Origin of the sequence: Hydrogenophaga sp. Root209 (assembly GCF_001428625.1) — a bacterium.
GTDB lineage: Bacteria > Pseudomonadota > Gammaproteobacteria > Burkholderiales > Burkholderiaceae_C > Hydrogenophaga.
Map to the genome: position 1 here is coordinate 166793 of NZ_LMIE01000005.1, position 113132 is coordinate 279924.

The 113132-nt window shown below is 66.0% G+C and carries 107 protein-coding genes, 1 tRNA gene and 1 pseudogene (1 of these 109 cut by a window edge); 51 read left to right on the top strand and 58 right to left on the bottom strand.

Annotated elements, in window-relative coordinates:
• Positions 1-157: 157 nt before the first annotated feature.
• The 5 genes from accB to ASE11_RS06020 are packed head-to-tail and all read left to right on the top strand — an operon-like array spanning position 158 to position 4825.
• Positions 158-613, top strand: a complete 456-nt coding sequence (accB, locus tag ASE11_RS06000) for an acetyl-CoA carboxylase biotin carboxyl carrier protein (protein WP_056267882.1) — start codon at positions 158-160, stop codon at positions 611-613.
• Positions 614-630: 17 nt separating this feature from the next.
• Complete coding sequence (accC, locus tag ASE11_RS06005; protein WP_056267886.1) at positions 631-1980, top strand: acetyl-CoA carboxylase biotin carboxylase subunit; 1350 nt, start codon at positions 631-633, stop codon at positions 1978-1980.
• Positions 1970-2899, top strand: coding sequence for a 50S ribosomal protein L11 methyltransferase (prmA, locus tag ASE11_RS06010; protein ID WP_268766272.1), 930 nt, complete (start codon positions 1970-1972; stop codon positions 2897-2899). Before accC ends, prmA begins: the two co-directional genes overlap by 11 nt.
• Before the next feature lie 31 nt (positions 2900-2930).
• Positions 2931-3905 carry a DUF3426 domain-containing protein gene (locus ASE11_RS06015; RefSeq protein ID WP_056267893.1) on the top strand — a complete coding sequence of 325 codons (975 nt, stop codon included), beginning with the start codon at positions 2931-2933 and terminating at the stop codon, positions 3903-3905.
• A 29-nt stretch (positions 3906-3934) separates the two neighbouring features.
• Entirely contained in the window at positions 3935-4825 is an 891-nt protein-coding gene (locus ASE11_RS06020; RefSeq protein ID WP_056267896.1) for a carbohydrate kinase family protein, read from the top strand.
• Positions 4826-4887: 62 nt separating this feature from the next.
• On the opposite strand, the gene ASE11_RS25225 is transcribed toward ASE11_RS06020, so the two are convergent.
• The 3 genes from ASE11_RS25225 to ASE11_RS06035 all read right to left on the bottom strand — a co-directional run bounded on the left by ASE11_RS25225 (position 4888) and on the right by ASE11_RS06035 (position 9871).
• Positions 4888-5436 (bottom strand): histone H1-like DNA-binding protein, encoded by a 549-nt coding sequence (locus tag ASE11_RS25225; RefSeq protein ID WP_082585556.1) that lies wholly within the window; start codon positions 5434-5436, stop codon positions 4888-4890.
• Between the two features lie 226 nt (positions 5437-5662).
• A complete protein-coding gene (locus ASE11_RS06030) occupies positions 5663-6865 on the bottom strand; it encodes a ribonucleotide-diphosphate reductase subunit beta (RefSeq protein WP_056267900.1) in 1203 nt (400 codons plus the stop codon).
• A 141-nt stretch (positions 6866-7006) separates the two neighbouring features.
• Entirely contained in the window at positions 7007-9871 is a 2865-nt protein-coding gene (locus ASE11_RS06035; RefSeq protein ID WP_235501209.1) for a ribonucleoside-diphosphate reductase subunit alpha, read from the bottom strand.
• Between ASE11_RS06035 and ASE11_RS26460 the strand changes: the two genes are divergently transcribed.
• Positions 9753-10196: a hypothetical protein gene (locus tag ASE11_RS26460; RefSeq protein ID WP_235501212.1), complete on the top strand. Its 444-nt coding sequence runs from the start codon at positions 9753-9755 to the stop codon at positions 10194-10196. The two genes, ASE11_RS06035 and ASE11_RS26460, sit on opposite strands and share 119 nt — an antisense overlap.
• 174 nt (positions 10197-10370) lie before the next feature.
• Here the strand turns inward: ASE11_RS26460 and ampD are convergent, their stop codons facing one another.
• The 5 genes from ampD to ASE11_RS06060 all read right to left on the bottom strand — a co-directional run bounded on the left by ampD (position 10371) and on the right by ASE11_RS06060 (position 15540).
• Positions 10371-11021 (bottom strand): 1,6-anhydro-N-acetylmuramyl-L-alanine amidase AmpD, encoded by a 651-nt coding sequence (ampD, locus tag ASE11_RS06040; RefSeq protein WP_056267908.1) that lies wholly within the window; start codon positions 11019-11021, stop codon positions 10371-10373.
• Between the two features lie 86 nt (positions 11022-11107).
• On the bottom strand, positions 11108-12616 hold the full coding sequence (locus tag ASE11_RS06045) for a sigma-54-dependent transcriptional regulator (protein ID WP_056267911.1): 1509 nt from the start codon (positions 12614-12616) through the stop codon (positions 11108-11110).
• A 23-nt stretch (positions 12617-12639) separates the two neighbouring features.
• Complete coding sequence (locus ASE11_RS06050; protein WP_082585557.1) at positions 12640-14430, bottom strand: sensor histidine kinase; 1791 nt, start codon at positions 14428-14430, stop codon at positions 12640-12642.
• A gap of 48 nt (positions 14431-14478) precedes the next feature.
• Positions 14479-14727, bottom strand: coding sequence for a PP0621 family protein (locus ASE11_RS06055; protein ID WP_056267916.1), 249 nt, complete (start codon positions 14725-14727; stop codon positions 14479-14481).
• Between the two features lie 12 nt (positions 14728-14739).
• Positions 14740-15540: an inner membrane protein YpjD gene (locus tag ASE11_RS06060; RefSeq protein ID WP_056267921.1), complete on the bottom strand. Its 801-nt coding sequence runs from the start codon at positions 15538-15540 to the stop codon at positions 14740-14742.
• 173 nt (positions 15541-15713) lie between these two features.
• On the opposite strand from ASE11_RS06060, the gene ffh reads away from it, so the two are divergent.
• Positions 15714-17084 (top strand): signal recognition particle protein, encoded by a 1371-nt coding sequence (gene ffh, locus ASE11_RS06065; RefSeq protein WP_056267925.1) that lies wholly within the window; start codon positions 15714-15716, stop codon positions 17082-17084.
• Positions 17085-17112: 28 nt separating this feature from the next.
• Here the strand turns inward: ffh and ASE11_RS06070 are convergent, their stop codons facing one another.
• Positions 17113-18006, bottom strand: a complete 894-nt coding sequence (locus ASE11_RS06070; protein WP_056267928.1) for an amidohydrolase family protein — start codon at positions 18004-18006, stop codon at positions 17113-17115.
• Positions 18006-18992 carry a tripartite tricarboxylate transporter substrate binding protein gene (locus ASE11_RS06075; RefSeq protein WP_056267932.1) on the bottom strand — a complete coding sequence of 329 codons (987 nt, stop codon included), beginning with the start codon at positions 18990-18992 and terminating at the stop codon, positions 18006-18008. The genes ASE11_RS06070 and ASE11_RS06075 overlap by 1 nt, the downstream gene beginning before the upstream one ends.
• Positions 18993-19117: 125 nt before the next feature.
• On the opposite strand from ASE11_RS06075, the gene ASE11_RS06080 reads away from it, so the two are divergent.
• The 8 genes from ASE11_RS06080 (at position 19118) to ASE11_RS06115 (ending at position 27520) form a co-directional block, all read left to right on the top strand.
• On the top strand, positions 19118-20023 hold the full coding sequence (locus ASE11_RS06080; RefSeq protein WP_056267937.1) for a LysR family transcriptional regulator: 906 nt from the start codon (positions 19118-19120) through the stop codon (positions 20021-20023).
• A gap of 115 nt (positions 20024-20138) precedes the next feature.
• A complete protein-coding gene (locus tag ASE11_RS06085) occupies positions 20139-21146 on the top strand; it encodes a Bug family tripartite tricarboxylate transporter substrate binding protein (protein ID WP_056267941.1) in 1008 nt (335 codons plus the stop codon).
• A 40-nt stretch (positions 21147-21186) separates the two neighbouring features.
• Positions 21187-21999: an amidohydrolase family protein gene (locus ASE11_RS06090; RefSeq protein WP_056267945.1), complete on the top strand. Its 813-nt coding sequence runs from the start codon at positions 21187-21189 to the stop codon at positions 21997-21999.
• A gap of 389 nt (positions 22000-22388) precedes the next feature.
• On the top strand, positions 22389-23198 hold the full coding sequence (locus ASE11_RS06095; RefSeq protein WP_414842428.1) for an SDR family oxidoreductase: 810 nt from the start codon (positions 22389-22391) through the stop codon (positions 23196-23198).
• A 114-nt stretch (positions 23199-23312) separates the two neighbouring features.
• Positions 23313-24635: a flavin-containing monooxygenase gene (locus tag ASE11_RS06100; protein WP_056267950.1), complete on the top strand. Its 1323-nt coding sequence runs from the start codon at positions 23313-23315 to the stop codon at positions 24633-24635.
• A gap of 34 nt (positions 24636-24669) precedes the next feature.
• Positions 24670-25596: a bile acid:sodium symporter family protein gene (locus ASE11_RS06105; protein WP_082585559.1), complete on the top strand. Its 927-nt coding sequence runs from the start codon at positions 24670-24672 to the stop codon at positions 25594-25596.
• A complete protein-coding gene (locus ASE11_RS06110) occupies positions 25593-26603 on the top strand; it encodes an SDR family oxidoreductase (RefSeq protein ID WP_056267953.1) in 1011 nt (336 codons plus the stop codon). The genes ASE11_RS06105 and ASE11_RS06110 overlap by 4 nt, the downstream gene beginning before the upstream one ends.
• Positions 26600-27520: an EamA family transporter gene (locus tag ASE11_RS06115; RefSeq protein ID WP_056267956.1), complete on the top strand. Its 921-nt coding sequence runs from the start codon at positions 26600-26602 to the stop codon at positions 27518-27520. Before ASE11_RS06110 ends, ASE11_RS06115 begins: the two co-directional genes overlap by 4 nt.
• Before the next feature lie 54 nt (positions 27521-27574).
• Here the strand turns inward: ASE11_RS06115 and mdoH are convergent, their stop codons facing one another.
• The 12 genes from mdoH to ASE11_RS06175 form a co-directional block, all read right to left on the bottom strand.
• Positions 27575-29563, bottom strand: coding sequence for a glucans biosynthesis glucosyltransferase MdoH (gene mdoH, locus ASE11_RS06120; protein ID WP_235501203.1), 1989 nt, complete (start codon positions 29561-29563; stop codon positions 27575-27577).
• Complete coding sequence (locus tag ASE11_RS06125; protein ID WP_082585560.1) at positions 29560-31131, bottom strand: glucan biosynthesis protein G; 1572 nt, start codon at positions 31129-31131, stop codon at positions 29560-29562. The genes mdoH and ASE11_RS06125 overlap by 4 nt, the downstream gene beginning before the upstream one ends.
• A 190-nt stretch (positions 31132-31321) precedes the next feature.
• On the bottom strand, positions 31322-32728 hold the full coding sequence (locus ASE11_RS06130) for a sigma 54-interacting transcriptional regulator (RefSeq protein ID WP_056267962.1): 1407 nt from the start codon (positions 32726-32728) through the stop codon (positions 31322-31324).
• A complete protein-coding gene (locus ASE11_RS06135; RefSeq protein WP_235501204.1) occupies positions 32725-33267 on the bottom strand; it encodes a hypothetical protein in 543 nt (180 codons plus the stop codon). The genes ASE11_RS06130 and ASE11_RS06135 overlap by 4 nt, the downstream gene beginning before the upstream one ends.
• A gap of 73 nt (positions 33268-33340) precedes the next feature.
• The gene (locus ASE11_RS06140) at positions 33341-34759 is read right to left on the bottom strand and encodes a sensor histidine kinase (RefSeq protein ID WP_056267969.1); all 1419 of its coding nucleotides are present in this window, start codon (positions 34757-34759) and stop codon (positions 33341-33343) included.
• A gap of 15 nt (positions 34760-34774) precedes the next feature.
• Positions 34775-36136, bottom strand: a complete 1362-nt coding sequence (gene miaB, locus ASE11_RS06145) for a tRNA (N6-isopentenyl adenosine(37)-C2)-methylthiotransferase MiaB (protein ID WP_056267972.1) — start codon at positions 36134-36136, stop codon at positions 34775-34777.
• A gap of 110 nt (positions 36137-36246) precedes the next feature.
• Complete coding sequence (locus ASE11_RS06150) at positions 36247-36648, bottom strand: hypothetical protein (protein ID WP_056267977.1); 402 nt, start codon at positions 36646-36648, stop codon at positions 36247-36249.
• A 99-nt stretch (positions 36649-36747) separates the two neighbouring features.
• Positions 36748-37095, bottom strand: a complete 348-nt coding sequence (locus ASE11_RS06155; protein ID WP_056267981.1) for a hypothetical protein — start codon at positions 37093-37095, stop codon at positions 36748-36750.
• 148 nt (positions 37096-37243) lie between these two features.
• Entirely contained in the window at positions 37244-37804 is a 561-nt protein-coding gene (locus ASE11_RS06160; protein ID WP_056267985.1) for a YaeQ family protein, read from the bottom strand.
• A 167-nt stretch (positions 37805-37971) separates the two neighbouring features.
• Positions 37972-38048 (bottom strand) — tRNA-Met (locus ASE11_RS06165).
• Between the two features lie 66 nt (positions 38049-38114).
• Positions 38115-38531, bottom strand: a complete 417-nt coding sequence (locus ASE11_RS26465) for a high-potential iron-sulfur protein (RefSeq protein ID WP_082585562.1) — start codon at positions 38529-38531, stop codon at positions 38115-38117.
• A gap of 75 nt (positions 38532-38606) precedes the next feature.
• Entirely contained in the window at positions 38607-39383 is a 777-nt protein-coding gene (locus tag ASE11_RS06175) for an enoyl-CoA hydratase (RefSeq protein WP_056268247.1), read from the bottom strand.
• A 154-nt stretch (positions 39384-39537) separates the two neighbouring features.
• Between ASE11_RS06175 and ASE11_RS06180 the strand changes: the two genes are divergently transcribed.
• The 4 genes from ASE11_RS06180 (at position 39538) to ASE11_RS06195 (ending at position 42743) form a co-directional block, all read left to right on the top strand.
• On the top strand, positions 39538-40332 hold the full coding sequence (locus tag ASE11_RS06180) for an enoyl-CoA hydratase-related protein (RefSeq protein ID WP_056267989.1): 795 nt from the start codon (positions 39538-39540) through the stop codon (positions 40330-40332).
• Between the two features lie 71 nt (positions 40333-40403).
• Positions 40404-40772, top strand: coding sequence for a hydroxyphenylacetyl-CoA thioesterase PaaI (gene paaI, locus ASE11_RS06185; RefSeq protein ID WP_414842431.1), 369 nt, complete (start codon positions 40404-40406; stop codon positions 40770-40772).
• Positions 40769-42070: a phenylacetate--CoA ligase PaaK gene (gene paaK / locus ASE11_RS06190; protein ID WP_056267993.1), complete on the top strand. Its 1302-nt coding sequence runs from the start codon at positions 40769-40771 to the stop codon at positions 42068-42070. Before paaI ends, paaK begins: the two co-directional genes overlap by 4 nt.
• 118 nt (positions 42071-42188) lie before the next feature.
• On the top strand, positions 42189-42743 hold the full coding sequence (locus ASE11_RS06195; RefSeq protein WP_056267997.1) for a hypothetical protein: 555 nt from the start codon (positions 42189-42191) through the stop codon (positions 42741-42743).
• A 12-nt stretch (positions 42744-42755) separates the two neighbouring features.
• Here ASE11_RS06195 and ASE11_RS06200 read toward each other — a convergent pair whose 3' ends face one another.
• Genes ASE11_RS06200 through ASE11_RS06210 form a run of 3 tightly spaced genes read right to left on the bottom strand, consistent with a single transcriptional unit; the run spans position 42756 to position 46454 of the window.
• Positions 42756-44552, bottom strand: coding sequence for a M61 family metallopeptidase (locus tag ASE11_RS06200; RefSeq protein WP_056268001.1), 1797 nt, complete (start codon positions 44550-44552; stop codon positions 42756-42758).
• Positions 44552-45253, bottom strand: a complete 702-nt coding sequence (locus tag ASE11_RS06205; protein WP_056268004.1) for a DsbC family protein — start codon at positions 45251-45253, stop codon at positions 44552-44554. The genes ASE11_RS06200 and ASE11_RS06205 overlap by 1 nt, the downstream gene beginning before the upstream one ends.
• A gap of 37 nt (positions 45254-45290) precedes the next feature.
• Positions 45291-46454, bottom strand: coding sequence for an FAD-dependent monooxygenase (locus ASE11_RS06210; RefSeq protein WP_056268007.1), 1164 nt, complete (start codon positions 46452-46454; stop codon positions 45291-45293).
• Between the two features lie 100 nt (positions 46455-46554).
• Here ASE11_RS06210 and ASE11_RS06215 point away from each other — a divergent pair, with 100 nt between their 5' ends.
• Genes ASE11_RS06215 through ASE11_RS06225 form a run of 3 tightly spaced genes read left to right on the top strand, consistent with a single transcriptional unit; the run spans position 46555 to position 49379 of the window.
• On the top strand, positions 46555-47448 hold the full coding sequence (locus tag ASE11_RS06215; protein WP_056268010.1) for an MOSC domain-containing protein: 894 nt from the start codon (positions 46555-46557) through the stop codon (positions 47446-47448).
• A 55-nt stretch (positions 47449-47503) separates the two neighbouring features.
• Positions 47504-48595 carry a redox-regulated ATPase YchF gene (ychF, locus tag ASE11_RS06220; protein WP_056268013.1) on the top strand — a complete coding sequence of 364 codons (1092 nt, stop codon included), beginning with the start codon at positions 47504-47506 and terminating at the stop codon, positions 48593-48595.
• A gap of 10 nt (positions 48596-48605) precedes the next feature.
• Positions 48606-49379, top strand: a complete 774-nt coding sequence (locus tag ASE11_RS06225; RefSeq protein ID WP_056268016.1) for an RNA pseudouridine synthase — start codon at positions 48606-48608, stop codon at positions 49377-49379.
• 81 nt (positions 49380-49460) lie between these two features.
• Here the strand turns inward: ASE11_RS06225 and ASE11_RS06230 are convergent, their stop codons facing one another.
• Positions 49461-50636, bottom strand: a complete 1176-nt coding sequence (locus tag ASE11_RS06230) for an MFS transporter (RefSeq protein WP_056268019.1) — start codon at positions 50634-50636, stop codon at positions 49461-49463.
• Complete coding sequence (locus ASE11_RS06235) at positions 50633-51115, bottom strand: YqaA family protein (protein WP_056268022.1); 483 nt, start codon at positions 51113-51115, stop codon at positions 50633-50635. Before ASE11_RS06235 ends, ASE11_RS06230 begins: the two co-directional genes overlap by 4 nt.
• 190 nt (positions 51116-51305) lie before the next feature.
• Here ASE11_RS06235 and dusB point away from each other — a divergent pair, with 190 nt between their 5' ends.
• Genes dusB through purH form a run of 3 tightly spaced genes read left to right on the top strand, consistent with a single transcriptional unit; the run spans position 51306 to position 54192 of the window.
• A complete protein-coding gene (gene dusB / locus ASE11_RS06240) occupies positions 51306-52337 on the top strand; it encodes a tRNA dihydrouridine synthase DusB (RefSeq protein ID WP_056268025.1) in 1032 nt (343 codons plus the stop codon).
• Complete coding sequence (locus ASE11_RS06245) at positions 52334-52570, top strand: helix-turn-helix domain-containing protein (protein WP_056268030.1); 237 nt, start codon at positions 52334-52336, stop codon at positions 52568-52570. Before dusB ends, ASE11_RS06245 begins: the two co-directional genes overlap by 4 nt.
• A 29-nt stretch (positions 52571-52599) precedes the next feature.
• Positions 52600-54192 carry a bifunctional phosphoribosylaminoimidazolecarboxamide formyltransferase/IMP cyclohydrolase gene (purH, locus tag ASE11_RS06250; RefSeq protein ID WP_200959316.1) on the top strand — a complete coding sequence of 531 codons (1593 nt, stop codon included), beginning with the start codon at positions 52600-52602 and terminating at the stop codon, positions 54190-54192.
• A 66-nt stretch (positions 54193-54258) separates the two neighbouring features.
• Here the strand turns inward: purH and hemL are convergent, their stop codons facing one another.
• The gene (gene hemL / locus ASE11_RS06255; RefSeq protein ID WP_056268038.1) at positions 54259-55566 is read right to left on the bottom strand and encodes a glutamate-1-semialdehyde 2,1-aminomutase; all 1308 of its coding nucleotides are present in this window, start codon (positions 55564-55566) and stop codon (positions 54259-54261) included.
• A 56-nt stretch (positions 55567-55622) separates the two neighbouring features.
• Positions 55623-56564, bottom strand: a complete 942-nt coding sequence (gene thiD, locus ASE11_RS06260) for a bifunctional hydroxymethylpyrimidine kinase/phosphomethylpyrimidine kinase (protein WP_056268042.1) — start codon at positions 56562-56564, stop codon at positions 55623-55625.
• Positions 56565-56718: 154 nt separating this feature from the next.
• Here thiD and ASE11_RS06265 point away from each other — a divergent pair, with 154 nt between their 5' ends.
• From ASE11_RS06265 to ASE11_RS06290, 6 genes are all read left to right on the top strand, one after another.
• Positions 56719-56892, top strand: coding sequence for a rubredoxin (locus tag ASE11_RS06265; protein ID WP_056268254.1), 174 nt, complete (start codon positions 56719-56721; stop codon positions 56890-56892).
• A 94-nt stretch (positions 56893-56986) separates the two neighbouring features.
• The gene (locus ASE11_RS06270) at positions 56987-57385 is read left to right on the top strand and encodes a response regulator (RefSeq protein ID WP_056268045.1); all 399 of its coding nucleotides are present in this window, start codon (positions 56987-56989) and stop codon (positions 57383-57385) included.
• Complete coding sequence (locus ASE11_RS06275) at positions 57385-57750, top strand: response regulator (protein WP_056268050.1); 366 nt, start codon at positions 57385-57387, stop codon at positions 57748-57750. Before ASE11_RS06270 ends, ASE11_RS06275 begins: the two co-directional genes overlap by 1 nt.
• Positions 57751-57777: 27 nt before the next feature.
• Entirely contained in the window at positions 57778-58329 is a 552-nt protein-coding gene (locus tag ASE11_RS06280; protein ID WP_056268054.1) for a chemotaxis protein CheW, read from the top strand.
• A 61-nt stretch (positions 58330-58390) separates the two neighbouring features.
• Positions 58391-60643, top strand: coding sequence for a methyl-accepting chemotaxis protein (locus ASE11_RS06285; RefSeq protein ID WP_056268058.1), 2253 nt, complete (start codon positions 58391-58393; stop codon positions 60641-60643).
• Between the two features lie 33 nt (positions 60644-60676).
• Positions 60677-66664: an Hpt domain-containing protein gene (locus ASE11_RS06290; RefSeq protein ID WP_056268259.1), complete on the top strand. Its 5988-nt coding sequence runs from the start codon at positions 60677-60679 to the stop codon at positions 66662-66664.
• Positions 66665-66667: 3 nt separating this feature from the next.
• Here ASE11_RS06290 and ASE11_RS06295 read toward each other — a convergent pair whose 3' ends face one another.
• Both ASE11_RS06295 and ASE11_RS06300 read right to left on the bottom strand, forming a co-directional pair.
• Positions 66668-67846, bottom strand: coding sequence for a DSD1 family PLP-dependent enzyme (locus tag ASE11_RS06295; protein WP_082585563.1), 1179 nt, complete (start codon positions 67844-67846; stop codon positions 66668-66670).
• Positions 67830-68477, bottom strand: coding sequence for a histidine phosphatase family protein (locus ASE11_RS06300; protein WP_056268066.1), 648 nt, complete (start codon positions 68475-68477; stop codon positions 67830-67832). Before ASE11_RS06300 ends, ASE11_RS06295 begins: the two co-directional genes overlap by 17 nt.
• Positions 68478-68581: 104 nt before the next feature.
• On the opposite strand from ASE11_RS06300, the gene ASE11_RS06305 reads away from it, so the two are divergent.
• The gene (locus tag ASE11_RS06305) at positions 68582-70951 is read left to right on the top strand and encodes a PAS domain-containing protein (RefSeq protein WP_056268070.1); all 2370 of its coding nucleotides are present in this window, start codon (positions 68582-68584) and stop codon (positions 70949-70951) included.
• Between the two features lie 27 nt (positions 70952-70978).
• Here the strand turns inward: ASE11_RS06305 and ASE11_RS06310 are convergent, their stop codons facing one another.
• Genes ASE11_RS06310 through ASE11_RS06325 form a run of 4 tightly spaced genes read right to left on the bottom strand, consistent with a single transcriptional unit; the run spans position 70979 to position 73834 of the window.
• Complete coding sequence (locus ASE11_RS06310; RefSeq protein WP_056268073.1) at positions 70979-71680, bottom strand: hypothetical protein; 702 nt, start codon at positions 71678-71680, stop codon at positions 70979-70981.
• 44 nt (positions 71681-71724) lie between these two features.
• Positions 71725-72645 carry a tRNA 2-thiocytidine(32) synthetase TtcA gene (gene ttcA, locus ASE11_RS06315; RefSeq protein ID WP_056268077.1) on the bottom strand — a complete coding sequence of 307 codons (921 nt, stop codon included), beginning with the start codon at positions 72643-72645 and terminating at the stop codon, positions 71725-71727.
• A gap of 8 nt (positions 72646-72653) precedes the next feature.
• On the bottom strand, positions 72654-73028 hold the full coding sequence (locus tag ASE11_RS06320) for a dihydroneopterin aldolase (protein WP_056268080.1): 375 nt from the start codon (positions 73026-73028) through the stop codon (positions 72654-72656).
• Entirely contained in the window at positions 73025-73834 is an 810-nt protein-coding gene (locus ASE11_RS06325) for an SDR family oxidoreductase (protein WP_056268084.1), read from the bottom strand. The genes ASE11_RS06320 and ASE11_RS06325 overlap by 4 nt, the downstream gene beginning before the upstream one ends.
• Positions 73835-73863: 29 nt before the next feature.
• Here ASE11_RS06325 and ASE11_RS06330 point away from each other — a divergent pair, with 29 nt between their 5' ends.
• From ASE11_RS06330 to ASE11_RS06370, 9 genes are all read left to right on the top strand, one after another.
• On the top strand, positions 73864-74976 hold the full coding sequence (locus ASE11_RS06330; protein ID WP_056268086.1) for a class I SAM-dependent methyltransferase: 1113 nt from the start codon (positions 73864-73866) through the stop codon (positions 74974-74976).
• Positions 74977-74978: 2 nt separating this feature from the next.
• Entirely contained in the window at positions 74979-75173 is a 195-nt protein-coding gene (locus ASE11_RS06335; RefSeq protein ID WP_056268090.1) for a DUF2905 domain-containing protein, read from the top strand.
• A 54-nt stretch (positions 75174-75227) separates the two neighbouring features.
• Positions 75228-75671 carry a thioredoxin TrxC gene (trxC, locus tag ASE11_RS06340; RefSeq protein ID WP_056268093.1) on the top strand — a complete coding sequence of 148 codons (444 nt, stop codon included), beginning with the start codon at positions 75228-75230 and terminating at the stop codon, positions 75669-75671.
• A gap of 90 nt (positions 75672-75761) precedes the next feature.
• The gene (gene glk / locus ASE11_RS06345; RefSeq protein WP_056268095.1) at positions 75762-76742 is read left to right on the top strand and encodes a glucokinase; all 981 of its coding nucleotides are present in this window, start codon (positions 75762-75764) and stop codon (positions 76740-76742) included.
• Positions 76743-76892: 150 nt separating this feature from the next.
• On the top strand, positions 76893-78209 hold the full coding sequence (locus ASE11_RS06350) for an ABC transporter substrate-binding protein (protein ID WP_235501206.1): 1317 nt from the start codon (positions 76893-76895) through the stop codon (positions 78207-78209).
• 51 nt (positions 78210-78260) lie between these two features.
• Positions 78261-79130, top strand: coding sequence for a carbohydrate ABC transporter permease (locus tag ASE11_RS06355; RefSeq protein WP_056268098.1), 870 nt, complete (start codon positions 78261-78263; stop codon positions 79128-79130).
• Positions 79131-79326: 196 nt separating this feature from the next.
• Positions 79327-80148 carry a carbohydrate ABC transporter permease gene (locus tag ASE11_RS06360; protein ID WP_056268265.1) on the top strand — a complete coding sequence of 274 codons (822 nt, stop codon included), beginning with the start codon at positions 79327-79329 and terminating at the stop codon, positions 80146-80148.
• Positions 80149-80153: 5 nt separating this feature from the next.
• Positions 80154-81239: an ABC transporter ATP-binding protein gene (locus ASE11_RS06365; RefSeq protein ID WP_056268101.1), complete on the top strand. Its 1086-nt coding sequence runs from the start codon at positions 80154-80156 to the stop codon at positions 81237-81239.
• 57 nt (positions 81240-81296) lie between these two features.
• Positions 81297-81548 carry a hypothetical protein gene (locus ASE11_RS06370; RefSeq protein WP_056268105.1) on the top strand — a complete coding sequence of 84 codons (252 nt, stop codon included), beginning with the start codon at positions 81297-81299 and terminating at the stop codon, positions 81546-81548.
• A 9-nt stretch (positions 81549-81557) separates the two neighbouring features.
• Here ASE11_RS06370 and ASE11_RS06375 read toward each other — a convergent pair whose 3' ends face one another.
• The 12 genes from ASE11_RS06375 to ASE11_RS06430 form a co-directional block, all read right to left on the bottom strand.
• Entirely contained in the window at positions 81558-82922 is a 1365-nt protein-coding gene (locus tag ASE11_RS06375) for a sensor histidine kinase (protein WP_056268109.1), read from the bottom strand.
• A 9-nt stretch (positions 82923-82931) separates the two neighbouring features.
• Positions 82932-83627 carry a response regulator transcription factor gene (locus ASE11_RS06380; protein WP_056268112.1) on the bottom strand — a complete coding sequence of 232 codons (696 nt, stop codon included), beginning with the start codon at positions 83625-83627 and terminating at the stop codon, positions 82932-82934.
• 142 nt (positions 83628-83769) lie between these two features.
• Positions 83770-84186, bottom strand: coding sequence for a hypothetical protein (locus tag ASE11_RS06385; RefSeq protein WP_056268118.1), 417 nt, complete (start codon positions 84184-84186; stop codon positions 83770-83772).
• Between the two features lie 83 nt (positions 84187-84269).
• Complete coding sequence (locus tag ASE11_RS06390; protein WP_056268121.1) at positions 84270-85175, bottom strand: mechanosensitive ion channel family protein; 906 nt, start codon at positions 85173-85175, stop codon at positions 84270-84272.
• Positions 85176-85250: 75 nt separating this feature from the next.
• Positions 85251-86633 (bottom strand): alpha,alpha-trehalose-phosphate synthase (UDP-forming), encoded by a 1383-nt coding sequence (gene otsA, locus ASE11_RS06395; RefSeq protein WP_056268270.1) that lies wholly within the window; start codon positions 86631-86633, stop codon positions 85251-85253.
• Between the two features lie 11 nt (positions 86634-86644).
• Positions 86645-88543, bottom strand: a complete 1899-nt coding sequence (locus tag ASE11_RS06400) for a glycoside hydrolase family 15 protein (RefSeq protein WP_056268124.1) — start codon at positions 88541-88543, stop codon at positions 86645-86647.
• On the bottom strand, positions 88474-89214 hold the full coding sequence (gene otsB, locus ASE11_RS06405) for a trehalose-phosphatase (protein ID WP_056268127.1): 741 nt from the start codon (positions 89212-89214) through the stop codon (positions 88474-88476). The genes ASE11_RS06400 and otsB overlap by 70 nt, the downstream gene beginning before the upstream one ends.
• 106 nt (positions 89215-89320) lie before the next feature.
• The gene (locus ASE11_RS06410) at positions 89321-90613 is read right to left on the bottom strand and encodes a multifunctional CCA addition/repair protein (protein WP_056268130.1); all 1293 of its coding nucleotides are present in this window, start codon (positions 90611-90613) and stop codon (positions 89321-89323) included.
• A gap of 43 nt (positions 90614-90656) precedes the next feature.
• A complete protein-coding gene (locus tag ASE11_RS06415) occupies positions 90657-91346 on the bottom strand; it encodes a glutathione S-transferase family protein (protein ID WP_056268133.1) in 690 nt (229 codons plus the stop codon).
• A 107-nt stretch (positions 91347-91453) separates the two neighbouring features.
• Positions 91454-91780, bottom strand: a complete 327-nt coding sequence (locus ASE11_RS06420; protein ID WP_082585565.1) for a metal-sensitive transcriptional regulator — start codon at positions 91778-91780, stop codon at positions 91454-91456.
• A 142-nt stretch (positions 91781-91922) separates the two neighbouring features.
• On the bottom strand, positions 91923-92876 hold the full coding sequence (locus tag ASE11_RS06425; RefSeq protein WP_056268137.1) for a complex I NDUFA9 subunit family protein: 954 nt from the start codon (positions 92874-92876) through the stop codon (positions 91923-91925).
• Positions 92877-92899: 23 nt separating this feature from the next.
• Positions 92900-94858, bottom strand: a complete 1959-nt coding sequence (locus tag ASE11_RS06430; RefSeq protein WP_235501210.1) for a lytic transglycosylase domain-containing protein — start codon at positions 94856-94858, stop codon at positions 92900-92902.
• A 96-nt stretch (positions 94859-94954) separates the two neighbouring features.
• Between ASE11_RS06430 and ASE11_RS06435 the strand changes: the two genes are divergently transcribed.
• Positions 94955-95608: a 5-formyltetrahydrofolate cyclo-ligase gene (locus tag ASE11_RS06435; protein WP_082585566.1), complete on the top strand. Its 654-nt coding sequence runs from the start codon at positions 94955-94957 to the stop codon at positions 95606-95608.
• An 84-nt stretch (positions 95609-95692) separates the two neighbouring features.
• Here the strand turns inward: ASE11_RS06435 and ASE11_RS06440 are convergent, their stop codons facing one another.
• The gene (locus tag ASE11_RS06440) at positions 95693-96559 is read right to left on the bottom strand and encodes a DMT family transporter (protein ID WP_056268284.1); all 867 of its coding nucleotides are present in this window, start codon (positions 96557-96559) and stop codon (positions 95693-95695) included.
• A 54-nt stretch (positions 96560-96613) separates the two neighbouring features.
• The gene (locus tag ASE11_RS06445; RefSeq protein WP_056268287.1) at positions 96614-97642 is read right to left on the bottom strand and encodes a LysR substrate-binding domain-containing protein; all 1029 of its coding nucleotides are present in this window, start codon (positions 97640-97642) and stop codon (positions 96614-96616) included.
• 126 nt (positions 97643-97768) lie between these two features.
• On the opposite strand from ASE11_RS06445, the gene ASE11_RS06450 reads away from it, so the two are divergent.
• Complete coding sequence (locus ASE11_RS06450) at positions 97769-98272, top strand: DUF2917 domain-containing protein (protein ID WP_056268140.1); 504 nt, start codon at positions 97769-97771, stop codon at positions 98270-98272.
• Positions 98273-98356: 84 nt separating this feature from the next.
• Here the strand turns inward: ASE11_RS06450 and ASE11_RS06455 are convergent, their stop codons facing one another.
• Complete coding sequence (locus tag ASE11_RS06455) at positions 98357-98722, bottom strand: TfoX/Sxy family protein (protein ID WP_056268144.1); 366 nt, start codon at positions 98720-98722, stop codon at positions 98357-98359.
• Positions 98723-98760: 38 nt separating this feature from the next.
• On the opposite strand from ASE11_RS06455, the gene ASE11_RS06460 reads away from it, so the two are divergent.
• From ASE11_RS06460 to ASE11_RS06485, 6 genes and pseudogenes are all read left to right on the top strand, one after another.
• Positions 98761-99372 carry a TetR/AcrR family transcriptional regulator gene (locus ASE11_RS06460; protein ID WP_056268147.1) on the top strand — a complete coding sequence of 204 codons (612 nt, stop codon included), beginning with the start codon at positions 98761-98763 and terminating at the stop codon, positions 99370-99372.
• Between the two features lie 69 nt (positions 99373-99441).
• Positions 99442-100422 (top strand): MBL fold metallo-hydrolase, encoded by a 981-nt coding sequence (locus tag ASE11_RS06465; protein WP_056268149.1) that lies wholly within the window; start codon positions 99442-99444, stop codon positions 100420-100422.
• 88 nt (positions 100423-100510) lie between these two features.
• Complete coding sequence (locus tag ASE11_RS06470) at positions 100511-101791, top strand: anion transporter (RefSeq protein WP_056268152.1); 1281 nt, start codon at positions 100511-100513, stop codon at positions 101789-101791.
• 81 nt (positions 101792-101872) lie between these two features.
• Positions 101873-102767 (top strand): annotated as a pseudogene (locus ASE11_RS06475) (LysR family transcriptional regulator).
• 97 nt (positions 102768-102864) lie between these two features.
• Positions 102865-103845: a Bug family tripartite tricarboxylate transporter substrate binding protein gene (locus ASE11_RS06480; protein WP_056268155.1), complete on the top strand. Its 981-nt coding sequence runs from the start codon at positions 102865-102867 to the stop codon at positions 103843-103845.
• Positions 103842-104813, top strand: coding sequence for a succinylglutamate desuccinylase/aspartoacylase domain-containing protein (locus tag ASE11_RS06485; RefSeq protein WP_056268158.1), 972 nt, complete (start codon positions 103842-103844; stop codon positions 104811-104813). The genes ASE11_RS06480 and ASE11_RS06485 overlap by 4 nt, the downstream gene beginning before the upstream one ends.
• A 53-nt stretch (positions 104814-104866) precedes the next feature.
• Here ASE11_RS06485 and ASE11_RS06490 read toward each other — a convergent pair whose 3' ends face one another.
• From ASE11_RS06490 to ASE11_RS06515, 6 genes are all read right to left on the bottom strand, one after another.
• Entirely contained in the window at positions 104867-105622 is a 756-nt protein-coding gene (locus ASE11_RS06490) for an amino acid ABC transporter ATP-binding protein (RefSeq protein WP_056268161.1), read from the bottom strand.
• A gap of 123 nt (positions 105623-105745) precedes the next feature.
• Positions 105746-106396, bottom strand: coding sequence for an amino acid ABC transporter permease (locus ASE11_RS06495; RefSeq protein ID WP_056268164.1), 651 nt, complete (start codon positions 106394-106396; stop codon positions 105746-105748).
• Between the two features lie 75 nt (positions 106397-106471).
• A complete protein-coding gene (locus ASE11_RS06500) occupies positions 106472-107140 on the bottom strand; it encodes an amino acid ABC transporter permease (RefSeq protein WP_056268167.1) in 669 nt (222 codons plus the stop codon).
• A gap of 122 nt (positions 107141-107262) precedes the next feature.
• The gene (locus ASE11_RS06505; protein WP_056268170.1) at positions 107263-108057 is read right to left on the bottom strand and encodes a transporter substrate-binding domain-containing protein; all 795 of its coding nucleotides are present in this window, start codon (positions 108055-108057) and stop codon (positions 107263-107265) included.
• Positions 108054-108815 (bottom strand): GntR family transcriptional regulator, encoded by a 762-nt coding sequence (locus tag ASE11_RS06510; RefSeq protein WP_056268173.1) that lies wholly within the window; start codon positions 108813-108815, stop codon positions 108054-108056. Before ASE11_RS06510 ends, ASE11_RS06505 begins: the two co-directional genes overlap by 4 nt.
• Before the next feature lie 176 nt (positions 108816-108991).
• Positions 108992-109912, bottom strand: coding sequence for a DUF6279 family lipoprotein (locus ASE11_RS06515; protein WP_056268175.1), 921 nt, complete (start codon positions 109910-109912; stop codon positions 108992-108994).
• On the opposite strand from ASE11_RS06515, the gene glmU reads away from it, so the two are divergent.
• A complete protein-coding gene (glmU, locus tag ASE11_RS06520) occupies positions 109911-111311 on the top strand; it encodes a bifunctional UDP-N-acetylglucosamine diphosphorylase/glucosamine-1-phosphate N-acetyltransferase GlmU (RefSeq protein ID WP_056268178.1) in 1401 nt (466 codons plus the stop codon). The two genes, ASE11_RS06515 and glmU, sit on opposite strands and share 2 nt — an antisense overlap.
• A 27-nt stretch (positions 111312-111338) precedes the next feature.
• Here the strand turns inward: glmU and ASE11_RS06525 are convergent, their stop codons facing one another.
• Both ASE11_RS06525 and ASE11_RS06530 read right to left on the bottom strand, forming a co-directional pair.
• The gene (locus tag ASE11_RS06525; RefSeq protein WP_056268181.1) at positions 111339-112127 is read right to left on the bottom strand and encodes a DUF2726 domain-containing protein; all 789 of its coding nucleotides are present in this window, start codon (positions 112125-112127) and stop codon (positions 111339-111341) included.
• 164 nt (positions 112128-112291) lie between these two features.
• Complete coding sequence (locus ASE11_RS06530) at positions 112292-112789, bottom strand: Lrp/AsnC family transcriptional regulator (protein ID WP_056268184.1); 498 nt, start codon at positions 112787-112789, stop codon at positions 112292-112294.
• A gap of 136 nt (positions 112790-112925) precedes the next feature.
• On the opposite strand from ASE11_RS06530, the gene glmS reads away from it, so the two are divergent.
• Positions 112926-113132 carry the beginning of a glutamine--fructose-6-phosphate transaminase (isomerizing) gene (glmS, locus tag ASE11_RS06535; RefSeq protein ID WP_056268186.1) on the top strand. It continues 1662 nt past the right edge of the window, so the window shows 207 of its 1869 coding nt (coding positions 1-207); it begins with the start codon at positions 112926-112928; the stop codon falls past the right edge of the window.

Genomic DNA, 113132 nt, shown 5'->3' on the forward strand with positions numbered 1-113132 from the left:
CGTGCGAGCTGGCGTGCGCTCCCAACCGTGCGGGCGTTCCTCGATCGGGCGGCGCCCCCTTCGTGTACACTGCGGCACCCCAGCCGATCGGGGCGATCCGACAAGTCAGACGTTGATCGAATTTAGAACAAATTAGCCGCTTTTCGTTGGAGAAATCATGGATTTAAGAAAATTGAAGACGCTGATCGATCTGGTGTCCGAGTCAAACGTGTCGGAACTGGAGATCACCGAAGCGGAGGGCAAGGTCCGCATCGTCAAGAGCACGCCGGTGTCCGCCGCAGCGCCCGTGACCTACAGCATGGCGCCCGCACCCGTGGCGCCCTCCGTGCCGGCTGTTGAAGTGGCGCCCGCAGCGGCGGCAGCGCCCGCCGAGCCGGTGGGTCACACGGTCAAGTCACCCATGGTCGGCACGTTCTACCGAGCGTCCAGCCCCGGTGCCAAGCCCTTCGTCGAGATTGGCGACACCATCAAGGAAGGCGAGACGATCTGCATCGTCGAGGCCATGAAGATCCTCAATGAAATCGAAGCCGACAAATCCGGCACCGTGACCAAGATCCTGGTGGACAACGGCCAGGCTGTGGAATACGGCCAGCCCTTGTACGTGATCGAATAAAAAAAGGCCCCGAGCCCATGTTCAAGAAAATCCTGATCGCCAACCGCGGGGAAATCGCACTGCGCGTGCAGCGCGCCTGCCGCGAAATGGGCATCAAGGCGGTGATGGTGTACTCCGAGGCCGACCGCGACGCCAAGTACGTGCGTCTGGCCGACGAAGCCGTCTGTATCGGCCCGGCTTCCAGCACCCACAGCTACCTCAACATGCCGGCCATCATCTCGGCCGCCGAGGTGACCGACGCCGAAGCCATCCACCCCGGCTATGGCTTCCTGTCGGAGAACGCCGACTTCGCCGAGCGTGTGGAGAAGAGCGGCTTCACCTTCATCGGCCCGTCGCCCGACTCCATCCGCCTCATGGGCGACAAGGTGTCGGCCAAGCAGGCCATGATCCGCGCCGGCGTGCCCTGTGTGCCGGGTTCCGAGGGCGCGCTGCCCGACGATCCGGTGGTGATCAAGCGCACGGCCAAGGCCGTGGGCTACCCGGTGATCATCAAGGCCGCGGGGGGTGGCGGCGGACGCGGCATGCGCGTGGTGCACACCGAGGCCGCGCTGCTGCACGCCGTGCAGACCACCAAGGCCGAAGCCGGTGCCGCGTTCGGCAACGCCGAGGTCTACATGGAGAAGTTTCTCCAGAACCCGCGCCACATCGAGATCCAGATTCTGGCCGACACGCACCGCAATGCGGTGTATCTGGGCGAGCGCGACTGCTCCATGCAGCGTCGCCACCAGAAGGTGATCGAAGAAGCGCCGGCGCCCGGCATCCCGCGCCGGCTGATCGAGAAGATCGGCGAGCGTTGTGCCGCCGCCTGCAAGAAGATCGGCTACCGCGGCGCCGGCACGTTTGAATTCCTGTTCGAGAACGGTGAGTTCTATTTCATCGAAATGAACACCCGGGTTCAGGTGGAGCACCCGGTGACCGAATGGATCTCGGGTGTGGACATCGTGCGCACGCAGATTGCGGTGGCGGCGGGTGAAAAACTGCCGTTCACGCAGCGCCAGGTCCAGCTGCGCGGGCACGCCATCGAATGCCGCATCAACGCCGAAGACGCCTACAAGTTCACGCCCTCGCCTGGTCGCATCACGACCTGGCACGCGCCGGGCGGCCCGGGTGTGCGCGTGGACTCACACGCCTACACCAACTACTTCGTGCCGCCGAACTACGACTCCATGATCGGCAAGATCATCGTGCATGGTGACACGCGCGAGCAGGCGCTGGCCCGCATGCGCACGGCGTTGGCAGAGACGGTGATCGAAGGCATCAAGACCAACATCCCGCTGCATCGTGAGCTGATGGTGGATGCCAGCTTTGTGGCTGGCGGCACCAACATCCACTACCTTGAAGAGTGGCTCTCCCAACGTGAACGCTGATTGCGCTTCCCAGGCCCAGCCATCGGCTGGGTCTCTTTTTGAGCTGGTGCTCATGGTGCCCGAAGCATCGGTCGAGGCTGTGAGCGATGCGCTGGATGCGCTGGACGCCTTGAGCACCTCGGTGGAAGACGCCGACGCCATGACCGATGCCGAACAGGCGCTGTTTGGCGAACCCGGCATGCCGCCACCCAAGGAGGGCTGGCAGCGTTCGCGTGTGGTGGCCCTGTTCGCCTCCGATACCGCAGCGCGCGAAGCGGCCGAGTTGCTCAAGCTGCAGGATTTTTTTGAGGGCTGCGCGGTGCTGGGCGTGCAGTCCGTGCCTGAGCAGGATTGGGTGCGCCTCACGCAGTCTCAGTTTGCACCGGTGGAGATCACGCCTACCTTCTGGATCGTGCCGAGCTGGCACGAACCGCCCGCCGCGGCCGAGCAGATCATCCGGCTCGACCCGGGCTTGGCATTTGGCACGGGGACACACCCCACCACCCGCATGTGTTTGCGCTGGACGGCTCAGCACCCGCCGGTGGGTGAGCGTGTGCTCGACTACGGCTGCGGTTCCGGCATTCTGGCCATCGGCGCGGCCAAGTTCGGTGCGCGCGAGATTGTGGCGGTGGACATCGACCCGGCCGCGGTGGAGTCGACCCGGCTCAACGCATCTGCCAACCACGTCAGGTTGAGCGAAGGCTTGCCCGACATCGCGCAGGGTGAGCATGACCTCGTGCTGGCCAACATCCTGGCCACACCGCTCAAGGTGCTGGCCCCGCTGCTGTGCTCGCATGTGCGCTCGGGCGGCAAGCTCGTGCTCGCGGGCATCCTGGCGCGCCAGGCCGACGAGTTGATTGAAGCCTATGCGCCCTGGGTGGCGTTGCAGGTCAGCGACGAAGAGGATGGCTGGATCCTCATGACCGCGGTCAAGGCCTGAGCCGCCGCGCAGCGCCCGCGATAATCGGCGCATGAGTTTCACCACCCGTTGCCCGGCTTGCGGAACGACCTTCCGGATCGTCGCCGATCAGCTGAAGATCTCCGAAGGCTGGGTGCGTTGTGGGCATTGCGCCGATGTGTTCGACGCCACGCTCTACTTGGAGCCTTGGGTGCCGGGCGCACCAGCACCCGCGGGGTCACTTCCAGAACCCCAGGCGCCGCAGGCCGAGCTCACCACCGCCAACGATTCCCACGGGGACGAGCTCATCACCAGGCCACCCGCATCACTGCCGCACGATCCCCTCGAAGGCGCGCCAGCCGATGCCGATTTCAGCACCGAACTTCAGCGGTTCGCGGCCGCCAAGGCGGCTGCGGACGCAGAGGCCGCTGCTGTCCCGGTGACGGCTTCGACCACCAGCGACAAGCCAGTTGTCGCACCCTCGGAGAGTCCTGACAACGAAGCCGTTGACAGCGTGGATCCCGAGGCGGTTCCCGGATTTGTGCGTCAAGCGCAGCAGCGTGCCTTCTGGCAATCACGCAGCGTGCGCGTCGGACTGTCTTTCCTGGCCTTGCTGCTGGCGGCATTGCTGGTGGCCCAGTGGGCATTGCACGAGCGCGATCGGATCGCCGCATGGCGGCCCGATCTGTTGCCGTTGTTGCAGCAGGTCTGCGCGCCGATCGGGTGCGCCGTGGGACCGGTGCGCAACATCGATGCCATCGTGATCGACAGTTCTGCGCTGGTGCGCCGCCTGGGCAACTTCCATTCGTTCGACCTCGTGCTCAAGAACACAGCCGACATGGCGCTGGCCCTGCCCGCACTCGAATTGAGCCTGACCGACACACGCGATGCGGTCATTTCGCGGCGCGTGTTCTTGCCCGAAGAGTGGCCGGATGCGCCCACCGTGATTCCGGCGCAAAGCTCGCTGAACGTGAGTTTCCGCCTCTCACTCTCGGTGGGCGAAGCCACGCCCATGGCCGGCTACCGCGCCCTGGTTTTCTATCCCTGACCCTTTCAACTCTCCTGATCGACTTCACCATGCCCATTCTTGTTTGCGGATCGCTTGCTTTCGACACCATCATGACGTTCGAGGGTCGCTTTGCCGAGCAGATCCTGCCCAGCCAGCTGCACATCCTCAACGTGTCGTTTCTGGTTCCCGCCCTGCGCCGCGAGTACGGTGGTTGCGCCGGCAACATCGCGTATGGCCTGAGGCAATTGGGCGCACACGCCGTGCCGTTGGCCACGCTGGGCAACGACGGCCAGGAATACCTGGCGCGCATGCAGGCGTTGGGCGTGGACACCGCGCATGTGAACAGTGCGGCCGAGAGCTACACCGCGCAGGCCATGATCATGACGGACCGCGACAACAACCAGATCACCGCGTTCCACCCAGGCGCCATGTCGATGGCCCACGAGAACCCGGTGCCCACGCGCAAGGACCTCACCGTGGCCATCATTTCGCCCGATGGTCGCGACGCGATGCTCACCCACGCGAAACAGTTGCACGCAGCGGGCGTGCCCTTCGTGTTCGATCCAGGCCAGGGCTTGCCGATGTTCAACGGCGAGGAGCTCAAGCAGTTCATCGAGCTGGCCACCTGGATCACGGTGAATGATTACGAAGGCAAGATGCTGTCCGATCGCACCGGACTCTCGTTTCAAGACATCGCGGCTCGCGTGCGCGGACTCATCGTCACGCTGGCGGAGCATGGGTGCGAGGTGTGGGAAGGTGGTCAGAAGACCGTGGTGCCCGGCGTGAAGGCAACAGAGGTGGTCGATCCCACGGGTTGCGGCGACGCGTTCCGCGCGGCGCTGTTGCACGGGCTGGAGCAAGGCTGGTCGCTGGCGCGTTGCGCTGATCTGGGCAATCGCATGGGGGCGGCCAAAATATCGACCCGCGGTGGCCAGAACTACACGGCCCCATCGCTCTGAAACAGACGTGAAAAAGCCCGGCGCTTTCGCGCCGGGCTTGCCAAGTCATCTCAAGGACGACTTCAGGGCTTGCTGGACGTGGGGAACGGCCAGGCAGCCTGCGGGTTGAGCTTCGTTTGAGCCGCAGGAGCAGCAGGGGCCGCCGGCTTCTTGGCCGGCTCAGCTTTTTTTGCTGGGGCTGCCTTCGCGACGGCGGCCTTCTTGGCCGGAGCTGCCTTCTTTGCAGGCGCTGCTTTTTTAGCAGCAGGCTTCTTCGCAGCGGCTTTCTTCGCCGGTGCGGCCTTCTTCGCAGGAGCCGCTTTCTTCGCAGCAGGCTTCTTCGCAGCGGCTTTCTTCGCCGGTGCAGCCTTCTTCACCGCAGGCTTTTTGGCTGCCGGCTTCTTGGCCGGTGCAGCTTTCTTCGCAGCGGCTTTCTTCGCCGGTGCAGCCTTCTTCGCAGGAGCCGCTTTCTTCGCTGCTGGCTTTTTGGCCGGTGCAGCTTTCTTCGCGACAACCTTCTTGGCCGGGGCGGCCTTCTTCGCTGGAGCTGCTTTCTTCGCAGCGACTTTCTTGGCCGGGGCGGCCTTTTTTACCGCAGCTTTTTTAGCCGGGGCTTTTTTCGCAGTTGCCATTGTTTTCTCCTTGATCAAGTTGCAAAGAGCACTTCATCCGGTCACTGTGCCGGTGAAGTGATTCAACGCGCTGGAGCCGTGTGGATGCATCCACGGCTGGCCCCAAGGTGTTGAATCCTGTGACAGAGCCCTGCCCACGGCACCAAGGTGCCGGTGGCAAGGTTCTGAAATGTTGAAACGCATGTGAGGGTAAATCCAAATAGGCAGTGCGACCCCGGCGGTGGCATCAGTCCCAGGACAGGGCGCCGCCCGTCTGGTATTCGATCACGCGGGTTTCGAAGAAATTGCGTTCCTTCTTGAGGTCGATCATCTCGCTCATCCAGGGGAACGGGTTCTCTTCGTTCGGAAACATGGGCTCAAGACCGATCTGCGTGGCGCGCCGGTTGGCGATGTAACGCAGGTAGCCCTTGAACATGGAAGCGTTCATGCCGAGCACGCCGCGCGGCATGGTGTCTTCGGCGTAGCGGTACTCGAGCTCGACGGCTTTGAGGAACAGCTGCTTGATCTCTTCCTTGAATTCAGGCGTCCACAGCATCGGGTTCTCCATCTTGATCGCGTTGATCAGATCGATACCGAAGTTGCAGTGCATGGACTCGTCGCGCAGGATGTACTGGTACTGCTCGGCGGCACCGGTCATCTTGTTCTGGCGACCCAGCGCCAGGATCTGCGTGAAGCCGACGTAGAAGAACAGTCCTTCCATCAGGCACGCGAAGACGATCAGGCTCTTCAAGAGGCGCTGGTCGGTCTCGGGGGTCCCGGTGTGGAAGTTCGGGTCCATGATCGCTTCGATGAAGGGGATCAGGAACTCGTCCTTGTCGCGGATCGACTGGACTTCGTTGTAGGCGTTGAAGATCTCGGACTCGTCCAGGCCGAGTGACTCCACGATGTACTGGTAGGCGTGCGTGTGGATCGCTTCTTCAAAGGCCTGGCGCAGCAGGAACTGGCGGCACTCGGGCGCGGTGATGTGGCGGTAGGTGCCCAGCACGATGTTGTTGGCGGCGAGCGAATCGGCGGTCACGAAGAAGCCGAGGTTGCGCTTGACGATGCGGCGCTCGTCTTCGGTCAGGCCGTTGGGATCTTTCCAGAGCGCGATGTCGCGGCTCATGTTCACTTCCTGCGGCATCCAGTGGTTGGCGCAGGTGGCGAGGTATTTTTCCCAGGCCCACTTGTATTTGAACGGCACCAGCTGGTTGACGTCGGTCTGGCCGTTGATGATGCGTTTGTCGGCAGCGTTGACGCGACGACCTGCGGCGGCAACAGGCGCCTTCGCTGGCGCGGCGTTCGAGACGAAAGAAGGGGCGGAGGATGCGACTGCAGAGGAGGCGGTGCGCTCACTCGACAGTGAGGCTTGCAGACCCTGCATGCCGGAGGGCATGGGGTTGTTCGCTGGCTTCGTGGAGGGCGTGGTGTGATCGTCCCAGGTCAACATAGGTGTTTCCAATTCCTCGGATTATCAAAGTGTCTGCATGAATTGCAAAGTGCTCGTGCGCGATGCGCTGTGTTTGTGTTGCTGTGTCGCATCGATTGCGTCTCGTTGAACACAGCACACATCACACAAGAGCTCGCTGATTTACTGACACGCTTCGCAACCGGGGTCGTCGATCGCGCAGAACTTGATGTCGGTGGCGGGTGCTTCGGACAACGCAGCGCTCGATGCCGCGGCTGCATTGGCAGCGGTGGTGGCGGCCATGCCTGCGGTGGTTGCGTCCAGCGACACGGCGTTGAGTTGTCCGGTGCGGCCGGTGGATTTTTCGGCTTGCGTGGCCGACGTGGTGCGCAGGTAGTAAGTGGTCTTGAGACCACGCAACCAAGCGAGCTTGTAGGTGTCGTCGAGCTTCTTGCCCGATGCGCCGGCCATGTAGATGTTCAGGCTTTGCGCCTGGTCGATCCACTTCTGGCGACGCGCAGCGGCTTCCACCAGCCACAGCGGTTCAACTTCAAACGCGGTGGCGTAGAGCGCCTTCACTTCTTGCGGCACGCGGTCGATCGGGCGCAGCGAACCGTCGAAGTGTTTGAGGTCCATGACCATCACGTCGTCCCACAGGCCCAGCCGCTTCAGGTCTTTCACCAGGTAGCCGTTGATGACGGTGAATTCACCCGAGAGGTTGGACTTCACCGAGAGGTTGCCGAAGCAGGGCTCGATGGAGGCGTCCACGCCGATGATGTTGGAGATGGTCGCGGTCGGTGCGATGGCCACGCAGTTGGAGTTGCGCATGCCGTCGGTGGCGATCTTCTGGCGCAGCGCGTCCCAGTCGAGACTGACCGAGCGGTCCACGTCCACATAACCGCCGCGTTCGCGCGACAACAGATCGAGCGTGTCGAGTGGCAGGACGCCCTTGTCCCACAGCGAGCCCTTGTAGCTGGCGTAGCGGCCGCGCTCGCGAGCGAGTTCGGTGGAGGCCCAGTAGGCGTAGTAGCAGACGGCTTCCATCGAACGGTCGGCGAACTCCACCGCTTCGTTGGAGGCGTAAGGGATGCGCAGTTCGTACAGCGCGTCCTGGAAGCCCATCACGCCCAGACCCACCGGGCGGTGGCGCATGTTGGAGTCGCGCGCCTTCTTGACGGCGTAGTAGTTGATGTCGATCACGTTGTCGAGCATGCGCATCGCGGTCTTGATCGTCTTCTGCAGCTTGTCGTGGTCCATCTGACCATCTTTCAAGTGTTGCAGCAGGTTGATCGAGCCCAGGTTGCACACGGCGGTTTCGGTGTCGCTGGTGTTGAGCGTGATCTCGGTGCAGAGGTTGGAGCTGTGCACCACGCCAGCGTGTTGCTGTGGCGAGCGCACGTTGCAGGCGTCCTTGAACGTGATCCAAGGGTGGCCGGTCTCGAACAGCATCGAGAGCATCTTGCGCCACATGTCGCTGGCAGGCACCTTGCGGTAGGGCTTGATTTCGCCGCGCGCGGCCTTTTCTTCGTAGGCCACGTAGGCCTTCTCGAAGTCGGCGCCGAACAGGTCGTGCAGGTCGGGCACGCTGTTGGGCGAGAACAGGCTCCATTCGCCTTTTTCCATCACGCGTTTCATGAACAGGTCGGGAATCCAGTTCGCCGTGTTCATGTCGTGGGTGCGGCGGCGGTCATCGCCGGTGTTCTTGCGCAGCTCCAGGAATTCTTCGATGTCCAGGTGCCAGGTTTCCAGGTAGGTGCAAACGGCGCCCTTGCGCTTGCCGCCCTGGTTCACTGCCACGGCGGTGTCGTTGACGACCTTGAGGAACGGCACGACACCTTGCGACTCGCCGTTGGTGCCTTTGATGTGCGAGCCCAGGGCACGCACACGGGTCCAGTCGTTGCCCAGGCCGCCGGCGAACTTGGAGAGCAGCGCGTTTTCCTTGATCGACTCGTAGATGCCGTCGAGGTCGTCGGGCACGGTGGTCAGGTAGCAGCTGGAGAGCTGCGAGCGCAGGGTGCCGCTGTTGAACAGGGTGGGGGTGGACGACATGAAGTCGAACGAGGAGAGCACTTCGTAGAACTCGATGGCGCGCGCTTCGCGGTCGATCTCGTTGAGCGACAGGCCCATGGCCACGCGCATGAAGAACGACTGGGGCAGCTCGATGCGGGTCTTGCGCACGTGCAGGAAGTAGCGGTCATACAGCGTCTGCAGGCCGAGGTAGTCGAACTGCAGGTCGCGCTCGGGCTTGAGCGCGGCACCCAGGCGGGCCAGGTCGAACTGCAGCAGGCGTTCGTCGAGCAGGTCGTTGTCCACGCCCTTCTTGATGAACTGCGGGAAGTAGTCGGCGTAGCGCGCGCCCATCTCGGAGGAGGGCACTTCTTCGCCCATGACTTCTTTGACGATGGTGTGCAGCAGCAGGCGCGCGGTCGCGTAGGTGTAGTCGGGGTCTTTTTCGATCAGCGTGCGCGCGGCCAGGATGGAGGCCTTGTAGACCTCTTCGATCGGCACGCCGTCGTACAGGTTGCGTTTGGTCTCGGCCACGATCGGGTCGGCGTGGATGTCCTTGCCCAGGCCGCTGCAGGCATCGGCGATCAGCGCTTGCAGGCGCAGCAGGTCGAGCGGCACGCGCTGGCCGCCGTCAATCACGTGCAGCGTGGCTTCTGTCGGTTTGGCCACTTCGGCCTGGTGGGCGCGCTCTTGCGTGCGGCGCTCGCGGTAGAGCACATAGGCGCGGGCGACTTCGTGGTGGCCGCTGCGCATCAGGCCGAGTTCGGCCTGATCCTGCACGTCTTCAATGTGGAAGGTGCCGCCACCGGGGCGCGAACGCATCAGGGCACGCACCACGTTCTGCGTGAGCTCATCCACCGTCTCGCGCACGCTGGCCGATGCCGCGCCCTGGGTGCCGTGCACGGCCAGGAAAGCTTTCATCATGGCCACGGCGATCTTGCTGGGTTCGAACGAGACCACCGCGCCGTTGCGGCGGATGATCTGGTACTGGGCGAACACCGAGCTGCTCGTGGTCGCTGGAGCGGACGTGGATGAACCGATGGGCTGCTTCTGGGAGGCGGTCGGAGCGGATGTGTTGGGGGAAGCGGTCAGCATGGTTCCTCTTTCATTTGTTGTGATGGGCCTGCTCGCAGGGCGCGGGGTCGGGGAGCAGGACATTCGGTTTCAGTTCGGGCTCGCGGCGTTGTTCGGGGTGCCAAAAAGTTCTCAGCGGGGTGAAAACGGGCCGGAACAACGTGGACTTTGTCGAATCTGGAAACGCGGAACACACACTATATCTGGTGTGTGGGTGCTCTTCAAGGCACTACAGGTAGTGTTTGGAGAAAAAACCACCTCGGTAACTGGAGTGGGGTTCGGGCTGTTTTGAAGTGAGCCCGATTGCACCAAACAGGCTCACCGGGACAAGGCAGCCTGGAGCACCCGAAAAATCTGGGTGCTGCCGTTTGGGGGCAGCAACGGCGGGCGTTGCAGCGCGATTTGCCCCGGTGTGCCGCGAAAGGCGTAAGACCCCGTGTTGGTGGAACGCGTCCGACGTTGCGTTTCAGGCGATGGGTGGATCCGTGCCGGTCACCGCATCGGGAAAGTACGCACTTGACCAGGCTAGGTCGTGTTGCAGACGCGCCCAGTCGAATCCGGGGCCCGGGTCCTGTTTGCGGCCAGGCGCGATGTGTTCGTGGCCCGCAATGTGTGTCACCGGATAGCGCTCCTGCAAGCGGTGGCACAGCTGGCTGAGGGTGGCGTATTGCGCAGCTTCGAACGGCTCGCCCTCCAGCCCCTCCAGCTCGATGCCGATCGAGTCGTCGTTGCAGTTCTCGCGGCCCCGCCAGCTCGAGGCACCCGCATGCCAGGCGCGCGCATCGGCGTCGACGAACTGCACCAGTTCGCCATCACGGCGGATGAAGAAATGCGCCGAGACCTCCATGTCCCGGATCTGCCCGAAGTAGGGATGAGCGTCCCAGTCGAGCGCGTTGGTGAAGAGCTGCTCCACCTCGGGGCCGCCATACACCCCAGGGGGCAGGCTGATGGAGTGCAGCACGATCAGGTCGATCACCGAGCCTGGCGGCCTGGGCCCGTGATTGGGCGACGGGCAGTGACGTGCGGTCGTCAGCCAGCCATCGCACCAAGCCGAATCGGCCACGTCAGAACCCCCGCTCGCGTTTGAGCGAGCTGCAACGAAAGAAACAACGCCCATCCAGAAACACCGCGGAACCGGCTTTGCCGGGCCGCAGGTGTTGCCCCCTTGAGGGGGTGGCACGCAGTGCCGCGGGGGTGTTCAATTCAAACTGCATCGTCGTCGCTGGACGGCATGGCGATACCCAGGCGCTGGATGCGGTAGCGCATCTGCCGCAGGTTCAGGCCCAGCCGGGCCGCGGCCGCGGTGCGGTTGAAGTCGCATTCGCGCAGGGCCTTGAGCAGCACTTGTTTCTCTTGTTCGTCGAGGTAGGACTGCAGATCGGCCGGGATTTCTTCGGGCACCGTGGCCGCCGCTGCCGCGGCGAGCACCGAGTCGGGCAACTGGTCGGGCTGTGTGGGGACCTCGTCCGAATCGTCGGTGTCACCGAAGTCCTCGGGCTCCAGCTGGCTGCCGCTGCTCAAGGCCAAGGCGCGCTGCAGCAGGTTCTCGAGTTCGCGCACGTTGCCGGGCAGCTCGCGCGCCTTCAGCCAGTCGAGCGCCTGGTTGGAGAGCTCGGGTGCGGGCTGGCCCGTCTCGTTGCAGATGCGTTGCAGCAGCGCGTGGGCCAGCTCGGGCAGGTCGTCGCGCCGCTCGCGCAGCGAGGGTGTGCGCAGCTCGATCACATTGAGCCGGTAAAACAGGTCCTGGCGGAACTGTCCCCCCTGCACCAGGGCGGTGAGGTCCCGGTGCGTGGCGCTCACCAGGCGCACGTCCACGGCTTCCTCCTGCACGCCACCGAGTGCGCGCACGCGCCGCTCCTGGATCACGCGCAGCAGCTTGGCCTGCATGGCCAGCGGCAGGTCGCCGATTTCGTCGAGGAAGAGCGTGCCACCCTTGGCCGCCTGGAAGTAGCCTTCGCGATCATGTGTGGCTCCGGTGTAGGCGCCCTTGCGCGCGCCAAAGAATTCGGCCTCGATGAGATTCTCTGGAATGGCGCCGCAGTTCACCGCCACGAACGGACCGCCGCTGCGGTGGCTGCAGTCGTGCACGGCACGTGCCACCAGCTCCTTGCCGGTGCCCGACTCGCCCAGGATCAGCACCGGCGCCATGCTGGTGGCCACCTTTTCAATGCGGCCCTTGATCTGCACGATGCTGGCGGCACGGCCGACGATGCGCGAGAGCGACTTCAGGCCCGAGGGCGGCGGTGGGGCGCTGCGCATGGGTTCTGCACCGCCGGCCGGGCTGTTGCCCGCGCGCATCTGGTTGCCCATCAGCGGATGGCGCTGGCTCTGCACCGCCTGCGTCACCGCGTTGCGCAGTTGTTTCAGATCCACCGGTTTGGTGAGGTAGTCGAACGCGCCCGCCTTGAGCGACTCCACCGCGTTGTCGGCCGAACCAAAGGCGGTGATGACGATGCACTTCTCGGTGCGCTGGGCGTCGGTGAGCTCGCGCAGCAACTCCAGTCCCAGGCCATCGGGCAGGCGCATGTCGGAGATCAGCACGTCAAAGCGCTGCTGGGCCAGCCACTCGCGTGCCTGGGCGAGGTCGGCGGCGGCCACCACCGCATGGCCCTCGCGCAGCAGGGTGAGCTCGTACAGCGTGCGCAGGTCGGGCTCGTCGTCGACGACGAGCACGGAGGCCGGGATGGACGCGGCGTTGGGGTTGGTGGCCATGGGGTGGCGTGCGTGCTGAATGCTCAGCCCGGGGCCAGTGGGGGGTCGCCCAGGGTCGGGCTGAAGCGGGTGCTGTAGGGCCGCGAATCGTTGGCCGGGTAGGCCAGGCTTTGCTGCACGGGTTGCGGACCGGCGTGGCCGTTGGGCATGGTCACGAAGAACTCGTTGCCTTCCAGTTGGTCCAGCCGCACGCGCTGGTAGGCGATCTGGGCGCCGTAGCGCTCGCAGAGCTCGCGGCAGATGTACAGGCCCAGGCCGCTGGAGCGGCTCTCGGATGAGAAGAAGGGTTCGAACAAATGGCGCATCACGCTGGCTTCCAGTGGCTGGCCGTCGCTCCAGACCGAAAGCCGGCTGTGCTCGCTGCCATTGGGTTGGGTGACGACACGGATGGACGAGGGATTGCCCGACGCGTGGCGCAAGGCGTTGTCCAGCAGGTTGACCAGCAGGCGCCGCAGGTGCTCGGGATCGAACTCCACATGGGCCTGGGGCGCATGCAGGTGCACACCGAGCACCCCCTTGGCCGGATTCTGGCGCAACCAGTCCATCGTGATCTGGCGCACCAGCGGGTCCAACGCCATGCTGGGGGTCGAGCCGTCGCCGCGCACGGGCTGTGCCCGGGCAACGTTGAGGATGTCGTCCACGATGCGCGAGAGCCGCTGGGCGTTCTGCTCGATCATGTGAATCAACCGCTTTTGCGAAGCGTCTTTCACCTCTTCATCCAGCAGCGCATTGGCCTGGGTGATGGCCGAGAGCGGGTTGCGGATTTCGTGGGCCACCGCAGCCGACATGCGACCCATGGACGCGAGCTTCTCGGTGCGCACACGGGCTTCCACCTCGCGCAGGTCTTCCAGGAACAGCACGCACAGACCGGTGCTGCGTCCGCCGCGCGAGGTGAGCCGCGTGCGGGCGTGCAGCCGCTGGCTGGGGCGGTCCTCGTTGTCGATGGTGGTCTCCGTTTCGAGTGCCTGTCCCAGCACGAAGGTCTCGCTCACCAGGTCGGACAGGTGGCTCCAGCTGGGGCGCGCCGAAAGCAGCAGCTTGGCGGCCTGGGGATAGGCCTCGCCCATCAGCATGATCTGCGCGGCGGGGTTGGCGTTGCGCACCACACCATGCGGGTCGACCACCAGCACGCCCACGCTCAGGCTCTCGATCACCAGTTCGTTGACCTGCGCCTGCGTGCGCGCGGCGGCCTGGCTGCTGGAGGCCAGTGCCTCTTCCCGCGCCAGGCGGATGGCCAGCTGGTTGGCCAGCACCGCCACCAGAAAGAATCCGGTGCTGGCCAGGCCGGCTTGCAGCAAGCGCGCCGTGGCGATGTCGCTGAACAGCGGCGCGCTCAGGATGGCTTCGGTCAGCAGGTACAGCGTGACGCAGGCGGCGGTGGCCATGGCCAGCAGCAGCGGACCGAGGATGGAGGCCAGCAAGACCGGCAGGGCAAACAGCGGTGTGTAGTTGATGGAGCCGGTCTGGAAGAACTGCAGCAGCGCGAACACCACCACATCGACCCCGATGGTCAGCACCCACTGGAGCTGGATCGGCTTGCCTTGCTCCACCGGCCGCCATGCATAGAGCACCACCAGGGTGGCGGTGAGGTGCACAGCCGCCAGCAGCAGCAGCCAGTCGGGGCCGCCTGTGCCGGTGACCACCATGAAGATCTGCAAGGCCAGCAGCACGATCGCGATGAACACCCGCGCCCGCATGAAGGCCACCCACAGGCGAACGAAAGCGCGCAGGCGTTGCTCACGCCCCTGGTGGTTGCCGGACTCGAAGGCAACAAACCACGAAGGGGCGAACTGCGAGCTTTCCTCTCGGGCCATCTCAGCTCCGTTGATCAGGCCTGTCGGCCGGGGTCAAGCACGGCGTGCTCATGCCGAACCGCCTTCCTTCAGCCGGCGGTGTTCGGCACTGCAATAGGGGCCCAGGGTTCCCTGCACCGTGTCGCCCTGGGGCAGGTGGGTGCCGCAGTGCTTGCAAGCCACCATCACGACCGGCAGGCGCGGTCCACCTGGGCGCGCGGGTGGGGGGCGCGAGGCGTCCGAGCGGTCGGTGATGCGGTTGTTGCGCCACACATAGAAGGCCACCATCACCACGACGAGGACGAGCAGGTATTTCATGTGGACAGTGGTTCAGCTGCGCTGCAGCAGGACTTCGAGCACGAAACGAGAGCCGGCATAACCCAGCAGCAGCAGCCCGGCGCCCAGGTAGAGCATGCGTGCGGCAAAGCGGCCGCGCCAGCCCAGACGCCACCGTCCCCAGAGCAGCACGGCCATGGTGATCCAGGACAAGACCGAAAAGACGGTCTTGTGGTCCCACACCCAGCGGTGGTTGAGCAGCTCGGAGAAATACCAGCCCGCCAGCAGTGTGGCCGTGAGCAGCACGAACCCGGCCGCCACGAAGCGGAAGGTCAAGCGCTCCAGTGTGAGCAGCGGCATGGCAGTTTCGGCAGAGGCGCCCAGGCGCATGGCCTTCTCGGCGCGCTGCATCAACCAGGCGTGAGCCACCGCCACAGCGATGAGTCCGTAAGACGCAATGCCCAGCGCCCAGTGCAGAGGCATCCAGTTCGAGCGCAATGCGGGGTAGGGCGTGCCCGGGAACACCAGGGCCAGCAGCACCACAGCGGTGCCCAGGAGGGCGAAGGTCCAGCGCTCGCGCAATTGGGGATACAGACGGCTTTCAATCATGTAGACGGTGAGCACCAGCCAGGCGGTGACCGACAACGAGGGGGCGAAGCCGAAACGCGCGGGGTGCTCGAACAGGCCGAGCACCAGCACGCCCAGGTGCAGCAGCCAGGCCACGGTGAGCAGCGCGCGACTCTGCATCGCCGACGCATGGGGATGGACCCAGGCCACGACGGCATAGGCCAATGCCGCAAGGCCTGAGAGCACCACCGCGGGCAGGCTGGTGGCGAGCGATGGCAGCAGGTTCATGTGGGCTGGGGCGCGCGCAGCGGGCTGGGGGTGGGCGCGGCTAAAATCATTGGCGGAGTTTAACGGCCTTGACCGTTGCCAACCGCCGGTGCCCCGGCCAATGGCCCGACACCCCTCCCAGCCGGCGCGGACCCCGCGGCCGGCGGGTTCTTCTCCCTCCACCCGAGCGCAGCATGGCATCAGCCCTTTCCGACCGACTCTCACGCATCGTCAAGGAAATGCGCGGCCAGGCCCGCATCACCGAGACCAACGTCACCGACATGCTGCGCGAGGTGCGCATGGCCCTGCTGGAGGCCGACGTGGCCCTGCCCGTGGTGCGCGACTTCATCGCCCGGGTGAAAGAGAAGGCGCTGGGTCAGGAGGTGGTGGGTTCGCTCACGCCCGGGCAGGCCCTGGTGGGCATCGTCAACCGCGAGCTCGCGCTCACCATGGGCGATGGCGTGGCCGACATCAACCTCGCGGCGCAACCGCCCGCCGTCATTCTCATGGCCGGCCTGCAGGGCGCCGGCAAGACCACCACCACCGCCAAGCTAGCCAAGCACCTGATCGAGAAGCGCAAGAAGAAGGTGCTCACTGTTTCGGGCGACGTGTACCGCCCTGCTGCCATCGAACAGCTCAAGACCGTGACGGCGCAGGCCGGCGCCGAGTGGTTCCCCAGCACACCCGACCAGAAGCCGGTGGACATTGCGCGTGCCGCCATCGACTACGCGCGCAAACACTACTTTGATGTGCTGCTGGTCGACACCGCCGGCCGGCTCGCGATCGACGAAGCGCTGATGCGCGAGATCCAGGAACTGCACGCCGTGCTCAAGCCGGTGGAAACACTGTTCGTGGTCGATGCCATGCAGGGCCAGGACGCGATCAACACCGCCAAGGCCTTCAAGGACGCGCTGCCGCTCACCGGCATCATCCTCACCAAGCTCGACGGCGACTCACGCGGTGGCGCGGCGCTGTCGGTGCGCGCGATCACGGGCGCGCCCATCAAGTTCGCTGGCGTGTCGGAAAAGATCGACGGCCTGGAGGTGTTCGACGCCGAGCGCCATGCCGGGCGCATCCTGGGCATGGGCGACATCCTTGCGCTGGTCGAGCAGGTCACGGCCGGGGTCGACATGGCGGCGGCGCAAAAGCTCGCGGCCAAGGTCAAGAGCGGCGAGGGTTTCGACCTCAATGATTTTCTGGACCAGATCCGTCAGATGAAACAGATGGGCGGCCTCTCCAGCCTGATGGACAAGCTGCCCAGCGGCATGGCGGCCAAGGCCAGCGAAGCCGACCTGGGCCGCGCCGAAAAAGACATCAAGCGCAAGGAAGGCATCATCTGCAGCATGACGCTCAAGGAGCGCCGCAAGCCCGAGATCATCAAGGCCACGCGCAAGCGCCGCATCGCTGCAGGGGCCGGCGTGCAGGTGCAGGAAGTCAACCGCCTGCTCAAGGAGTTCGAGCAGATGCAGGGCATGATGAAAAAAATGAAGGGCGGCGGGATGATGAAGATGATGAAGCGCATGGGGGGCATGAAGGGCATGCCCAAGCTGCCCGGCATGGGCTGAAGGCGCGCGCTCGCGCCGCGGTCCCGACTCAGGGACCAAACGGCCCGTACAGCGCGCGCGGGTTGTCGACCAGGATGCGCTGCCGCACGGCGGCATCGGGCACCCATCGCGCCAGCAGGTCGAACAGGTCGCCGTCGTTGGGCATGCCACGACCGTTCATGTTCACATGCGGCCAGTCGGTGCCCCAGACCAATCGGTGTGGCGCCGCCCTGACCAGTGCCTGCGCCAACGGAGTGACCTCCTCGTATGGAAATTCACCTGTGGTGCAGCGCATCGGCCCCGAGAGCTTGGCCCAGAAGCGCCCGGTGTCCAGCAACTCCAGCAGGCGCAGGAAGGCCGGTTGCGTCTCCCCGCCCGACGCAGGCAACGCGGCGAAGTGGTCCAGCACGATGGCGCTGTTGGGCAAGGCCAGCAGCGCGTCCGCAAACGTCAGCAGGTCATCGCCGAATGGGTAGAACTGCACGTGCCAGCCCAGGTCGGCCACCAGGGACGCCATGCGTGGGTCCAGCCGGGGCAGCGCCCCCCGGTGGCCCGGGCTCACGAAGCGCGCGCCCCGCACACCCAGTGCGTCCAGCCGTCGCAGTTCGGCGCGCGTCACATCGGCAGGCAACAGGGCCACTCCCTTGAAGCGACCCGGATGCCGTTCGAGCACGTGGCTCAGATGAGTGGTGTTCGTGCCATAGCCACCACCGCTCACCACCACCGCACCGGCCAGACCCAGGGTGTCCTGCAGATGCATGTGCATCTCCGGCAGAGCGTCCTCGGACACGTACCTGCTGTCGGGGTGGAACGGGTACTGAGCGGCAGGACCGAAGAGGTGGATGTGGCAGTCGATGGCCCCTGGCGGGCAGGCCGTGTCCGGCTTGCGTGGGTGGTGGTCCGGGGGCTGCGTCAGCGGCGGTGAAGATGGGGACAACGACATCAATCCGCCTTGATGTTCGACTTGCGCACGACATCCGCCCATTGGCCAATTTCGGTGTGGATCAGCTTTGCGAAGGACGCCGGATCGCTGGCCACCGTGTTCACCCCATCTGTCTTGAGTTTGCCCTGGAAAGCCGCCGTGCGCGCGAACGCGGTGATGGCTTTGTGCAGACTGGCGATGCGCGCTGCGTCCGTGCCGGCGGGAGCGAGGATGCCCATCCACAGGATGCCCTGGTAGCCCGGAATGCCCGATTCCGCCACTGTCGGTACATCGGGCATCAGCGCAGAGCGCTGCAGGCTGGCAATGGCGAGTGGCTTGAGCCGGCCGGACTTGATGTGCTGGGTGGCGGTGGCGATGGTGTCCATCTTCACCGCCACCACGCCGCCCAGCAGGTCGTTCATGGCCGGCGCAGCACCGCGGTACGGCACGTGTGTGACGCGCGTGCCCAGGCGCTGCAGCAGCAACTCCATGGTGATGTGCGGCAGGGTGCCATTGCCGGCCGAGGCGTAGTTCAGCTTGTCCGGGTTGACCTTGGCGTAGGCCACGAACTCGGCGAAGTTGTTGAACGGCTGCGAGCTGTTGGCCACCAGCAGTTCAGGAATCTCCGCCACCAGCGACACCGGTGCCAGGTCCTTCTCGGTGTCGAACGGCAGGTTGGGTACCAACGAAGGGTTGATGGTGTGGTTGGGTGTCGCAAACAGCAGCGTGTAGCCATCGGCCGGGGCCTTGGCGACGCGCGCCGTGGCGATGGTGCCGCCAGCGCCCGGCAGGTTCTCCACCACCACCGGTGTTGCGAGCTGCTGGCCGAGTTGCGTGGCGACCAGACGGGCCACGAAGTCGACGGTCCCGCCGGCGGGGAACGGCACGACCAGCCGGATCGGTTGATCGGGGTAGGCGGCGCGTGCGGGCGATGACATGCTCAATGCCATGGTGCCGATCACGACCATAATCGTGATCCAGCGTGAGCGCGATGAAGAGAAGGACATGTGTGGGTCTCCGGCATGGGTTGGGGGGCGGCGCAAGGCGCGCAGTACACCACCGGCCTCCTTCACAAACAAATGATTTGTTTGCATCCGCCGATGAACCCGTTTCATGAGGGCCTGTTCTTCCCATGCCGATTGATTTCCTGGGCATCCAGGCCTTCCTCGCCATCGTCGAGTGCGGCAGCTTCCAGCTCGCGGCGGCCCAGCTCAACCTGTCGCAAACCGCCGTCAGCCACCGCATGCGCAAGCTGGAGGAGACCCTCGGGGTGCGCCTGATCGCACGCACCACACGGGAGGTTTCGCTCACCGATGCGGGTCGCGCCTTGCTGCCGCGCGCGCGCAACGCGGTGCAGGAGCTCGGTGCCTCCTGCGAAACCGTTCGCAAGCATGGCCAGAACGCCAACAACTGGCTGGTGCTGGCCTGCCTGCCCACCCTGGCATCGGGCGTGTTCATCGATGTGCTGCGCGAGTGCCGCGAGCGCTGGCCCGACACGCCGGTGCGGGTGTTCGACAGCAGCATCCACGAGATCCTCGAGCTGGTGGACTCGCGCACCGCCGCTTTCGGCATCAGCGTGATGCGACCCCAGGCCACGCACGCCGAGCTCGACGTGCGGCGCATCGGCGATGAGCCTTTCGTGTTGCTGTGCCCCGAGGGGCACGCGCTGGCCGGGCGCGCGAAAGTCCCGTGGGAAGACCTGCGCGGCGAAGCGCTGATCCGCATCAGCATGACATCGGGCAACAGCATCACGATCGACGAGTCGCTGGGCGTGCTGCGCGAGCAACTGCGCTGGCGCCTGGAAGCGCAGCACACCGCGATGGCGGTCGAGATGGTGCGCGGCGGGTTGGGCCTGACCGTCGTTCCCTTGCTGGTGGCTGCGCCGGGGCCAGGTGTGGTCGTGGTGCCGCTGGAGGCACCGGTGATCGCGCGCACGCTGGCCGTGCTCACACGGCGCGATGCGGTGCCGAGCGAGCAGGAGGTGTTCGTCAGGGAGCGGGCCGTGGCCCTGATTCAGAGCCGCATCGCCGCTGTCTGATCCGCCGGCGGGGGGCACGGCGCCAGATGAATCTGGCGCATGGATCGGCAAGAACAATTCATTTGTTTCGGCCACCGGTGCCACCTAGACTTTCTCCGACACAAGGAGACAAGCCATGACAGCACCGCATCGCCGCACGCCCACCTTTTCATTCTCCGATCACCGCCGCGACTTCCTCAAGGGTTGTGCCGCGACGGCGCTGGCCGTTGGCACGGGTGGCGCGCTCGCGCAGGCCGCCTATCCGTCCCGGCCGATCCAGGTGATTGTTCCGTTCGGGCCCGGCGGTCTGGCCGACATTTCCATGCGCCTGGTGGCGCAGAAGATGAGCGAGCGCATGGGCCAACCTTGGGTGGTCGAGAACCGTCCGGGTGCCGGTGGCGTGGTGGCCGCGAATTCGGCCCTCAACGCGCCGCGCGACGGCCACACGCTCATTCTGTTCTCCAACGGAACGACCATTGCCAAGACCTTGTTCAAGCTCGACCACGACCCCGAAGCCGACTTCACGCCGATCTCCAGCATGGCGTTGTTCGACCTCATTCTCATCACACGCAAGGACGGGCCTTTGAGCGATCTGTCCAAGCTGCTCGCCGCAGGTCGCGAGCGGGCGTTGATGCTGGGCAGCATCAACCCGGGCAGCACGCAGAACCTGTCGGCCGAGTTGTTCAAGTCGGTCGCCGGGCTCAACGCCAGCGTGGTGCCGCACAAGAGCACGCCGCAGGTGCTCACCAGCGTGCTGCGCGGCGACGTGGACGTGGCCTTCGAGTCTTATGCCGCGCTCAAGGGCGCAGTCGACAGCGGGCAGGTGCGTGTGGTGGCCACGACCGGCCCGGCGCGCACGGCCTGGCTGCCCAACGTGCCCACGGTTGTGGAGGCCGGCCTGGCCAACTACGTCGTCACCGGTTGGAACGCGCTGTATGCGCCCGCCGGCATTCCCGCGAGCGTGGTGCAACTGCTCAACGGCCACATGCAGGCTGTCATGCAGTTGCCCGAGGTGCGGCAGCGCCTGATTGAACTGGGCACCGAAGCAAGGGCCAATGCACCGGCCGAACAGGCCGAGGTGTTCCGGCGCGACACCGCGAAGTGGGCGCAGGTCATCGCCCGGGCCAACATCAAGTTGTCCTGAACAGCCGTTACCGATCCCCCGATTTCCCAAGGAATCCCGCTTGACTTCCGAAGCCCTGACCGATGCGCCGCTGGTCGACGCCCACGTGCATGTGTTCCATCGCGACATGCCCCTGGTGCCGGACCCGCGCCACAGCCCCGATTACGCGTTCAGCGCCGAGCAACTGCAATCCACCCTGGATGCGCACGGCGTGCAGTTCTGCGTGATCGCCGCCGCCAGCCCTTGGGGAGACTGCAACGACTACATCATCGACTCGGTGCGCCGGCGCCCGCGTTGGCGCGGCACCGTGATCCTCGACCCCGAGCGCACCGATCGCTACCTGCTGGAGCAGATGGCGCGCGACGGCATCGTGGGCGTGCGCCTGCCCTTCATCAGCATGAAGGAACTGCCGGACCTCGACAGCTGGGCCTGGCGCAAGTTCCTCTACCGCCTCAACGAGTTGAACTGGCACGTGCACCTGCACCTCGACGGCCCGCGCATTCCGCAGGTGCTGCCCCTGCTCGAGCGCTCGGGCGTGAAGATCGTCATCGACCACATCGGCCGACCGGATCCCGTTCAAGGCATCCACAGCGAGGGCTTCAAGGCCATGGTCCGCTCCATCGAAAAAGGCCGGACCTGGGTGAAGCTCTCGGGTGCCTACCGCCTCGGGCCGCAGGCCACCGAGCAGGCGCGTGAACTCTGTCGCCAGGCCGGCCTGGAGCGCCTGGTGTGGGCCAGCGATTGCCCCTTCGTGGGCGCCGAGTCCACCACCTACCAGAGCACCATCGACTGGCTGACAGAGGTCGTACCAAACGCCGGCGAGCGCGCACGAATCACCGGTGCAAACGCACTCGCGCTGTACTTCGATCGTTGATCCCGCCGGCGCCAGCGCTCAGCCCAGCGTGCGCTGCCCCGGCGCGAACACCGGCACGGCCACACACACCCGCCCTTCAACGAACGCGTGCCTGGGCGCAGTTCCAGCCGCAAGGGGAAGGCGGACTCCACGGGGTCCAGGTAGACCACGTCGGGCAGTGCCTGCGGTGTGTCCTGGCGGGCCAGAATGTCCAGCAACTCCATGAGCCGCAGACCGGAGCTGCTCTCGGTGTCTGTGTTCACATCTCGAGAAATGAGACGATTCACGAAAATATTTCGAGATTCGTTTTAGGGCCTGCTCACACTATTTTCCATCTTGGAAAATAGTGTGAACAGGCCCTTGTGCCGCCTACATTGCCGGCACAAGACCAGTTTGAGGAGATGGTGGGTTTGACACGTTCGAGTTTTCACAACGCCGTGGTCACGGGCGCCTGCGGCGGCCTGGGCCAGGCGCTGGCGCGCGAGCTCATCGCCGGTGGCGCGCGCGTGGCGCTGGTCGGGCTGCAGCGGCCCGCGCTCGATGCGCTGGCGGCGCTGGCGCCAGACCGTTGTGCGGTCTACCAGCCCGACGTGTCGGACGCCACCGCCATGCAGGCCATGGCCGCCGACTGGATGGGCCGCTTCGGCACGCCCGACCTCGTGATCGCGAACGCAGGCGTGGCCGGCGGCTTCGACACCGCGCAGGCGAGCGACCTCGCCGTGATGCGCCGCATGCTGGAGATCAACCTGCTCGGCGTGGCCACCACGTTCCAGCCCTTTCTGGTGCCGATGCGCGCCCGCGGCCAACGCGGCGCGCTCGTGGGTGTGGCCAGCCTGGCAGGCTGGCGCGGCATGCCGGGCAACGGCGCGTACTGCGCGAGCAAGGCCGGCCTGATCGCCTACCTGCAGAGCTTGCGCGCCGAACTGCGCCCGACGGTGCTGTCCGTGCACACCATCAGCCCGGGTTATCTGCGCACTGCGCTCACCGCCGGCAACCGCTTCGCCATGCCCGGCCTGCTCGAGCCCGACGAGGCCGCGCGCCGCCTGCTCGCGGGCGTGGCCGCCGGCACCGAACACATCGTGCTGCCGCGGCGCATCGGCTGGCTCTCGCGCGCACTCGTCATGCTGCCCGCGCGGCTGCACGACCGCATCCTGCTTGGCCAGCCGCGCAAACCCCGCGTCGGCGAGCCTGGCGCGACCGAGATTCCCGGCATGAAATGAAACACCCCCGCCGCGCTCCGCGCGACCCCCTCAAGGGGGCGACATCTGCGACCCGTCCAGAGCTTGTCGAAGGGCGGTTCCGCGATGTCTCTTGAAGATGCACCTCTGTCCACCATGACCACTTCGACACAACAACAAATCGCCCTCATCGGCGCCGGCCCCTCGGGCCTGGCCGGCGCACGCTGTCTGCAGAAGCACGGCATTCCCTTCCAGGGCTTCGAGGCTCACACCGATGTCGGTGGTTTGTGGAACATCCACAACCCGCGCTCCACGGTCTACGCCTCGGCGCACCTGATCTCCAGCAAACGCATGACGGAGTTCAGCGAATTTCCCATGGGCGAGCAGGTGGCCGACTACCCGAGCCACCGTGAGCTGCTCGACTACTTCAGCGCGTTCGCCGAACATTTCAAGCTGCGCGAGCACTACCGCTTCGGCACGCGCGTGCTGAAGGTCGAGCCCGTGAGCGAGAAGCCCGACACGCTCTGGCGCGTGACCACCGACGATGCGAACGGCCAGCAGACCACCGCCGACTACAAGGGCGTGGTGGTGGCCAACGGCACGCTGGCCGAGCCCAACATGCCCAGCTTCGAAGGCCACTTCGCCGGCGAGCTGCTGCACACCTCGGGGTACAAGCAGGCTGACCAGTTCAAGTACAAGCGCGTGCTCATCGTCGGCGCGGGCAATTCGGGCTGCGACATCGCCGTGGACGCCGTGCACCAGGCGCGCAGCGTGGACATCTCGGTGCGGCGTGGTTATTACTTCGTGCCCAAGTACGTGTTCGGCAAGCCGGCCGATTCCGTGGGCGGCAAGATCACGCTGCCGCCCTGGCTCAAGCAGAAGATCGACAGCACCATATTGAAGTGGTTCACCGGCGACCCGGTGCGCTTCGGCTTTCCCAAACCGGCCTACAGGATGTACGAGTCGCACCCGGTGGTGAACTCGCTCATCCTGTACCACATCGGCCATGGCGACGTGGGTGTGCGCGCCGACATCGCGCGCTTCGATGGCCATACCGTGCACTTCAAGGACGGCAGCCAGCGCGACTACGACCTGGTGCTCGCCGCCACCGGCTACAAGCTGCACTACCCCTTCCTCGACCACGCGCTGCTCAGCTGGCAGGGCATGGCGCCCCGGCTCTACCTCAACATCTTCGCGCCGCGCTTCGACCGCCTGGCCGTGCTCGGCATGGTCGAGGCCAGCGGCCTGGGCTGGCAGGGCCGCTACGAGCAGGCCGAGCTGGTGGCGCGTTACTTCAAGGGCCTGGACGCGGGCAAGGCCAGTGCTGTCGCGCTCAAGGCGGTCAAGTCCGGCCAGGCAGGAAGCTGGCCGGACCTCTCGGGTGGCTACAAATACCTGCAGCTCGAACGCATGGCCTACTACGTGAACAAGGACGCCTACCGCAACGCGGTGCGCCAGGCGTCTGCCGCGCAGGGCTGAGCGCCACGACCCGACAACAACAGGAGACACCCGCATGCTGCCCGTGGACGAGATCCGCCTCAACTTCAACCCGGCCTCGCTGGCCGTGCTCAACGGCGTGCTCGCCTTCCTCATGTTCGGCATCGCGCTGGACACCCGCATCGAGGACTTCCGCCGCATCTCGCGCATGCCGCTGGCCTTCGCGGTGGGCATCGCCGCGCAGTTCATCGCGCTGCCGGCCATCACCTTCGTGCTCACGCTGTTGCTGCAGCCCGGCCCGAGCATCGCGCTGGGCATGATCCTGGTGGCCTGCTGCCCGCCCGGCAACGTGAGCAACATCCTCACCCACCGCGCCAACGGCAATGTGGCGCTCAGCGTCTCGATGACGGCGGTGTCCAACGCCATCGCCATCGTCGCGATGCCGCTGAATTTCGCCTTCTGGGGCGGCATCCACCCCACGGCCGCGCCGCTGCTCAAGACGATCGCGCTGGACCCGCTGGAGATGGTGGGCCACATCCTGCTCATCATCGGCGTGCCTTTCGTGCTGGGCATCTGGTGTGCGCACCGCTTTCCGAACTGGACCACACGCTTCAAGAAACCGGTGCGCGTCCTGAGCTTCGTGGCGCTCATCGCCTTCATCGTCGGCGCGATCACCGGCAACTGGCGCCACTTCCTCGATTACGTGGGTCTGGTGCTGCTGGCGGTGGTGATCCACGACGCGCTGGCCTTCGGCACCGGCTACGTCATCGCACGCATGGCCGGCCTGCCCGACTACGACCGGCGCGCGCTCTCCATCGAGGTCGGCATCCGCAACGCCGGCCTGGGCCTGGTCATCATCTTCAGCTTCTTCGGCGGCCTGGGTGGCATGGCCGTGGTGGCCGGTGTGTGGGGCTTCTGGGACATCATCGCCGGCCTGATCCTGGCGGGCTGGTGGTCGAAACGGCCGTTGCAGGGCGGCGTGCCGAGCGCCGAGCGCGCATGAGCGCCGTGGCAGAAAAAGCGCCGGCCGCCCGGCGCGTGCTGGTCACGGGCGCCGACGGCTTCCTCGGGCGCGGTCTGATCGAGCTGCTGGCCCAGGACACCTATCTCCACCATCTGGTGGCGGTGGACGTGCGCGAGGTGCCGGCCGATCGGCGTCTGGCGCGCGTGGTCTACGTGCAGCAGGATGTGCGCTCGGCCTCGCTGGCCAACACCGTGGCCCTGCACGGCATCGACACCGTGGTGCACCTGGCCTCCATCGTCACGCCGGGCAAGGGTTCGAACCGCGCCTTCGAATACGCGGTGGACGTGGGTGGCACGCGCAACGTGATCCGCGCCTGCCTCGCGCACCGGGTGGACCACCTCGTGGTTTCCAGCAGCGGCGCGGCTTACGGCTACCACGCCGACAACCCGGCCTGGTTGACCGAAGAGCACCCACTGCGCGGCAACGAGGTGTTTGCCTATGCGCACCACAAGCGCCTGGTCGAGGAGATGTTGGCCAAGGCGCGCGCCGCCCACCCCGAGTTGCACCAGACCGTGCTGCGCATCGGCACCATCCTGGGCGAGCGGGTGAACAACCAGATCACCGCGTTGTTCGAGAAACGACGCATCCTCGCCATCCAGGGCAGCGACAGCCCCTTCGTGTTCGTGTGGGACGAGGACGTGACCGGCGCCATCCTGCACGCCATCAGCGGCCGCGGCCTGCCCGGTTGCTACAACCTCGCGGGTGACGGCGCGCTCACGCTGTTCGAGATCGCAGAGCGCCTGAACAAGAAGCCGCGCGTGCTGCCCGCCGGCCTGCTGCGCACCGCGTTGCGTGTGGGTTCGGCGCTGGGCCTCAGCCGTTACGGGCCCGAGCAGCTCGACTTCCTGCGTTACCGCCCGGTGCTGCTGAACACCGCGCTGAAGGAGCGCTTCGGCTACACGCCGCGCAAGACCAGTGCCGAAGCCTTCGAGGCGTTTGTGGCAGCGCGCACCGCGCAGGGGCGCAGTGTGAGGGTTGCGCCGTGAAAGTGATACCTCTCTCGCGCGGCGACCTGCTGCGCGCGCTCGCGGTGGTCGTGATCTGGGGTCTGAACTTCGTGGTGATGAAGGTCGGCCTGCAAGGCATCGGCCCCATGTTGCTGGGCGCGCTGCGCTTTGCCGCCGCGGCCTTGCCCCTCGTGCTGTTCGTGAGGTTTCCCCAACTGCCCTGGCGCTATGTGATGGCCTACGGCCTGGCGCAAGGGCTGGGGCAGTTCGGCTTTCTGTTCCTTGGCCTGCAGATGGGCATGACGGTCGGCATGGCGTCGGTGGTCATGCAGACGCAGGCCTTCTTCACCTTGTTGCTCGCGGTCCCGGTGCTGGGAGAGCGCGCGCGGTTCTCGCAGGGACTGGGGCTCGTGGTCGCACTGGCCGGGTTGGTGCTGATCGCCACCGCGCACGGCGCTGGCCCGGGGCAGATGACGCTGGCCGGTTTCGTGCTCACGCTCTCCGCCGCCTTCATGTGGGCGGTGTCCAACCTGGTGGCCCGCCTGGCCAGCCGCGTGGCCGACTACGACCCGTTTCCCTTCATCGTCTGGAGCAGCGTGTTTCCCATCCTGCCGTTCGTGGCGCTGGCGCTGTGGATGGACGGCCCGCAGACCGTGGTGCACCAGCTCAGGGGCATCGGCTGGCCGGCGGTCTTGTCGGTGCTGTTCCTGGCCTGGTTCGCCACGCTGCTGGCCTACAGCCTGTGGACGCGCCTGCTCAAGCGCCACCCGGCCGGGCGCGTCACGCCGTTTTCATTGCTGGTGCCGGTGGTGGGGCTGTGGTCGGCGTGGATGTTCTTCGACGAACTGCCGCTGCTCCAGCAGTGGCTGGGCACGGGGCTGGTGCTCATGGGGCTGGTGGTGAACCAGATGGGTGGCTGGTGGCAGGCCATGCGCGCGCGACGCAACGGGCCCTGAAACGACAACGCGCCGCAGAAGCGGCGCGTTGGCAGAGAACGTGCGGAGCAATCCTCAGATGGCCTGTGCCAGCGTGAAGCGGCTGGCGTGGCGCCAGGCGCGGCGCAGCACGGCGGGCGACCACGATTCTTCGGGAATCAGCAGCACGCCGCGCGAGCGCATCCAGGCGCCCAGGTCCACGTGGCTGGTGGCCACGGTCAGCGGCACCGCCAGCAACAGAGGCAGGGCGACCGGGGCGAGCCAGATCAGCGCGTTCGCGTTGATCGCTGCCACACCCAGACCCAGCAGGCCGATCACCACCGTCATGGGGGCCAGTCGCGCCAGGGCATCGCGCCAGGTCACGCCATTGGCTTCCCGTGGGGGCGACTTCCATTCCAGCTTCAGGCCGGTGATGGCCACCAGCACGAACAGCGAGTGCGCCAGCATGCGGATGGGTGCCTGCATCAAGGCCAGCACGGTTTCCACCACGGAGCTTCCCAGCAGGCCGGCGGTGCCGCCGAACGATTTCTGCTCGCCCTTCATGAACACGGCCAGCAGGCCCAGCACGCGCGGCATGAACAGCATGGTCAGTGTCCACATCCACAGGGCGCGCAGCTCTTCGGGCACGGCCTGCCAGCTGGGGATGGCGCTGGTGTCGGCCGCCCACAGCGCTGTGCCGATGGACAGGAAGGCCAGCCACAGCGGGGCCGACAGATAGGACATGGCGCCGATGGCGAACATGGTGCGATGCACGCGGTGGATGCCGGGCTCGGCCATCAGGCGCGAGTTCTGCAGGTTGCCCTGGCACCAGCGGCGGTCGCGTTGCAGCTCGCTCAGCAGGTCGGGCGGTTGCTGCTCGTAGCTGCCGGTGAGGTCGGAGACCAGCCACACGTGGTAGCCGGCGCGGCGCATCAGCGCGGCTTCGACGAAGTCGTGCGACATGATGCCGCCGGACATGCCGCCCGTGCCCTTGATGGGCGCCAGCGCGCAATGCTGCATGAAGGGCTCGACGCGGATGATCGCGTTGTGGCCCCAGTAGTGCGACTCGCCGAGCTGCCAGAACTGCATGCCCAGCGTGAACAGGCGGCCCGTCACGCGCGAGCCGAACTGCTGCGCGCGCGCATGCAGCGTGGCGTGGCCGATGGCCTGGGTGGCGGTCTGCACGATGCCGGCCTTGGGGTTGGCTTCCATCAGCTTGACCATGGAGACCAGGCAGTTGCCGCTCATGACGCTGTCGGCGTCGAGCACGACCATGTAGCGGTAGTCCTTGCCCCAGCGGCGGCAGAAGTCGGCCACGTTGCCGGCCTTGCGGTGCGTGCGGCGGGTGCGCAGGCGGTAGTACACCTCGATCGGCGGCAGCTCGGGCTGGGCGGCGAGTGCGGCGCGCAGGTCTTCCCAGGCGGATTTTTCGGCCGCGGCGATGGCCGGGTCGTAGCTGTCGGACAGCACGAAGACGTCGAACTGGCCTGCATGGCCGGTGGCGGCGAGCGACTCGCAGGTTGCGCGCAGGCCGGCGAACACGGTGGCCACGTCCTCGTTGCAGATCGGCATGATGATGGCTGTGCGCGCATCCGGGTTCATGGCGTGGTCGCGCACGTCGGCGGCGCGCAGCGTGTGGCCGTCACCGAACAGCGAGACCCAGAAGCCCATGAGCGCGGTCACGAAGCCGGTGACCACCCAGGCCGAGAGCAGGCCGAACAGTGCGAGCTGGCCGACCTGCAGCCACACGTTGTCGTGCGCGGGCTGCGCATCGGCGAACAGGCTGGTGGCAAAGGCGGTGCTCAACACGGTGAGCAACATGAACACTCCACGGCGGCGGTTGGCCGCGCTTTGCCAGGCGTGCGGCGCTTCGGTGGCCTCGCTGGACACCACGCGCGGCGTGCGCGGGGGCAGCACGCGGCTGGCCGTGCTCAGCAGCGCGGTGCCGATGCTGTTCCAGAAACCACGCCAGGGGCGGGGCACCATGGAGCCGCGGTTGAGCGGCGGAGCTGTCACCGCGTTGGGGTGGCGCTCCTCGCGCAGCACGCTGCGGTGGGACTGAATGGGGTTCGTGGAAGTGCTCATTCGGGTAACAGCAGATGTGTCCATGTTTCACTCACGGTGTCGTTGTTGTGTTGGAGGAACGCGCGCAGCTCCACGGGCTGCGTCGCATCGATGCGCTCGACGCGCACGGCCACGCGCCAGGTGCGCGTGGCGGGGTTGGGGTAGGCCACGGTCTGGAGCACGCGGCCGTTGGTGTTGGCGGTGACGACGGCTTTCACCGTGGCGTCGGCCGGCAGCGCGTCCAGCGCGGGGCCGCTGAAATCGATGACGTACTGAGGCTGGCGGCCCTGCTCTTCGGCGCTGAGCTTGGTGTAGCCATAGCCTCGGCGGCTCTGTGTCACCCAGCTCGACGGTGGGCGCTGTTGCGCATCGCCTTGCCAGGCCAGTTCGTAAGCCACTTCCAGCGGCTGGCCTGGTGCGGGCAGGGCGGCCGGCACCCAGTACGCCACGATGTTGTCGTGTGTCTCGTCGGGCGCGGGCAACTGCACCAGCTCCACGCGGCCCTGGCCCCAGTCGCCCAGCGGCTTGATCCAGGCGCTCGGGCGGCGTTCGTAGCGCGCTTCAACGTCTTCATAGCTGGCGAAGCTGCGGTCGCGCTGCATGAGGCCGAAGCCGCGTGGGTTCTGCATGGTGAACGAGCTGACCGTGACGGCCTTCGGCCGTTGCAGCGGGCGCCACAGCCATTCGCCTTCGCCGGTGAGCATCATCAGACCGTCGGAGTCGTGCACCTCGGGGCGGAAGTCGCCAGCCATGGGCTGGTTCTCGCCGGAGAGGAACATGCTGGTGAGCGGCGCGATGCCCAGGGTGTTCACCGGGCCGGCGCCGGAGCGCAGGAACACGCGGGCGTTGACCGTGGTGGTGGTCTGCTGGCCGGGGCGGATCACGAAGCGGTAGGCACCCGTGGCGCGTGGCGATTCGAGCAGGGCCAGCACGGTGACCTCGGTCGCGCCCGCGGCCGGGCGCTGCAGCCAGAACTCGGAGAAGCGGGGGAACTCCTCGCCAGTGCCGCCCACGGTGTCGATGGCCAGGCCGCGCGCCGACAGGCCGTAACCCTGACCCGCGCCCAGCGCGCGGAAGTAGCTCGCGCCCTGGAACACGACCAGCTCGTCCTTGTAGGCCTGGCCGTTGAGTGAGTGGTGCAGGCGAAAGCCCGCGTGGCCCAGGTCACCCCAGGGTGCGGGATCAAAGGTGTTCTTGCCGTAGTCGAAGTCGGCACCGCGGTAGGGCAGGTGGCTCACCGAGCCATCGGGCTTGATTTCGTGGATGCGCACCGGCTCGGTCTGGTACAGGCCGAGGTGGAAGAACTGGGCCTCGAAAGGCAGGGCCTCTGCGCGCCAGAGGGACTGGGCGGGCTTGAAGCGGATGTCGCGCAGCTGGTCGTAAGTGATGCTGGCCAGATCGGCGGGCAGCTTGTCGCTGTTTGCGCGCACCGGCTCGGCTGCGCGCGTTTTGGCCAGTTGGGTCAGGCTGTCCCAGTCGAAGCGCTGGGCATGGGCTGACGCCCCGCACAGCAGGGCCATCAGGGCGCCCAGCACCACCGTGGCGCGGGTGCGTCGGAGGGCTTGGGCAAGACGAATCGGGTGGGGCATACCCGGATAAGGGCAAACCCTGTGCCAGGTTGGAAAAACCCAGCCAAATCAAACACTTGAAGAGACAGTCTCTTTTTTCAGGTCACCAAGTGGTCCCAAGGGCATCTCAGACCCACATTTTTGTCGTCAAACAGCGACAACACGGGAGGTGCTTTTCAAAAAAGCCTTTGAAAACAAGGGATCGAGGTTGTCACTCATCGGCGACAGGGTCTCCAGGAACGCCTGACGACCCCGAGGTGGCGTCGCTTTTGAAGAGGCCCGGCGTCAGGGCGTGTTTTTGCAGCAATCGGTAGAACTCGGTGCGGTTGCGCTGCGCCAGTCGGGCGGCGTCGGCCACGTTGCCGTCGGTCAATTTGAGCAGACCCACCAAGTACTCGCGCTCGAAACGCTGCTTGGCGTCGGCAAAGCTCAGCACCTCCACCGAGGGGGTGCGCAACGCGCGCTGCACCAGTGCCAGCGACACCAGCGGCGTGGTGGACAGCGCGCAGACCTGTTCGACCACGTTGTAGAGCTGGCGCACGTTGCCCGGCCAGGCGGACATGGTCAGGGCCTTGAGCGCCTCGGGGGCAAACCCCGAGCTGCGCTTGCCGTATTTGGCGGCCAGCTTGGCCAGGAAATGGTTGGCCAGCAGGGGGATGTCTTCGCGCCGCTCGGCCAGCGTGGGCAGGGTGAGGGTGACCACGTTGAGCCGGTAGTAAAGGTCCTCGCGGAACTGGGCCGTGGCCATCGCGTCTTCCAGGTCGCGGTGGGTGGCCGAGATGATGCGCACGTCCACCGGCAGCGACTGGCTCGAACCCAGTGGGCGCACCGCGCGCTCCTGCAGCACGCGCAGCAGCTTGACCTGCAGCGCGGGTGGCATGTCACCGATCTCGTCGAGCAGCAGCGTGCCGCCGTCGGCTGCCTGGAACAGGCCCTTGTGGTTGGCGACCGCGTCGGTGAAGGCGCCCTTCATGTGGCCGAACAGCTCGGATTCGAGCAGGGCTTCGGGAATGGCGCCGCAGTTGACCGCGATGAAGGGCCGGTTGGCGCGCGCGCTGGCCTTGTGGATGGCGCGCGCCAGCATTTCCTTGCCGGTGCCGGAGTCGCCGCGCAGCAGCACGCTGGCATCGGACTGGGCCACCATGCGCGCTTCGGCCAGCAGGTCGGCCATGCGGTTGGAGCGGCTCACGATCTCGCTGCGCCAGGCTTCGTCGACCCGGGTTTTGTCGCTGGCGGGCGCGCCCAGCGCCAGGGCCTGCGCGATCTTCTCCAGCAACTCCTTGGCGTCGTAGGGCTTGGTGAGGTAGGTGAAGACGCCTCGCGCCGTGGCCTCCACCGCGTCGGGAATGGTGCCGTGCGCGGTCAGCAGGATCACCGGCAGCGAGGGATGGCGCTTGCGGATCTCGTCGAACAGGGCCAGGCCGTCTTTGCCGGGCAGGCGAACGTCGGAGAGCACGAGTTGCGGGCGCTCGATGTCGAGCTGGCTGAGGGCGGCTTCGGCCGAGCCGACCGAGGTGACGTGGTAACCCGCCGAGCCCAGGCGCATCGCCAGCAGGCGCAGCATGTCGGCGTCGTCGTCGACGACCAGCAGGCGCGCGCGGGGCGAGTTGGACGTCATGGAGCAGCGGGGGGGCGAGCGGGTGCAGGCGGGCGGGTGGTCAGGCTGCGTTCGATCGCGCGCATGGCTTCCAGGCGCTCGTTGAGCTGGTCGATGCGGCGCTGGTTTTCGCGCAGTTGCTGACCCTGTCGTTCCAGGCTGTCTTCCAGCCGGCGTTGCTCCATCAGCTGGTGGGCCAGCAACCGCGCCAGTGGCTTGAGCGCTGTGGCCTCGGGCGCCGCGCTGCCCACCACCCGCTGCACCAGGCCCAGCGCGCGCGCCGTGTCCGCAGCCAGGGGCATGTGCATCAGGGCCAGAGCCAGCTGCAACTGCCGCAGCGGCGCATTGCCGGGGTCGCCCTGCACCGCGATCTCGGCGGCGAGGTCGCTCGTGTTGAGCTGGCGCAGCCGCTCCGAGTAGGTGAGCAGCGCCGTGACCACATCGGGCAGGGGTGGCGCCTGGGTGTTGAGGGCCTCGGGCGAGGTGACCGGGGGCGCCTGCACCGGTGTGACCACCAGAACCTGTGGCGCTGGCGCTGGCGTGGTGATCGTGGTGGTCACGGCCCCCTGTGCCGGTGGCGGTGGCGTGGTTCCGCAAGCGCTGACCAGGAGCGCCATCGAAACAGCGGAGAGACTAATTCGCATGGGGAAGTTCGATACGGAAATGGGCGCCTTGGCGCTGGGGCAGCAGATGGATGCGGCCACCGTGGGCAACAATGTACTCGTGCACGATGGACAAGCCGATGCCGGTGCCGCGCACGGCGCCCTGGGGCTGGCGTTCGCCCCGGTAGAACGGCTCGAAGATGCGGTCGCGGTCGGCCTCGGCCACACCGGGGCCCTGGTCGATGATGTCCAGGCTGGCGCGTCCGGGCAGGTCCAGCAACACGAGGCGGATCACGCCGCCATGGGGCGAGAAGCGGATGGCGTTGGACAGCAGGTTGCCCACGGCCGAGGCGATCTTCTCGCGGTCGACCGGCAGAGACACCGACACGCCCTCGGCGCGCACGGTCAGCCCCAATGCCTGCCAGTGCAGGCGCTGGGCGTCGATCTGGTCTTCCAGCAAGACCATCAGGTCGGTCTGCTCGCGCTTGAGCTGTCGCGCCTCGAACGCCGCCGCGTTGAAGCGCAGCAGCGCTTCGATCTGGTGCTGCAGCATCAGGGTGTTGTGCTGCAGGATGTTGACCACCTCGGCCTGGTTGGGGTTGAGCGCGCCGGCCACGCCGTCGCCCAGCACCGCCACACCTTCGTGCAGCGAGGCCAGCGGTGTCTTGAGTTCGTGCGAGATGTGACGCAGGAAACGCGCCTTGTCGGCATCGAGCTCGGTCAGGCGCAGCCGCAACCAGTCCAGTTGCTGGCTCACGCGGCGCACGTCGGACGGCCCGGCAATGTCGATCGGCACATCGAGCCGGTTTTCGCCCAGGCCCTGGATCGCCCTTTCGATGCGCTTGAACGGGCGGGCCAACCACACGCCAAAGCCCAGTGCCATCACCGCAGCCACGGCAATGGAGCCCAGCACCTGCTGGGTGAGTTCCTGGCGGCTGGTCTCGAACCGTGCTTGCAGCGTCTCGTTGCGCGTGCCGATGATGGACTGCACCTTCTGCGCGATCGAGGCGCTGTGTCCGTCGATCTCGCGAAAGACCCGCGCCACTTCGCGCTCCCGGTCCAGTGCGGTTTCCGGTGGACCGTCGAGCAGCCCGGTGACGACGCTGAGTTGCTGCAGCCAGTTGGTCGAGAACTCGGGCGGCAGCTCGTTGTCTTCCAGGCGCTTGAGGATGTCGCGCGCGTTGCCAGCCGCTTCGGTGAAGCGCTGGCGCAGCTGGTTGTCACGCAGCACCAGCGACTGGCGCGCGGCGCGCTCCATGGTCAGGCTGCGTTCGGACAAGGACTGGGCCGCGGTGGACAGCGCAATGGCCTGGGCCGCACTCTCGCGGCTCTGAGCCATCAAGGCCTCCAGCGAAAACAGCGCACGCAGGGCGGCCGCGCCCAGCAGCAAGCCGATCAGCAGGAACGCGACCAGCAGCAGTTGCGGGAACGAGAGGCGGGGTGACTTCACAGGCGTTGGTGGCCTTCAGGCATCCAGGTCGGATTCGTGCGTCAACACCTCACCGCGCAAGGAATGCGGCCGTGCCTCGGTGATGCGCACGTCGATCATCTGACCGACCAGGCGATCGGCCAGCGGGCCGCCGGGGAAATTGACGATGCGGTTGCACTCGGTGCGGCCCATGAGTTCGGGCGCGTCGGTGCTGGAGCGGCGTGACGCGCCCTCGACCAGGATGCGCTGCACCGTGCCCTCGCGGCTGGCGCTGATGCGGCGCACGTTCTCCTCGATCGTGGCCTGCAGGTGCTGCAGGCGCTTGAGCTTCACGGCGTAGGGCGTGTCGTCCACCAGGTTGGCCGCGGGGGTGCCCGGGCGTGGGCTGAAGATGAAGCTGAAGCTGGTGTCGAAGCCCACATCGGTGATGAGCTTCATCATCTTGTCGAAGTCATCGTCGGTCTCGCCGGGGAAGCCGACGATGAAGTCGCTGCTCATCACCAGCTCGGGGCGGATCGCGCGCAGCTTGCGCACCGTGCTCTTGAATTCCATGGCGGTGTAACCGCGTTTCATGGCCATGAGGATGCGGTCGCTGCCGTGCTGCACCGGCAGGTGCAGGTGGTTCACGAGCTGGGGGATCTTGCCGTAGGCCTCGATCAGGCGCGGCGTGAACTCGTTGGGGTGGCTGGTGGTGAAGCGCAGGCGTTCGATGCCCGGTATCTCGGCCACGTATTCGAGCAGCAGCGCGAAGTCGGCGATGTCCCCGGTGTCGCCCATGGTGCCGCGGTAGGCGTTGACGTTCTGGCCCAGCAGCGTCACTTCTTTCACGCCCTGGTCGGCCAGGCCCGCCACCTCCACCAGCACGTCGTCGAACGGACGGCTCACCTCTTCGCCGCGCGTGTACGGCACCACGCAGTAGCTGCAGTACTTGGAGCAGCCTTCCATGATGGAGACATAGGCCGAGCCACCGTCGACCTTGGCCGGCGGCAGGTGGTCGAACTTCTCGATTTCGGGAAAGCTGATGTCCACCTGCGGCACCGCCAGGCGCGCGCGCTGGTTCAGCAGTTCGGGCAAGCGGTGCAGCGTCTGCGGGCCGAACACCACGTCCACGTAGGGCGCGCGCTTGATGATTTCGGCGCCTTCCTGGCTCGCCACGCAGCCGCCCACCCCGATCAGCACGCCCTTGTCCTTGAGGTGCTTCACGCGCCCCAGGTCGCTGAACACCTTCTCCTGCGCCTTCTCGCGCACCGAACAGGTGTTGAACAGGATCAGGTCGGCTTCCTCCACGTCCTGCGTCGGCTCGTAGCCTTGCGCGGCGTGCATCACGTCGGCCATCTTGTCCGAGTCGTACTCGTTCATCTGGCAGCCGAAGGTCTTGATGAAAACTTTTTTGCTCATGGAAAGCTCCTGTGGCACCGGCGCCAAAAAGCCGATGCCTGCGCTGGGCGCAAATGGGGGAGGGAATCGGGTGACCACCGCCGGCCGCACGGGCCCGCGGCGGCGGTGTGTCAGTTGGAGGCGGCGGCCGGCTTGGGCAGCAGCGACTCGAACACGAAGTTGCGTTGCACGCCGAAGCCGGCGCGCTTTTCCTGGGCCTCGGCCTCGGTGAGGATCCACACGTTCTGGATCTGGTCGCGCAGGTCCACGGTGTAGTTCACCACCAGTTTCTGGTTCAGCAGCGACGAGGACAGCACCAGCGTGTTGTTGGTGTTGTGGATGCGCGCGCCAGGCGACAGCCGTGTCGCGCGGTCGTCCATGATGACGTTGGGCGGTTGCACCACCACCAAGGTGCCGCGCAGGGCTTTGGCGGGGAAGTCGCGCGTGCCTGACTGGGCCTGGGCCGACAGGGGCAGTGCAATCAGGAGCGCAGCCAAGGTGCTGGCGCTGAAGGCGAGTGGGCAGCGGTTCATGGTGTGTGTCCAGAGGCTGTGGGGAGGGCCATCGACCTGTTCACAAGGCCCATGGCAGGGAGGCCGCGATTGTCTCACGCGCCTGCTGCGACATGGCCGTCAAGGGCGGCGCGGGCCGTCCAGCGGCCGGTCCGACTCCACCAGTGGATACGCATCGGCGACGTAGGCCGGGCCTTTCATCACCATGACGATGAAGGCGCCGATGGCCACGGTGAGCAGCAGGGTCCAGAGCAGCAGCAGCACCCCGAAGGCCAGGAAGTCCACCATCTGGATGCGCGAGGCGACCCAGGCATCGGAGCCGTTCCAGGGGAACCAGCGGGCCGCCAAGGCCACCAGCGTCGGCAACGCGGCGCTCAGAAAAAAGGCCTTGGGCAGGCGTCGCAGGATCACGCGTTCCAGCCCTGCGGGCGAACGCGCGAAGCCTGGCAACTGGTTGAACATCGACATGGGTTTTTCGGTCGGATGTGGCGATGGCGTGGCCCTGCAGACACGGCCACTTCAATGTACGGCGCACAGCGAACGTTGTCCACGGCATCCGGAAAGTCCTCTTTGTCCTGTGTGCCTTCTCGCTTCGTGCCCCGCGCACGGCCTGCGCTCACTTCCAGCGGATCGGCTCGATGGCCACGCTGCCGCGTTCGCTGGAGAGCGTGAGCACACCCTCTTGCAAGGTGGCCTGCAGCTGCATGCTGCGCTCGGCCATCTGGGCCAGGGCGGGCGCCACCTCGGTGGGCAGGCGCCAGACCTGCAGCCGCTCAAGGCGGGTGAGTTTGGTCGCGATGCCGCGCCACCACACGTCGGCCGCGCTGCCAAACGCGTAGAGCACCACCGCGTCGGCCTTGCTGCAGGCCTTGGACAGGGGTTTGTCCTCGGGCTGGCCGACCTCGATCCACAGGCGCTTGCGGCCAGTGAAGTCGGTCAGCGAGACGTCCGGATCGTCCGGGTCGGACAGGCCGGTGCCGAAGGCCAGCGTGCCGTCGCCGCGGCAGGTGTCCTGCAGCTCGTGTGCGTGGATGGCCAAGGCCACCAGGCGCACCATCATGCGTTCGTCGGTCTCGCTGGGGTGGCGGGCCAAGGTGAGTGCGTGGTCGGCGTAGTAGCTGTGATCGATGTCGGCGATCTGCAGGTGTGCCTTGAAGATGGTGGACTTGATGGCCATATTCGGAGTACTCCCCCGCGTCGCCTTCGGCGCCACCCCCCCAAGGGGGCGACACCTTGGGCCGGCGTAGCCGGACCCTTGGTGTCTCTGGTGGGCACGGGCTCACGCTTCAGAAAATTGGAATGAAAAAAGCGGGCCCTGTTGCCAGAGCCCGCTTCTTGAATTGTTGGTGGTGATAGGTGGACTTGAACCACCGACATCAGCATTATGAATGCTGCGCTCTAACCAACTGAGCTATATCACCAACGAGGCGGGATTGTAGCTCAAATCATGACCCTGACCGGGCGCTGCGTGGCCCGAATCCTGTCACTCAAGTCGTCTTCTTGACGTATGAGGCGCACCAGCCGGCGGCGGCCACCTGCTTGCCTGCAAACAGTGGGCAAGGACCGGCTTCGGAGCCGACGGCGCCTTGGTACAGCGTGCAATTGGAACAGGCGCTGCCTTCCACGAAGTTGGGGAAGCGGGATTTGTCGGCCTGGGCGGCCAGCGCCACATAGCCCAGCGCCGCCGCGGTGGGGTCGGAGGCTTCAAGCATCGGCCCGGTGGTTGCAGGGGTCTGTGCCACTTCCGGCGCTGGCGCTGGAGCCGGCACCGGGTACTCGGCCGACGAAGCGGGGGCGGCTGGCGGCGCCTCGGCGCCAGGGGGTGGTGCCGATTCGGAGCAGGCCGACAGCAGGGCTGCGCCCGACGCGGGCAGGATCCAGATGAAATGGCGGCGGGTTGTCATGGGGTCTCCTTGTGTGTCGTGGGAGTCCCCTTATAGGCCCGCCTTCCCGGGGCGGGTGTTACAGCGTGTTGCCGCTCACTCGTGCTTGAACTCGGCCTTGCGCTTGTTCACGAAGGCATCCATGCCTTCCTTCTGGTCGGCGGTGGAAAACAGCGCGTGGAAGACGCGGCGCTCGAACATCACGCCGTCGGACAGGGAGCCCTCGAACGAGCGGTTCACCGACTCCTTGGCCGCCATCACGCTGGGCAGCGAGAAGCCGCAGATGGTGAGCGCGGCGCCCAGGGCTTCGTCCATCAGCTTGTCCAGCGGCACCACGCGGCTCACCAGGCCCGCGCGCTCGGCTTCGGTGGCGTCCATCATGCGGGCGGTGAGCACCATGTCCATGGCCTTGGACTTGCCCACCGCGCGCGGCAGGCGCTGCGTGCCGCCTGCGCCGGGAATGATGCCCAGCTTGATCTCGGGCTGGCCGAACTTGGCGTTGTCGGCCGCGATGATGAAGTCGCACATCATGGCCAGTTCGCAGCCACCGCCCAGTGCGAAGCCGCTCACGGCGCCGATCACGGGCTTGCGGATGCTGCGGATGGTCTCCCAGTTGCGCGTGATGTAGTCGCCTTTGTAGACATCGGCAAAGGTGTAGCTGGCCATGGCGCCGATGTCGGCTCCGGCGGCGAAGGCCTTCTCGCTGCCGGTCAGGATCACGCAGCCGATGTCTTCATCGGCATCGAGCGTCTTCAGCGCGGCGCCGAGCTCGTCCATCAACTGCTCGTTGAGCGCGTTGAGTTGCTTGGGGCGGTTGAGCGTGATGATGCCCACCCGACCTTCGGTGCGGACGGTGATGCATTCGGGTGCGATGGTGGGGGTCATGGGGTCTCCTCGGGTCGGCGTTGGTGGGAAAGCTGTCCACTATAGCGGCCGGTACCGAGGGAAAACATTAGCCGACCGATTGGTTGGCTAATGGTAAATTGCACCGCCGAACAACCACAGCCAGCCGAGGAGACCCACCGCCATGCCTGAAGCCACCGTCTTGTATGAAGAGCGTGGGGCCGTGGCCCTGGTCACGCTCAACCGGCCCGATGCGCTCAACAGTTTCACCCGCCAGATGCATCGCGACCTGTGGACGGCGCTGGACCGTGCCGAGGCCAACCCGGTGGTGCGTGCGCTGGTCATCACCGGCGCGGGGCGCGGTTTCTGCGCCGGGGCCGACCTCGCCGAGTTCGACTTCGAGCCCGGCCCGGACCTGGTGCAGCGTGCCGACCCCGGCCCCGTGATCGAGCAGGCCTTCAACCCCACCGCACGGCGCCTGCAGGGCCTGCGCATGCCCACCATTGCGGCGGTCAACGGTGTGGCGGCGGGCGCGGGCGCATCGCTGGCCATGTGCTGCGACATTGCGATCGCCGCCACCGGCGCGAGCTTCATCCAGGCCTTCAGCAAGATTGGCCTGGTGCCCGATGCCGGCGGCAGCTGGCTGCTGGTGGAGCGTCTGGGCCTGGCGCGCGCCATGGCGTTGGCCATGACGGGCGACAAGCTGCCCGCCACGCAGGCCAGGGAGTGGGGAATGATCTGGGACGTGAGCGATGACTGCGTGGCTGCTTCGCTGGCCATGGCCACCAAGCTTGCCGTCATGCCGACACGGGCCCTGGTGGCCACGCGCGCACTGCTGCGCGATGCCGGCACGCGCACCCTGAGCCAGCAGCTCGATGTGGAGCGCGACACCCAATCGGCGCTGGGAAAGACGCACGACTACATCGAAGGCGTGATGGCGTTCCGCGAGAAGCGCCCGGCGCAGTTCAAGGGCGAATGATGTCTCCTCACGAAAGAGCGAACAAGGTCGGCGAAACCATGTTCGCGGTCGATACCGCCAGCAAGGACACCATGGGCATGGAACTGCTCAGCTGCGAGCCGGGCCGCGCTGTCATCCGCATGGCCGTGCAGCCCTTGCACCTCAACGGCCACCAGATCTGCCACGGCGGCTTCATCTTCACCCTGGCCGACTCCACCTTTGCGTTTGCCTGCAACAGCCACAACAGGAACGCCGTGGCCGCGGGCTGCAGCATCGAGTTCCTGCGCCCGGCGCACGTGGGTGATGTGCTCACCTGCGAGGGTGTGGAGCAAACGCTCTCGGGCCGCCACGGCATCTACGACATGCGGGTGGTCAACCAGCGCGGCGAGGTGGTGGCCATGTTCCGCGGCAAGAGCGCGCAGATTCCCGGGACCGTGTTTTCCGAAGAAGGACAGTCATGAAAGCCTTTCCCCTGGAGCCGATCGAAAAGGCCAGCGTCGACGAGTTGCGCGCCTTGCAGCTCAAGCGCCTGCAGGCCACGCTGCGCCACGCCTACGCGAACTCGCCCGTCTACCGCGCCAAGTTCGACGCGGCGGGTGTGCACCCCGATGACTGTCGCAGCCTCGCGGACCTGGCGAAGTTTCCCTTCACCACCAAGAAGGACTTGCGCGACAGTTACCCGTTCGGCATGTTCGCGGTGCCGCGCGAACAATGCGCGCGCATCCACGCCAGCAGCGGCACCACCGGCAAGCCCACGGTGGTGGGCTACACGCTCAAGGACATCGACACCTGGGCCACGGTGGTGGCGCGCAGCATCCGCGCCAGCGGCGCAAGGCCTGGTGATCTGGTGCACGTGAGCTACGGCTATGGTCTGTTCACCGGTGGCCTGGGCGCGCACTACGGCGCCGAGAAGCTGGGTCTCACCGTGGTGCCCTTTGGCGGCGGCCAGACCGAGCGCCAGGTGCAGTTGATCCAGGACTTCCGGCCCGACATCATCATGGTCACGCCGAGCTACATGCTGGCGATCGCCGACGAGTTCGAGCGGCAGGGCATTGATCCGCGCCAGAGCAGCATGCGCATCGGCATCTTCGGCGCCGAGCCCTGGACCAACGACATGCGTGTGGCGATCGAGGCGCGCATGAACATCGACGCGGTCGACATCTACGGGCTGTCGGAAGTGATGGGCCCTGGCGTGGCCAACGAGTGTGTGGAAACGAAAGACGGCCCGACCATCTGGGAAGACCACTTCTACCCCGAGATCATCGACCCCGAGACCGGCGAGCCGGTGGCCGATGGCGAGATGGGTGAACTGGTGTTCACCAGCTTGACCAAGGAGGCGTTGCCGATCATCCGCTACCGCACGCGCGACCTCACGCGCTTGCTGCCGGGCACCGCGCGCACGATGCGTCGCATGGAAAAGATCACCGGGCGCAGCGACGACATGATGATCGTGCGCGGCGTCAACGTGTTCCCCACGCAGATCGAGGAGTTGATCCTGAAGCGCCCGGAACTCAGCGCGCACTACCAGTGCGTGCTGACTCGCGAAGGCCCCATGGACAACCTGAGCGTGGTGGTCGAGACGCGTTCCGGTCTGTCGCCCGAGAGCATCGAGGCGCGTGCCGCGGCCAAGCAGTTGCAGCACGAGGTCAAGGTCTATGTGGGCAGCAGCGTGACCGTGGAACTCAAGCCCGAAGGCGGTGTGGAACGCAGCCAGGGCAAGGCCAGGCGCGTGGTGGATCTGCGCCAGCGCTCGGGCTGAGCTTCTTCACTGTTGCTCTTCAACGCCGTCTGTGTGGGAAATCGCACCCGCCGGGATGAAAACCCCTAGCCGCGTCGGGGCGTGGTGTCCTACATTACCCCCCACAGTTGGGGAAGACATGGACAAAAACACATTGTTTGGCAAGACCGTGGCAGGACGCGAAGCGCTCACCACCCGGCCCGCCGGGCTCGGGCCGCGCCTGCGTTCGCTGCTGATCATGGTGGATGGCAAACGCAACCTGGCCGAATTTGAAAAGCTCACGGGTGGGGAGGGCACCGCCACCCATTCGCTTGAGGAATTGCTGGCCGCCGGGTGGATCGAGATGGTCGGTGCCGACGGCTTGCCCAAGCTGGTGGCTGCACCCCCGGCAACGGCACCCCAAGCGCCTGCATTCCAGCCCGAGGTGTCACAGCCCGTGCCGGTGGAGGTCGCGGTTCCGGTTGCGGTCCCCACGCTGCCCTTCAGCGAAGCCCGCCGCCAGCTGGTGCGTTTCATCAATGACCAGCTCGGCCCCATGGGCGAGACGCTGGCCATCCGCGCTGAAGGCTGCAAGACGCCCGCCGATCTTCAGGCGGCGCTGCCCCGTATCCGGGACGGTTTGAAGAGCTTCAAGGGTGCGGGGGTGATGCAACAGTTCGACGAGGAGCTGGCGAATCGCCTGCCCAAGGTCTGACGCCGAGCGCGTTCAGTCGGACAACCATTTGCCCAGATGGGCCGCATCGGCAACACCCAGTTTCACGGCCTGGCTCTCGGTCGGCCAGTCCAGCGGGCATTTGAGCAGGCGGTTGTCGCGTGAGACCAGTGCGGTGACTCGCGTGCGCTGACCTCGCAGCATCTGCACATCGTCGAGCTTGTGGATGCGCCACGCCTCGGCGGCGCCGCCCCGGCGCACCGCCGCCAGTTCCAGACCCAGCCACTCGTCTCCTGCGGCCATGCCGGCGGCCTCGCTCGCGCCGCCGCGCAGCACGGTCTTGACCTGCACGCTCCCGCCGGTCTCACTCACGCGCAAGCCCAGTTGCTGGGCCAGTGGCGCCTTGTCGTGCGTGAACTTCGCGCCCTGGCCTTGCAACAGGTCGATCAGCGGCAGGTCGGCCGTGCTGTGCACCCATGCGGCGATTTCGCCGTCGAAGCTGCGCTTGCCCAGGCGCTTGAGCGCGCGCATGAGATCGGCTTCGCGCATGAGTGCTCCCTTGCAGCGCTGCCAGAGTTCGCGCATCACCGCGTCCAGCGTGGTGTGGCCCTCGCGGCGCAGGGTGAGGTCCAGGCACAGGGCCACGAGTGAGCCCTTGGTGTAGTAACTCACCGTCGCGTTGGGCGTGTTCTCGTTCATGCGGTAGTACTTCACCCACGCATCGAAGCTGGCCTGCGCCACGGTTTGCAGGTGTCGTCCCGGGGTCTGCTGCACCTGGTTGATGGTCTTGGCGACCAGTTGCAGGTAGGCGGTGTCGTCGATGAGGCCGGCGCGGCGCAGGATCAGGTCGTCGTAATAGCTGGTGAAGCCCTCGAAGAACCAGAGCAGTTCGGTGAAGTTCTCGGCGTCGTAGTCGTAGCGCTTGAACTCGGCCGGGCGCAGTCGCTTGACGTTCCAGGTGTGGAAGTACTCGTGGCTGATCAGGCCCAGCAGCGTGGTGTAGCCGTCCGTGGCTTTGAGTGCGGCAGGCTTGTCGCTGGTGGACGGGCGCAGCCGCGGCAGGTCGGCCCGCTGGCAGATGAGCGCGGTGGAATTGCGGTGCTCCAGCCCGCCGTAGCCGTCGGCGCTGGCGTGCAGCATGAACACGTAGCTGGAGAACGGCGGCGCTCCGTCCCCATGCCAGAACGCGATCTGCGTTTCGCAGATGCGCCGTGTGTCTTCGATCAGGCGTTCGCCATCGAGCCAGGCGCCAGCGCCACTGATGACGAAACGGTGTTCCACGCCACCGGCGGTGAACTGGCCGCTCCAGAACCGGCCCATCTCCACCGGGCAGTCGGCCAGTTCGTCGTAGTCGGCGGCGCGGTAGTGGCCGAAGCCCGCAGCGTCCACGCTGTGGGCGGGCAATCCGGTGACGACGTTCCAGCCTTGTGTGTGGCCGCTGGCGGCGATCTCCAGCGCATGGGGTCGGGTTTCCTGGCCGGCCACGCGCAGGCACAGGCTGGTGGCGTTGAAGAAGCCGCGCGTGCTGTCCAGGAAAGCGGTGCGCACAGAGGCGTCAAACGCGTACACCTCGTACCGCAGTTCCAGCGGCTTGCCAGCCGCCGAGTCGGCCTGCCAGTGGTTCTTGTCGAGTTGCCTGATGGCCACGGGATGCCCGTCTTGCCGGGCTTGCAGATTCTGCAGGTGCTGCGAAAACTCGCGCACGAGGTAGCTGCCCGGAATCCACACGGGCAGGCTGACGCGCTGGTCTTTGGCGGGTTGTTCAATCAGCAGCGTGACGGCAAAGAGGTGCGCGTTGGCGTCCTGGACCGAGACGGTGAAGCGCACGCCGGTGGTGGTGGCGCGCGGCATCAGTTGAGCATGGCTTCGATGCGGTCGGCCGTGATGAAGCCTGGCACCCGGGTGTCGTTGACGAAGATCATGGTGGGCGTGCCCTTGATGCCGTGCTTGCTGGCCAGGCGGCTGTTGCGTTCGATGGCCGTGGTATCGCAGGTGGCGGCGGTGGGCGGCTGGTTGTTCGTCATCCAGTCGCTGTAGGTTTTGGCCTTGTCCTTGGCGCACCAGATGCGGCGCGCTTTCTCGGCCGAGTCCGGGCCGAGCACGGGGATGAGGAAAACATGCACCGTCACGTTGTCGAGATCGGCGAACTCCTGGTGCAGCTTTTTGCAGTAGCCGCAGTTCGGGTCTTCAAACACGGCCATCTTGCGTTTGCCGTTGCCACGCACCAGGGTGAAGGAATCCTTCATGGGCAGGTCCTTGAAGGCGAGCGCGGTGAGTTTGTCCAGGCGTTGTTCGGTCAGGTTGACACGTGCCCGGGTGTCGATCAGCGTGCCCTGGATCAGGTAGTTGCCCTCGGCGTCGGTGTAGAAGATGTCGCTCTGGTTGATGCGCACCTCGAAGATGCCCGGCATCGGCGTCTTGCTGATCTCGTCGATCGACGGCAGTTTGGGCAGGCGCTCGGCGAGGTTCTTGCGAATGGTGGCTTCCTGCGCCAGCGCGCCCAGGGACAAGATGGTCAGCGCGAGCAGCAACAGGGACTTGAGGGATTTCATCGTGGGGGCGCTCTGAGGCGATCGGGAAAAAAAAGATTCAGGCCGTCTGGCCCATGGCTTGCCGCGCCAGCCAGCGCTTGAGCGGGCCGCTGCGGTTGAAGCGGGTCAGGCCCCAGTTGCGCAGCGCCTGCACGCGGCTGTCTTCGTGGGAAAACAGGCCAAACAGACCGTCGGTGACCCAGCCCATGGCACTCACCTCGGCGGCGCGCGCGCGCTCGTAGCGGCGCAGCAGCTTCTGGTCACCGAGCTCGCGCCAGTACTCGCGGGCGTGCAGCACGCGGGCGAGTTCGGCCGCATCGGCCAGCCCCACATTGAGGCCCTGGCCCGCCAGCGGGTGCATGGCGTGCGCCGCATCGCCGGCCAGAGCCACACCGCCGGTGGCGTTGCGGGTGATCCAGCGTTGTGCGCGCGAGAGTTCGAGAGGCCAGGCTTGGGCGGGACTTTCCATGTGCAGGGTGCCCAGGGCGTTGGCGCTGCGCGCCTGCACCGCCTGGGCCAGGACGGAGGGATCGGATTGCAGCCACGCGTCGGCTTGCTCTGCAGGTACTGACCACACCAGCGCCACCGAGTTCCCTTGTGCACCGCCCAGGGGCAGCAAGGCCATGACCTCGCCTTGGGCGAACCACTGGCGTGCCACGCCACCGTGCGGCAACTCGCAGCGCAACCGGGCCGCCACCGCCTTGTGGGGGTAGGGGCGCACGTCAAAGGCCAGGCCCAGTTGCTCGCGTGTCTGGCTGCGCTTTCCCTCGCACACCACGGTGAGTGCGGCGGCCGGGGTCTCGGTCATCCGCTCGATGCTGCCTTGAAACCCCACGGCATCGCCCAGACGCTGCTCCAGCGCGGGCACGTCCACGATCCAGGTGAGGGCGTCGCTGCCCTGGTCGCTGGCGGAGAACTTCAACTCACCGCCATCGTCACCCCAGACCTGCATGTCGCTCACCGGGGTGATGGGGGTGGGGCGCGGGTCGCTGGCGTCGGCCTCGGGCCAGGCACGCACCGAGCGCAGCAACTCGCGTGAAGCGTTGTTCAGGGCGTAGGCGCGCACGTCGGGGAGGTCTGCGCTGCGCGGGTGGCCGACCAGCGCCACGCGCAGCCGATCGCGGGCCAGCAGCAGGGCCAATGTCTGGCCCACCACACCCGCTCCCTGCACGGCGACATCAAAACGCCGGGCCGAACCGGTTCGCGGGGGTGTTGCATTCATGTGGGGATTTTAGGAGCAGGGCACAATCCGGGCCTCTCACGGGCCAAACCCCTGCGGGCCGCCCCGGCTTTCCCCCCCCCGACCTGCTGCACACAACGCCATGAACACAGCCCCCCCCGCCGCCGACGTGCAGGCCACCATCGAGCAACTCTGGGTCTACCCGGTCAAGTCTTGCGCAGGCATTCAGCTGCCCGAGGCCGAGTTGACCGACACCGGCCTGCTCTACGACCGCGCCTGGATGGTGGTCGACAGCGAGGGCGGATTCGTCAGCCAGCGCGAGTTGCCGCGCATGGCGCTGATCCAGCCGTCGTTCAAGATGGGCCAGCTGATGCTGCGCGCGCCCGGCATGCTGTCCCTGCATCTGGCACTGGATGCTGCCGAAGGCCCGCTCCAGGTGCGGGTGTGGGATGACGCCGTCGACGCGTATGACATGGGCGATGTGGCGGCCCAGTGGTTCAGCGATTTCCTGGGGCCGGACGCACCGGCGAACCTGAAGCGCCTGCGCCTGGCGCGCTTCGACCCCGACATCAAGCGCCCCTGCGACCCGGCCTGGACCGGTGGACGCGATGCCACCACCCAGTTCGCCGACGGCTTTGGCCTGCTGGTGACCAGCAGCGCTTCGCTGGCCGATCTCAACGCGCGCCTGGTGGCTGCGGGTCACGAGCCGGTGGACATGCGCCGCTTCCGGCCCAACATCGTGCTGAGTGGTATCGAGGCGCACGACGAGGACCGCGTGGGCGCCATGCGCGTCGCCACCGACGATAGCGCCGCAGTGATCGAGCCGGTCAAGCCCTGCGGCCGCTGCCCCATCCCCAACATCGACCCCACCACGGCCCTCTCCAGCCCGGCAGTGAGCGACACACTGCAGACCTACCGGCAGGACCCGCGTCTGAAGGGCGCCATCACCTTCGGCATGAACGCCATCGTGATCGAAGGCGACGGACAAGTGCTCCGCGTGGGGCAGACGGTCACTGCAGACTGGAAGTTCGACTGATCCCGACCCCCACCCGTAAAATCGCGGGTTCCCCGACCGATCCGAAAGTTTTTCCATGAGCCTCCAATGCGGCATCGTGGGCCTGCCCAACGTGGGCAAGTCCACCCTTTTCAACGCGCTGACCAAAGCCGGCATCGCGGCCGAGAACTACCCCTTCTGCACCATCGAGCCCAACACCGGCGTGGTGGAGGTGCCCGATCCGCGGCTGGTGCAGCTGGCGGCCATCGTCGAGCCCGAGCGCGTTGTGCCGGCCATCGTGGAGTTCGTGGACATCGCCGGTCTGGTGGCCGGTGCGAGCACCGGTGAAGGCCTGGGCAACAAGTTCCTCGCGCACATCCGCGAGACCGACGCCATCGTCAACGTGGTGCGCTGCTTCGAAGACGACAACGTGATCCACGTGGCCAACAAGGTCGACCCGATCGCCGACATCGAGGTCATCCTCACCGAACTCTGCCTGGCCGACCTCGCCGCTGTGGAAAAGGCGCTGCACCGCGTGAACAAGACCGCGCGTTCGGGCGACAAGGAGTCCATCAAGCAGGTGGCCATTCTGGAAAAGTGCCAGGCCGCGCTCAACAACACGCAGCCGGTGCGCACCATCGACTTCAGCAAGGAAGAGCAGGCGCAGCTCAAGCAGTTCTTCCTGATCACCGCCAAGCCCGCGATGTTCGTGGCCAACGTGGCTGAAGACGGCTTCGAGAACAACCCTTTCCTTGACCGGCTGCGCGACTTTGCCGCCAAGCAGAACGCGCCCGTGGTCGCCATCTGCGCCAAGATCGAAGCCGAGCTGTCCGAGATGGACGACGCCGACCGACTCGAATTTCTCAAGGAACTCGGGCAGGACGAGCCGGGCCTGAACCGCCTGATCCGTGCGGCCTACCAGTTGCTCGGCCTGCAGACCTACTTCACCGCCGGCGTGAAAGAGGTGCGCGCCTGGACCATCCACGTGGGCGACACCGGCCCGCAGGCGGCCGGTGTGATCCACACCGACTTCGAGAAGGGCTACATCCGCGCCCAGACCATCGCTTTCGACGACTTCATCGCCTTCAAGGGCGAGCAGGGCGCGAAAGACGCGGGCAAGATGCGCGCCGAAGGCAAGGACTACGTTGTCAAGGACGGCGACGTGATGAACTTCCTGTTCAGCAGTTGAGCCCCACCCCATGAACGAACCCGGCCGGCCCGAACCGCAGCGTCTGGCCAAACGCCTGGCCGCGCAACTGCCGTGCTCGCGCAGCGACGCCGAAAACTACATCGCCGGAGGCTGGGTGCGGGTGGACGGTGTGGTGGTGGAAGAGCCCATGGAGCGGGTGCGCGATGACCAGACCGTGCTGCTGGACCCCAAGGCCAAGCTGGAGCCGCTGGAGTCGATGACGCTGATCTGGCACAAGCCGGCCACCCGGGTGCTGCCCGACGAGCCGCTGCTGCCCGACGCGTTGGCCGCCAAATGGTTCACCAACACCAACCGTTTCAAGGGCGACCGCTCGGGCGTGCGCCCGCTCAAGGCGCACCTGCACAAGCTGCTGCCGGTGTCGCCGCTGGGCACCAAGGCCAGCGGTCTGATGGTGTTCACGCAAAACCCCGGCGTGGCCCGCAAGATGACCGACGACGCCGGGCAGCTCGAACACGAGTGGCTGGCTGAAGTGGCGGCCGATCCTGAACTGGAAGACGATGCCCGGCGCGATGCGGTGCTCAAGTCCTTGAGCAAGGCGCTGTTCTTTGACGGCTGGGCCGTGCCCTCGGCGCGCGCCAGCTGGCAGAGCGAACTGCGTCTGCGCCTGGCCATCAAAGGCAACCGACCAGGCCAGGTGGCACACCTGTGTGAGCGCGCCGGCCTGCAGCTCACCGCCTTGCGTCGTTTGCGGCTGGGCCGTATTTCGCTGGCCGGGTTGCCGGTGGGCGAGTGGCGCTACCTGCTGCCCTACGAACGCTTCTGATACGGGTTCGCCATCAAAGCGATAACGGCGTTGCTTCGCCTTGCCGTGCTACAGCACTGTCTGCGGCTTCGCGCCTTGTTCTCACTTCGAAGGCGAACCCGTATGCAGCCGCGCGGCCCACACGCTCACGGCCATCGCGGCCAGGAGCACCACCAGGCCCACCTGGTGCAGATCCAGCATGCGGCCCTGCGCGATCATCACGCCACCCAATGCGGCACCCAGCGCCTGCCCGCCGTACATCGCCGAGGTGTTGAGCGCGACCGTGGCCGAGGCCAACTCGGGCGAGATGTGCACCAGCCGCGCCTGCTGTGCGGAATTGCATGAGAAGCAGCCCAGCGCCCAGGGGATGAGCACGAAGGCCTGGGCCCAGAAGCCGTGGCGTCCCAGTGGCCACAGCAGCAGGCTCAGCACCATGGTGCCCAAGGTGATCAGCACCGCGTTGGGCGCGCCGATGCGGTCGATGAAGCGCGTGACCGCCACGTTGCCCGCCAGGCCGAAGACGCCGAACCACAGGAACATCAGCGACAGCATCGCGCCGCCGGCGCCCAGCGTCTGGGCGAAATAGGGCGCAAAGTAAGAGAACAGCGTGAACTGTCCGAAGGCCGAGAGCAGCGTCACGCCCACGGCGGTCATCAAAGGCGCCGAGCCCACGGTGCGGCCCCAGGCCTCGCGCGAGAGCGCCGCCGGCTTGATGCCGTCGGGCACCTCGCGCCACACCCAGGCGCCACTGGCAAATGCCATCAGCGCCACCAGACCGAAAGCCCAGCGCCAGCCGAGCTCGCCACTGATCCAGGCCGACAGCGGCATGCCCATCACCGACGCAACCGACCAGCCCAGGAACACGAAGGTGATCGCGCGCCCGCGCTGCGCGGGGCCGACCAGCAGGCCCACGCTGGCCGCCGCTTGCGGGGTGAAGACCGCCGGCGCGATCACGGCCAGCACACGCAGCGGCAACAGCGCCGCGTAGTTCGGTGCCAGTGCGCAGGCAGCGGTGAGCACGCCGTACCAGACCAGCGAGGCCGCGAGCAAGCGGCGCCGGTCCCAGCCAGCGACCAGGCTGGCGAACAGCGGCGCGCCCAGACCCATGAGGATGGCCGCGGCGGTGATGAGCTGGCCCGCCTGCGGGATGGACACGCCCAGCGAGTGGCTGATGTCGTTGAGCGTGCCGGGCACCACCATCACGCCGGTACCGATCACGAAGTTGCCGACCATCAGGGTCCAGAGGGCGCGTGGCAGACCCGTTTGGCTGGTGCTCATCCTTTGTAGACGCCGGGGAAGAACCACAACAGCGCTGCCGTCATGGTGAGATACCGGGCGAACTTGCCGATGGCCATGTACGCCAGGCAGGGCCAGAAGGGAAACTTCATCCAGCCGGCCACGGCGCACAGCGGGTCGCCCACCACCGGCAGCCAGGACATCAGGCAGGCCTTGGGGCCGAAGCGCTCCAGCCACTTCAATGCGCGCACGTCGACGTGGGCGCCGCGCGCGCGGTCCACCGCCTTGTGCGTGCCCAGGCCCATCAGCCAGCTCACGGCGCCGCCCAGCGTGTTGCCGGCGGTGGCCACCAGGATGGCGGGCCAGAACAGCTCGGGGTTCAGTTTGATGAGGCCGAACACCGCGGGCTCGGAACCCATGGGCAACAGGGTGGCCGAGACAAAGGCCACAACGAAGACGGTGCTCAGTCCGAATTCTGGCAAGGCCAGCAGTTGCATCAGGTGGGTGAACCAGTCGGGCATGGGCTGCAGAAAAAAAACGCCGTCAGTCGGCGTTGTGGGTGGCGTTGCGCGTGGTGGTGTGTGAAATGCGAAAGCAAGGGTTCGGATATCGCCTGCTGAAAAAACAGGCAGGTAGAATCTCGGTCCTTCGCATCCCGCATTGGCTGGGTCGGCGAAGGCCACTTCCATCCATCCGCATTCTCCCACCGCCATGCACATCGGGGCCTTCACCCTGCCCAATGCCCTGTTCGTCGCGCCCATGGCTGGTGTGACGGACCGGCCGTTCCGCAAGCTGTGCAAGCGACTGGGTGCTGGCTATGCCGTGAGCGAGATGGTGACCTCGCGCCCCGACCTGCAGGACAGTCTGAAGACATCGCGTCGCGCCAACCACGAGGGCGAAGCCGCGCCGATTGCGGTGCAGATCGCCGGCACCGACGCGCAGATGATGGCCGACGCCGCGCGCTACAACATCGACCGGGGCGCGCAGATCATCGACATCAACATGGGTTGCCCGGCCAAGAAGGTCTGCAACAAATGGGCCGGCTCCGCGCTCATGCAGGACGAGGCATTGGCCATCGAGATCGTGCAGGCCGTGGTGGCCGCGTGCGAACCGCATGGCGTGCCGGTCACTCTCAAGATGCGCACCGGCTGGTGCGCGAGCGTGCGCAACGCACCCACGCTGGCACTGGCTGCCGAAGCCGCAGGCGTGCAGATGCTCACCGTGCACGGCCGCACGCGCGAGCAGGGCTACAAAGGGGAGGCCGAGCACGATACCGTGGCCCACATCAAAAGCCGGGTGCGCATTCCTGTGGTGGCCAATGGCGACATCAACAGCCCCGAGCAGGCGCGCGAGGTGCTGCGCCGCACCGGTGCCGACGCCATCATGATCGGCCGCGCTGCGCAAGGACGACCCTGGATCTTTCGCGAGATTTCGCACTTCCTGGCCACGGGTGAACACCTGCCACCACCCGATCTGGCCGACGTCCGTGGCTGGTTGCTGGACCACCTGCACGACCACTACGACCTGTATGGCGAATTCACCGGCGTGCGCAGCGCGCGCAAGCACCTGGGCTGGTACGCGCAGTCGCTGCCGTTGCCCCCGGGTGCCGCCGCCGTGTTTCGCGCGCGTGTCAACACCACCACCACGGTGGACGAGCAGCTGCGCTGCGTGAGCGAGAGCCTGGACGCCTGGTCCTGCGAAACAACAACAACCCCGAGAGACGACTGGAAACTGGCCGCATGAACAAGAACAACCTGCACGACTGTGTGCGTGCCAGCATGGAAGACTTCTTCCACGACCTCAACGGCACAGACCCGGCCAACCTGCACGACATGCTGGTCAAGGCGGTGGAGAAACCACTGCTCGAAGTGGTGATGGAGCAGGCGCAGCACAACCAGTCGCGCGCCGCGCAATGGTTGGGCCTGAACCGCAACACCCTGCGCAAAAAATTGCTGGAACACAAACTCATCGACTGAGTCCGCCCTTTTCAAAAACCACCAAGAACCTGTTCATGCGCGCACTCATTTCCGTTTCCGACAAGACTGGCATCGTCGAACTCGCCCAAGCCCTGCACAGCCTCGGCGTGTCCCTCATCTCCACCGGCGGCACCGCCAAGCTGCTGGCCGACAAGGGCCTGCCTGTGACCGAGGTGGCCGAGGTCACTGCGTTTCCCGAGATGCTCGATGGACGCGTGAAGACCTTGCACCCCAAGGTGCACGGCGGTTTGCTGGCGCGGCGCGACCTGCCCGAGCACATGGCGGCACTCAAGACGCACGGCATCGACACCATTGACCTGCTGGTCGTCAACCTCTACCCGTTTGAAGCCACTGTCGCCAAGCCCGGCTGCACCCTGGACGACGCGATCGAGAACATCGACATCGGCGGCCCGGCCATGGTGCGCAGCGCGGCCAAGAACTGGAAAGACGTGGCGGTGCTGACCGACGCGGCGCAATACGCCGGCGTGATCGACGAACTCAAGGCCAGTGGCAAGGTCAGCGACGCGACGCGCTTCGCCCTGTCGGTCGCCGCGTTCAACCGCATCAGCAACTACGACGGCGCCATCAGCGACTACCTCTCCAGCATCACGTTCGACGCCGGTGCTGCCGTGCCCGCGCGCAGCGAGTACCCCGCGCAGGCCAACGGCCGCTTCGTGAAACTGCAGGACCTGCGTTACGGCGAGAACCCGCACCAGACCGCCGCCTTCTACCGCGACCTGTACCCCGCACCCGGCTCGCTGGTGACGGCGAAGCAGCTGCAGGGCAAGGAGCTCAGCTACAACAACATCGCCGATGCCGACGCGGCTTGGGAATGCGTGAAGAGTTTCGACGTGCCCGCGTGCGTGATCGTCAAACACGCCAACCCTTGTGGGGTGGCCGTGGGCAAGGACGCGCTCGAGGCCTACAGCAAAGCCTTCCAGACCGACCCGACCAGCGCCTTCGGCGGCATCATCGCGCTCAACCGTGTGCTCGACGGCGCGGGCGCGCAGGCGATCAGCAAACAGTTCGTCGAAGTGCTGATGGCGCCGGGCTACACGCCCGAGGCACTGGAGGTGTTCAAGGCCAAGGCCAATGTGCGCGTGCTCGAGATCGCGCTGCCGCCGGGCGGACCCACCGCCTGGGACAAAGGGCAGAACCTCACCGACATCAAGCGCGTTGGTTCAGGCCTGCTGATGCAGTCGGCCGACAACCATGTGCTCACCCGAGCCGACCTCAAGGTGGTGACCAGGTTGCAACCCACCGAACAGCAACTCGACGACCTCATGTTTGCCTGGACGGTCGCCAAGTTCGTCAAGTCCAACGCCATCGTGTTCTGCAAGGACGGCATGACCATGGGCGTGGGCGCGGGCCAGATGAGTCGGCTCGATTCGGCGCGCATTGCCAGCATCAAGGCGGGCCACGCCAAGCTGTCGCTGCAAGGCACGGCCGTGGCCAGCGATGCCTTCTTCCCGTTCCGCGACGGGCTCGATGTGGTGGTGGACGCGGGCGCGAGCTGCGTGATCCAGCCCGGTGGTTCGATGCGCGATCAGGAGGTGATCGACGCGGCGGACGAGCGCGGTGTGGTGATGGTTTACAGCGGCGTGCGCCATTTCCGGCATTGAACGTGCCCGCCCAATGAAGAAGGCCGCTGGTTCACAGCGGCCTTTTTCGTTGGACTTCTCGATGCTTCAGCGCGGCAGCCCTTTGAAGACCTCGCGCGCAGCCGCTACCGTGTCCGCGATGTCCTGCGCGGTGTGCGCCGCACTCACGAAGCCGGCCTCGTACAAGGCCGGCGCGATGTACACGCCCCGGTCCAGCAGCCCATGGAAGAGTTGGTTGAAGGTGGGGCCGTCGGTGGTCATCACCTTGGCGTAGTTCTGCGGCAGTTGGTCGAAGAGGAAGAAACCGAACATGCCGCCCTGGCTGTCGCCGCACATCGTCACGCCTTCGGCGTGGGCGGCGCTGGTCAGGCCGTCCACCAGCGAGCGTGTGGTGGCCGACAGCGCTTCGAAGAAACCCGGCTTCTGAATTTCGCGCAGCGTGGCCAGTCCACAGGCCGTGGCCACGGGGTTGCCCGAGAGCGTGCCCGCCTGGTACACGCCGCCCAAGGGAGCGAGTTGTTCCATCACCGCGCGCTTGGCGCCAAAGGCGGCCAGCGGCATGCCCCCGCCGATCACCTTGCCCATCACCGTCATGTCGGGCTCGAAGCCGGGAATGAGCTGGGCGTACACGCTCTGCGCGCCGCCGAGCGCGACACGGAAACCGGTCATCACCTCGTCGAAGGCGAGCAGTGCGCCGTGTTGCGTGCACAACTCGCGGCAGCGCTTCATGAAAGGCACGCTGGCGCGCACGAAGTTCATGTTGCCCGCGATGGGCTCGATGATCAGGCAGGCCACTTCGGGGCCGTGCTCGACGAAAGCCGCTTCAAGTTGCTCGATGTTGTTGTACTCCAGCACGATGGTGTGCTGCACCACCTCGGGCGGCACGCCGGCGCTGGTGGGGTTGCCGAAGGTGGCCAGTCCGGAGCCCGCTTTCACCAGCAGCGCGTCGGCGTGGCCGTGGTAACAGCCCTCGAACTTGATGATCTTCTTGCGTCCGGTCGCGCCGCGCGCCAGGCGGATCGTGCTCATGCCGGCTTCGGTGCCGGAGCTCACCAGCCGCACCATCTCGATGCTGGGCACGAGCTTGATGATCTCTTCGGCGAGCTCCACCTCGCGCTCGGTCGGTGCACCGTAGGAAAAACCTTCGAGCACCGCCTTCTGCACCGCTTCCACCACGGCCGGGTGACCATGGCCCAGGATCATCGGACCCCACGAGCCGATGTAGTCGATGTAGCGCTGACCGTTGGCGTCCCAGAAATAGGCGCCCTGGGCTCTTTGCACAAAGCGGGGCGTGCCACCCACCGCTCGGAAAGCGCGCACCGGCGAATTCACGCCGCCCGGGATCAGGGCCTTGGCGCGGTCAAACAGTTGCTGGTTGCGATCGACAGTGGTCATGGAGCGAAGCTGCGTTGGTGGGTAGCACGCGCAAGCTTGCACTGCGCGCGGGAGGGTCAATGCCTGGTCGTGTCCAGGGGGAAGTCGTCTGCGTCGAGCGTGCTGTCCGAGGCAGGTTCCGCCGAGGCGTCTTCGTCTTCTTCATCTTCTTCGTGCGCCCAGAACAGCCGGTCGGGCACGGCATGCCCCATGCCGGGTTGAAAGCCGGCGTCCAGACATTGGTCCAGGTAGGTCAGGGCCTCCGCGCAGGCCGATTGAAGATCGGAGCCACCCGCAATCAGCGCACACAGAGCTGCCGACAAGGTATCACCCGCGCCGCTGAAGGTGGCCTCAAACCGCTCGTAGCGCGCCGTGGCCAGCACCGCCTCGGGCGAAGCGAGGTGGCTCTCCAGGTACTGATCGGCGGCGTTGAAGCCCGTCACCAGCGTGTAGGGCACGCCGTGCACGGCGGCTGCCCGGGCCACATCGCGCGGGCTCGGCGGTCGGTCGCCTTCCCATTCGGGCAACAGCCAGCGGCACAGCGTGCTGTGGTTGCCCACCAGCACGGTGGTTTGCGGCAGCAAGAGTTCGGCACTCGCGTCGAGGTAGGTCTCGATGGCGAGTTCGTCCCACCAGGACAGGTCGGGCATGTAGGCGATGACCGGCACGTCGGCATAGTCGGCGGTGATCTCGGCCACCACGCTGAGGTTTTCGGGGTTGCCCACGAAGCCGACCTTGAAGGCCTGCACCGGCATGTCTTCCAGAGCGCAGCGCGCCTGGTCGGCCACGGCCTCCTCGTCGAAGGCAAAGTGATCGTGGATGTCGGACGTGTCGCGCACATAGGCGCCGGTGACGACCGACAGCACATGCACCGATGCGCTGGACATGGCGGTGATGTCGGCGCTCAGGCCGCCCGCGCCACTGGGGTCGTTGGCGTTGAACACCATCACGCACGGCAGGGTGGCCTCCCCTGGCGGGGGAAGGGCGGCAGGTGTTGTTTTTTCGGGCGTATCGGGCATGGGTTGAGAGAGGGATCGATTTCGTGTGGAAGATGCCCGCAGAATGATCCTGGCGCTCCAAACAAGGCATTGGACAGGGGCCAGAATCCACTTCCAGCAGGCTGTACCTCGCTCGATACAATGCTTGCATTCTATGACAAGGCCCCCTATAACCATGACCGAAACGAAGACTTGGATGTGCCTGATTTGTGGCTGGATTTACGACGAAGCGCAAGGTGCGCCGGAGCACGGCGTACCGGCTGGAACCCCGTGGTCTCAGGTGCCGATGAACTGGACTTGCCCCGAATGCGGCGCTCGCAAAGAGGACTTCGAGATGGTCCAAATCTGATCAATAAATTCCCGTCGCACTGGCATACACAGACCGAGGCACGGGCTCCCTGGCCCGAGTGCCGCACTTCCTGACCCATTCCTGGAGCCTGTGAATCGTGAGCCCAACACCCGCCCTGAAAGTTCTGGTTGTCGACGACAGCAACACCATTCGGCGAAGCGCCGAAATCTTCCTCAAGCAGGGTGGGCACGAAGTCCTGCTGGCTGACGATGGCTTCGATGCCCTCGCCAAGATCAACGACTACCAACCCGATCTGGTTTTCTGCGACATCCTGATGCCCCGCCTCGACGGCTATCAGACCTGCGCCATCATCAAGCGCAACGCCAAGTTCGCCAACATTCCTGTTGTCATGCTGTCCTCCAAGGATGGCGTCTTTGACAAAGCCCGCGGACGCATGGTGGGCTCGCAGGACTACCTCACCAAACCTTTCACCAAAGACCAACTGCTGCATGCCGTGCAGCAGTTCGGCGCCAACCTAGCCGGAGCTGCATGATGGCCATCCACAAAATCCTCGTTGTTGACGATTCAAAAACCGAACTCATGGTGCTGTCCGATCTGCTGAGTAAAAACGGCTACAGCGTGAGGACCGCTGAGAATGCGGACGAGGCCTTCCGTCGCTTGGGAGAGGAAAAGCCTGACCTGATCCTGATGGACGTTGTGATGCCCGGTCAAAATGGATTTCAGTTGACGCGTGCCATCACCCGCGATCCTCAGTATTCGAACATTCCGATCGTGATGTGCACCAGCAAAAGCCTGGAGACGGATCGGGTTTGGGGCATGCGACAGGGGGCACGCGACTACGTGACCAAACCTGTCAACGGTGAAGAGTTGCTGTCGAAGATCCGGGCGTTGGCCTGAACCACCTTGAATTGAACCCTACCGAGCATGGCCAAACGACAATCACTGAAGGAGCTGCAGGAACGTTTGGCTCAGCGATTGAGCGTTGCCAAAACAGAGGCCGTAACAGCGGCCTGGCTGGCGGTGGAGTCCAACGGAAGCCGCTATCTCCTTCCGCTGGTTCAGTCCGGTGAAATCTTCCCCTGGTCTGCGGTGCAGCGAGTCCCGTACACCAAGCCTTGGTACTTGGGTGTGGCCAGCTTGCGGGGTGGCCTGCACGGTGTCATCGATCTTGCTGCGCTGGTGGAGTCTGCGAGCCCTGTTGCTGGCTCGGCTGCGCTGGCGAGTCAGGGCGAGCGCATCACCTCGGAGTCGCGTTTGGTCAGTCTGCACACCGCATTGGGGGTGAACGCAGTGATCTGGATTGATCGTCTCCTGGGGCTGCGAAGTGCTGCCATGTTCAGCGGCTTCGGGTCCAAGCCGGATGGCGCACCATCCTATTTCAATCGATCGTTGATGGATGCCCAGGGCTTGCATTGGCAGGAGCTGGATCTGCAGGTGTTGGTGGGCGAGCCCGAATTCCTCGCAATTGCGGCCTGACAACCACGCAGGTTGATCAGACCGATCTTTTCTCATTTGTTTTCTGTTGGAAGGTGTTTACATGGCCACGCTTGATCGATTCCAGGGACTGTTCAAGAAAAAAGCCGATGATGAACGCGACCTGTCCACCGTGACCGACCAGGAAGCCGCCGAACTGGCAGCTGCCCGCTTGGCTCCCGATCCTCAGGCGGATGACTATTCCGGCAATCTGCTCATGGCCGACGACGATGAAGGTTCCGAGCAGTCCGGGTTGATCTCGGTGCCCTTGCTGGGGCGCCGGCCTGCAGAGCAACACCAACGCACGCTCGCCGTGTTGCTGGCTTTTGGTCTGATCGTGCTCGGTGCGGTCACCTTCTTCGTTTTGAGCCAGACCGAGAAAGTCAGTCAGCAGTTGGCCGCCAGCGGTCAGGCGCTGATGCAGTCGCAGCGTCTGGCGAAGAGCGTTTCCCAGGCCTTGATCGGCAGCCCTGCTGCCTTCCCCGAGGTGCGTGACAGCTCTGACGTGTTGTCGCGCAGCTTGCGAGGTCTCAAGCAAGGCGACACCGACATGTCTATCGACGCCTTGGGCCCTGACTACACCGCCCGCCTCGACGAACTGCTGCCGAGGATAGACGCAGCTGAAAAGAATGCGTCAGCGGTTCTGGCGCAGGAAAGCATCCTGACCCAGGTGGGCAACGCTTTGCGCACCATCAACCGCCAGTCGTCGGACCTGCTGGAAATTGCCGAGACCATCTCTTCGCTCAAGCTGCAGCAAAACGCGCCGGCTGCGGAAATCTCCGCGTCCGGCCAACTCGTGATGTTGACCCAGCGCATCGGCAAGTCGGCCAACGAGTTTCTGACGCTTGAAGGCGTGAGCCCCGAGGCGGTGTTCTTGCTGGGCAAGGACTTGAACACGTTCAAGGAAATCTCGGAAGGTTTGCTCAACGGCAGCGAAGAACTTCGCCTGGCTGCTGCCAGAGACGAACAAGTGCGCGAGCGTCTCGGTGCGCTGCTGAAACTGTACGAACAGACGCGGGTGGAAGCGGGCGCCATTCTGGGCAACCTGCAAGGTCTGGTGTCAGCCCGCGAGGCACAGGCCAGCATCATTGCCGACAGTGAGCCGCTGCGTCTGGGTCTGCAGAACCTGCAGTCGGAACTCACCTCGCGTTCCGGGCTGAGCGGCGGCGAATTCGGCGCCTTGCTCTTTTCGGCGCTGTTTGCCCTGTTGTGCGCCGGTGGTCTGGCTTATGTGCAGCTGCAGGAAAGCCGGCAACGTCAACTGACGGCGGAATCGCAGCGTCTGGCGGCTGAGTCGCTGGAGCAAGATGCCAAACGCGTCAACGACGCCAACCAGGCCGCCATTTTGCGTTTGATGAACGAACTGCAAACGGTGGCTGAAGGTGATTTGACCCAGGAAGCCACGGTGACCGAAGACATCACCGGTGCCATTGCCGACTCGGTGAACTACACGGTGGAGGAGCTGCGCTCGCTGGTGGGCAACGTGCAAGCCACGGCCACGCGCGTGGCGCAAACGACGTCAGCGGTGGAGAGCACGTCCACCGAACTGCTGGCAGCGTCCACCGAACAGCTTCGGGAAATTCGCGAAACGGGCCAGTCGGTGCTCGACATGGCTCAGCGAATCAACCAGGTGTCCGGTCAGGCGCAGGAGTCGGCCACGGTGGCCCGTGCTTCGCTGCAAGCGGCCGAGTCGGGTCTGCAGGCGGTGCAGGACGCCATCGGCGGCATGAACTCGATTCGCGATCAGATTCAGGAAACTTCCAAGCGCATCAAACGGCTGGGTGAGTCGTCGCAGGAGATTGGCGAGATCACCGAACTGATCTCCGACATTACCGAACAGACCAACGTGCTCGCATTGAACGCCGCCATCCAGGCCGCGTCGGCCGGTGAAGCTGGCCGAGGCTTCTCGGTGGTGGCGGAAGAGGTGCAGCGACTGGCCGAACGTTCTGCCGATGCGACGCGACAGATTTCGGCGCTGGTGAAGGCGATTCAGACCGACACGCAGGACGCGGTAGCCGCCATGGAACGCTCCACGCAGGGTGTGGTCGAGGGTGCGAAGCTCTCCGACAACGCCGGTACCGCTCTGTCCGAGATCGATCGCGTTTCGCGCCGGCTGGCCGAGCTGATCGAGCAGATTTCCAACGCGGCGTCGCGAGAAGCCGATTCCGCGAACGAGGTGGCGGGGAACATCCAGCACATTTTTGCCGTGACGGAGCAGACCGGGGAAGGTACCCGCTCCACGGCGCAGCAGGTGCGTGAACTCTCGGTGATGGCAGAAGAACTTCGCCAGTCGGTATCGCGATTCAAGATCGCCTGATTGCCCCAGTCGGACCCTTACTCCAAGATCAACATGCTCGACACCGCTACCGACAGTCCGCAGATGGATCCACCTGTCGCCGACCTCGGTCCGTTGGCATGGGTATTCGACGAGCTGCGCAAATCGCTGGATGGCGCCAACAAGGCGATCAAGCGGTTTGTGCGTGAGACGGAACAATCGCGCATGGACGACCTGCAGGCGGTTGATCCGGCCTCGCTGCGTCAGGCGCGTCAGCAACTGCATCAGGCGGTTGGCGCCTTGGAAATGGTGGGTCTGGGCGCACCAGCCCATGTGCTTCGAGCCATGGAGGCGGCGGTTCAGCGGTTTGTCCAGCGACCTCAGAGCTGCAATGAAGAGGCGGCGGCAAAGGTCGAGCGCGCCAGCTTCGCCCTGGTGGAATACCTGGAAGCGGTTCTGAACAACAAACCGGTGCAACCCGTCGCCTTGTTCTCCCAATACAGGGAAGTGCAGGAACTGGCTGCGGCCGAGCGCGTGCACCCTGCCGATCTGTGGCCGTTCGATCACCACGGCGTGAACGTGGTGGCCCCAGCCGACCGGACGCCGCTCGAATGCAACGCGGCCATCCGTTCCTTGTTTGACCGCCTGGTGTTGCTGGCCGTCAAGACGGAAAGCCAGGCGGCGGTACAGCAGTTGGTGAAGATCAGCGCTGGACTGTCTGCGGGAGCTGTGGATACCCGAGCCCGAACCTTCTGGCGTGTGGCAGCCGGCTTCTTTGAAGCGGTTGCGCACCGTCTGTTGCCCACCGACGTCTATGTCAAACGGGCTTTTTCGCGGATCCTGATGCAGTTCGTGACCTTGTCGCAAGGCAAGTCGCAGGTATCAGAAACACTGCTGCACGATCTTTTGTTTTTCTGCGCCCAACCGCATGAGGTGTCCAGTCAACTGGCGCCGCAGCTGGCAGCCGTCAGACAGGCATTTGGTCTGGGCGCCGTTGAGGCGGTCGACTACCACGTGGCCACACTCGGCCGCTATGACCCGGCAGTCCTCGCCCAGGCGCGCAAGCGCATCAATGCGGCCAAGGAGGCTTGGTCGCTGTATTCCGGCGGTGACGCCAGTCGGGCCCGTCAGGTGGCCGATCAGTTCGGCTTGATTGGCGACTCGCTGCTCAAGTTGCATCCAGCCAGCAAGGTGCTGGCCCAGGCCTTGGTGAAGGCGGCAGACCATGCGGTGCGCGAGCCCGGTGGCGTGAGTCCTGAACTGGCGATGGAAGTGGCCACCACCACGCTGTACCTCGAAGCGGCCTTTGAAGATTTCGATCCCCGCGCGCCCGAGCTCACCGAGCGCACGCAGGCGCTCGCCGATCGCCTTGAAGCCGTGATGGCCGGTCAGCCCGCACAACCGCTGGACACCTGGATGGAGCAGCTGTACCGCCGGGTGAGCGATCGCCAGACCATGGGCAGTGTGGTGGGTGAACTCAAGGTGTCCCTGGGGGAGGTCGAGAAGTCGCTCGACCAGTTCTTCCGCACACCGCAGGAAAAAGCAGGCTTGCACGTCGCCGTCTCGCAGATGGCTCAGATGCGTGGCGTGCTGTCGGTGCTGGGGCTGGAGCAAGCGGTTCATGCCGTCACCCGCATGCGCACCATGGTCGAGCAGATCCTCGACACGGAAGTGGACGAGGCGTTGGCGCGCGAAGCGGGTACGTTCCAGCAGTTGGGCAACAACCTGAGTGCCATGAGCCTGCTGGTGGACATGCTCAACTACCAGCCGAATCTGGCCAAGAAGTTGTTTGTCTTTGACGAAGACAAGGGTGAGTTGCTCCCGCTCATGGGCCGCACGATCAATACGGAACTGCACCACCCGCCAGTGCACGACGAGGCCCGCGCCATCAGCGATGGCGTGCAGCAGGTCGTCAACGAAGTCCAGGGCGGCATGAACCTGGTCGATCTGAGCCAGCAACTCGATTCATTGGCCGAGCAGGCCACGCTCGCCGAGCAGTCGGGTGTGGCGCGCGCCGCGCGTGAGGCGGCCGGCGCGGTGGTCGGGAACGATGCAGCGGCGGGTGCACAGGCTTTGGTGGGGCTTTCCGAAGCCTCTCTCGCGGCCCATGAGCGCGAGCCGGTCGACGCTACCGGTGAAGACAATGATGAAGACGATCTGCTCGACATCTTCCTGGAAGAAGCCCGGGAAGTGGTGGGCAATGGCCTGGATGCGATTGCGCAGTTGCGCGTGCAACCGGGTGATCTGGAGCACCTCACCACCCTGCGCCGCGCGTTTCACACCCTCAAGGGCAGTTCGCGCATGGTCGGACTGGAGGAATTTGGCCAGGCGGCATGGTCCATGGAGCAATTGGTCAACACCGTGTTGGCTGAGCAGCGACCTGCAGGCCAGCCATTGCTGATGCTGACGGAACAAGCCATGACCGACTTTGGTCGGTGGGTGGATGACATCTCGGCGCGGCGCGAAGAGCACTGGAAGGCGCAGCCCTTCAAGGCCAGCGCCGAAGCCCTGCGCGACCAGGGCCTTTTCCTGCCATTGGCGCACGCGGCCGCGTCCGAAGGCGCGTCTTCGCCAATCAAAGAAGAACCCCTGTTCGACATGGCGGCGCCGGAAGAATCCGTCGCCACTGCCGCTGCCTCTGAGCCTGCTGTCCTGGAGGCCGCTGAAATGGCGTCTTCTCATGTCGAGGCCATCGACGCTGCGCAGTCGGACGTGGACTTCGATCTTGGCGAGTTGGCGGAAGTCGATGATCTGCCTTCACAGGAGGCGCCTGAAGAAGCCATTCAGATCGACACCGCGTTCCTCGACTTTGAACCGCCATCGCCTCCAAGTGAATTGCCTGCTCCAGAGCAGATGCTCGCGGACATCGACTTCGGCAGCCTGGCGGCTTTCTCGTCGAGCGAAGCCGCCAAGGCTGAAGAAGCCGATCCCTTGCCAGTGGCCGAAACCGTACTGTTGCTCGAAGAGCCCATGGCGTTGGAGCAAGATGCCGCTGCGCAAGAGGCCGATCCGGTGGAGAGTCCCGAACAAGTTGGTGAAACGGACATGCCCGATGAGCAGACGCGGGTGATTGGCTCGCTGCGCATCGGCCTCAAGCTCTACAACGTGTACCTCAACGAGGCGGACGAGTGGTCGCGCCGCTTGTGCACGGGTCTGGCCGAATGGGCGCTTGAGCGTCACGAGCCCGTGCCGGAGCAATCCGAAGCACTTGCACACTCGTTGGCCGGCAGCTCTGCCACGGTTGGATTCCAGTCGCTGTCGGACATCGCCCGAGCCCTTGAGCATGCGATCGGGTCGGTCGGTCTTCATCAGCGGGCCGGCGCCCCGGCCACAGCCGAGCAAGCCAAGTTGTTCGTTGATGCATCCGAAGACATTCGCCGGCTTCTGCATCAGTTTGCTGCCGGCTTTCTCAAGGAGCCCGATCCACAGCTGATGGACGCGCTGTACCGGGTGGTCCACGATCCGGTGCCTGACGAATCCCTGCTGCACACCGATGACGTGTCGGTCATGGATGAACCGGTCATCGAGACGCCGGTGCCCGAAGAGCCGGTGCTTGCCCAGCCGGACGTCGCTGCGTCGACCTTGGCGCCTTTGACGACCTTCGACCTGCCTGCGATGGTCGAAACCACGATCGATTTTGTTCCTCCGCACGCAGACACCCACCGCATCGAACATGCCGCGGTGCAGGACATCGACGACGACATCGATGTGCTGGACACGATCGACATCGATCTGTTCCCGATCTTTGCGGAAGAAGCCCAGGAACTGCTGCCCCAGCTCGAAGGCGCGTTGCGCCAATGGGTGGCGCGACCGGACAACGGCAGTGCCCGATCGGAAGTGCTGCGCAATCTGCACACGCTCAAGGGCAGTGCGCGTCTGGCAGGCGCGTTGCGCCTGGGCGAGATGGTTCACCGAATGGAAACCACGGCCGAGCGACTGGGCTCCGACGTGCAACGCAGCGCCGATCTGGAGCCTTTGCAGTCTGCGTTTGATGCCATCAGCGCCCGTTTTGAAGTGCTGCGTCGCCAGGATCCCGAGTCCGTCGATGTGGTGCAGACCGCTCCCGAGCACATCGTTTCCGAGCCGGCCGCAGCCCTGGCGCCAACAGCCACCGACGGGACACCGGATCTGTCCACCGACGTCGTGGCGGTGCGGGGCATGGAAGGGCTCACCATGCCGGTGGCGCCCACGGTGTCGCAGGCTCGTGCGGGTGCTGCTGTGCGCGTGCGTCCCGAGTTGCTCGACCGCCTGGTCAACCAGGCTGGCGAGGTGATGATCACCCGCTCGCGCATGGAGTCCGAACTGGTGACGCTGCGGGGTTCGCTGAAAGATCTCACGGGCAACCTGGACCGCCTGCGTGGCCAGTTGCGCGACATCGAGCTGCAGGCCGAGACACAGATGCAGTCCCGCCTGGCCCAGGCACGCGACGCGGATCAGTCGTTCGATCCGCTCGAATTCGACCGGTTCACCCGCGTGCAGGAGCTCACCCGCATGATGGCGGAGTCGGTGAACGACGTGGCCACCGTGCAGCGCAATCTGCAGCGCGCGGTGGAATCGACCGAAGACAGTCTGGTGGCCCAAGGCCGGCAGACCCGCGAGTTGCAGCGCGATCTCTTGCGCACGCGCATGGTGGAATTCGAGGGCATTTCCGAGCGGCTGTACCGTGTGGTCCGGCAAGCGTCCAAGGAAACCGGCAAACAGGTTCGCCTGGACATCACCGGCGGCAACATCGAAATGGACCGTGGCGTGCTCGACCGCATGACCGCTGCGTTCGAACACCTGCTGCGCAACAGCGTGGTGCATGGCATCGAGACGCCCGAAGCCCGTGTGGCCGCCGGCAAGTCGGCCGAAGGTCAGATCGAAATCACGCTGGCGCAGGAACTCAACGACGTGTCGGTGGTGTTCGCCGATGACGGCGCAGGGCTGGATCTGGTGCGCTTGCGCGAGAAGGCGGCCGCGCTGGGTCTGGTCACGTCCGACGCAGACATCAGCGATGCGCACGCCGCTCAACTCGTTTTCGAGCCGGGCATCAGCACCGCGCGTGAAATATCCGAGCTGGCCGGTCGGGGCATCGGCATGGATGTGGTGCGCAACGACGTCGTCGCATTGGGTGGCCGCATCGAGACCGCCACCCAGGCCGGGCAAGGCACCAACTTCAAGCTGGTGCTGCCGCTGACCACGGCGGTGACGCAGGTGGTGATGCTGCGCGCTGGCGCGCTCACCCTGGGCGTGCCGTCCAACCTGGTGGAGCTGGTGCGTCGCGTGAGCAGCGACGAACTGAGCAAGGCCTACGCGAGCGGTTCGCTGATCGTGGCGGGCGAGGAAGTCCCGTTTTTCTGGGCTGGGGCTTTGCTGCAGTCGTCGGTGCAATCGCTGGAGAACAAGGGCCGCACGCTGCCCGTCATGATTTTCCGAAGTGCTGCACAACGGATGGCCATGCACGTGGACGAGGTCCTGGGCAACCAGGAAGTCGTGGTGAAGAACCTGGGCTCACAGCTCTCGCGTTTGCCCGGTCTGGCCGGCATGTCGGTGCTGGCGTCGGGTGCCGTGGCCCTGATCTACAACCCGGTGGCCCTGGCCACGGTGTATGGCGAACAGGTTCGCAGTTGGGTGGCCAGTCGGCAGAAGGCAGCGCTGTCCATGCCCGAGGACGCACCAGCACCCCTGGACATGGCGGTCAATGCCGTGCCTTTGATCCTTGTGGTCGATGACTCCATCACCGTGCGCCGTGTGACGCAACGGCTGCTGCAGCGCGAAGGCTACAGGGTGACGCTGGCGGCCGATGGGCTGCAGGCGCTGGAGAAGCTCCAGGCCGAGCGGCCCACGGTTGTTCTGTCCGACATCGAGATGCCGCGCATGGACGGCTTCGACCTCGTGCGCAACATCCGCAGCGATGCGCGACTGTCCGACCTGCCAGTGATCATGATCACCTCCCGCATCGCGGAGAAACACCGCGAACATGCGCGTGAACTGGGTGTGGATCACTACCTGGGCAAGCCGTACTCCGAAGACGAACTGCTGGCCCTGATCGGCCACTACGCCAAAGCCACCGTCGAGGTTTGAGCTTCAGCCCAGGCAGCCGCGCGCGTCCACCCGCACGATGCGCTCCACCTGGCCTACTGCGAGCCCACCGCGCACCCCGACCATGAAGTCGTGCAGGTTGACCGTGGGGTCGCAATGGCCCGGCACCAGCCAGACGACTTCGCCCAGCGCGGGCAGTGGGTGGCTGCCGTCGGTGTGCAGCACGCCATGTTCATCACCACCGCTGGTGTAGCTCAACCCTTGAGGAAACCACACGCTGGGCATGCCGCTGTCGATAGCGTGGCTTTTGTGGCCGGCGTCGCACACCGCGTGGTCGGCGCTGCGGCTCATCACCTGGCTCTTCACGAACAAGGCGTGTTCAAACACCGGCGCCAGCGGCGTGGCCTCGTTGCCGGCGTAGTCGGCGTCCATGAACAGGTACGAGCCCACCTGCAGCTCGCCCCAGACGCCGCTGGTGGCCTCCAGCAAAAAGGTGCCGGTGCCTGCGCCCGTGACCAGGGGCACCTCGATGCCGGCGGCCCGAAGTGCCTCGCAGGTGGCCCGCACGGCGCGGGTGGATGCGGCCATGGCCTCGGCGCGCTCGGTGGCTGTGCGGCGGTGCTGGGCGCCGCCGTGGTAAGCCTGCAGCCCGGCAAAGCGCAGCATCGGGTGAGCCTTGATCGCCTGTGCCAGCGCCACGGCGGGTGCGCCGGGCGCGGCGCCGCAGCGGCCTTGTCCCACATCGATCTCCACCAGCACGTCCAGGCAGGCGGGCGCGCTCACGCCTGCAGCGTGCAAGGCATGCGCCAGACGCTCCACTCCCTGTGCGCTGTCGACCGCGATGGAAAATCTTGTCGGGAGATCGCGCACCGCATGCGCCAGGCGCAGCAGTTTTGACGGCGCAATCACCTCGTTGCTGATGTAGACGTTGCGCACGCCCGCCCCGGCAAGCGCGAGCGCTTCGTCGGTCTTCTGCACGCACACGCCCACCGCGCCGTGGGCCATCTGCAGCTGGGCCAGCTCGGTGCTTTTGTGCATCTTGGCGTGCGGGCGCAGCCGCACGCCGTGCTCGTTGGCAAATGCCGCCATGCGCGCCAGGTTGCGGTCCATGGCGTCGAGGTCGATCACCAGCGTGGGTGTGTCGACGGCCTCCACACCATGGCCGATCCAGGCCTGCGCCCGGTGCCAGCGCGTCAATGATGCGGATTCATGCATTGCGTTCATCCAGGGTTTTCCGGCGATCGGATTGCAGGTGGCCGGTGTCGGCCCAACCCACCAGGCTGAGGCCTTCGGGCGACCACAGCAGCCGGTTGATGGCGGTGTTGGTCAGCTCCCAGCTGCGCGGCGCTTGCAAGCTCAGGCGCGTGGCGGCGCGGTACAGGATGTCCAGCACGCCGCCGTGCGCCACCATGAGAATCTGCTCGCCCGGATGGCGGGCGGCGAGTTCTTCCACGGTGGACACGACGCGCGCCTCGAGCTGCAACAGCGATTCACCGCCCGCGGGCGCGAAGTCGGGCACCCGCTTGCGCCAGGCCAGAGACTCCTCGGGAAAGCGTTGCTCCAGCTCGCTCCAGGTGTGGCCTTCGAAACGACCAAAGCACCGTTCGCGCAGGCCCACGTGCGTCGTCACGGTCTGGTCGCGCGTGCGGGCGACCGCCTGCGCGGTCTCCAGGGCGCGCAGCAGGTCGCTGGCGTAGCAGGCGGCGATCGGTTCGTCGCGCAGGGCGTGGGCCAGTTGGGCCGCTTGCTGGCGACCGTGATCGTTGAGTTCGATGTCGGTGTGGCCCTGGATGCGCGTGTCGCGGTTCCAGGCGGTCTCACCGTGGCGCACGGCCAGGATGCGGGTGACTTGCAAAGGGTGTCCTTGAAGGCGGGCGGAAGGCTGCAACTGTACCGGTGACGCCACTTGCGCGGGCGTTGAACACCTTGAAAACTCGGGGTTGCGACACAATCCGTTGCATGACACTGGCGCCATCTCCGCCCGACGGGGATTTTTCGACCCTCTTCAATTTCCTGCCCATCGGGGCCTACCGCAGCTCGCCCGAGGGGCAGATGCTGCGCGCCAACCAGGCGCTGGTGCGGCTCAATGGTTATGCATCCGAGGCGGAACTGAGGGATGCGGTGAACGACATCGCCAACGAGTGGTACGTTGACCCGGTGCGACGCCGGGAGTTCCAGGCACAGTTGGAGCGCGACGGCTACGTGCGCGGCTTCGTCTCGGAGATCCACCGCCACAAGACACGCGAACGTGTGTGGATCAGCGAGAACGCGCACGGCGTGCGCGATGCGTCGGGCGTGCTGCTGTATTACGAGGGCACGGTGGAGGACATCACCGATCGCATGCGCGACCAGAAGGCACTGCGCGACAGCGAGGAGCAGTTGAGGCTGATCACTGCCCAGATGCCGGGTGCTGTGTTCTCGGTGTTTGTGCGGCACGACGGCGAGCGCGAGTACCGCTTTCTCAGTGCCGGCGTCCGTGAGCTCTACGGCTTCGAGGCCGAAGACCTGATGCGCGATCCCGCGCTGCTCTCGCGGTACTTTCATCCCGAAGACCGGGTCATGCTGGAGCGGGACCGCCAGGCGATCATGTCTGGCGTGGTCAGTCTGGATACGGAGTTCCGTGTCGTGCTGCCGGACGGGCGCATCAAGTGGATCTGCAACCGGTCCAGCGCGGTGTCGGCCGACGAGCATGGTTTCCTGCGCGTGGGCGTGCTGTTCGACATCACCGACCGCAAGGAAGCCGAAGCCGCCCTGCATGCGAGCGAAACGCTCTGGAAGCTGGCCCTGGAGAGCGCGGGCGATGGTGTGTGGGACTGGAACATCCGCACGGGTGAGGAGTTCTTCTCCACCAGCATCAAGGCCATGTTTGGCTATGCCGACGACGACATCGCCAACCTTTCCGCCGAGCTCGACGCGCGCACCCATCCCGATGACCGGGCGCAGATGGAGCTGGACCGCGCGACCCACTTCGAGGGGCGCTCACCGATGTACCGCAACGAGCACCGCATCCGTTGCAAGGACGGCCGCTGGAAGTGGGTGCTGTCGCGCGGGGTCGTGATTGCGCGCGACGGCAACGGGTTGCCGCTGCGCATGGTCGGTACCCACACCGACATCACCGAGCTCAAGGAGGCCGAATCCCAGCAGCGCGCGCTCGAAGCGCAGCTGCGCGAGTCGCAAAAGATGGAGGCCATCGGTACCCTGGCCGGGGGCGTGGCGCACGATTTCAACAACCTGCTCGCGGCCATCCTGGGCAACCTCGTGCTGGCGCGCGAGGATGTGGGTGAAGACCACCCGGCGCAGGAAAGTCTGGCAGAGATCAGCCGTGCCGCGATCCGCGCACGCCAGCTGGTGCAGCAGATCCTGACCTTCAGCCGCCGTCAGACCCAGGAGATGCAGCGCCAACCGCTCAAGCCACTGGTGGAAGAAGCCCTGGGCCTGATGCGCTCGTTGCTGCCCGCCGGCCTCAAGCTGGTCACGCGACTGCCGGCGTCGGGTCTGCAGGTGCTGGCCGACGCCACCCAGATGCAACAGGTGCTGATGAACCTGTGCACCAACGCCTGGCAGTCCATGGAAGGCGGCTCGGGTGACATCACCGTGGCGCTGCGCGAGGTGCGGCTGGATGCCGCGCAAGTCTTGCAGCTCGGGGGTCTGAACCCCGGCGCGTACGCCTGCCTGAGCGTGGCCGACAATGGCCCCGGCATGGACATCGAGACGCAGCGCCGCATCTTCGAGCCGTTCTTCACCACCAAGGCACCCGGCGCCGGCACCGGTCTGGGTCTGGCGGTGGTGCATGGCATCGTCAAGGCACACCGGGGGGCGATCAGCGTGCACTCTCAGCCCGGCGAAGGCACGCGCTTCGACGTGTACCTGCCCCTGGCCGCTGCCGCCGATGCTGGCGAAAGCTCATCAATGGCGGTGAGCGCGGCGCCCGTGCCGATGTCCAGCGCCGTCGCGGGCAAGCACGTGGTCTACATCGACGACTACGAGGCGCTGGTGTTTCTGGTCGGGCGCTTGCTGCGCAAGCACGGACACCAGGCGACCACGTTCGAATCGGGGGAAGCGGCACTGGCCTGGATGCAGGCTAATCCCGGTGTGCACGTCGACCTGGTGGTCAGCGACCAGAACATGCCGGGCCTGTCGGGTGTGGAGACGGCCACCGAGATCCGGCGCCTGCGCCCCGGGCTCAAGATAGCCATCATTTCCGGGCATGTGAACGACCGGTTGCTGGCCGAGGCGAATGAGGCCGGTGTGAGCGACGTGATGGGCAAGCAGGACAGCATGGACGCACTGGGCGAGGCCATTCGCGACCTGCTGGATCGCAATGCTTGAAACCTTGCCCGGGGGATCAACCGCTCCTCAGCGCGGCACTTCGATGTTGACCTGACGCAGTCCTTCGGGCGGCGTGGGAAAGCCGCGCAGGGCTGCATCCAGCATGGCCAGCCACAAGGCGTTGGAGCTGTTCCAGCGGCCATCGTGTGCGGCGCGGGTCTCGTACACCACCCGTCCGCTGGCCGCATGGCGAATCACCAGCGACACCTCTCGCTGGTAGTAGGGCGTGTCCATGCGCATGAAAAGCGGTGCGTAGATGATCTGGCCCGTGCCGGTCACCACGTAGTCGCGTCCCGGAAAGCCGAACCCCGGCCCGAAGCCACCACCCCAAAAGCCGTCATAGGGGCTCTCCCAAGGCGCATGGGGCAGGCGCAGCGTGGCCGCGCTGACTTCCACCGTCCAGGGCGGCGTCACGCCGGCGGCGGCTGGCGTCCAGCCCACTTTGGCGAGCGACAGGGTGGCGAGCCTTTCCAGTTCGTTTTGCCCGGCACCGCGGTTGTCTTGCTGCGACGGCAACCGCTCGAACCGGAACACCTGAGGTGCCTGGGGAATGACCACCGGCGTGGAGGCACCCGACGGCGTGGGGCGGTCGGCCCAGCGTGCGTAGCTCCGCACCTGGTTGTCCACCAGGAACACGCTGGCGCAACCGCTGAGCGCGAACAGGGCAAGCGCTGCAGCGCAGATCTTGAACAGGCTGGCCCAGGGGCGGGCGCAAGATGGGGTTGTCATGAAGCCTCCTTTTTCTGGGTGGCGATTGCCGGCCCGGGGGGGTCTCAGTGCGCCGCAGAAATCGATATGACTGCGCGCGCAGGGCTTGCGTTCCCTTCGACGCCGCTTTCTTCAGGCCCTGCCGGCGCCACCATGGGCAGCGGCTCGTCGTCAAACGCCTTGTCCCCGTCCTCGAAAGCCTCACCCGTGGCGCGAATGGTTTCAAACGGAAACAGCGAGCGATCCATCAGGTGGCTGGGTACGATGTTCTGCAGGGCCGAGAACATGTTCTCCACGCGGCCCGGGAAACGCTTTTCCCAGTCCTTCAGCATCAACCCCACCTGTTTGCGTTGCAGGTTTTCCTGGCTGCCGCACAAGGTGCACGGAATGATGGGGAACTGCCGCACCTCGGCCCAGCGGGTGAGGTCCTTCTCGGCCACGTAGGCCATGGGTCTGATCACCACGTGCTGCCCGTCGTCGCTCACCAGCTTGGGTGGCATGCCCTTGAGCTTGGCGCCAAAGAACATGTTGAGCAGCAACGTCTGCAGGATGTCGTCGCGGTGGTGGCCGAGCGCGATCTTGGTCGCGCCCAGCTCGCTGGCCACGCGGTACAGGATGCCGCGGCGCAGGCGCGAGCACAGGCTGCACATGGTCTTGCCCTCGGGGATCACGCGCTTGACGATGGAGTAGGTGTCCTGGTTCTCGATGTGGAACTTCACGCCCAGCTTCGTGAGGTAGGCGGGCAGGATGTCGGCCGGAAAGCCGGGCTGCTTCTGGTCGAGGTTGACCACGATCATCTCGAAACTGATGGGTGCGCGCGCCTGCAGCTTCTGAAGGATGTCGAGCATGGCGTAGCTGTCCTTGCCACCCGAGAGGCAGACCATCACGCGGTCGCCTTCCTCGATCATGTTGAAGTCGACGATTGCGCGGCCGACCTCGCGGCACAGGCGCTTTTCGAGTTTGTGGTTTTCGTGTTCGGTGTTCATGGGTGTCCTCACCACTGCCCGCTTTCCATGCGGATCGCCACTTCGCAGTCTTCAAAAATCTCGAGCTTGGCGATTTTCACGCGCACGCCGATCACGCCGGGCATCTGCATCAGCCGGCGCGTGAGCTTGCCGATCAGGCTCTCCAGCAGGTTCACGTGTTCGGCGGTGCACTCGTCGATGATGATCTGGCGCACCTTGCGGTAGTCGAGCACGTGGCCGATGTCGTCGTCGTGCGGCAGCAGGGGCTGCGTGCCCTGGTTGAGTTCTGCGTCCACCTGGATCGGCTGCGGTGCCGATTTTTCGATGTCGAGGATGCCCAGGCTGGCGTCGAAGCGCAAACCGCTGAGCGTGAGGATCTGGGTGCCGGCGTAGGTGGCGTTCATGGGGTGGGTCCGGGTAACATGAGCGAAAAATCGCGCTCGAAGCGCATGAGGTGCTGGCCGCCGTCCACCAGCAGCGTGGTGCCGGTGATGGACGAATTGCTCAGCGCAAAGGCCACGGTGGCGGCCACGTCTTCGGGCGTTGAGGAGCGGCCCAGCGGTGACTGCTGGTGCAGGGCAGCGAATTGCTCGTCGCTCAGCAGGTGGCTGGTGAGCGTGAGGCCCGGGGCAACGCCCACCACCCGCACGCACGGCGCCAACGCCAGCGCCAGCATGGTGTTGGCGGCTTCCAGCGCGGCCTTGGAGAGCGTGTAGCTGAAGAAGTCCGGGTTCATGTTCCAGAGCTTCTGGTCGAGCAGGTTGACCACGGCGCCTCGCGCATCGCGCGTGCTCAGGTGCGCGTGCAGGGCTTGGGCCAGGAGCACGGCCGCACCGGTGTTGGCTCGCAAGTGGGTTTCCATAGCGGCAAAACCGAAGCTTGCGGCGTTGTCGTTCTCGAAGGTGGAGGCGCTGTTGACCACCGCGTCGATCTGCCCGAAGCGCGCCACCACGGCCGGCAGCAGGGCGCGCACGCTGGCCTCATCGGCCAGATCGGCGAAGAAGGTGGCGGCGCTGCCGGGGCGGCCGGTGAGGGCGTCGCAGTCGGTGGCGGTGTGCTGCGCATGGGTGGCCGAGTGGCGGTGGTGCACGGCCACGTTCCAGCCGGCACGCGCCAGGGTGAGCGCGATGTCGCGGCCCAGGCGCTTGCCCGCGCCGGTGACGAGCACGGTGCGCGCTTCCGGCGCGGCAGGGGCGGACGAGGAGGGCATTGGGCGACAATCCGGGGGTGCAGACCCCCATGGCAACAGAACCGACGAGTTTAACGAGCGACCTCCTGCAGCGGGTGGTCGGGGCCATCGCACAAGCCGGGGGCTGGCTGCCGTTTGATCGGTTCATGGCGATGGCCTTGTACGAGCCCGGCCTGGGTTATTACGCCAACACCGCGCCCAAGTTCGGTCACACACCGCACGGCGGCAGCGACTTCGTGACCGCGCCCGAACTCACCCCGCTCTTTGGCCACACCCTGGCCCGCCAGGTGGCCCAAGCCCTGGACGCCACCGGCGCCGACGAGGTGTGGGAGTTCGGTGCCGGCACCGGCGCCCTCGCCTTGCAGGTCATCGAAGCCCTGGCCGACCAGGGCCGGCCGCTGCGCTGCTACACCATCGTCGATCTCTCCGGCAGCCTGCGCGAGCGCCAGCGCACCACCCTGGTGGCGTACGCGGACGTGGTGCGCTGGGTGGACGCGTTGCCCGAGCGCATGGAGGGCGTGGTGCTGGGCAACGAAGTGCTCGACGCCATGCCGGTGCAGTTGCTGGCGCGCGTGGGCGGCGTGTGGTTCGAGCGCGGCGTGGCGTGGAACGAAGGCCGGCTGGTCTGGGCCGACCGACCCACCGAGCTGCGCCCACCCGTGGACGTGCCCGGCGAGCACGACTACCTCACCGAGATCCATCCACAGGCCGAGGCTTTCGTGCGCACCCTGGCCGACCGGCTGCAGCGTGGCGCGGCGTTTTTCCTTGATTACGGCTTTCCCGAAGCCGAGTACTTTCATGCGCAGCGCCACATGGGCACGCTGATCTGCCACCGCGCGCACCGCAGCGACAGCGATCCGCTGGCCGATGTGGGCCAGAAGGACATCACCGCGCACGTGAATTTCACCGGCATCGCCCTGGCCGCGCAGGACGCCGGCATGGCGGTGATCGGCTACACGAGCCAGGGGCGCTTTTTGTTGAACGCTGGTTTGCTGACGCTGGCCCAGTCTGCCGACGCGCGCCAGAACGCGATGATGCAGAAGCTGCTCAACGAACACGAGATGGGCGAGCTGTTCAAGGTGCTGGCGCTGGCCCCCGCCGCCAGCGCGCAAGGCTGGGTACCGCTGGGTTTTGCCGTGGGCGACCGCACTCACAGGCTCTGACCATGATCCGCTGGATGATCGTGATCTTCCTGGCGTTGCTGCTCATCAGCTGGTTCACGCCGATGCTGCGGCGCCTGGGCTTCGGCCGGTTGCCGGGCGATGTGCGGTTCAAGGCCTTCGGGCGCGACTGGAACCTGCCGTTCGCCACCACCATCGTGCTGAGCATGCTGGCCAGCCTCATCAGCTACCTGGTCTGAGCGTTTGAAATCGAGGCGCTTGCATTTCGCCCGCCGGCCACCAACTGCTTGACCATGAGCACCGACCTCCTGCACATCGTCTGCCCCCATTGCCACACCACCAACCGCGTGGCGAACGCGAGCCTTTCGCAGGCGCCCGACTGCGGCAAGTGCCACAAACCGCTGTTCACCGGCCACCCCGTGGCGCTGGACGAAGCGGCATTCGACAAACACATTGCCCGCTCCCAGGTGCCGGTGTTGGTGGACTTCTGGGCACCGTGGTGCGGCCCGTGCCGCGCGATGGCGCCGCAGTTCGAAGCCGCCGCGCGCGAGCTTGAACCCCACATGCGCCTGGCCAAGGTGAACACCGAAGAAGCGCAACAGCTCGGCGCACGGCTGCAGATCCGCAGCATTCCCACCCTCGCGCTGTTTGTGGGTGGGCGCGAGGTGGCGCGCCAGCCAGGCGCCATGGGTGCGGCGGACATCGTGCGCTGGGCGCGCTCACAGCGCGCGGGTTGACCCCGGTGGCCGCGCCGCAGCGGCCGGGCTATCATCCGCCGCTTTGCGCAGCCCGCCCCTGGCGCCGCGCAATCACGGAGGCACACCGCCATGTCCCCTGAAGTTTCCGAGACCGGCCGTCTGCTCGCCGATGTGGGTGGCACCAACGCCCGTTTTGCCTGGCAAAGCGGTGCCGGCGCGCCGATGACCGATGTGCGTGTGTTGGCCTGCGCCGATTTCCCCACGCTGCAGGCGGCCATGCACGCCTACCTCGAAGGCCTGGGCCGTGGTCGGCCTGCCCTGGCGGCCATCGCCATCGCCAACCCCATCACCGGGGACCAGGTCCGCATGACGAACCACCACTGGGCTTTCTCGCAGGCCGCGGTGAAGGCCGAGTTCAACCTGGCACACCTGCGCCTGCTCAACGATTTCACCGCGCTCGCCCTGGCCCTGCCCGACCTGCCCACCAGCGAACTGCGCCAGATCGGCGGCGGGGTGGGCGAACCCGGCAAGGCCCGCGCATTGCTGGGCGCGGGCACCGGTCTGGGGGTGTCGGGGCTGCTGCCCGACGGCGCGGGCGGCTGGGTGCCCGTGGAGGGCGAGGGTGGCCACGTGACGCTGCCCGCGGTGAGCGCCCGTGAACGGCTGGTGATGGACGGTCTCATGCGGATGTATGGCCGCGCCTCGGCGGAGCGGCTGTGCAGCGGCCAGGGCCTGGTCGACACCTTCACGCTGCTGTGCGATGCCGACGGCGTGGCCTTGAGCGGCATGAGCACGGCCGCCTCCGTGGCCGACTCCGCCTTGCACGCACGCCAGCCACAGGCGCTGGAGGCGCTGAACATGCTGTGCGCCATGCTGGGCTCGGTGGCCGGCAATCTGGCGCTCACACTGGGCGCGCGCGGCGGGGTCTATGTGGGTGGCGGCATCGTGCCGCGCCTGGGCAGCTGGTTCGACACCTCGCCGTTTCGTGACCGCTTCGAGTCCAAAGGTCGCTTCCAGACCTACCTCAAGGACGTGCCCGTGTGGGTGATCACGTCGGCGCAATCCCCGGCCCTGCTGGGCGCTGCGCGGGCGCTCTCCGGCTTGCGCTGATCCCCATCGCGCCCGCGGTTTGCGGGTTTCTCCGGATGTGATCATTAATTAATTAATGAAAAATGAACGACCCCGGCGCAACCGACGTCTGTTCGGTGGACGCCCGCCGGGTCCATTCACCAGGCCGCAGGCCCACCTTCGGAGACAGCCATGAAATTCCCAGTCACGCTCGGTGCGGCCCTTGTGGCCGCCATGCTTGCCACCGCTTGCGGCAAAAAAGAGGAGGCCGCGCCCGTGGCCGCCACCCCGGCGCCGGCCGCCGCTCCCGCCGCTGCGCCCCAGCAGACGGTGGAGGTGCTGCACTACTGGACCTCGGGCGGCGAAGCCAAGTCGGCCGCCGAGCTCAAGGCCATGCTGGAAGCCAAGGGACACCTGTGGAAAGACTTCGCCGTGGCCGGCGGCGGCGGTGAAAACGCCATGACCGTGCTCAAGAGCCGCGCCGTTTCGGGCAACCCGCCCACCGCCGCCCAGGTCAAGGGCCCGGCCATTCAGGAATGGGCCAACGAAGGCATGCTGACCAGCATCGACAGCGTGGCCCAGGCAGAGAAGTGGGACGAGCTGCTGCCCAAAGTGGTGGCCGACGTGATGAAGGCCAAGGGCAGCTACGTGGCCGCGCCGGTCAACGTGCACCGCGTCAACTGGATGTGGGCCAACCCCGAGGTGCTGAAGAAGGCGGGTGTGGAAGGCATGCCCAAGACCTGGGATGAGTTCTTCGTCGCGGCCGACAAGATCAAGAAATCGGGCAACGTGGCGCTGGCCCACGGTGGCCAGAACTGGCAGGACTTCACGGTGTTCGAGTCGGTCGTGCTCGGCGTTGGTGGCCCGCAGTTCTACACCGACGCTTTCGTGAAGCTCGACCCCGCGGCGCTGACCAGCCCCACCATGACGAAGGCGCTCACCACCTTCCGCAAACTCAAGGGCTACACCGACGCCGCCTCCACCGGGCGCGACTGGAACATGACCACCGCCACTGTGATTCAAGGCAAGGCCGGCTTCCAGTTCATGGGCGACTGGGCCAAGGGCGAGTTCACCGCCGCTGGCCAGAAACCCGGTGAAGGTTTCCTCTGCGCCGCCGCGCCCGGCACGGCCAACGCCTACACCTTCAACGTCGACTCCTTCATCATGTTCAAGCTCAAGGACGAGGCCGCGCAGAAGGCCCAGGCCGATCTGGCCTCGGCGATCCTGAGCCCCGCGTTCCAGGAAGTGTTCAACCAGAACAAGGGTTCGATCCCGGTGCGCCTGGGCCACGACATGAGCAAGTTCGACGACTGCGCCCAGCTCTCGGCGAAGGACTTCGTGGCCACCGCCCAATCGGGCGGCCTGGTGCCGTCGATTGCCCACGGCATGGCGGTGGAGCCGGCCAAACAGGGCGCGATCCAGGACGTGGTGACCCAGTTCTGGAACGACGACAAGCTCAGCGTGGCCGACGCGCAGAAGCGCATCGCCCAGGCCGCGGCCGCCAAGTAAGCCTGGCCAGTGAAATCGGTGCAGGCCCGCCGGGCTTGCACCGGTCGCGCCATGAAGAACAACCTCGACCACATCCTGCCGCGGCTGGTGCTCGCACCGGCCTTCGTGCTGGGGCTGGCCTTTATCTACGGCTTCATGGCCTGGAACGGCCTGCTCTCGGTGACGGCCTCGCGCATGCTGCCCAACTACGAGCTCGTGGGGCTGGCGCAATACGGCCGGCTGTGGGAGATGGACCGCTGGTGGGTGGCGCTGAAGAACCTCGCCATCTTCGGTGTGCTCTACGTCGGCCTCTCCATGGCGTTGGGCATTTTTCTGGCGATCCTGCTCGACCAGAAGGTGCGCGGTGAAGGCTTTATCCGCACGGTTTACCTGTACCCGATGGCGCTGTCCTTCGTGGTGACCGGCACGGCCTGGAAATGGATCCTCAACCCCAGCGAGGGCCTGCAGAAGATGGTGCAGGACATGGGCTGGACCAGCTTCACCTTCGACTGGCTGGTGCAGTCCGATATGGCCATTTATTGCGTGGTGATCGCCGGCGTGTGGCAGTCGGCCGGCTTTGCCATGGCGCTGTTTCTGGCCGGCCTGCGCGGCATCGACGACAGCATCATCAAGGCCGCGCAGATCGACGGCGCCTCGTTGCCACGCATCTACCTGCGCATCGTGCTGCCCGCGCTCAGCCCGGTATTCTTCTCCACGCTCATGGTGCTGGCCCACCTGGCCATCAAGAGCTTCGACCTGGTGATGGCGCTCACTTCGGGTGGCCCGGGCTATGCCACCGACGTGCCGGCCACCTTCATGTTTGCCATGAGCTTCAGCCGCGGCCAGATCGGCCTGGGCGCGGCCAGCGCCACCATCATGCTGGCCACCGTGGCCGCCATCGTCGTGCCTTACCTCTACAGCGAACTGCGGAGCAGGAGATGAACTCCCCCCTGCGCCGCTTCGCGGCTTCCCCCCGGAGGGGGGACCACGCTGGTGGCCCGGCAAAGCCGGTTCCACGGCGTGCGCTGGATCGGACACGCGCTCCGACTCCGTGTCTGCGTGTCGCCATCGAAGGTCCGGAAGATTCAGGTGAAAAACCGTGAACCAGAAACGTTTCACCCTCAGCCGCTTCGTCTTGATGAGCACGCTGCTCATTGGTGCGGCCTTCTTCCTCGCACCGCTCTACGTGATGCTCGCCACCTCGTTCAAGGACGCCGACGAGATCCGCAACGGCAACCTGCTCAGCCTGCCGGGCAGCCTCAACTTTTCGGCCTGGGGCCAGGCGTGGTCCAGTGCCTGCACGGGGGTGGACTGCAACGGCCTGCAGCCGTTCTTCTGGAACTCGGTGTTCATGGCGATCCCCGCGGTGCTGATCTCCACCACCTGGGGCGCGCTCAACGGCTATGTGCTGAGTCTGTGGAAATTTCGCGGCAGCGAGACCTTCTTCGGTTTGCTGCTGTTCGGTGTGTTCATGCCGTTTCAGGTGGTGTTGCTGCCCATGAGCCAGGTGCTGGGTTGGATGGGTCTTTCCAGCTCCATTGGTGGGTTGATCCTGGTGCACTGCCTCGCCGGCCTGCCCAGCACCACGCTCTTTTTTCGCAACTACTACGCGGCCGTGCCGGGCGAGCTGCTGCAGGCCGCCAAGCTCGATGGCGCGGGTTTCTGGCAGATCTTCCTGCGCATCATCGTGCCCATGTCCACGCCCATCGTCATGGTCACCCTCATCTGGCAGTTCACCCAGATCTGGAACGACTTCCTCTTCGGCGTGGCCTTCAGCGGCGCCGATTCCAAACCCGTCACGGTGGGCCTGAACAACCTGGCCAACACCACCAGCAGCGTGAAGGCCTACAACGTGGACATGGCCGGCGCCCTGATTGCCGCCTTGCCCACGGTGGCGGTGTACGTGCTCGCGGGCCGTTATTTTGTGCGCGGCCTGACGGCTGGCGCGGTGAAAGGTTGAACTCCATGGCTGCATCCGCCGCATCCGCGCTCGACATCCGGGGCGTGCGCAAATGTTTCGGCAAGGGCGAGCGGCAGGTCGAGGTCTTGAAGAAGATCGACATCGCCGTGGCCCCGGGCGAATTCCTCATCCTGGTCGGGCCCTCGGGCTGCGGCAAGTCCACCTTGCTGAGCATCATTGCCGGGCTGGAAGAGCCCACCGAAGGCGCGATCCGCATCGCAGGCCGTGACGTGGTGGGCGTGGCGCCCGCGCAGCGCGACATCGCCATGGTGTTCCAGAGCTACGCGCTCTACCCCACCATGAGCGTGGCCGACAACATCGGCTTCGCGCTGGAGATGCGCAAGGTGCCCAAGCCCGAGCGCCAGAGGCGCATCGCCGAGGTGGCCGCCATGCTGCAGATCGAGCACCTGCTGGACCGCCGGCCGAGCCAGCTCTCGGGCGGCCAGCGCCAGCGCGTGGCCATGGGCCGGGCCCTGGCGCGCCAGCCGCAGCTGTTCCTGTTCGACGAGCCTCTGTCCAACCTGGACGCCAAGCTGCGCGTGGAAATGCGCGCCGAGATCAAACGCCTGCACCAGGCCAGCGGCATCACCAGCGTGTACGTCACGCACGACCAGATCGAGGCCATGACGCTGGGCAGCCGCATCGCGGTGATGAAGGACGGCATCCTGCAGCAGCTCGGCACGCCCGACGAGATCTACAACCGCCCGGCCAACACCTACGTGGCCACCTTCATCGGCTCGCCCACCATGAACCTGGTGCCGGGGCGCAGCGTGGCCGAAGCCGGCCGGGGCTTCAGCATCGCGGGTGCCGACCTGCCGCTGGCCTGCCCGGGCGCGGGCCACAGCGCGGCGCTGATGGGCCTGCGGCCCGAGCACATCTCCCTGACCGACAGCGCGCCCTGGCGCGGCGAGGTGAGCGTGGTCGAACCCACCGGTGCCGACACCTTCGTGGTGATCAAGACCGAGGCCGGCGACGTGACGGTGCGCACCTCGCCGCAGGTGCGCGTGGCGCCCGGGGACCGCGTGGGGCTGGACGTGCAGGCGTTGCACGTGAACTGGTTCGATCCAGGCTCCGGGCAACGGATGCCCTGAGCGCAGTGCCGGCGCTAAGCTTGGTGTCTGCACCCTTCCCACACCTCAGGAGCCTTCATGAGCCAGTCCACCCTGCGCATTGCCCTTGTGTTCAACCCCGAAGACCAGACCTGGATGCGCCGCGCCTCACTCGCCGTGCCCGATTTCTGGCGCGGTCACGGCGTGGCGCCGGCCGCCGGCGACGTGTTCCGGCTGGGTGGGCGGCAGTTCACCGTGCAGGGCCGGCTGTGGGAGCAGGATGGTGAAGGCACGGTGCTGCGCGTCTATGTCGGCAGCGCACACGCCGAGAGCGATTCGGTGTTCGGCTGACCGCCGCGATCAACCGAGGTGAAGCACCACGCGCAGTCCGTGCGGTGTCGCTCGCTCCACCACCGCGTCACCGCCATGGCGCCGCGCGATCTCGCGCACGATGGCCAGGCCCAGGCCGCAGCCGCCGGGCATTTCGCTGGCGCGCCAGAAGCGCTGGAACACATGGGCCATCTCCTCGTCGGTGAGCCCGGGGCCGTTGTCTTCGACCGCGAGTTCGGCACCTGAGCCGCGCGCAGTGACGCGCAGGGTGACGCTGCTGCCGCGCGGTGTGTAACGCAGCGCGTTGTCGATGAGGTTGGCCAGGGCCTCGCGCAGTTGCAGGGCGTCACCTTCCAGCGGCAGGTGCTCGACACCTTCATAGCCCAGGTCGACGCCGGCGGCCATGGCGCGCGGGGTCCATTCGCGGGCCACATCCCGTGCCAGTTCGGCCAGATCCAGCGGCTCGCGCCGGGCCTGGGTTTCGTTTCGGGCCAGTGTGAGCAACTGGTGCACCAGGTGGGCGCTGCGTTCGGCGCCGGTGAGCACTTTGGCCAGGCGCGCGCCCAACACCGGGTCGTGTGTTTCCCGCTGCGCCAGCTCCACCTGGCTGATGAGCCCCGCCAGTGGCGTGCGCAACTGGTGGGCCGCGTCGTTGATGAAGCGCTTCTCCTGCGCCACGCTGCGCTCCACTTCGCCCAGCAAGCCGTTGACGGCCTGGACCAGGGCGTGCACTTCGCTGGGTGCCTGTGTCATGCCGATGGGTGACAGCGCGTTGACCGAGCGGTTCTCCAACTGGCCGGTGAGGCGTTTGAGCGGCGCGAGACCACGGCGGATGCCGCCGTACACCAGCAGGCTCAGCAGAACGCCGATGGCCAGCAGCGGCACCAGCAGGTCGGCCACCAGTTCGCGCGCGATCTGCTGCTGCGCGGCCGTGCCCTTGCCCACCTGCACGCGCAGGGTCTGGGGCGCGCTGTCTTCGCCGTAGCTCACGTCCATGGCCACGATGCGCAGTGGCTGTCTGTCGAGCGTGGCGCGGTAGAGCATGGGTTCGCCGAAGCGCGTGGGCGCATGGGCTGGGGCGGGCAGGCGCGGATTGCCCAGCAGGAACTGGCCGGGGGGTGACGTCACCAGGTAACTCAGCGGGTCGCCGGGGTCCTGCGCCAGCACGTCTTGCGCAGCACGCGGGAAGTCGATCAAGAGGCCCGAGCCGATCGGTTTGACCTGCCGCGCCAGGGCGCGCACCGACTGCATGAGCGATTGGTCGATCGCCTTTTCGGCGTAGCTCAGCGCAATGCGGTACGTGAGCAAGCCGCCACCGGCCCACAGCACCAGCTGCGGCAGCAGCAACCACAGCAGCAGCTGACGGCGCAGCGACAGGAGCGAGGGTTTGCTCAAGGGGCCCTTTTATTCGGGGCTCATTTCGAGCAGGTAGCCCAGGCCGCGGATGTTGCGGATGTTCAGCGGTGAGCCGGTGAGCTTGCGGCGCAGTCGGTGCACATACACCTCCAGCGCGTTGGAGGCCAGCGCGCCCGTCTCGCCGGGCACGGCCTGCCAGGCACTCAGCACTTCGTCTCGGCTGACCACACGACCGGTGTGGCGCACCAGCAGGTCCAGCAGGGTCCATTCGCGAGGGGTGAGGTCGATGGCTTCCTGGCCGAGCCAGGCGCGTTGCAGGTGAGCGTCCAGGCGCAGCGGGTGGTTGCCGTCGCCGGGATCGCTGGCGCTCGCCGAGGGCAGATTGGCGCGGCGCAGCAAGGCCTGCAGTCGGGCCTGCAACTCGTCGAGGCTGAAGGGTTTGGTGAGGTAGTCGTCGGCGCCGGCGTTGAGGCCAGCCACGCGGTCTTCAACACCGTCGCGCGCGGTGAGCACCAGCACGGGCAGGGCCGGCAGGCGCTGGCGCAGCGTGCGCAGCACGGTGAGACCGTCCACCCGGGGCAGGCCCAGGTCGAGCACCACACCGTCGAACGGTTCTGCCTGCAGCAGGTCAAGCGCGACCTGACCGTCCTCGGCGGTGCTGATGCGGTGGCCAGCCTGCATGAGCTGGGCACTGAGCCCGTCGCGCAGGAGTTCGTCGTCTTCCACGATCAGGAGATGTGCCATGGCTCGATTATCCGGCCCCGGCTCTGAGCGACCCGCGTAGCGGCGGTGCGTGGGGTTCAGCGGACCGCCGCCGGGCCGCCCCAAGGCGGGGCCAGCCCCCTCGGGGGGCAGCGGACCACGCGAAGCGGGAGAGCGTGGGGGCTCAATCGTCTTCAAGGTTCCAGCGGAAGCCGCAGCGCTTGCAGCAGACTGGCACCAGCCGCTGGGCCGTGAGGCGCCGGTCTTCCACCTCCTGCAGCTTGAGCAAGCCATAGGCCTGGCACTGGGCGCAGTTGGCCTGGTTGGCCATCTCTTCGGCGTGCATGAGCAGGTACAGGTAACGGCGCATGGACCACAGCGCGATGGCCGCAGTCACCACCACGAAGGCGGTGTTCAAGAGTTTCTCGCTGGTGCTGGCGCCGCGGAACGCTTCAAAGCTGGCCATCATGGCCACCGCAGAAATCAGGGCCAGCGCCATGTGCGCGTGGCTGGACAGCAGTTCGCGCTCGTACCACTTGCGAAAACCCAACTGCTGGATGCCATCGGCCAAGGGGCGGTTGAGGGGGTTGCGAGCGGTCATGGTGGGCTCCTGATCGCCGCATCGTGTCACAGCCCACCCGGCCCTGCCAGCAGGCGGGGCAATCGCCACCCGGTGCCCCGCCGTCAGGCCTCGGCCAGCTGCTGCAGGGGAAAGGCTGGCGCCTTGCCCTGGCGGTCCTGACCGGCGTACACCGTCACGTGGGGATACGGGATCTCGATGCCCTGCGCGTCGAACGCGGCCTTGAGCCGGCGCAGGTATTCGCGCTTGACGCTCCATTGCTCCAGCGGCAAGGTGCGGAAGCGGCAGCGGATGATCACGGCCGAGTCGGCCCAGCTCTCCACGCCGGCCACCTCAAGGTCGGCGATGATCTTCGGCAGGAAGTCGGGGTCCTCACGCAACTCGGCGGCCACGCCGCGCATCACCGCCATCACCTCGTCCACGTTCTCGCGGTAGGCCACGCCGATGTCCATCACCGCGTTGCTGAAGCCGCGCGTCATGTTGATCACGGTGCTGATGTGGCCGTTGGGTATGTAGTGCACGTTGCCGTCGTAATCGCGCAGCTGCACGTAGCGCAGCGTCACCACCTCGACCGAACCCGCGTGATCGCCAATCTTCACCACGTCGCCCTGGCGGATCTGGTTTTCCAGCAGGATGAAGAAGCCGGTGAAGAAGTCCTTGACCAGGCTTTGCGCGCCAAAGCCGACCGCCAGACCCACCACGCCGGCCGCGCCCAGGATGGGCGCTACCGATACCCCCAGCTCGGCCAGCACCAGCATGCCCGCGATGAGGCTCACCACCACCGTGGCGAGGTAGCGGAACACGCGCCCCAGGGTATCCGCACGCTTGGTCGACTCGCGGTCGTCCATGCGGCTCGCGATGCGTTCGCGCAGGGTGCGGATGGTGCGTTGCAGGACTGCGATCAGCAGCCATGCCGCCACGATGATGATGGTCACGCGCAGCAAGGTGGTGGCCGCGCCGCCCAGACTGACCCACCACCGGGCCGCGGTTTCAAGCAGGTTGTCGTTCATGAGGGTCCTCCGGTTCGTGACAAGGCAAAGCTCGCGCCTGCCTGCCTGATGGCGGGCAGCTGCGAAAGGGGTGGCTTACGGAGCGGGAATGGCGGCCAGCGCGTCGAGGAAGCGCTTGCGCCACCAGTGCACGTCTTGCTCGCGGATGCCCGCCAGCAGTGCCTGATGGCGGCGCTGGCGTTCATCCAGCGGCATCTGCAAGGCGCGCTGGATCGTCTCGGCGGTGCGCGTGGTGTCGTACGGATTCACCAGCAGGGCCTCACGCATCTGCTCGGCGGCGCCGGCAAAGCGCGAGAGCACCAGCACACCCGGATCGTCCGGGTCCTGGGCGGCGATGAACTCCTTGGCCACCAGGTTCATGCCGTCGCGCAGCGGCGTGACCAGCGCCACGCTGGCCGCGCGGTAGAGGCCCGGCAAGCGCTTGCGCGCCACGTTGCGATGGATGTAGCGCACCGGCATCCAGTCGAGTTCGCCGAAGTTGCCGTTGATGGCGCCGCACAGGCTCTCCAGCTCCTGTCTGAGCGCGGCATAGGCGTCGACGGATTCGCGGCTGGGCGCGGCGATCTGGATCAGTGTGGCGCTGCCCAGGTTCTCCGGGTAGGACTGCAAGAGTTGGCGAAACGCCTTGAGCCGCTGCGGGAGTCCCTTGGAGTAGTCCATGCGCTCCACGCCCAGCAGAAGGCGTCGGCGCGAATACTCTTCACGCATCTGGGTGTACATCTCCTGCGCTTCGCGCGCCTCCCCGAGTTCGATGAACTCGTCCACGTCGATGCCGATCGGGAAGGCCTGCACCTGCAGCGTCTTGCCAAACGCGCGGAATTCGTGCTCTCCGAGCACATCGGCCTGCGTCTCGGTGCCCACGTAGCGCGAGAAGTGCGACACATCGGCCTCGCACTGCAGACCCACCAGGTCGTAGGCGAACAGCGAGCGCATCAGCCAGTCGTGCTCGGGAACGGCGGCCAGGATCAAGGGTGGCGGCATCGGGATGTGCAGGAAGAAACCCATGCGCTGCTGGCAGCCCATGGCGCGCAGCTCCGCGGCCAGCGGGATCAGGTGGTAGTCGTGCACCCAGATCACGTCGTCGGGGCGCAGCAGGCTGGCCAGCTTGTGCGCCATCATCTGGTTCACGCGCCGGTAGCCACCGATGTAACCGGCATCGAAGTCGGCGAGGTCCAGACGGTAGTGAAACACCGGCCACAGCACGCCATTGCTGTAGCCCAGGTAGTAGCTGTCGTGGTCTTCGCGGCTCAGGTCCACGGTGGCCAGCTGCACGTTGCCCGCGGTTTGCAGGTGCAGGTCACCTTCGCCCGGCGTGCCGTCTTCATCGATCTTGCCGCTCCAGCCGAACCACAGCCCGCCCGAGGCTTCCAGCGCCTGGCCCACGGCCACGGCGAGCCCGCCGGAGGCGGCCTTGCGCGGATCGGCCACGCGGTTGGAGACGACGACGAGTCTGCCCATGTCGTGGTCCTTCAGATCACCGTGTCCCATGCGGCCGACAGGCGCACGGCTGCATTGATGATGCCCACCATCGAATAGGTCTGCGGGTAGTTGCCCCACATTTCACCGGTGGTGGCGTGGGTGTCCTCGGACAGCATGCCCAGCGGGTTGCGCGTGGCCAGCATGGTTTCGAAGATGGCGCGTGCCTCGCTCTTGCGGCCGGTGCGGGCCAGCGCGTCGATGCGCCAGAAGGTGCAGATGTTGAACGCGGTCTCGGGTTTGCCAAAGTCGTCGGCTGCCTCGTAGCGACGCATGTAGGGGCCGTCGCACAGGTGTTCCTCAAGCGCCTTGAGGGTGGCCACGAAACGCGGGTCCATCGGGGCGATGAAGCCCACCTCGACCATGAGCAGCACGCTGGCATCGAGGTCGCGGCCGCCGAAGCTCTCGGCAAACGCCTGTCGCTCTTCGCTCCACGATTCGCGCAGGATGCGATCGCGCATCGCAGCGGCGCGATCGCCCCAGTGCGTCGCGCGGCCTGGCAGGTCGAGCGTGCGCGCGATCTTGGCAAGGCGATCGCAGGCGGCCCAGCACATCAGCGCCGAACTCGTGTGCACGCGGGCGCGGGTGCGCAGCTCCCACATACCGGCATCGGGTTTGTCAAAGATGCGCGCCGCCTGTTCACCCACCGCCTCCAGCCGCTCGAACTCGGCCAGCCCGGCCGGGTGCAGCAGCCGGCGGTCGTGAAAAGCCTGGGCAGCGGCCAGCACGATGTTGCCGTACACGTCGTGCTGGGAGTGCTCTTGTGCCTGGTTGCCCACACGCACCGGGCCCATGCCACGGTAACCGGGCAGTGTCTCGCAGATGCGCTCGGGCAATTCACGCTCCAGCCCGATGCCGTGCAGCGGCTGGATGTGTCCACTGGCGTCACCGTCGTCCTTGGAGCCGACCACCACATTGGACAGCCAGCGCAGGTAGTCCTCCAGCGTGCCGACCTCGGACAGGCTGTTGAGCGCGCGCACCACAAAGAACGCGTCGCGCAGCCAGCAGTAGCGGTAGTCCCAGTTGCGCTGGCTGCCCGGCGCTTCCGGGATGCTGGTGGTCATGGCCGCCACGATGGCGCCGGTGTCCTCGAACATCGAGAGTTTGAGCGTGATGGCCGCGCGAATCACCGCGTCCTGCCACTCCAGCGGCACGGCCAGACGCTGGCTCCAGCCCTGCCAGTAGGCCAGTGTCTCCTGCTCGAAATGGCGCGCGGTGTCGCCGATGCCGGCTTCCAGGGTTTCGTCCGGGCCGAGCAGGAAATTGAGTTCGCGGGTGAGCAGGAAGGGCTCGCGCGCCAACACGTGGCTGATGGACGCGTCGGTGTGCAGCCGCAGTGTCTGCTGGTCGCCAACAAAGCGGATGTGGTGGCTGCCCGAGGTGATGCGCGGGGCTTGCGCGCCCCAGTCGAAGCGCGGTGCGAGCGTCACGCGGATGCGCGGCACTCCCTTGATCGGGCGCACGCGGCGCACCAGCTGGGTCGGCCGGAAGTAGCGGCCGCGTGAGAGGAAACGCGGCGCGAAGTCGGTGATGGAAATGCCGTGACCCTGGCTGTCCCACAGCTCGGTCACCAGCACGGCGGTGTTGGGTTCGTAGCGCTGGGTGACTTCCACCATGTCTTCGAGCTCGATGGCCCACGATCCGGCCTCGGCGTCGGTGCCCCCGAGCAATGCGTGAAACACCGGGTCGCCGTCGAAGCGCGGCAGGCAACTCCAGACAACACGACCGTGCGGATCGATCAGTGCGCTGAAGGCACAGTTGCCCACCATGCCGAGCGAGAGTGATGGGGCGGCGGGCGGTGCGAAGCGGTTCGGGGAAGTCGTCATGCGTGGATCAAGGGGGTTTGGGTGGCTTCGGTCAACCAGGCGCGCAGGGCTTGCGGGTTGTCGCAGCGATGAAGGGCAATGCTCGTGCCCGCTCCGACCTTGATACCGGCGCCACCCAGGCGCTGCACGACGGCGAAGCCGGCCTCGTCGGTCACGTCATCGCCGGCGAAGACGGGCCGACGACCGGCGAACGGCGCCTCGTTCATGAAGGCTTGAATTGCCAGGCCTTTGTTCACGCCGACCGATTTCACCTCGATCACCGCCTTGCCTCGCAGCAGCTGCAGGCCATTTTCGTTTTCGATGGCACGCGAGAGGGTCTGCACGCACAAGGTCTCGAGTGAAGGGGCGAGCCTGAAGTGCAGTGCCATGGAAGTCTGTTTGATCTCCAGCAGCAGCCCGGTGTGGCGTCCCGACAGGTGCTGCGCAGCGGCAATGGCGCGGTCCAGTCCCTGGGGTCGGTGTGCGGACACGTCACCGTGCGCCGAGATGCGCAGGGCGCCATGCTCGAACGCAGCCGGCCACCGCCAAGGCGAGAGCATGGGCTCGATGTCTTCGCGGGCGCGGCCGGTGACCACCGCCAGCGCACCGTTCAGTTGCCCGTGCAGCCGATCGAGCAGGCGAGCAAGATCGCCAGGCACATCCACCGCATCGGGTCGGTGAGCCAGATCAGCCAGCGTTCCATCAAAGTCCAGGAAGAGTGCTGACCCTTGCGTCAGCAGCTTGGGTAAGGTACTCATGAGCGGTCAACCGTAACACGATGAGCGCCGGCGTGGTACCCGTTGCGCCAAGACCCACCTTCAAGCTGCGAAGTTTTTCAACCCGCTTGACGGCAACAGGTGGCGCTCAATCGGCAGCAACGGCGGGGCCCGCAGCGCCGAGGCCTTTCTCGACAGCGGCCACACGGGCCCTGTGGATCTGCTCGCCCACTTTCGGCCCGCTCAGGCCATCGGCCTGGGCCTGGGCCGCGATGTGGGCTGTGTCCACCGCCTGCGCCCACACCAGCGCCTGGGCGAGTTGCTCGCGCTGCGGGTAGGCCATGTCGCTCATGCTCAGCCGCCCACGTGCATCGCATTCGCAGGCCAGCAGCACTTCGTGGAAGCGGGCCGGTTTGCGCAGCGCGTCACAGCGTTCCAGCAAGCGCACCCTTGCCGCGGCACCCAGCGAGGCGCAGCGGTGGATGTTGCCGTGCTCGCGCGCCACCACATCGGCCAGTTCGCGGCAGTCCACCGGCACACGCAGCCGCTCGCACACGCCCTTGAGCAGCTTCGCGCTGCGCTCCTCGTGGCCAATGTGGCGCGGCAGCAGGTCGGCCGGCGTCGTGCCCTTGCCGAGGTCGTGGCCCAGGCAGGCAAAGCGCACGGTGAGCGGTGCATTCAGGCGCGCGCTCATGTCGAGCACCATCATCAGGTGCACGCCGGTGTCGATCTCGGGGTGGTACTCGGCACGCTGCGGCACGCCCCAAAGACGATCCACTTCAGGCAGCAGGCGCTTCAACGCGCCGCAGTCGCGCAGCACGTCGAACATGCGGCTGGGGCGTTGCTCCATCAACCCGCGCGCAAGCTCCTGCCACACGCGCTCGGCCACCAGATGGTCGACTTCTCCGTGCTCCACCATGTGCTGCATCAACGCCTGCGTTTCGGGGGCCACGGAAAAGTCGGGGAACCGAGCGGCAAAGCGCGCCAGCCGCAGGATGCGCACCGGGTCTTCGGTGAAGGACTCGGTCACGTGGCGCAGCACGCGGTCCTGCAGATCCTGCCGGCCCTTGTGCGGGTCGATGAGCTGTGCGTGAGCGGGATCGCTCGCCTCATCGGCCGCCACGGCCATCGCATTGATGGTGAGGTCGCGCCGGGCAAGGTCGTCCTCCAGCGTCACGACCGGCTCGGCATGCACGACGAAACCGCGGTAGCCGGGAGAGGTCTTGCGCTCGGTGCGGGCCAGCGCGTATTCCTCGCGCGTGACGGGGTGCAGGAACACCGGGAAATCACGCCCCACCGGCAAAAAGCCTTGCTGCACCATGGCCTCGGGCGTGGCACCCACCACCACCCAGTCGCGGTCCACGTGCGAGGCTTCAGGCGTGCCGGCGGCACGCGCCATCAGCGCGTCGCGCACCGCGCCGCCGACGAGGTAGGTTTTCATGCCGCCGAGTTTAGGCCCCCTGACAGCGACGGAGCGCGGGCCACTATCTACCCAGGCGGTACGGCTCGTCAAAGTCGATGAAGTCGTGCTCGGCCAGTGCTTCATCGATCCAGGCTTTCACACCCGGTAGCGCACACACACGCTCCACATACGCCAGCAGGTCGGCTGGCAGTGGCAGTTCGTAGGTTTTGATGCGCATGCACACCGGCGCGAAGTACGCGTCGGCGATGGTGAATTCGCCGAACAGCAGGGCACCGGCGGGTTGCGCCGCGAGCAGTTCGCTCCACAGGCCGCCCAGGCGCGCCATGTCGGCACGCACGCCCGGCTTGTCGCGCCAGACCAGCCGGCCGATCTCGGGCAGTGAGGCCTCGATGTTCATCGGGCAATGGTTGCGCAACGCGGTGAAGCCGCTGTGCATCTCGGCGCAGACGCTGCGTGCGCGGGCCCGGGCTTTCACGTCCTTGGGCCACAGCTGCTTGTCGGGGGAGCGCTCGGCGAGGTACTCGGCAATCGCGAGCGTGTCCCAGATGGCAAAGCCGTCGTCCACCAACACCGGCACCTTGCCCAACGGGTTGACGACACGCAGGTTCTTCTTGAAGGTGGAATCGATATCGAACGAGTCGAATCGCACCATCACCTCTTCAAACGGGATGCCCGCCTGTTTCATGAGCACCCAGGGCCGCATGGACCACGAGGAATAGTTCTTGTTGCCGACGTAGAGTTGCAATGCCATGGGGCCTCCTTGAAAAGAGCCCCATGGTAAGGACTTCGCGCCCGCTGATTGATGCCGAAATGTGCGCCGATTGATCCGCTGCGTTCCTGACGCGCAGGCGGCGTTGTTCAGGCGTACTTTTCCAGGATGCGGGTGGACCGCTCGACCTCGCGGAAGGTATGGACCTCCGAGTCGGAAGTGGACACGGCTTCCATTACCGAGGTCGCCATCATGCGGTAGAAGGCCTTGTCCATGGCCTTGCGTGCGGCCGACATCTGCTGGGCCACGTCTTCGCATGACCGGCCATCCTCGACCATGTCGATCAGGCCGCGGACCTGGCCTTCGATGCGTTTGAGGCGGTTGATCACGTCGCGCTGGTGTTCGGTGCGGTAACCGGGGGCAGCAGGGGCGCCGGCTCTGCGGCTGGTGGGGAGCTTCAGGTTGGAGACTGTCATCTGATTTCCTGGGTTGGTGTTGTACTGTGTACGGTTTAATGTAAGCCCGAACAACCCCATGAAAAATGACACCTTGGTGGTATTTATTGATCTTTTGGCAAGGCAAAAGTCACAATTGAACCGGCTTTCGTGTGCCCCGACCTCAAGGCCGTTCGCCCTGCCTGAACTCCAGCAGCTTGCTGCGTCCACCGCGCTGGCCCAGGTACGTGGGGGCGATGGTGTGCACGCTGGCGGGCACGATGCCCAATGAGGAAAGGCCGGGCCACTGGTGGGTGGCCACGTTGTCGACCGACATGGCATCGAGGTTGTCGCGACTCATCAACGGCTCGCCGGGCATGAGTTCCATCGTGGCGGCTTGCAGTCGCGCCAGGAAAGCGGGCAGCGGCAGCACGGGGCGCTGTTTGCTGCCGTACCGTCCTGCGACGCCCACCAGCTCGGCCAGCGTCAGCACATCGGGGCCGGCGCACTCGAAGGTCTGGCCGACCGTGCTTTGGGGGAGGCCCCGATCCGCGATGCAGGCTGCCACGGCGCTGGCCACATCCTCCACCCACACCGGTTGAAAACGGGCCCCCGCGCCAGCCAGCGGGATCACGGGAAAAATCGATTGCAGGCGGGCGAACACGTTGAGCAAGCGATCGCCTGCCCCAAAGATGACGCTGGGCCGCAGCACGGTCAGGTCCAGGTCGGCAGCGCGCAGCAGCTCTTCGCCACGTGCCTTGCTGCGTTGGTAGCGCGAAGGTCCGTCCAGGCTCACCCCGAGCGCGCTGATGTGTACCAGACGGCGCACGCCGTCGGCCAGGCAGGCCTCCGACAAGGCCAGGGGCAGCTCCACGTGCACACGCTCGAACGCCTCTTCGTTGCCATGCAGGATGGCAATGAGGTTGATCACGGCATCGTGGCCCGTCACCAGCTCCAGCAGCTGGGCGGGGTCGTGCACGTCGGCCTCGATCACGGTCACCCGCGGCAGGTGTTGCACGGCGGCCGCGTTGATGGCGCGGCGCGTGGGCACGGTGATGCGCCAACCCTGGCGGTGCAGCTTTTCACAGACATGGCGGCCGACAAAACCGGTTCCGCCCAGGACGAGGATGTTTTTCATGAGGTGTGCAGGCGCCAGTATGTTCAGGGGAGATCGCGGTTGATGGTCGCATCGCCGCCCACGCGCGGACCGACGGTGCCCAGCCGCGCGCGCAGGGACTGCGGCTGGCCGGTGAGCAGCGCGGCATAGCTGGTGGTGTTGGCGAGAACACGCTTGACGTAGTCACGTGTCTCTTCAAACGGAATGTTCTCAGCCCAGATTTCACCCGGCAGCACCGGGCCGTTGCGCCAGTTGCGTGGGCGGCCTGGCCCGGCGTTGTAGGCGGCTGCGGCCAGGGGCAACGAGCCCTCGAAGTCGTCGAGCGCGAGCTTGAGGTAGGCCGTTCCGATGAGGATGTTGGTCTCATGTTCGGTGATCTGGGCCGGCCTGAAATCGGTCAGGCCGATCTTGCGGGCGGTCCAGCGCGCGGTGGCCGGCATCACCTGCATGAGACCCGAGGCGCCCACACCCGAGCGCGCGTCGGTGACGAAGCGGCTTTCCTGACGGATCAGGCCGTACACGTAGGCCGGGTCCAGGCCGATCTCGCGTGCGCGTGTCACCACGGCGGAGCGGTGCGGTGTGGGGAAACGCTGGGCGTGATCTTGCGTGGTGGGCGTGCGCAGGCTGGTGTTGATGCAGCGGTCCCAGAGTTCGGCTTCGCAGGCCAGGGCGGCGGCGGCGAGCAGTTCACGCTCGCCCATGCCGCCGGCATCGTGCAGGGTGGTGATGTAGTTCCACTCACGCACGCCTTCGCTGCGCAGGCCCAACCGCATGGCAATGAGCGCACGGCGCAAGCCCGGGTTGCGCCGCGCGGCCGCGGTTTCTTCGGCGCTCGGTGGTGTGGGGGCGGGCGGTGTGGTGATCTGTCGGCCCAGGTCTTCGAGCGCGAGCTGTTCGTAGAAGCCACGCTCCGAGGCGATCGATTCGAGCAGCGTGCGGGCCTGCACCGAGGCGGTGGACGCGTTGGGCAGATCGAGCGCCTGCAGGGCGCGTGCCTTCCAGTAGATCCAGTCGGGTTGACCCTGCTGCAGTTCGCTCATGGCTGCGATGGCATCGCGCACATGGCCCCAGGCGCCCGCGCGCATGCCGGCGCGCGCCTTCCAGGCCAGGTGGTCGTCGTGCATGAAGCGGTCTTCACCGTTGGCGAAGTAGGTCAGGGCCTGGTTTTCCAGTTTTTGCGCGGAGCGTTTGCCGATCACGCCCCATACCCAACTGCGCTCTTCCTTGGTGAGCTGGGTTTTCCAGCGTGTGCGGTCCATTTCCAACGCAGCTGCGGTCGGATCGTTGAAGGCCAGCTTGATGATGGCCAGGGTCACCAACTCTTTGGTGCGCGGGCGGATGGCAGTGATCTTCTCGTCCAGGTACTTGGCGGGGTCGCTGATGACGGTGTCCACCATGCTGGCCCAATCCGGGTCGAGCAGGCCCACGGCCTGGCTGGCCACGCGCGGGCGGTTGGCGTCCACGGCCAGGCGCGCACGCTGCCAGGCGGCTTCGGGCTTGAGCTGCCCGCTGGTCAGCAGCGACTGCGCTGCGGTCGCGCAGCCATCGTCGGCCTCGCGCTGGGCGTGCCAGAGCGTGCGCACCCGCTGCGCGGCGAGTTCGGCCGGCATGCGGCCGCTGGCGGCGTCGAGCATGAGGGCGTAGCAGCTCACCTGCCGGTCGTCGTTCATGCGAAAGCGCGGTAGCTCGATTGAAAAGTTGGTCCAGTCGCGTGCGCGACCCAGCAGCAGCATCCAGTCGTTGCGCAGTCGGTCTTCCCAGTAGGTGCCGGCCATGCGGTCCATGGCCGCGCGGATGTCGACCGGGCTGGCGGTTTCAAGCCGAGCTTTCATCTCCCAATAGATGGCCAGCGGCTCCAGCGTGTGGCCGCGCACGACGGGCAGCAGGCGGGTGAGCTGGGTGGTGTTGTTGCGGCGGAAGGCGTCGCGCATCTCCAGCAAGGTGGCATCGCCCCCGGTGCTGCTTTGTGCGTGCGCCAGCCCTGGCAACACCAGCACGGCCATAATGAAACGCAGAGCCCACCGGTGCATGCCCTGCATGTCAACCGTGGTCTGCGCTTTTGATCCCTGTTTCACACCAACCTGTTTCATGCGTTGATTATGGACACCAAAGACGGCCCGAATGCTCCACCACCCCTCAGGAAACAGGCCGAAGGATCAACGGCGGCTGCGCTGAAAACCGAGTGGCGCAAGTCGCTGATCGAAAAGCGCCAGGCGCTGGCCGACCGCAACCTGCGCAACGACCTGCTGCAACGGGTCATGCGCGTGTGGCTGATCGAGCGGCCTGATGCGGTGATTGGCGCCTACTGGCCCATCAAGGGCGAGTTCGATCCGCTGCCGGCGCTGTTTCGCTGGCAGGAGGCCGGCCTGGAAGAAGACGCGCAGGGCGCGCAACGGCACCGGCGCATCAGCCTGCCGGTGGTCAACAAGATCGACAAGACGCTGACCTTCTACACCTGGTACCCGGGCTGCCCGATGGAGGAAGATGCCTTTGGCATTCCGAAGCCGAAGGACACCGAGATCGTGGAACCCACGCTGATCTTTGTGCCCTGCGTGGGCTATGGCCCCGGAGGCTTTCGCCTGGGATACGGTGGCGGTTTCTACGACCGCACGCTCGCCAGCCTGAACCCCAAGCCCTTCACCGTGGGCCTGGGGTACGACTTCGGCTGGCTGCCGTACCTGAAACCCGAGATCCATGACGTGCCGCTGGACGCCGTCCTGTCGGATACCGGCGTCATGTGGCCTGAGAGGTAGTGCCCCCACGCTCCGCCGCCGCGCGGGTCGCTGCCCCACGAGGGGGCTGATCCGCCTTGGGGCGGCCCAGCGGCGGATCGTCGCTCAGGGATGCTCCGCGTTCGCGTGCACCTCGGTGATGAGCTTCTCGCGCCGCACCAGGTAGAGCCCGCTGCCGATGATGATGGCCGCACCCAGCCAGGTGTGTGAGCTCGGCAGCGTTTGCCAGATCATCCAGTCCAGCCCCAGGCCCCAGGCCAGCGCGCTGTATTCGAACGGCGCCACGGCCGAGGCCTGGCCGTGGCGGAAGGCCTCGGTGATGGCCAGCTGGCCACCAAAGCCGGTGATCGCCAGAGCCAGCAGCAGCGGCGCGTCGCTGCGCTGAATGGCCACCCAATCGGACCAGGCCAGAGCACCTGCGCCCAGTGACATCAACATCATCATCCACAGCACCATGCTCTCGCTGCTGTCGGTGCGACTGGCCAGACGGCCCGTGACGGCGGCCACCGCGTAACACAGCGCAGCGCCCAGCGTGGCCAGGCCACCCACCGTGACGAAGCCGCTCTGCAGGGCTTCACCGCTGGGCCGCAGCGCAATGAGGACGCCGATGAAGCCGACACCAATCGCCCACCAATGCGCGGCCGGCACGCGCTCCTTGAGCACGGGCACCGACAGCATGGTGATAAGCAGCGGCGAGATGAAGAACAGCGTGTACGCGGCCGACAGCGGCAGCTCGCGCACACCCATGGTGAACAGCGACAGCATGGCAATGCCGAGCACGCCGCGCAACAGGTGCAGTGGCCAACGGACCTTGAACACCGTGTGCCAGGCGCCGCGCCAGGCGATGTACAGCAGCACCAGCGGCAGCGCGGTCATGCCGCGCAGCGCCGCGATCTGCAGCACCGGGTAGCGCGCGGAAAGTGTCTTGAGGACAGCGTCCATGAGCGCGAAGAAGCCCACCGCCACGAGCATGAAGACGATGCTGCGCAGGTTGCCGGCGGCGAGGTGGCGGGAGCTCGACACGGCCTAATCCATTTGATCAATGGTGTCGGGGTCGGGTATGTCGCCGATGGCCTCCCGCGTGGCCGCGGCCTGCAGCAGCAGCCAGTCGCAAAAGGCTTTCACTTCGGGCCGCTGCGCGCTGCGTGGCGCCACCATGAGCCAGTAGACCAGGGGCGAGTCCAGCCGGGTGTGGGGCAGTGGCTCCACCAGCGCGCCGCTGGCCAGGCTCTCGGCCACCAGCGGCAGGCGCGCGAGCGCCACGCCCTGGCCAGTGAGCGCTGCTTGCACGATCTGGTTGGCGTAGTTGAAGTACATCCAGCGCTGTGGCGAAAGCTTGGCCGGTGTGCTGCGGCTCCCCCGCTTGCCGGTGGTGCTTGCCGGGGCTTCGCCAAAGGTGTCGAGCCAGCGCTGCCAGGTGAGCCATTCCAGATGGCGCGTGCGGTGCGCGTCGCCGGCTTCGATCAGCGCGCATTTCGAGAGGTCTTCGATGCTGCGGATCGGGTGCGTCTTGAGCAGCCAGGGGCTGGCGACCGGCGTGAGCTGTTCGCCAAAGAGCCGATGCGCGCCGGCCGGGATGCCCTGCGGCACCGCGTAGCGCAGGGCCAGGTCCACGTCGGAGGTGGCGAGGTCGACCGCGTTGTCGGTGGCGTCGATGCGGATGTCGATGTCGGGGTGGTCGCGCTGAAAGGCTTCGAGCCGCGGGATCAGCCACATCGATGCGAAGGAGGCCCAGGTGGTGATGGCCACGCTCTTGCGTCCCGCACTCTGGCGGATCTGCCGCACGCTCGCATCAATGCGCTCCAGCGCGGAGGCTGCGGCGCGCAGCAGCTGCGAGCCTGCGCTGGTGAGCTCGACTGCACGGGTGTGGCGCAGGAACAGGGCGGTGCCGACTTCGTCCTCCAGCGCCTGGATCTGCCGGCTCACTGCGCTCTGTGTGAGCGAAAGCTCCTCGGCCGCCGCGCGGAAGTTGAGGTGGCGCGCCACCGCTTCAAAGGCGCGCAGGTGTCCGGCGGCGATGGGTCGGGTGCGGGGATGGCTGCTGGTGAGCTGCATGGGGGCTCCGGGCATTGATGCGGTTATCGAATCAATAGCTTACTGCGTATTCATTGGACGGTGAGGGGCTGAGGCGCGAACATTCGTTCCCAGGATGAGCCTTCGTCCCCTCTTCAGGAGCTTCTCATGAACACCCGTTTCGCCCCCATTGCCGTTTCGTCCGACCGTGTTGCTTGCGCCGCCACCCAGCGCGGCTGGCGCCTCGACGCGCGCCGCGCGATGACGCTGCGCCCCCATGTGGCCAGCCGCCTGCACATCACGCAGGGCCGCGCCTGGGTCACGCTGGGGGTTCCGCACCAGGGCGCGGGCAACGAGTCGGGTGATCTGATGCTGGCGGCCGGCGAAAGCCTGACCGTACCGGCCGGGGCGCGCCTGGTCATGGAGCCCTGGCAGCCGGCCAGCGCCGCGCCGGTGCGCTTCGAGTGGTGCGCCGAGCCCGAAGCCCGTGCCGTCGAGCGGCCCGACCGTTTCGGCCGTGAGGTGGTGACACCCTCGCGCGAACTCGGGGTAGCGCTGGGGCAAGCGGGTCTGGCGTTCGCGCGGTTGATGCGCGGGCTGTTCGGCTACAGCGAGTTTCTGGTGGCAGGCCGGGGCCGCGTGCTGACCCCGTACGAATCCAACCAACCTTGAAGACAGAGCCACCACGCTCCGCCGCTGCGCGGGTCGCTGCCCCGAGGGGCTGGCCTTGCTCGGGGCGGCCCTGCGCTGCGGCCGCTAGCCGCTCTTGCGCGCTGGCCGTTTCTTCGGCTTGCGCGCGGCCACCGCGGCCTCCAGCGCCAGCCGCGCCCAGGGCAGCATGAGCGCGGGAGACTCCAGCGCCTCGTCCGGGGGCGTGTGGTAGTTCAGCTTCATGGCCTTGCCCTTGGCCTCGTAGACAAAAGGCCTTCCGCCGGCGGCCAACCACTGCGGCTCGGTCTCGGCGTTGGTCTTCAGGAAAAGCGTGTCCCACGCGATGATCGCGATGTTCATGCCGTCGGTGGAAATGCCCCAGCCGCCGAACATGCGCTTGGGCACGCACGGCCCCACGCCCGAGAGCAACTCGCAGGCGTGCAGCGCGAAGGGATCGATGGGTTTGACCATGAGCCCATCTTAGAAGCCTCATCCGGCAGAATCCACCGATGGCCAGACCCAAATCCGCTTCGCACGATCTCAAGCGCGATGAAATCCTCGACGTCGCGGCACGCTGTTTTGCGTCGCAGAGCTTTCCCGCCGCCAGCATGAATGACATCGCCGCGGCCTGCGGCGCCAGCAAGGCGCGGCTCTACCACTACTACGAGAGCAAGGAAGCGATCCTGTTCGACCTGCTCGACCGTTACACCCAGCGCCTGCTCGCGCTCATTGGCGAATCGGAGGCGCGCGCGCAGCGCAAGAACCTGAGCGAACGCGACGCCCTGAGCGAACTCGTGCGCGCGTTCCTGGCCGAGTACGAGACCTCCGCCACGCGCCATGTGGCCCTGGTGTCCGACACCAAGTTCCTCGGCGAGGTGCAGCGCGAACTGATCCTGAACCGCCAGCGCGACGTGGTCGCCGCTTTCACCCGCTTCCTCAAGCGCGCCTACCCCGATCGTGTGACGCCGGTCAACCAGACCGCGCTGACCATGATGCTGTTCGGCATGATCAACTGGACCTTCACCTGGCTGCGCCCGGGCGGCGCCATGAGCTACAGCGCCTTCGCCGACGAGGTGGTCGCCATGATGGAACGCGGTCTGGCGGGCCCGGCTCAGGGTTGAAATTCGTTCACCTATGCGAAACGAATTTCGTTTAGGTAAAATCCGCCACTTCCCCACACGGAGACCGCCATGAGCAAAGCATTCGCCTCCCAGGCCGACCTGGACGACAAGAAAACCACCTTCGAACAGCTCAGCCCGCACTGCTGGGCCTACACCGCCGAAGGCGACCCGAACTCGGGCGTGATCATTGGCGACCAGTTCATCATGGTCAGCGACGCGACCGCCACCCCGGCCATGGCGCAGGACCTGATCAAACACATCCGCACCGTCTCCGACAAGCCCATCAAGTACGTGCTGCTGACCCACTACCACGCGGTGCGCGTGCTGGGCGCGAGCGCCTACAAGGCCGAGGGCGCGACCGAGGTCATCGCCAGCCGCGGCACCTTTGAGCTGATCGTCGAGCGCGGCGCGCAGGACATGCAGAGCGAGATGGAGCGCTTCCCGCGCCTGTTCCGCGGCGCCGACAGCGTGCCCGGCCTGACCTGGCCCACGCTCGTGATCGGCGACGGCAAGCCGGGCCGCCAGGGCAGCCTGGAAGTGGACCTGGGTGGCGTGAAGGTCAGCATCTGGCACCCGGGCCCGGGCCACACGCGCGGCGACACGATTGCCTGGGTGGAAGAAGAGAAGGTGCTGTTCAGCGGCGACCTGGTCGAGTACGAAGCCGGCGTCTACACCGGCGACGCCCAACTGGAAGAGTGGCCTGCCACGCTCGAAGCGCTGCGCGCGCTCAAGGCCGAGTACATCGTGCCGGGCCGCGGCGAAGCCATGAAGGGCAATGCCGACGTGAACAAGGCGCTGGACTACACGCAGCGCTGGGTCACCACGCTGTTCCAGGCCGGCAAGGAAGCCGCCGCCGCCGGCATGGACCTCAAGGCCGCCATGGCCCATACCCGCAAGAGCATGGACCCGGTGTTCGGCCACGTGTTCATCTACGAACACTGCCTGCCGTTTGACGTGAGCCGCGCCTACGACGAAGCCAAGGGCATCAAGAACCCGCGCATCTGGACCGCCGAGCGCGACCAGGAGATGTGGGGCGCGTTGCAGGCCTGAGCGCGCAGCGCCGCACGCCACACGAGCCGCCTTCGGGCGGCTTTTTGTTGCGCCGCGCTACGATCCACGGCGTCTCACTCCACCGCCCATGCCCACCACCCCCCTGCACCACACTGCCACCGACTGGGGCATCGTCGCGGTGTTCGCCGTCGTCTACCTCGGCATGTTCCTCGGCGGCCTGCCGCGCCTGAAGCTGGACCGCTCGGGCGTGGCCCTGCTCGGCGCGATCGCAGTCATCGGCCTGAGCGGACTGCCGGTGGAAGATGCCGCGCGCGCCATCGACCTGCCCACCATCGTGTTGCTGTTCGCCTTCATGGTGGTGTCGGCGCAGATGCGGCTGGGCGGCTTCTACGGCGCTGTGACGCGCCGCGTGGGCGCCATGCCGCTGTCGCGCAATGGCCTGCTGGCCGCGCTGATCGTGGTCTCGGGCGCGCTCTCCGCGGTGTTCTCCAACGACATCGTCTGCCTGGCCATGACGCCGGTGGTCGCTCGGCTGTGCCTGCAGCGTGGCCTCAACCCGCTGCCGTTCCTCATCGGCCTGGCGTGTGCGGCCAACATCGGCTCGGCCGCCACGCTGATCGGCAACCCGCAGAACATGCTGATCGGCTCGGTGCTGCAACTGCCCTTCGGGGGCTATGTGCGGCAGGCGCTGCCGCCGGTGTTGATCGGGCTGGTGTTGTTGTGGATGTGGCTGGCTTACGGGCCGGGTGCGAAGGCGGGGAGCCCCCACCCCAGCCCTCTCCCGCGAGCGGAAGAGGGCGCGAACAGCCCGGGCGTTGAAGAGCCCGTGTTTGATGCGTGGCAGACCACCAAGGGGCTGTTGGTGGCCGGTGCCCTGTTGTTGATCTTTCTCTTCACCGACTGGCCGCGCGATGTCGCCGCGCTGGTGGGGGCGGGCGTTCTGCTGCTGAGCCGGCGACTGCATTCCTCGCACGTCATGGGCCTGGTGGACTGGCCCTTGCTCATCCTCTTCATGGGCCTGTTCGTGGTGAACCACGCGTTCGAGACCACGGGCCTGGCCGCGCAGGCCGTGGCCTGGCTGGGTACGCAGGGCGTGCACCTCACCGACCCGGGGCCGTTGCTGGTGGCCGGCGCGGTGCTGTCCAACCTGGTGTCCAACGTGCCGGCCGTCATGCTGCTGCTGCCGCACCTGGGCGGCAGCGGTGAACAGGCCGGCGTGATGCTCGCGCTGGTGACCACCTTCGCGGGCAACCTGCTGCTGGTGGGCTCGATCGCCAACCTGATCGTGGCCGACCTCGCGCGCCAGCAAGGCACCGTGATCGACTGGAAGCGCCACGCGATCACCGGCATTCCGGTGACGCTGCTCACACTGGCCGTCGTCTGGGGCTGGATGCGCTTCGTGGGCTAGCGCGCGGCATCATCAAGCGCCAGCCTGTGCAAGCGCTCCCCGGAGCAAGGGAGCAAGGTCAATTTCAATGAAGGATGCGTCATGCAAATCAAGTGGCTCGAAGATTTGATTGCCCTGGCCGAGACAAGAAGTTTCGTCCGTGCCGCGGCGCAACGGCACGTGACCCATCCTGCATTCGGACGGCGCATCAAAGGCCTGGAACAATGGGCTGGCGTTGCACTGGTGCTGAGAGACGGCGGGCCGGTGGTGCTGACCGCGGCGGGCGAGACCTTGCTTCAGCACGCTCGGCAGACGGTGTACTCGCTGTCGTCCGCCCGGGATGAGTTGCGGGACAACGCGCTGCCTGATCAGCTCGTGTTCACGCTCGCCACAGGGCGCACCCTGGCCAGAACCCTGGCCGCAGACTGGTTGTGGCGCGTCAGGGCTCAGACCGTCAACGCGCTTGTCCATGTACGCACCGGGTCGATGGCCGAGACGCTGCATCGTTTCGAGCGCGGGGATGCGGATTTCATGCTGACCTACCACCACCCGGCCATCGCCATTCGCTTGAGGCCATCCCAGTATCTCCAACACACCGTTGCGCATGACCGGCTCGTGCCCATGTCACGCGCCAACGCGGATGGCAAGACCTTGTTCGGCTTCTCGTCCACCAAGCCCGTGCCCTACCTCGCGTACGCGAACACGCTGGCTCTCGGGCAGTTGGTGTCCGATCACCTTGCGAACCATGCGCAGGCGCCACGTTTGAAACCATGCCTGGAGTGCGATTCCGCCGACGCACTGCTGGAGTACGTGCTCAAGGGTCTCGGAGTCGCCATGGCTTCCATGGTCCCTGGCGGCAGGCGCCTGCAAGGCGGGGAAGATCGCTCCCCTGGCTGGAAAGACCCTGGAAATCGCTTTCGAGGTTCGCATGGTGCGGGCCAAGCGGCGCCTGTCGCCTTTGGCGGAGACGCTCTGGGAGGCCGTCGGCCCGACTTGAGCCACCCTGCTTGAGAAAGCACGAATCGGTGCTGCTTCAGCACATCGGGAGATTGTCCAAGGACCAAGAATCGCACGTACAGAAAAAGGAGACAGCCATGCGATGCAAATTTGGAATCTGGGCGCCGGTGATGACGGCATTTCTCGCTTCGGGACATCTCCCGGTGGCACACGGTCAGAGCGGCAGCTACCCCGACCGTCCGATCACGGTCGTGGTGGGCTATCCGCCCGGCGGAAGCACGGATCTGACCGCACGCGCTGTCGCTGACCAACTGTCAAAAAAGATGGGTGTTCCCGTGGTTGTGGAAAACCTGGGCGGTGCGGGAGGGGCCATCGGCGCGCAAAAGGTGTCGCGTGCGGCGCCGGACGGTTACACGGTCCTGCTCGGGGCCAACAACGAGATCGCGATCAACAGACTCATTTCTTCCGCCGTCAAGTACAGCTACAAGGATTTCACGCCCGTAGGGCTCGTTGCATCGCAGCCGATGGTGCTGGTTGCCTCGATCGGCAGCGGCATCAAGACGGTGGATCAGTTCGTCAAGACCGTGAAGGCCAAGCCCGGCCAATACAGCTACGGGAGCTCCGGTGTGGGTACCGCGCTGCACCTCTCGGTGGAAATGGCCAAACAACAGGCAGGCTTGTTCCTGACGCACATTCCCTACCGCGGTGTTGGACCGCTGACGACGGATCTGTATGGCGGCACGGTCGATTTCGGCGTGTATGTGCTGTCCAGTGGGCTTCCTCACATTCGCAGCGGCAAGGTGACGGCACTGGGCATCACCGAGAAAACCCGTTCTGCGGTGGCGCCAGAGATCGCGCCGCTGGCTGATCACCCGTTGCTCAAGGACATGGACATCGGCGTCTGGTTTGCGCTCATGGCGCCACCCAACTTGCCAGAGGCCGTGGCGGCGAAGCTTCGCAAGGCGCTCGCGGATTCTCTGCAAGCACCGGAGCTCCGCAAGAAATTGGAGGATAGCGGCTCCATCGTGGCTGCACCGAGCGCCGACATGGGCCGATTCCTCGCCGATGAAACGGCGAAGTACCAAAAGATTGTCAATTTCGCGAAGATCAAAGAGTGAGCCACACCGTCTTTTCATTGACCAAGCCCGAGCTCGGCCCATGGCGAACAGGTAACACCGGCACCGAAGGCGTGTGGTGTTTCGACTCGGGCATCGATGGTCCGCACGTCATGGTGAGCGGGCTGGTGCACGGCAACGAACTGTGTGGTGCGTGGGCATTGAAGGAGTTGCTGGAGGCTGGTGTGAGGCCGGAACACGGCGTGTTGACATTGGCGTTCTGCAACCTGGAGGCCTTCGACCGGTTCGACGCGAACGATCACGACGCTTCCAGGTTCGTGGACGAAGACATGAACAGGCAATGGATGCCCGATCGCATCGAACTGGGCAACACACGCGAGCGTCGACGCGTTGCGGCGTTGAAGCCCTTTGTAGAGCGCGCGGATTGGCTGCTGGACCTGCACTCCATGCATGAGCCCGGCTTGCCGTTGTCCCTGGCCGGGATGCACGAACGCAATCTGAAATTGGCCAGACAAATGCGCTCACCGGAATACGTGGTGGTGGATGCTGGCCACGAAGATGGCGTTCGAATGCGCGACTTCGGACGCTTTGGCCTGGCGGATTTCCATCAACCGCGCGCGCACTCGCTGCTTGTCGAATGCGGGTTTCACGGTGATTGGGTCAGCCTCGAGGTGGCGCGTGATCAGTGCTTCCGTTTCCTCGTTCAGGCAGGCTCGCTCTCCGAGCCATCGGCGCATCGATGGATGCCGGGCTGGAAGCAATCAGATGCCCCCCAGCAGTGGGCGTTGCATGTGACAAGTCCCGTTGTTGCAAGAAGCGAGCACTTCTCTTTTGCACAGCTCTTTGAAGGACTGGAGCTTGTCCCTCTGGCGGGTACTGTCATCGGCTTCAACGACGGAGAGCCGGTGACGACGCCCTACGACAACTGCGTTCTTGTCATGCCCTCGACGCGCCAGGCCAGGTCTGGCGTGACGGTGGTTCGGTTTGCACGCCGCGAAAAGCTCGATTGAGTGACGGGGTTGTTCTCTCGATGGTGTTCGAGAAAGCCTGAAACGGGACGCTTCTAGTCGTTGATCGACGACAGGAACTGCTGAAGCTCGGGCGTCTCGGGCGAGCCGAACAACTTGGCGGGCGGACCCATCTCGTGCACCCGCCCCTCGTGCATGAAGATCACGCGGTCGCTGACCTTGCGCGCGAAGCCCATCTCGTGCGTGACCATCAGCAAGGTCATGCCTTCGTCGGCCAGCGACTCCACCACGCGCAGCACCTCGCCCACGAGTTCGGGGTCCAGCGCCGAGGTGATCTCGTCGCACAGCAGCACGCTGGGCTGCATGGCCAGCGCGCGCGCGATCGCCACGCGCTGCTGCTGGCCGCCCGAGAGCTGGTCGGGGAAGGCATCGAACTTCTCGCCCAGGCCCACGCGCCTGAGCAACTGGCGCGCGCGCTCGGCGCCTTCGGCGGTGGCGGTCTTTTTCACCAGGCTGGGCGCGAGCATCACGTTGCGGCCCACGCTCAGGTGCGGGAAGAGGTTGAAGTTCTGGAAGATCATGCCCACGTGCTGGCGCAGCTCACGCATGGCGGCGGCGTCCTTGTGCAGCAGGGGCTTGTCGTCCACGCTCAGCGAACCGGCCTGGAACACCTCCAGGCCGTTGATGCAACGCAGCAGCGTGCTCTTGCCCGAACCGCTCTTGCCGATGATGGCGATCACCTCGCCGGCCTTGACCTGCAGGTCGATGCCCTTGAGCACCTCGTTGCTGCCGTAGGACTTGCGCAGCTGCTTGATGTCGACGATGGTCTTCTGGGTGGCTTCGGTGTTCATGGCGTGGTCTCCACGAGCGGAATGGTCGAGGCCAGGGAAGCCGCGGAACTGGCTCTGCCAGGCCGCTGGTTTCGTCCCCCCATCGGGGGGAAGGCGCGCAGCGACGCAGGGGGGCATTGCGAATCAGCGGCTTGCATTGAGTTTCCTCTCCAGAGTGCGCGCATACAGGCTCACGGGGAAGCACAGCGCGAAGTACATCAGGGCCACACAGCTGTAGACCAGGAAGGGCGCGAAGGTGGCGTTGGTGATCATGGTGCCGGCCTTGGTGAGTTCGACGAAGCCGATCACCGATGCCAGCGCCGTGCCCTTGACCACCTGCACCAGAAAGCCCACGGTCGGCGCAATCGCGATGCGCGTGGCCTGCGGCAGCACCACGTAGCGCAGCTGTTCGCCGAAGTTCAGCGCGAGGCTTTGCGCCGCTTCCCACTGGCCCTTGGGCACGGCCGCCACGCAGCCGCGCCAGATCTCGACCAGGAAAGCGCTGGTGTAGAGCGTGAGCGCGACCGAGGCCGCGGTCCAGGCCGAGGTCTCGTAGCCGAACAGCGCCAGACCGAAGTAGGCCAGGAACAGTTGCATGAGCAAGGGCGTTCCCTGGAAGAGCTGTACGTAGCCGCTCACGAAGGTCTCGGCACCGGGCCATTTGGCGGTACGCGCCACCAGCAGCGCCAGACTGACAAGGCCGCCGCCGATGAAGGCGATCAGCGAGAGCGCCACCGTCCAGCGCGCGGCCAGCAGCAGGTTGCGCACGATGTCCCACAAGGAAAAATCAACCATGGCAATGCCCGCCCGGCCGCCCGAAGGGCATTGCGCGCCCCTTGGGGGCAGCGAACGAAGTGAGCGTGGGGTCGTTCATCTTTTGCCTCCGAACAGGTAGCGCGGGCCGACCCAGTTGAGCAAGCCGCGCACGCCGATCGACAGCAGCAGGTAGATGCCGGTGGCGATGATGAAGGCCTCGAAGGCGCGGAAGTTGCGGCTCTGGATCAGGTTGGCGGCGTAGCTGAGTTCCTGCGTGGAAATCTGGCCGCACACCGCCGAGCCGAGCATCACGATGATGATCTGGCTGGTGAGCGCGGGCCAGACCTTCTTCAATGCGGGCGGCAGCACCACGTGCAGGAAGGTCTGCACGCGCGAGAGCGCCAGGCTGGCCGCGGCCTCGAACTGGCCCTTGGGCGTGGCTTCGATGCCGGCGCGGATGATCTCGGCCGCGTAGGCACCGAGGTTGATCACCATGGCGATGACCGAGGCGGTCTCGGGCGAGAGCTTCACGCCCGCGGCCGGCAGGCCGAAGAACACGAAGAACAGCTGCACGATGAAGGGCGTGTTGCGGATCAGCTCCACGTAGGTCGCGGCGATCCAGCGCAGCGCCACCGGGCCGTTACTGCGCGCCCAGGCGCAGGCCGTGCCGACCAGCAGGCCGATCACCGCCGAGATGGCGGTCAGGCCCAGCGTCCAGAGCACGCCCTTGGCCAGCAGCGGCCATTGCGCGAGCACGGCCGGGAAGTCGAGTTCGATGCCCATGGTGATTCCGTTTCAGGCCAGGATGGACGAGAGCAGGGTTTGTGCCGCCGGGCCGCTCCCAAGGCGCAAACAGCCCCCTCGGGGGCCAGTGACCCGCGCAGCGGCGGAGCGTGGGGGCTCCATCATTCAGGCAGGTTGCCTGCGGGGCGACCCAGCCACTTTTTTGCCATGGTGTCGAGGTCGCCGGCCTTCTTGCCCGCGGCCAGAATCTCGTTGACCTTCAGGCGCAGCGCGTCTTCGCCTTTGGCCACACCGATGAAGTTGGGGCTGTCTTTCAGCAGCAGCTTGTATTCGGCACCCAGCGCCGGGTTGCGCTTGATCATGTTGTCGGCCACCGAGACGCCGGTGGCCACGAACTGGGTCTGGCCCGAGACGAAGGCCGACACGGTGGCGTTGTTGTCTTCGAAGCGCTTGATGTCGGTGTTGGCCGGCGCGACCTTGGTGAGTTCCTGGTCTTCGATGGCGCCGCGCGTGACGGCCACCGACTTGCCGCCCAGGGCGTTGAAGTCAGCCAGCGCCGCGCTCTTGGGGCCGTACACCGCCTGGAAGAACGGCGAGTAAGCGGCGGTGAAGTCGATCACTTTCTCGCGCTCGGGGTTCTTGCCCAGCGTGGAGATCACCAGGTCGGCTTTTTTGGTTTGCAGGTAGGCGATGCGGTTGGCGCTGGTCACTGGCAACAGTTCAACCTTCACACCCAGCTTGGCACCGATGTAGTTGGCGGTGTCGATGTCCAGGCCCTGGGGCTTGAGGTCAATGCCGACGAAGCCGTAGGGTGGGAAGTCGGTCGGGATGGCGATCTTGATCAGCTTGTTCTTCATCACGCCGTCGAGGGCGGATTGCGCATGGGCGTGGCCCACGCACAGGGCGGTCGCGAGGGCGATGGTGGATGCGAGGAAGGCGCGTTTGGTGGGGGTCATAGCAGGGCTCCTAGGTAGGTATCGCTGGGGGTGGGTGGGGTATCGGGTCTGGATCTGCGCTTGCGGGCCACAGCGGCGCCTTCGCTGGCTTCGCGCACCGGCGCCAATGCTTCGCGCAGATCGGCCAGCGGGTCGTTGAGCGTGCCCAGCCGCAGCGCTGCCTGCACCTGGCCGATGTGGGCCTCCATCAAGCGCTCGGCGGCGTCGGTGTCGCAGCGCTCCAGGGCCGCGACGATGTCCACATGGTCCTGGCACGACTGCACCGCGTCGTGGTTGCTCTGGTAGAGCATGGCGATGAGGGTGGTGCGCGCGGTGAAGTCGCGCAGTGTGTCGGCCAGGAGCTGGTTGCCCAGGCATTCGGCCAGACACACGTGGAAGTCGCCCAGCAGGTAGCTGCGCTGGCCGACGTCGTCGCCCTTGAGGGCGGCCTGCTCCTGCTTGAGGTGCTGGCGCAGGCGCTTGAAGGCGTTCTTGTCCATGCCCTTTGTGCCGCGGATCAAGCCGGTTTCGATGACGCGGCGAGCTTCGAAGGCTTCACGCGCCTCATCGTGCGAGGGCTGCACCACATACCAGCCGCGGCGCGAGCTCACGGTGACGATGCCGCGCGCGGCCAGCCGCACCAGCGCCTCGCGCACCAGGGTGCGGCTGCAGTCGAACAGCATCGACAGGCTTTGTTCACCCAGGCGGGTGCCCGGCGCCAGGCGCTGGGCCAGCACGGCTTCGATGATGCGTTGGGCGATGTCGGTGGAGCTGACCATGTGGAACCTTTGGGCTCAACTCCATGCGAATTCCATGCCACGTCCATACAAGGCTTGTATGCAAGATTGATGCACCAGCTGCGTGCGCAAACGTGGTTGTGCAGTGGGTGCTGCACCAAAAAGCGCGGTATCTGGACACGTGGGGGGCGGTTTTGGTGCGGCCGGCGCCGCGGGTGTCAGCGCTGCGCGCTGAGCACGCGCAAGTCGTCTTCGTAGCCCTTGAGCACGCGCACTGCGTTGGCGCGCTGCTCTGGCGTGGTGGTGTTGTGCAACTGGGCAAACTGGGCGCAACCCTGGCGGATCAGCTCGTCCGCATAGGCCTTGTAGCCCGGCGTGGGCGACTGGCCGATGCGCGCCATGTGACCGCGCACGCGCTCGGCGGCGGTGTCGGGTGCGGCTTGCGCGTCTTTCACGGTTTTCAGCAAATCGGCCTGGCGGCGCAACCGCTCGGCCTGGGTGCGTTGCGGGTCAAACGGTGAGGCCATGATGTTGTTGCGCAGCAGCTCCTTCTGAGCAGCGTTCAGCGTGCCGTAGAGCATTTCGCTGCGACCCAGCGCGCGGTCGTGGCGCTTCTCGATGCGCGCGTCTACGGATGTCTGGAGGAAGTCGTCTGCGAACTCCTCATTGCTCTTGGCCTGTCGGCTCTTGAGGTGTTCCACCTGGGCCGCATCGAGCTGGAGCGCCAGACGCGCCATCGGCTGCGCGCTGGCGTCGGCCGCGCGCTCGATGCGCTGGCGGATCACGTCGAACTCGGCGCAGACCTGCGCGCCGGTGAGTTCCTGCGCGGCCAGGGTCTGCCAGCGCTGCAGCAGCCCGGCGTACACCGGCAGTTCGTTGGTGCGGTGCCACTGAAAAAAGGCGTTGATGTCGCCGCGCACCGGGGTCGACTGGTCGTTGGTGAAGTCAACATGGCTGTCAAGCCACCAGTAGGTGGCGTTGTGCGCCTGGTTGTAGGCCAGGCGTGCGGCGGTGCAGGCGGTGATGGCCAATGCCATGGTCACCAGCGCACAGACCTTCACCACCTGCAGGGCGATAATCCGGCGCACGTGAAGCCCGGCAAGAACGCCGTGCAACGGTTCCCCGAAAGAGGTGTTCATGTCGTTCCCAGTGGATGTGGTGGTGATGGCGGCCGGCAAAGGTACGCGCATGAAAAGTCAGCGGCCCAAAGTGTTGCACCGTTTGGGTGGGCGCGCACTGGCTCAGCACGTGATCGACTGCGCGGCGCGGTTATCGGCGCGCTCGGTGGTGGTGATCACCGGCCATGGCGCCGAGCAGGTGGAAGCGGGCTTGCACGCGCCCACCACCACCGCGCTGCGGTTTGTGCGCCAGGAGCCTCAGCTGGGCACCGGTCACGCGGTGCAGCAGGCCGCGCCCGTGCTGCCCGACGATGGTGTGACCCTGGTGCTCTCGGGTGACGTGCCGCTCACCCGGCCGGAAACCTTGCAAGCCCTGTTGGACCTGTGCGCCGGCCAGCGCCTGGCGCTGCTCACGCTGGACATGCCCGACCCCACCGGTTACGGCCGCATCGTGCGCTCGGCCGATGCGTCGGTGCAGGCCATCGTGGAGCACAAAGACGCGAGCGAGAGCCAGCGCACCATCACCGAGATCTACAGCGGCATCATGGCCGTGCCCACACAGCTGCTGCGCGGCTGGCTGGCGCGGCTGGACAACCGCAATGCCCAGGGCGAGTACTACCTCACCGACGTGGTGAAGTTCGCCGTGGCCGATGGCCTGAGCGTGGCGGCGCACCGCATCGTTGATGCGGTGCAGGTGGCCGGCGTGAACAGCCCGGTGCAACTCGCCGAGCTGGAGCGTGCCTATCAGCGGCGCTTGGCCGATACCCTGATGGAACAAGGCACCCGCCTGGCCGATCCGGCTCGTCTGGATGTGCGTGGCGAACTGCTGTGCGGACAGGACGTGGAAGTTGACGTGAACTGCGTGTTCGAGGGGCGCGTGCAACTGGGCAATGGTGTGCGCATCGGCGCGAACTGCGTGATCGCCAACGCCGTGATCGAGGCTGGCGCGGTGATCCATCCGTTCACCCACATCGACGGCGAGAAGCTGGGTGTGAAAGTGGGGCCTGGCGCGCTGGTGGGACCATTTGCACGGCTGCGGCCCGGTACCGATCTGGGGGCCGAGGTGCACATCGGCAACTTCGTGGAAGTGAAAAACAGCACCCTGGCCGCCGGCGCCAAAGCCAATCACCTGGCCTACCTGGGTGACGCGACCGTGGGCGAGCGGGTGAACTACGGCGCCGGCAGCATCACCGCCAACTACGACGGCGCCAACAAGCACCGCACCGTGATCGAAGCCGATGTGCACGTGGGCAGCAACTGCGTGCTGGTGGCGCCCGTGACCATCGGAGCAGGTGGCACGGTGGGGGGCGGCTCCACCATCACCAAAGACACGGCACCTGGTGCGCTGTCGGTGGCGCGCGGCAAACAGGTCGGCATTGCCAACTGGCAACGGCCCCAGAAAAAGAAAAAGGCCCCGTGAGGAGCCTGGTGGGGTAAGGCGGACGACTCAGCGCCCGCCGCGCACATCCATCGAATCGAATCGACTGTCGTCCGGCGACTTGCTGCTGGGGCCACCGCTGCTGGAGCGGCGCTGGTTGAAACCGCTGTTGCTGTAGGCACTGCTGAAGCCACCACGCCGGCCTTCCTGGTCCAGGTCCATCAGGCCGCTCAGGCCCATGACCTCGGAATCCCGGAAGGCGGTGTTGGCGGTGTTCAGCGAATCGAACTCCGAGAACTGGCTCTCCAGTTGCTGGCGGCGGCTTTCCCCAACGTCCCCCTTCTCTCTTGCCTTGGGTTTGGGCAATTCGGCCAGATTGAGTTGCTTGCGAAAGTCGGATGGCGACGGCATGCGGTGCAAGCTGTTCTTCAAGAAGACAAACCGCACGCCCGCGGTCTTGAGGATGCGGTTCTTCATCTTCACCATGTGGGCCTTGTGCTTGGCGTTGCTCAAGGGGTGCTGTTCGATGTCGAACGCAAAGGTGGGTTTGCCGTCATTGCCGCAAACCACGAAGTCCACCCGCTGCTGAGTCAGCCGCTCTTCGGCGCGTTTTCGGTTGGTCGCGCGGCGCACCGCCAGCATGTTGCTCAGCGTGATGTTGGACAACACCGCTTGCCCGGGAAAGGTGTCTTGCAGGTAGTCCAGCATTTGCGCCTGCTCGGGCGTCATCAGGCGTTCCGGGCTGTATCGGTCGTCGCGCCCCGACGATTGGCTCGTCATCTGGTAGCGCCAATAACCCAGCGCGCACAAGCCCAGCAGGGCCAGCGCTCCGAGCACTGCAATCCACGTCGTGTTCATCGAAAAACCTCCTGGGTCCAAACCGCCAATTTCAGTTTGGCTAAAAACGGAGGTTGTTACATAAAGTATGTTTCGTCAACTCTTCGAGGGGGGGTGCAGCGCGACAAATGTGCGGTATGTATGCAATTTTTGGCCGCGTTGAGTACCAATGTGGTCAATCGGAGTCACTGGGGGGGCTTGCCCGCAAGCGCCACACGCGGCTCGAACTTGGCACGCTTCAGACTGAAGAATGCCTTGATGTTGCGCACGTTGGCGTCGCTGGTGAACAGGCGCTGAGCCAGCGCCAGGTAGTCCGGCATGTCCAGGCAGTGCACCACCAGCAGGAAGTCGGGCCCAGGGCTCACGCGGTAACACTGTTGAACCTGAACAACAGGGAGCACGCGCTCTTCAAAGGCGTCCAGGAGTTCTGCGCCCTGGCGCTCCAGCGTGATTTCCACCAGCGCCGTGAGCCCGTGACCGAGCAGGGGGGCCAGGCGATCGACGCTGAGCAGCGCCACTTCGCGCTCGATCAGCCCGAGCTGGCGCAGACGTTTGACACGTCTGAGGCTGGTGGGTGGCGAAAGATGCGCCTGTTCGGCCAGGGCCTGGTTGCTCAGGGACGCATCGTTTTGCAGAAGGTCGAGCAAGCGGAGGTCGGCCTCGTCGATGATGATTTGTTCCATATCTAGTGAGTTTATGAAGCAATCGGTTCAATTTTTTGATGCGAGAAATTATTCTCGATGAAACGTGAAATTTTGGGCTTTTATTTCAATGGCTTGTCACTAGCATCAGCGTTCATTCATTTTCGGGAGCAGCAACATGTGTGGCATCGTCGCAGGGGTTTCAGGGCGCAACATCGTCCCGGTCTTGGTTCAGGGCCTGCAACGGCTGGAGTACCGCGGCTACGACTCATGTGGCGTGGCGGTGCACACCGGCGGCTTGCAGCGTGCGCGCAGCACGGCGCGGGTGGCGGAGCTGGCGCAGCAGGTGCAGACCGACGGCATCGCCAGCGGGACCGGCATCGCG

Bases quoted from the DNA above. Each gene is read 5' to 3' on its own strand.
- ASE11_RS06370 (WP_056268105.1), top strand. From the start codon at position 81,297: ATGAGCCAGTCCACCCTGCGCATTGCCCTTGTGTTCAACCCCGAAGAC.
- ASE11_RS06525 (WP_056268181.1), bottom strand. From the start codon at position 112,127: ATGAACACGACGTGGATTGCAGTGCTCGGAGCGCTGGCCCTGCTGGGC.
- ASE11_RS06360 (WP_056268265.1), top strand. From the start codon at position 79,327: ATGAGCACGCTGCTCATTGGTGCGGCCTTCTTCCTCGCACCGCTCTAC.
- ASE11_RS06070 (WP_056267928.1), bottom strand. From the start codon at position 18,006: ATGTCGTTGTCCCCATCTTCACCGCCGCTGACGCAGCCCCCGGACCAC.
- ASE11_RS06215 (WP_056268010.1), top strand. From the start codon at position 46,555: ATGAACACAGCCCCCCCCGCCGCCGACGTGCAGGCCACCATCGAGCAA.
- ASE11_RS06030 (WP_056267900.1), bottom strand. From the start codon at position 6,865: ATGTTGACCTGGGACGATCACACCACGCCCTCCACGAAGCCAGCGAAC.
- ASE11_RS06460 (WP_056268147.1), top strand. From the start codon at position 98,761: ATGGCCAGACCCAAATCCGCTTCGCACGATCTCAAGCGCGATGAAATC.
- hemL (WP_056268038.1), bottom strand. From the start codon at position 55,566: ATGACCACTGTCGATCGCAACCAGCAACTGTTTGACCGCGCCAAGGCC.
- ASE11_RS06440 (WP_056268284.1), bottom strand. From the start codon at position 96,559: ATGCTCGTGGCGGTGGGCTTCTTCGCGCTCATGGACGCTGTCCTCAAG.
- ASE11_RS06350 (WP_235501206.1), top strand. From the start codon at position 76,893: ATGAAATTCCCAGTCACGCTCGGTGCGGCCCTTGTGGCCGCCATGCTT.
- ASE11_RS06490 (WP_056268161.1), bottom strand. From the start codon at position 105,622: ATGAACACCGAAGCCACCCAGAAGACCATCGTCGACATCAAGCAGCTG.
- ASE11_RS06455 (WP_056268144.1), bottom strand. From the start codon at position 98,722: ATGGTCAAACCCATCGATCCCTTCGCGCTGCACGCCTGCGAGTTGCTC.
- ASE11_RS06085 (WP_056267941.1), top strand. From the start codon at position 20,139: ATGACAGCACCGCATCGCCGCACGCCCACCTTTTCATTCTCCGATCAC.
- accB (WP_056267882.1), top strand. From the start codon at position 158: ATGGATTTAAGAAAATTGAAGACGCTGATCGATCTGGTGTCCGAGTCA.
- ampD (WP_056267908.1), bottom strand. From the start codon at position 11,021: ATGGGCGTTGTTTCTTTCGTTGCAGCTCGCTCAAACGCGAGCGGGGGT.
- thiD (WP_056268042.1), bottom strand. From the start codon at position 56,564: ATGCCCGATACGCCCGAAAAAACAACACCTGCCGCCCTTCCCCCGCCA.
- ASE11_RS06510 (WP_056268173.1), bottom strand. From the start codon at position 108,815: ATGGTCAGCTCCACCGACATCGCCCAACGCATCATCGAAGCCGTGCTG.
- dusB (WP_056268025.1), top strand. From the start codon at position 51,306: ATGCACATCGGGGCCTTCACCCTGCCCAATGCCCTGTTCGTCGCGCCC.
- otsB (WP_056268127.1), bottom strand. From the start codon at position 89,214: ATGAGTACCTTACCCAAGCTGCTGACGCAAGGGTCAGCACTCTTCCTG.
- ASE11_RS06470 (WP_056268152.1), top strand. From the start codon at position 100,511: ATGCCCACCACCCCCCTGCACCACACTGCCACCGACTGGGGCATCGTC.
- ASE11_RS06230 (WP_056268019.1), bottom strand. From the start codon at position 50,636: ATGAGCACCAGCCAAACGGGTCTGCCACGCGCCCTCTGGACCCTGATG.
- ttcA (WP_056268077.1), bottom strand. From the start codon at position 72,645: ATGAACACCGAACACGAAAACCACAAACTCGAAAAGCGCCTGTGCCGC.
- ASE11_RS06500 (WP_056268167.1), bottom strand. From the start codon at position 107,140: ATGGGCATCGAACTCGACTTCCCGGCCGTGCTCGCGCAATGGCCGCTG.
- ASE11_RS26460 (WP_235501212.1), top strand. From the start codon at position 9,753: ATGGCCACGGCGATCTTGCTGGGTTCGAACGAGACCACCGCGCCGTTG.
- ASE11_RS06505 (WP_056268170.1), bottom strand. From the start codon at position 108,057: ATGACCCCCACCAAACGCGCCTTCCTCGCATCCACCATCGCCCTCGCG.
- ASE11_RS06320 (WP_056268080.1), bottom strand. From the start codon at position 73,028: ATGAACGCCACCTACGCCGGCACCCAGATCCTCACGCTCAGCGGTTTG.
- ASE11_RS06285 (WP_056268058.1), top strand. From the start codon at position 58,391: ATGGCCACGCTTGATCGATTCCAGGGACTGTTCAAGAAAAAAGCCGAT.
- ASE11_RS06160 (WP_056267985.1), bottom strand. From the start codon at position 37,804: ATGGCCATCAAGTCCACCATCTTCAAGGCACACCTGCAGATCGCCGAC.
- ASE11_RS06445 (WP_056268287.1), bottom strand. From the start codon at position 97,642: ATGCAGCTCACCAGCAGCCATCCCCGCACCCGACCCATCGCCGCCGGA.
- ffh (WP_056267925.1), top strand. From the start codon at position 15,714: ATGGCATCAGCCCTTTCCGACCGACTCTCACGCATCGTCAAGGAAATG.
- ASE11_RS06150 (WP_056267977.1), bottom strand. From the start codon at position 36,648: ATGAACCGCTGCCCACTCGCCTTCAGCGCCAGCACCTTGGCTGCGCTC.
- ASE11_RS06495 (WP_056268164.1), bottom strand. From the start codon at position 106,396: ATGGTTGATTTTTCCTTGTGGGACATCGTGCGCAACCTGCTGCTGGCC.
- ASE11_RS06420 (WP_082585565.1), bottom strand. From the start codon at position 91,780: ATGACAGTCTCCAACCTGAAGCTCCCCACCAGCCGCAGAGCCGGCGCC.
- paaK (WP_056267993.1), top strand. From the start codon at position 40,769: ATGAAAGCCTTTCCCCTGGAGCCGATCGAAAAGGCCAGCGTCGACGAG.
- glk (WP_056268095.1), top strand. From the start codon at position 75,762: ATGTCCCCTGAAGTTTCCGAGACCGGCCGTCTGCTCGCCGATGTGGGT.
- ASE11_RS06335 (WP_056268090.1), top strand. From the start codon at position 74,979: ATGATCCGCTGGATGATCGTGATCTTCCTGGCGTTGCTGCTCATCAGC.
- ASE11_RS06390 (WP_056268121.1), bottom strand. From the start codon at position 85,175: ATGAACGACAACCTGCTTGAAACCGCGGCCCGGTGGTGGGTCAGTCTG.
- ASE11_RS06020 (WP_056267896.1), top strand. From the start codon at position 3,935: ATGCCCATTCTTGTTTGCGGATCGCTTGCTTTCGACACCATCATGACG.
- ASE11_RS06155 (WP_056267981.1), bottom strand. From the start codon at position 37,095: ATGTCGATGTTCAACCAGTTGCCAGGCTTCGCGCGTTCGCCCGCAGGG.
- ASE11_RS06235 (WP_056268022.1), bottom strand. From the start codon at position 51,115: ATGCCCGACTGGTTCACCCACCTGATGCAACTGCTGGCCTTGCCAGAA.
- ASE11_RS06305 (WP_056268070.1), top strand. From the start codon at position 68,582: ATGACACTGGCGCCATCTCCGCCCGACGGGGATTTTTCGACCCTCTTC.
- trxC (WP_056268093.1), top strand. From the start codon at position 75,228: ATGAGCACCGACCTCCTGCACATCGTCTGCCCCCATTGCCACACCACC.
- ASE11_RS06110 (WP_056267953.1), top strand. From the start codon at position 25,593: ATGAGCGCCGTGGCAGAAAAAGCGCCGGCCGCCCGGCGCGTGCTGGTC.
- ASE11_RS06330 (WP_056268086.1), top strand. From the start codon at position 73,864: ATGGCAACAGAACCGACGAGTTTAACGAGCGACCTCCTGCAGCGGGTG.
- ASE11_RS06450 (WP_056268140.1), top strand. From the start codon at position 97,769: ATGAACACCCGTTTCGCCCCCATTGCCGTTTCGTCCGACCGTGTTGCT.
- ASE11_RS06275 (WP_056268050.1), top strand. From the start codon at position 57,385: ATGGCCATCCACAAAATCCTCGTTGTTGACGATTCAAAAACCGAACTC.
- ASE11_RS06385 (WP_056268118.1), bottom strand. From the start codon at position 84,186: ATGACCGCTCGCAACCCCCTCAACCGCCCCTTGGCCGATGGCATCCAG.
- ASE11_RS06295 (WP_082585563.1), bottom strand. From the start codon at position 67,846: ATGAACGCAATGCATGAATCCGCATCATTGACGCGCTGGCACCGGGCG.
- ASE11_RS26465 (WP_082585562.1), bottom strand. From the start codon at position 38,531: ATGACAACCCGCCGCCATTTCATCTGGATCCTGCCCGCGTCGGGCGCA.
- ASE11_RS06515 (WP_056268175.1), bottom strand. From the start codon at position 109,912: ATGAACACCTCTTTCGGGGAACCGTTGCACGGCGTTCTTGCCGGGCTT.
- ychF (WP_056268013.1), top strand. From the start codon at position 47,504: ATGAGCCTCCAATGCGGCATCGTGGGCCTGCCCAACGTGGGCAAGTCC.
- ASE11_RS06080 (WP_056267937.1), top strand. From the start codon at position 19,118: ATGCCGATTGATTTCCTGGGCATCCAGGCCTTCCTCGCCATCGTCGAG.
- ASE11_RS06480 (WP_056268155.1), top strand. From the start codon at position 102,865: ATGCGATGCAAATTTGGAATCTGGGCGCCGGTGATGACGGCATTTCTC.
- ASE11_RS06100 (WP_056267950.1), top strand. From the start codon at position 23,313: ATGACCACTTCGACACAACAACAAATCGCCCTCATCGGCGCCGGCCCC.
- ASE11_RS06130 (WP_056267962.1), bottom strand. From the start codon at position 32,728: ATGACGTCCAACTCGCCCCGCGCGCGCCTGCTGGTCGTCGACGACGAC.
- ASE11_RS06465 (WP_056268149.1), top strand. From the start codon at position 99,442: ATGAGCAAAGCATTCGCCTCCCAGGCCGACCTGGACGACAAGAAAACC.
- ASE11_RS06425 (WP_056268137.1), bottom strand. From the start codon at position 92,876: ATGAAAAACATCCTCGTCCTGGGCGGAACCGGTTTTGTCGGCCGCCAT.
- ASE11_RS06075 (WP_056267932.1), bottom strand. From the start codon at position 18,992: ATGTCCTTCTCTTCATCGCGCTCACGCTGGATCACGATTATGGTCGTG.
- ASE11_RS06245 (WP_056268030.1), top strand. From the start codon at position 52,334: ATGAACAAGAACAACCTGCACGACTGTGTGCGTGCCAGCATGGAAGAC.
- ASE11_RS06015 (WP_056267893.1), top strand. From the start codon at position 2,931: ATGAGTTTCACCACCCGTTGCCCGGCTTGCGGAACGACCTTCCGGATC.
- ASE11_RS06380 (WP_056268112.1), bottom strand. From the start codon at position 83,627: ATGGCACATCTCCTGATCGTGGAAGACGACGAACTCCTGCGCGACGGG.
- ASE11_RS06410 (WP_056268130.1), bottom strand. From the start codon at position 90,613: ATGAAAACCTACCTCGTCGGCGGCGCGGTGCGCGACGCGCTGATGGCG.
- mdoH (WP_235501203.1), bottom strand. From the start codon at position 29,563: ATGAGCACTTCCACGAACCCCATTCAGTCCCACCGCAGCGTGCTGCGC.
- ASE11_RS06060 (WP_056267921.1), bottom strand. From the start codon at position 15,540: ATGAACCTGCTGCCATCGCTCGCCACCAGCCTGCCCGCGGTGGTGCTC.
- ASE11_RS06225 (WP_056268016.1), top strand. From the start codon at position 48,606: ATGAACGAACCCGGCCGGCCCGAACCGCAGCGTCTGGCCAAACGCCTG.
- ASE11_RS06280 (WP_056268054.1), top strand. From the start codon at position 57,778: ATGGCCAAACGACAATCACTGAAGGAGCTGCAGGAACGTTTGGCTCAG.
- ASE11_RS06290 (WP_056268259.1), top strand. From the start codon at position 60,677: ATGCTCGACACCGCTACCGACAGTCCGCAGATGGATCCACCTGTCGCC.
- ASE11_RS06055 (WP_056267916.1), bottom strand. From the start codon at position 14,727: ATGAAATACCTGCTCGTCCTCGTCGTGGTGATGGTGGCCTTCTATGTG.
- miaB (WP_056267972.1), bottom strand. From the start codon at position 36,136: ATGAGCAAAAAAGTTTTCATCAAGACCTTCGGCTGCCAGATGAACGAG.
- accC (WP_056267886.1), top strand. From the start codon at position 631: ATGTTCAAGAAAATCCTGATCGCCAACCGCGGGGAAATCGCACTGCGC.
- ASE11_RS06210 (WP_056268007.1), bottom strand. From the start codon at position 46,454: ATGAATGCAACACCCCCGCGAACCGGTTCGGCCCGGCGTTTTGATGTC.
- glmU (WP_056268178.1), top strand. From the start codon at position 109,911: ATGTCGTTCCCAGTGGATGTGGTGGTGATGGCGGCCGGCAAAGGTACG.
- ASE11_RS06195 (WP_056267997.1), top strand. From the start codon at position 42,189: ATGGACAAAAACACATTGTTTGGCAAGACCGTGGCAGGACGCGAAGCG.
- ASE11_RS25225 (WP_082585556.1), bottom strand. From the start codon at position 5,436: ATGGCAACTGCGAAAAAAGCCCCGGCTAAAAAAGCTGCGGTAAAAAAG.
- ASE11_RS06200 (WP_056268001.1), bottom strand. From the start codon at position 44,552: ATGCCGCGCGCCACCACCACCGGCGTGCGCTTCACCGTCTCGGTCCAG.
- ASE11_RS06265 (WP_056268254.1), top strand. From the start codon at position 56,719: ATGACCGAAACGAAGACTTGGATGTGCCTGATTTGTGGCTGGATTTAC.
- ASE11_RS06180 (WP_056267989.1), top strand. From the start codon at position 39,538: ATGCCTGAAGCCACCGTCTTGTATGAAGAGCGTGGGGCCGTGGCCCTG.
- ASE11_RS06355 (WP_056268098.1), top strand. From the start codon at position 78,261: ATGAAGAACAACCTCGACCACATCCTGCCGCGGCTGGTGCTCGCACCG.
- ASE11_RS06205 (WP_056268004.1), bottom strand. From the start codon at position 45,253: ATGAAATCCCTCAAGTCCCTGTTGCTGCTCGCGCTGACCATCTTGTCC.
- ASE11_RS06125 (WP_082585560.1), bottom strand. From the start codon at position 31,131: ATGCCCCACCCGATTCGTCTTGCCCAAGCCCTCCGACGCACCCGCGCC.
- ASE11_RS06365 (WP_056268101.1), top strand. From the start codon at position 80,154: ATGGCTGCATCCGCCGCATCCGCGCTCGACATCCGGGGCGTGCGCAAA.
- ASE11_RS06310 (WP_056268073.1), bottom strand. From the start codon at position 71,680: ATGACAACCCCATCTTGCGCCCGCCCCTGGGCCAGCCTGTTCAAGATC.
- ASE11_RS06325 (WP_056268084.1), bottom strand. From the start codon at position 73,834: ATGCCCTCCTCGTCCGCCCCTGCCGCGCCGGAAGCGCGCACCGTGCTC.
- ASE11_RS06045 (WP_056267911.1), bottom strand. From the start codon at position 12,616: ATGGCCACCAACCCCAACGCCGCGTCCATCCCGGCCTCCGTGCTCGTC.
- otsA (WP_056268270.1), bottom strand. From the start codon at position 86,633: ATGGGCAGACTCGTCGTCGTCTCCAACCGCGTGGCCGATCCGCGCAAG.
- ASE11_RS06435 (WP_082585566.1), top strand. From the start codon at position 94,955: ATGGACACCAAAGACGGCCCGAATGCTCCACCACCCCTCAGGAAACAG.
- ASE11_RS06105 (WP_082585559.1), top strand. From the start codon at position 24,670: ATGCTGCCCGTGGACGAGATCCGCCTCAACTTCAACCCGGCCTCGCTG.
- ASE11_RS06530 (WP_056268184.1), bottom strand. From the start codon at position 112,789: ATGGAACAAATCATCATCGACGAGGCCGACCTCCGCTTGCTCGACCTT.
- ASE11_RS06050 (WP_082585557.1), bottom strand. From the start codon at position 14,430: ATGGCCCGAGAGGAAAGCTCGCAGTTCGCCCCTTCGTGGTTTGTTGCC.
- ASE11_RS06415 (WP_056268133.1), bottom strand. From the start codon at position 91,346: ATGGCATTGCAACTCTACGTCGGCAACAAGAACTATTCCTCGTGGTCC.
- ASE11_RS06430 (WP_235501210.1), bottom strand. From the start codon at position 94,858: ATGGCCGTGCTGGTGTTGCCAGGGCTGGCGCACGCACAAAGCAGCACC.
- paaI (WP_414842431.1), top strand. From the start codon at position 40,404: ATGGGCATGGAACTGCTCAGCTGCGAGCCGGGCCGCGCTGTCATCCGC.